Annotated in this window: 45 protein-coding genes and 2 pseudogenes (1 of these 47 running past the window's edge); 29 read left to right on the top strand and 18 right to left on the bottom strand. The window is 73.8% G+C overall.

All coding sequences use genetic code 11. The features are described 5' to 3' along the window. The 4 genes and pseudogenes from AC5WS8_RS04390 to AC5WS8_RS04375 form a co-directional block, all read left to right on the top strand. A partial coding sequence (locus AC5WS8_RS04390) for an SDR family NAD(P)-dependent oxidoreductase (RefSeq protein WP_496101901.1) occupies nucleotides 1-4,773 on the top strand: 4,773 nt, incomplete at its 5' end. 75 nt (nucleotides 4,774-4,848) lie between these two features. After that, nucleotides 4,849-21,522, top strand: a complete 16,674-nt coding sequence (locus AC5WS8_RS04385) for a type I polyketide synthase (protein WP_496101900.1) — start codon at nucleotides 4,849-4,851, stop codon at nucleotides 21,520-21,522. 83 nt (nucleotides 21,523-21,605) lie between these two features. Continuing rightward, nucleotides 21,606-32,234, top strand: a pseudogene (locus tag AC5WS8_RS04380) (SDR family NAD(P)-dependent oxidoreductase); the annotation flags it as partial. Nucleotides 32,235-32,304: 70 nt separating this feature from the next. Continuing rightward, nucleotides 32,305-33,363 carry a ketoacyl-ACP synthase III family protein gene (locus AC5WS8_RS04375; RefSeq protein ID WP_496101899.1) on the top strand — a complete coding sequence of 353 codons (1,059 nt, stop codon included), beginning with the start codon at nucleotides 32,305-32,307 and terminating at the stop codon, nucleotides 33,361-33,363. A 93-nt stretch (nucleotides 33,364-33,456) separates the two neighbouring features. On the opposite strand, the gene AC5WS8_RS04370 is transcribed toward AC5WS8_RS04375, so the two are convergent. The 7 genes from AC5WS8_RS04370 to AC5WS8_RS04340 form a co-directional block, all read right to left on the bottom strand. After that, complete coding sequence (locus AC5WS8_RS04370; RefSeq protein WP_496101898.1) at nucleotides 33,457-34,233, bottom strand: FkbM family methyltransferase; 777 nt, start codon at nucleotides 34,231-34,233, stop codon at nucleotides 33,457-33,459. A 99-nt stretch (nucleotides 34,234-34,332) separates the two neighbouring features. Then, nucleotides 34,333-35,100 carry an ABC transporter permease gene (locus AC5WS8_RS04365; RefSeq protein WP_496101897.1) on the bottom strand — a complete coding sequence of 256 codons (768 nt, stop codon included), beginning with the start codon at nucleotides 35,098-35,100 and terminating at the stop codon, nucleotides 34,333-34,335. A 3-nt stretch (nucleotides 35,101-35,103) separates the two neighbouring features. Next, nucleotides 35,104-36,072, bottom strand: coding sequence for an ABC transporter ATP-binding protein (locus AC5WS8_RS04360; RefSeq protein ID WP_496101896.1), 969 nt, complete (start codon nucleotides 36,070-36,072; stop codon nucleotides 35,104-35,106). Nucleotides 36,073-36,408: 336 nt separating this feature from the next. Beyond that, nucleotides 36,409-37,170: an NAD-dependent epimerase/dehydratase family protein gene (locus AC5WS8_RS04355; RefSeq protein WP_496101895.1), complete on the bottom strand. Its 762-nt coding sequence runs from the start codon at nucleotides 37,168-37,170 to the stop codon at nucleotides 36,409-36,411. Then, nucleotides 37,154-38,686, bottom strand: coding sequence for an NDP-hexose 2,3-dehydratase family protein (locus AC5WS8_RS04350; RefSeq protein WP_496101894.1), 1,533 nt, complete (start codon nucleotides 38,684-38,686; stop codon nucleotides 37,154-37,156). Before AC5WS8_RS04350 ends, AC5WS8_RS04355 begins: the two co-directional genes overlap by 17 nt. A gap of 61 nt (nucleotides 38,687-38,747) precedes the next feature. After that, nucleotides 38,748-39,761 carry a 4'-phosphopantetheinyl transferase family protein gene (locus AC5WS8_RS04345; protein WP_496101893.1) on the bottom strand — a complete coding sequence of 338 codons (1,014 nt, stop codon included), beginning with the start codon at nucleotides 39,759-39,761 and terminating at the stop codon, nucleotides 38,748-38,750. Then, nucleotides 39,758-40,609, bottom strand: a complete 852-nt coding sequence (locus AC5WS8_RS04340) for a metallophosphoesterase family protein (RefSeq protein WP_496101892.1) — start codon at nucleotides 40,607-40,609, stop codon at nucleotides 39,758-39,760. Before AC5WS8_RS04340 ends, AC5WS8_RS04345 begins: the two co-directional genes overlap by 4 nt. A gap of 292 nt (nucleotides 40,610-40,901) precedes the next feature. On the opposite strand from AC5WS8_RS04340, the gene AC5WS8_RS04335 reads away from it, so the two are divergent. Then, nucleotides 40,902-41,681 carry a thioesterase II family protein gene (locus tag AC5WS8_RS04335; protein WP_496101891.1) on the top strand — a complete coding sequence of 260 codons (780 nt, stop codon included), beginning with the start codon at nucleotides 40,902-40,904 and terminating at the stop codon, nucleotides 41,679-41,681. A 45-nt stretch (nucleotides 41,682-41,726) separates the two neighbouring features. Then, nucleotides 41,727-41,945, top strand: coding sequence for an acyl-CoA carboxylase epsilon subunit (locus AC5WS8_RS04330; protein WP_496101890.1), 219 nt, complete (start codon nucleotides 41,727-41,729; stop codon nucleotides 41,943-41,945). A 209-nt stretch (nucleotides 41,946-42,154) separates the two neighbouring features. Here AC5WS8_RS04330 and AC5WS8_RS04325 read toward each other — a convergent pair whose 3' ends face one another. After that, nucleotides 42,155-45,052, bottom strand: coding sequence for a helix-turn-helix transcriptional regulator (locus AC5WS8_RS04325; RefSeq protein ID WP_496101889.1), 2,898 nt, complete (start codon nucleotides 45,050-45,052; stop codon nucleotides 42,155-42,157). A 67-nt stretch (nucleotides 45,053-45,119) separates the two neighbouring features. Then, nucleotides 45,120-47,831, bottom strand: a complete 2,712-nt coding sequence (locus tag AC5WS8_RS04320) for an AAA family ATPase (protein ID WP_496101888.1) — start codon at nucleotides 47,829-47,831, stop codon at nucleotides 45,120-45,122. Nucleotides 47,832-48,059: 228 nt separating this feature from the next. Between AC5WS8_RS04320 and AC5WS8_RS04315 the strand changes: the two genes are divergently transcribed. Both AC5WS8_RS04315 and AC5WS8_RS04310 read left to right on the top strand, forming a co-directional pair. Beyond that, nucleotides 48,060-48,569 (top strand): helix-turn-helix domain-containing protein, encoded by a 510-nt coding sequence (locus AC5WS8_RS04315; RefSeq protein ID WP_496101887.1) that lies wholly within the window; start codon nucleotides 48,060-48,062, stop codon nucleotides 48,567-48,569. A gap of 1,210 nt (nucleotides 48,570-49,779) precedes the next feature. Then, a complete protein-coding gene (locus tag AC5WS8_RS04310; protein ID WP_496101886.1) occupies nucleotides 49,780-52,644 on the top strand; it encodes an ATP-binding protein in 2,865 nt (954 codons plus the stop codon). Nucleotides 52,645-52,768: 124 nt separating this feature from the next. On the opposite strand, the gene AC5WS8_RS04305 is transcribed toward AC5WS8_RS04310, so the two are convergent. Continuing rightward, nucleotides 52,769-53,407 (bottom strand): response regulator, encoded by a 639-nt coding sequence (locus tag AC5WS8_RS04305; protein WP_496101885.1) that lies wholly within the window; start codon nucleotides 53,405-53,407, stop codon nucleotides 52,769-52,771. Beyond that, nucleotides 53,404-54,624 (bottom strand): sensor histidine kinase, encoded by a 1,221-nt coding sequence (locus AC5WS8_RS04300; RefSeq protein WP_496101884.1) that lies wholly within the window; start codon nucleotides 54,622-54,624, stop codon nucleotides 53,404-53,406. Before AC5WS8_RS04300 ends, AC5WS8_RS04305 begins: the two co-directional genes overlap by 4 nt. 169 nt (nucleotides 54,625-54,793) lie before the next feature. On the opposite strand from AC5WS8_RS04300, the gene AC5WS8_RS04295 reads away from it, so the two are divergent. The 3 genes from AC5WS8_RS04295 to AC5WS8_RS04285 all read left to right on the top strand — a co-directional run bounded on the left by AC5WS8_RS04295 (nucleotide 54,794) and on the right by AC5WS8_RS04285 (nucleotide 57,627). After that, the gene (locus AC5WS8_RS04295) at nucleotides 54,794-55,882 is read left to right on the top strand and encodes an ABC transporter permease (RefSeq protein ID WP_496101883.1); all 1,089 of its coding nucleotides are present in this window, start codon (nucleotides 54,794-54,796) and stop codon (nucleotides 55,880-55,882) included. Further along, nucleotides 55,879-56,562, top strand: a complete 684-nt coding sequence (locus AC5WS8_RS04290; RefSeq protein WP_496101882.1) for an ABC transporter ATP-binding protein — start codon at nucleotides 55,879-55,881, stop codon at nucleotides 56,560-56,562. The genes AC5WS8_RS04295 and AC5WS8_RS04290 overlap by 4 nt, the downstream gene beginning before the upstream one ends. 321 nt (nucleotides 56,563-56,883) lie before the next feature. After that, nucleotides 56,884-57,627, top strand: coding sequence for a DUF4352 domain-containing protein (locus AC5WS8_RS04285; RefSeq protein WP_496101881.1), 744 nt, complete (start codon nucleotides 56,884-56,886; stop codon nucleotides 57,625-57,627). A gap of 49 nt (nucleotides 57,628-57,676) precedes the next feature. On the opposite strand, the pseudogene AC5WS8_RS04280 reads toward AC5WS8_RS04285, so the two are convergent. Both AC5WS8_RS04280 and AC5WS8_RS04275 read right to left on the bottom strand, forming a co-directional pair. Next, nucleotides 57,677-57,809: pseudogene (locus tag AC5WS8_RS04280) on the bottom strand (IS5/IS1182 family transposase); the annotation flags it as partial. Between the two features lie 18 nt (nucleotides 57,810-57,827). Then, nucleotides 57,828-58,082, bottom strand: coding sequence for a hypothetical protein (locus AC5WS8_RS04275; protein WP_496101880.1), 255 nt, complete (start codon nucleotides 58,080-58,082; stop codon nucleotides 57,828-57,830). Between the two features lie 109 nt (nucleotides 58,083-58,191). On the opposite strand from AC5WS8_RS04275, the gene AC5WS8_RS04270 reads away from it, so the two are divergent. Further along, nucleotides 58,192-58,644 carry an OsmC family protein gene (locus AC5WS8_RS04270; protein WP_496101879.1) on the top strand — a complete coding sequence of 151 codons (453 nt, stop codon included), beginning with the start codon at nucleotides 58,192-58,194 and terminating at the stop codon, nucleotides 58,642-58,644. A 118-nt stretch (nucleotides 58,645-58,762) separates the two neighbouring features. Here the strand turns inward: AC5WS8_RS04270 and AC5WS8_RS04265 are convergent, their stop codons facing one another. Beyond that, a complete protein-coding gene (locus AC5WS8_RS04265) occupies nucleotides 58,763-59,815 on the bottom strand; it encodes a hypothetical protein (protein WP_496101878.1) in 1,053 nt (350 codons plus the stop codon). 138 nt (nucleotides 59,816-59,953) lie between these two features. Here AC5WS8_RS04265 and AC5WS8_RS04260 point away from each other — a divergent pair, with 138 nt between their 5' ends. Both AC5WS8_RS04260 and AC5WS8_RS04255 read left to right on the top strand, forming a co-directional pair. Then, nucleotides 59,954-60,232 (top strand): hypothetical protein, encoded by a 279-nt coding sequence (locus AC5WS8_RS04260; RefSeq protein WP_496101953.1) that lies wholly within the window; start codon nucleotides 59,954-59,956, stop codon nucleotides 60,230-60,232. A 153-nt stretch (nucleotides 60,233-60,385) separates the two neighbouring features. Continuing rightward, a complete protein-coding gene (locus AC5WS8_RS04255; RefSeq protein WP_496101877.1) occupies nucleotides 60,386-61,279 on the top strand; it encodes a COG4705 family protein in 894 nt (297 codons plus the stop codon). 234 nt (nucleotides 61,280-61,513) lie between these two features. Here AC5WS8_RS04255 and AC5WS8_RS04250 read toward each other — a convergent pair whose 3' ends face one another. Together AC5WS8_RS04250 and AC5WS8_RS04245 are read right to left on the bottom strand one after the other, a co-directional pair. Next, nucleotides 61,514-61,720, bottom strand: coding sequence for a hypothetical protein (locus AC5WS8_RS04250; RefSeq protein ID WP_496101876.1), 207 nt, complete (start codon nucleotides 61,718-61,720; stop codon nucleotides 61,514-61,516). Nucleotides 61,721-62,139: 419 nt separating this feature from the next. Beyond that, on the bottom strand, nucleotides 62,140-62,658 hold the full coding sequence (locus AC5WS8_RS04245; RefSeq protein WP_496101875.1) for a PadR family transcriptional regulator: 519 nt from the start codon (nucleotides 62,656-62,658) through the stop codon (nucleotides 62,140-62,142). Between the two features lie 142 nt (nucleotides 62,659-62,800). Here AC5WS8_RS04245 and AC5WS8_RS04240 point away from each other — a divergent pair, with 142 nt between their 5' ends. The 11 genes from AC5WS8_RS04240 to AC5WS8_RS04190 all read left to right on the top strand — a co-directional run bounded on the left by AC5WS8_RS04240 (nucleotide 62,801) and on the right by AC5WS8_RS04190 (nucleotide 87,512). Further along, a complete protein-coding gene (locus tag AC5WS8_RS04240) occupies nucleotides 62,801-64,219 on the top strand; it encodes a carotenoid oxygenase family protein (protein WP_496101874.1) in 1,419 nt (472 codons plus the stop codon). 573 nt (nucleotides 64,220-64,792) lie between these two features. Next, a complete protein-coding gene (locus AC5WS8_RS04235; protein ID WP_496101873.1) occupies nucleotides 64,793-65,059 on the top strand; it encodes an acyl carrier protein in 267 nt (88 codons plus the stop codon). Continuing rightward, nucleotides 65,043-65,906 (top strand): thioesterase domain-containing protein, encoded by an 864-nt coding sequence (locus tag AC5WS8_RS04230; RefSeq protein WP_496101872.1) that lies wholly within the window; start codon nucleotides 65,043-65,045, stop codon nucleotides 65,904-65,906. Before AC5WS8_RS04235 ends, AC5WS8_RS04230 begins: the two co-directional genes overlap by 17 nt. A 126-nt stretch (nucleotides 65,907-66,032) precedes the next feature. After that, on the top strand, nucleotides 66,033-72,284 hold the full coding sequence (locus tag AC5WS8_RS04225) for an SDR family NAD(P)-dependent oxidoreductase (protein ID WP_496101871.1): 6,252 nt from the start codon (nucleotides 66,033-66,035) through the stop codon (nucleotides 72,282-72,284). A 105-nt stretch (nucleotides 72,285-72,389) separates the two neighbouring features. Next, a complete protein-coding gene (locus AC5WS8_RS04220; RefSeq protein ID WP_496101870.1) occupies nucleotides 72,390-79,922 on the top strand; it encodes a beta-ketoacyl synthase N-terminal-like domain-containing protein in 7,533 nt (2,510 codons plus the stop codon). Nucleotides 79,923-79,946: 24 nt separating this feature from the next. Then, the gene (locus tag AC5WS8_RS04215; RefSeq protein WP_496101869.1) at nucleotides 79,947-81,581 is read left to right on the top strand and encodes a PfaD family polyunsaturated fatty acid/polyketide biosynthesis protein; all 1,635 of its coding nucleotides are present in this window, start codon (nucleotides 79,947-79,949) and stop codon (nucleotides 81,579-81,581) included. Next, entirely contained in the window at nucleotides 81,578-83,302 is a 1,725-nt protein-coding gene (locus tag AC5WS8_RS04210) for an acyl-CoA dehydrogenase family protein (protein WP_496101868.1), read from the top strand. Before AC5WS8_RS04215 ends, AC5WS8_RS04210 begins: the two co-directional genes overlap by 4 nt. Continuing rightward, entirely contained in the window at nucleotides 83,289-83,537 is a 249-nt protein-coding gene (locus tag AC5WS8_RS04205) for a hypothetical protein (protein WP_496101867.1), read from the top strand. The genes AC5WS8_RS04210 and AC5WS8_RS04205 overlap by 14 nt, the downstream gene beginning before the upstream one ends. Next, the gene (locus AC5WS8_RS04200; RefSeq protein WP_496101866.1) at nucleotides 83,524-85,320 is read left to right on the top strand and encodes an acyl-CoA dehydrogenase family protein; all 1,797 of its coding nucleotides are present in this window, start codon (nucleotides 83,524-83,526) and stop codon (nucleotides 85,318-85,320) included. Before AC5WS8_RS04205 ends, AC5WS8_RS04200 begins: the two co-directional genes overlap by 14 nt. 124 nt (nucleotides 85,321-85,444) lie before the next feature. Beyond that, nucleotides 85,445-86,170 (top strand): 4'-phosphopantetheinyl transferase family protein, encoded by a 726-nt coding sequence (locus AC5WS8_RS04195; RefSeq protein WP_496101865.1) that lies wholly within the window; start codon nucleotides 85,445-85,447, stop codon nucleotides 86,168-86,170. A gap of 31 nt (nucleotides 86,171-86,201) precedes the next feature. Next, nucleotides 86,202-87,512, top strand: a complete 1,311-nt coding sequence (locus AC5WS8_RS04190) for an NAD(P)/FAD-dependent oxidoreductase (RefSeq protein ID WP_496101864.1) — start codon at nucleotides 86,202-86,204, stop codon at nucleotides 87,510-87,512. 2 nt (nucleotides 87,513-87,514) lie between these two features. On the opposite strand, the gene AC5WS8_RS04185 is transcribed toward AC5WS8_RS04190, so the two are convergent. Beyond that, nucleotides 87,515-88,132, bottom strand: a complete 618-nt coding sequence (locus tag AC5WS8_RS04185) for a MerR family transcriptional regulator (protein WP_496101863.1) — start codon at nucleotides 88,130-88,132, stop codon at nucleotides 87,515-87,517. Nucleotides 88,133-88,247: 115 nt separating this feature from the next. Between AC5WS8_RS04185 and AC5WS8_RS04180 the strand changes: the two genes are divergently transcribed. The 4 genes from AC5WS8_RS04180 (at nucleotide 88,248) to AC5WS8_RS04165 (ending at nucleotide 91,611) form a co-directional block, all read left to right on the top strand. Then, nucleotides 88,248-88,658, top strand: coding sequence for a DUF3291 domain-containing protein (locus AC5WS8_RS04180; RefSeq protein WP_496101862.1), 411 nt, complete (start codon nucleotides 88,248-88,250; stop codon nucleotides 88,656-88,658). Nucleotides 88,659-88,726: 68 nt separating this feature from the next. Beyond that, a complete protein-coding gene (locus AC5WS8_RS04175; RefSeq protein ID WP_496101861.1) occupies nucleotides 88,727-90,181 on the top strand; it encodes an MFS transporter in 1,455 nt (484 codons plus the stop codon). 87 nt (nucleotides 90,182-90,268) lie between these two features. After that, a complete protein-coding gene (locus AC5WS8_RS04170; RefSeq protein WP_496101860.1) occupies nucleotides 90,269-90,622 on the top strand; it encodes a cupin domain-containing protein in 354 nt (117 codons plus the stop codon). A gap of 143 nt (nucleotides 90,623-90,765) precedes the next feature. Further along, entirely contained in the window at nucleotides 90,766-91,611 is an 846-nt protein-coding gene (locus AC5WS8_RS04165) for an AfsR/SARP family transcriptional regulator (RefSeq protein ID WP_496101859.1), read from the top strand. A gap of 81 nt (nucleotides 91,612-91,692) precedes the next feature. Here AC5WS8_RS04165 and AC5WS8_RS04160 read toward each other — a convergent pair whose 3' ends face one another. After that, a protein-coding gene (locus AC5WS8_RS04160) for a M20/M25/M40 family metallo-hydrolase (RefSeq protein ID WP_496101858.1) crosses the window boundary here: on the bottom strand, nucleotides 91,693-92,386 show its 3' portion. 377 nt of this gene lie beyond the right edge of the window; 694 of the gene's 1,071 nt are visible here — the last part of the coding sequence; its start codon lies off the right edge, out of view; its stop codon occupies nucleotides 91,693-91,695.

The raw sequence follows: 92,386 nt of genomic DNA, 5'->3' as shown, positions 1-92,386 counted from the left end.
CTCAACGGCGCCGAGGCCACGGTCCTCGCCGGCACCGCCGAGGCCGTGGAGGAGATCGCCGCACACTTCCGCGCCCAGGACCGCAAGGCCACCGCGCTGCGCGTCGGCCACGCCTTCCACTCGCCGCTGATGGAGCCGATGCTCGCCGACTTCCGGGCCGTCGCCGAGACCCTCGCCTACGACCGGCCCCGGCTGACGATCGTCTCCGCACTCACCGGCGACCTCGCCGACGCGGACGACCTGATGTCGCCCGAGTACTGGGTGCGGCACGTCCGGCACGCCGTGCGCTTCGCCGACGGCGTCCGCCGGGTCACCGCCGAAGGCGCCGCCGTCTGGCTGGAGCTGGGCCCCGACGGTACGCTCACGGCGCTGGTGCGCGCCGAGGCGGGCGCCGACCCCGCCGCGCAGGCGCTGCACGTTCCCGCGCTGCGCAAGGACCGCGACGAGACCGGCGCCCTGCTCACGGCCGTCGCCGCCCTCCACACCCGCGGCACCGCGCTGCGCTGGCCCGCCGTGTTCGCCGGGACCGGCGCCCGCCCGACCCCGCTTCCCACCTATCCCTTCCAGCGGCAGCACTTCTGGCCCGCGAACCCCGCCGCCGTGCCCGGTGACGCGGCCGGACTGGGACTCACCGCGTCCGGGCACCCGCTGCTCGGCGCGGAGGTCACGCTCGCCGAGGGCACGGGCGCCCTGCTCACCGGCCGGCTGTCGCTCGCGGCTCAGCCGTGGCTGCGCGACCACGCCGTCGCGGGCTCGGTCCTCTTCCCCGGCACGGGCTTCCTCGAACTGGCCCTGCAGGCCGCCCGTCGTGTCGGCTGCGCACGCGTCGCCGACCTGACACTGGAGGCGCCGCTGGTCCTCCCGGAGAACGGCGGCGTCCGGGTCCAGGTCTCCGTCGGCGCAGCCGAGGAGTCGGGACGGCGGACCGTGTCGATCCACTCCCAGGCCGACACGCCGGACGCGGCCCCCGGCGGCTGGGTGCGACACGCCACCGGCCTCGTCGACGGCGGCACCGACGCCACGGACGACCCGCACGCGAAGGTCGCTTGGGCGGAGGGCCCCTCCGCCGACGGCGACCGCATCCCGCTGGACGGCTTCTACGAGCGTCTCGCGGACGACGGTTACACCTACGGCCCCGTCTTCCAGGGCCTGCGCGCCGTCTGGCGGGACGGCGACGACATCCACGCCGACGTCCGGCTGACCGCCGACCGGCAGGCCGAGGCCGCACGGCACGGCCTGCACCCCGCCCTGCTGGACGCCGCCCTGCACGCCTGGCTCGCCGCCGGACGGAGCGGTGCCGACGGCACCGGCGCGGTACGGCTGCCGTTCGCCTGGAGCGGGGTCACCCTGGCCGCGGTGGGCGCCGCCGCCGTACGGGTCCGGCTCACGCCCGTCGACGAGGACACGCTCGCGCTGACCCTCGTCGACACCGAGGGCCGGCTCGTCGCCCGCGTCGACGCGCTCACCCTGCGGGAGCTGAGCTCCGAGGCGCTGGTTCCGGTGCGGGCCACCCGCACCGGAGTCGAGGAGGCGCTGTTCCGCCTGGACTGGAGCGCGCTGCCCGTGCCGTCCGACGCCCCGGCGGACCGCGACGCCCGCTGGGCCGTCGTAGGCCCGCGCATCGACGGGCTCACGGACACCGCGGCCGGCCACTACCCCGACCTCGCGGCGCTCGCCGCGGCCGTGGACGCGGGCACCGCGCTGCCGGCGTCGGTGTTCGTCACGGTCGGGGGAGAGGACCGGCGCGCGGACACGTCGACGCTCGGCACCGACGGCACCCGCCTTCCGGCCCACAGCCCGGACGTCACCGCAGTCACCACCGTGGAGAGGACCCGCACCGCCCTGCACGACGCCCTGGCGCTGGTGCAGAACTGGCTGGCCGACGACCGCTTCGCCGCCGCCCGGCTCGTGCTCGTGACGCGCGGTGCCGTGCCCGCCGAGGGCGACCGCGTCCCCGTGGACCCGGTCGCCGCCTCGCTGTGGGGGCTCCTGCGTTCGGCCCAGTCGGAGCACCCCGGCCGCCTGACCCTGCTCGATCTGCCCCTGCCCGGTCCCGTCCCCGTCCCCGTCTCCGGCTCCGTCTCCGTCTCCGGCTCCGTCTCCGGCTCCGGCTCCGAGCGCTCAGGTTCCCCGGAAGCGGTCTCGCTCACCGCTGCCGGGGAACACGGAACGCCCGGCACGGCGACGGCCGACCCGGCCGGAATCGTCACCACCGCCCTCGCCACCGGCGAACCCCAACTCGCCGTCCGCGGTGCCACCGTGTACGCGCCCCGGCTGGCTCCGGCCGGTGCGGGAGGCAGCCTGCTGCCGCCGCCCGGCGAGCCCCTGTGGCGGCTGGACGTCACCACGCCCGGCACCTTCGACAGCCTGGCGCTCGTCGCCTGCCCCGAGGTGGCCGGACCGCTCGCTCCGGGCCAGGTGCGGGTGGCGATGCGCGCCACCGGTGTCAACTTCCGCGACGTCCTGGTCTGCCTGGGCATGCTCGACCGCGAGGTGCCCGGCCGTGAGGGCGCCGGCGTGGTCCTGGAGACCGGACCGGGCGTCACCGGGCTCGCCGCCGGCGACCGTGTGCTCGGACTGTTCTCCGGCGGGTACGGCCCCGTCGCCGTCACCGATCACCGGCTGCTGGCCCGCGTGCCCGACGACTGGTCCTTCACGGAGGCCGCGGCGGCGCCCATCGTCTTCCTCAGCGCCTACCACGGCCTGGTCGACCTCGCCGACCTGCGTGCCGGCGAGTCCGTGCTGATCCATGCCGGCACCGGCGGCGTCGGCATGGCCGCCGTGCAGCTCGCCCGGCACCTGGGCGCCGAGGTCTTCGCGACCGCCGCGCCCGCCAAGTGGCCGACGCTGCGCGCCATGGGGCTGGACGACGACCACATCGCCTCCTCGCGCGACACCGGGTTCGAGGAGAAGTTCCTCGCGGCGACCGGCGGCCGTGGCGTGGACGTCGTCCTCAACTCCCTCGCCCGGGAACTCGTCGACGCCTCCCTGCGGCTGCTGCCGCGCGGCGGACGGTTCGTCGAGATGGGCAAGACCGACCTGCGCGACCCCGGGGCGATCGCCGCGGACCACCCCGGTGTGGTGTACCAGGCGTTCGACCTGCGCGACGTCGACCCCGGACACACCGCGAGGATGCTCGCCGCCGTGCTCGACCTGTTCGAACAGCGGGCACTGCGTCCGCTCCCGGTGACCACCTGGGACGTGCGCCGGGCCCCGGCGGCGTTCCGGTACCTCGGCCAGGCCCGGCACACCGGCAAGATCGTGCTCACAGTGCCCGACGTACCGGTGGACCTCACCCGCCCGGCCCTCCCGGACGGCGTGCCCGTCACGCACGACGCGGAGCGCACCGGCGGCCAGGGCACCGTCCTGATCACCGGCGGCACCGGCACGCTCGGCGCACTCCTCGCCCGGCACCTGGTGACCGAACACGGGGTGCGGCACCTGCTGCTGTCCAGCCGCAGCGGCCCCGAAGCCCCCGGCGCCCGGGAACTCACCGACGAACTGGCCGACCTCGGCGCCGAGGTCACCGTCGCCGCCTGTGACATCGCCGACCGCGACGCCCTGTCCCGGCTGCTCGCCGCGATCCCCGAACGGCACCCGCTCACCGCGGTCGTCCACGCGGCCGGCGTCCTCGACGACGGCATCCTCGACGGGCTGACCCCCGAGCGGGTCGACCGGGTGCTGCGGCCCAAGGCGCAGGCCGCGTGGAACCTGCACGAACTCACCCGCCACAGCAGCCTGTCGGCGTTCGTCCTGTTCTCCTCCGTGGCCGCCACCTTCGGCAGCCAGGGCCAGGGGAACTACGCCGCCGCCAACGCCTTCCTCGACGGCCTCGCCCACCACCGCAGGGCGCAGGGCCTGCCCGCCCTGTCCCTCGCCTGGGGCCTGTGGGACACCGACGCCGGCATGGCCGGCACGCTCGGCGCGGCCGACGTCCGCCGCATCGGCCGTATGGGTCTGGCGCCGCTGCCCGCCGACGAGGGCCTGGCCCTGTTCGACGCGGCGCTCGCCGCAGACCAGGCGCTGCTGCTGCCCACCCGGCTCGACCCGGCGGCCCTCGCCCACCGCGGCACCGAACCGCCCGCCCTGCTGAGGGCCCTGGCCCGCACCCCCGTCCGGCGGGCCGCCGCGCCCGCCGCCACGGCGCCCGGCAGCCAGGACACCACCGACGGCGACGCGCCCACCGTGTCGTTCGCGGAACAGCTGCGGCAGCTGCCGGTGGAGGAACGCGAACGGGCCGCGCTGCACCTGGTGCGCACCCACACCGCTGCGGTCCTCGGCCACTCCGACCCCGACGCGGTCGACGCCGACCGGCCGTTCAAGTCGCTCGGCTTCGACTCGCTCACCGCGGTCGAGATGCGCAACCGGCTCGGCTCGGCCACCGGCCTCACCCTGCGGGCCACGCTGATCTTCAGCTACCCGACCCCTGCGGCGCTCGCCCGGTACTTGCTCGAGCAGTGCGCCCCGCGGGAGGAGCCCGCGCAGCGGCCCGCGGACCTCCTCCTCGCCGAACTCGACCGGCTGGAGTCCGTCATGGACGCCGTGGACGCCGCGGACGCCATGAGGGCCGCCGACGGCACACGTGACGGCACTCCCGACGGGACCCCGGCCGACGACGGACCGGACGACAAGGTGACCGCACGCCTCCGGGAGCTGCTGGCCCGGTGGACCGGCGGCACCGGCGGCACGACCCCCACGGCCGGCACCGGACTCGAGTCCGCGACGGACGACGAGATGTTCGACCTCATCAACAAAGAGCTGGGCATTTCCTGACCCCGACCGAGCCCGGACCGCTCAGGACCCGACGTCTGTGGACCCCTCGGGGCTCCTCCTAGGAAGTGGCAACGAATGGCGAGCAACGAAGAGAAGCTGCGGGACTACCTCAAGCTGGTCACGGCCGACCTTCGTCAGACACGCAAGCGTCTGCAGGACATCGAGGACCAGCGGCACGAGCCCGTGGCCATCGTGGCGATGGGCTGCCGCTTCCCCGACGGCGCCGACACCCCCGAGGCGATGTGGCGGCTCCTCGCGTCCGGCACCGACGCCGTCACCCCGTTCCCCACCGACCGCGGCTGGGATCTGGAGGGCCTGTACGACCCGGACCCCGACCGGCCCGGCACCTCCTACGTCCGCGAGGGCGGCTTCCTCCACGAAGCCCCCCTGTTCGACGCCGAGTTCTTCGAGATCTCCCCGCGCGAGGCCCAGGCCATGGACCCGCAGCAGCGGCTCCTCCTGGAGACCTCCTGGGAGACCGTCGAACGCGCCGGGATCGTCCCCGCCTCCCTGCGCGGCTCCCGCACCGGCGTCTTCGTCGGTGCCATCGCCCAGGACTACCTGCCACGCTCCCGCAGCGCCCAGGCCGAACTCGGCGGACACCTCCTCACCGGCAGCACCATCAGCGTCGCCTCCGGCCGCATCGCCTACTCCTTCGGCCTGGAGGGCCCCGCGGTCACCGTCGACACCGCCTGCTCCTCCTCCCTGGTCGCGCTCCACCTCGCCGTACGGTCCCTGCGCGCCGGCGAGTGCGACCTCGCCCTCGGCGGCGGCGTGACCGTCATGTCCGGCCCCGAGATGTTCATCGACTTCGGCCGGCAACGGGCCCTCGCCGCCGACGGCCGCTGCAAGGCCTTCTCCGCCGACGCGGGCGGCTTCGGTCCCGCCGAGGGCGTCGGCATGCTCCTGCTGGAACGTCTCTCCGACGCCCGCCGCCACGGCCACCCCGTCCTCGCCGTGATCCGCGGCAGCGCCGTCAACCAGGACGGCGCCTCCAACGGCCTGACCGCACCCAACGGCCCCGCCCAGGAACGCGTCATCCGCGCCGCCCTCGCCGACGCCGCACTCACCCCCGGCGACGTCGACGCCGTCGAGGCCCACGGCACCGGCACCCCGCTCGGCGACCCCATCGAGGCCGAGGCGCTGCTCGCCACCTACGGCCAGGACCGCGAACGCCCCCTGTGGCTCGGCTCGGTGAAGTCCAACATCGGCCACACCCAGGCCGCCGCCGGTGTCGCCGGCGTCATCAAGGCGGTCCTGGCCATGCGCCACGGCCTGCTGCCCCGCACCCTGCACGCCGACGAGCCGTCCCAGCACATCGACTGGACCGCCGGCGACCTGCGCCTTCTTACCACGGCCCAGCCCTGGCCCCGCCAGGACGACCGCCCCCGCCGCGCGGCCGTCTCCTCCTTCGGCATCAGCGGCACCAACGCCCATTTGATCGTGGAGGAGGCGCCCGCCCCCGCCCCGCGGCAGCAGGACGAGTCGACGGCGACCGGGGCCACGGCGACCGGGGGCACGGCCAACCGGTCCGCGGCGATCGACGGACCCGCCGCCGGTACGACGACCGGCCGCCCGCGTCACGCCTCCCCCGACGCGCCGCTCCCCTGGGTGATCTCCGCCCGCAGCCGCACCGCCCTCACGGCACAGGCCGCCCGACTGCTCGCCCACCTCGACGCCCACCCCGGCCAGGACCCGGCCCGCGTCGGCCACGCCCTCACCACCACCCGCAGCACCTTCGAACACCGCGCCGTCCTCACCGGCCGCACGCACGAAGACCTGCACGCCGCCCTCACCGCGCTCGCGACCGACACACCCCACCCGCACACCGTCACCGGCAACGTCCGCCCCGGGGGCCGCCTCGCGTTCCTCTTCGCCGGTCAGGGTTCGCAGCGCCTGGGCATGGGGCGGGAGTTGTACGAGACGTACCCGGTGTTCGCGGAGGCCTTCGACGCGGTCGACGCGGAACTGCCTTTCGATCTCAAGGCGATCGTGTTCGGTGGGGACGCGGACGTACTGAATCGCACCGAGTTCGCCCAGCCTGCCCTGTTCGCGCTCGAGGTGGCGTTGTTCCGGTTGTTGGAGTCGTGGGGTGTGCGGCCGGATGTGCTGGCGGGTCATTCGATCGGTGAGATCGCCGCGGCGCATGTGGCGGGTGTGTGGTCGTTGGCGGACGCGTGCCGTCTGGTGGTGGCGCGCGGTCGGCTGATGCAGCAGCTGCCCGCGGGCGGTGCGATGGTGGCGGTGCAGGCCTCGGAGGAGGAGGTCCTGCCGTTCCTCGACGAGGTGCGGGTGGGTCTGGCCGCGGTCAACGGCCCGCAGGCTGTCGTGGTTTCTGGTGAGGCCGATGCGGTGGAGGAGGTCGCGGCGCACTTCCGGGCGCAGGAGCGCAGGGTGACGGCGCTGCGGGTGAGCCACGCCTTCCACTCGCCGCTGATGGAACCGATGCTGGCCGACTTCCGGGCCGTGGCCGAGAGCCTCACCTACGCCAGGCCGCGCATCACCGTCGTCTCCGGCGTCACCGGCCGCCTCGCCGCCGCCGAGGAACTGACCGCCCCGGACTACTGGGTTCAGCACGTACGGCGCCCGGTCCGCTTCGCCGACGGCGTCGGCGCCCTGGCCGGGCACAAGGCCGGCCGGCTCCTCGAGCTGGGCCCCGCCGGACAGCTGACCGCCCTCGCCCAGGACTGCCTGGACGGCGGCACCGAGATCTTCGCGTCCGCCCTGCGCAAGGACCGCCCCGAGCCGGAGAGCCTGCTCACCGCCCTCGCCCAGCTCTTCGTCACGGGCCTTCCCGTGGCCTGGGACACGGCCTTCCCCCAGGACGGCAGCGACACGCCCGAGCAGGAGCCGCTGGACCTGCCGACGTACGCCTTCCAGCGCCGCCGCTTCTGGTCCCGGGACACCGGCTCCGCCCCGGGCGACCTCGGTGCCGTGGGTCTGGGGTCGGCGGAGCATCCGTTGCTGGGTGCGGCGGTGGAGTTGGCCGGGGGTGGGGGTGAGGTGCTGCTGACGGGTCGTCTGGCGCCGGGGGTTCAGGGGTGGCTGGGTGACCATGTGGTGGCCGGGTCGGTGGTGTTCCCGGGTACGGGGTTCCTGGAGCTGGCGTTGCGGGCCGGTGAGTCGGCGGGCTGTGACCGGGTGGAGGATCTGACGGTCGCGGTGCCGTTGGTGCTGCCCGAGCGCGGTGGTGTGCGGGTGCAGGTGCGGGTGGGTGCGGCGGACGAGTCCGGGCTGCGCCCGCTGGAGATCCACTCCTGTGCCGAGGATGTTCTCGACACCGGTTCCTGGACCCTGCATGCCACGGGCATGCTGGGCATCGCTCCGGGCCGGGGAGGTGAGACCGCTTTCGATTTCGCCGTGTGGCCGCCGCGCGGCGCGGTGGCCGAGCCGGTGGAGGATGTCTACGAGCGTTTCGCGGGCCTGGGGTTGTCGTACGGGGCGGTGTTCCGTGGGTTGCGGAGCGTCTGGCGGCGTGGTGAGGAGGTGTTCGCCGAGGTCGCTCTGCCTGTGGGGCAGGAGGCGGCTGCCGGGAGGTTCGGTCTGCATCCGGCGCTGTTGGATGCGGCGTTGCACGCGGTGTTGTTCTCGCCGGTGTTGGGTGACGGGCGGGCGCGGCTGCCGTTCTCGTGGGCCGGGGTGTCTCTGTGGGCGTCGGGGGCGCGGGAACTGCGGGTGCGGCTGGTGGCGGCGGGCGCCGACGTGGTCAGTGTCGAACTCGCCGACATGGCGGGTGAGTTGGTCGGTGAGGTCGAGTCGCTGACGCTGCGCGAGGCGTCCGGCGTGCTCACCGCGGCCGACGCAGGCCGACAGCGCAACCTCTTCCAGCTCGACTGGACCCGGGTGCCGGCGGCTGCCGGACCGGTTCCCGAGGTGAGCGCCGGGCTGCCCGCCCCGGGCGAGGTCGTCCCCGAGGACGTGCTCGTGCGCGTCGAGCGCCCGGTCGGCGACGACGTCGAGGCGGCACACGGTGTCGCCGTCCGGGTTCTGGGTCTGGTGCGTGGGTGGCTGGGGGAGGAGCGGTTTGAGGGGTCGCGGTTGGTGGTTGTGACCGAGGGTGCGGTTGCCCTCGATGGGGTGGGTGCCGATCCGGTTCTGGCTGCGGTGTGGGGTCTCGTGCGTGCGGCTCGGGCGGAGGCGCCGGAGCGGTTCGCTTTGCTGGACGTCGACGGCACGGAGGGGTCGTGGGCGGTTGTCGCGGGGGCGTTGGCTTCGGGTGAGCCGGAGTCGGCGGTGCGTGGTGGGGCGGTGTTCGTGCCGCGGCTGGGGCGTGTGTCGGGTGGTGGTGTGCTGACGGTGCCGGTCGGCGAGTCGTCGTGGCGGCTGGACATTGTCGAGAGGGGCACGCTGGAGGGGCTGGCGCTCACGCCCGTCGACTCGGAGTCGGAGTTGGGTGAGGGCCAGGTTCGGATCGCGGTGCGGGCGGCGGGCCTCAACTTCCGCGACGTCCTCAACGCGCTCGGCATGTATCCCGGTGATGCCCGGGACTTCGGTCTCGAAGGCGCCGGTGTGGTGACCGAGGTTGGCCCCGGTGTTGACGAACTGGCCGTCGGTGATCGCGTGATGGGCCTGTTCTCCGGCTCCTTCGGCCCGGTTGCCGTCGCGGACGCGCGCAGGGTCGCGCGGATTCCGCAGGGCTGGTCGTTCGCGCAGGCGGCTTCGGTGCCGGTGGTGTTCCTGACGGCGTATTACGCGCTGACGGATCTCGGGTCGCTGCGGGCCGGGGAGCGGGTCCTGGTGCACGCGGCGGCCGGTGGTGTCGGCATGGCCGCCACCCAGTTGGCCCGCCATTTGGGGGCGGAGGTGTTCGGTACGGCGAGTGCCGGTAAGTGGGGCACGCTGCGGGAGCTGGGTCTGGACGGGGAGCACATCGCGTCCTCGCGTGACACCGGGTTCGAGGCGGCGTTCTTGGCCGTGACCGGTGGTGCCGGTGTGGATGTGGTGCTGGACTCGCTGGCGGGTGAGTTCGTGGACGCCTCGTTGCGGTTGCTGCCGCGTGGTGGGCGGTTCCTGGAGATGGGCAAGACGGATGTGCGTGACGCCGAGGTGGTCGCGGAGGCGTATCCGGGGGTGAGGTATCGGGCGTTCGATCTGATGGATGTGGCGCCCGGGCGTATCGGGCGGATGTTGGCCGATCTGGTGGAGCTGTTCGAGGCCGGTGCGCTCAAGCCGTTGCCGGTCACGTGTTGGGACGTGCGGCGTGCGCCGGACGCCTTCCGCCATCTGTCGCAGGCCCGGCATGTCGGCAAGGTGGTCCTCACGGTCCCGGCGCCGCTGAACCCGGATGGCACGGTGCTGGTGACCGGTGGCACGGGCGGTCTGGGCGCGCTGGTGGCCCGGCATCTGGTCACCGAGCACGGTGTACGGCACCTGCTGCTGGCGAGTCGGCGTGGTATCGAGGCGCCCGGGGCTGCTGACCTTGTCTTGGAACTTGCTGAGTTGGGCGCCCGGGTGGAGGTGGCCGCGGTGGACGTGGCCGACCGGGATCAGCTCTCTACCGTGCTCGGTGCGGTTCCGGCCGAGCACCCCCTGACCGCGGTCGTCCACACCGCCGGTGTCCTGGACGACGGCGTGGTCTCCGCGCTCACCCCCGACCGGCTGGCCGGGGTACTGCGGCCGAAGGTCGACGCGGTGGCCCATCTGCACGAGCTGACCCGCGACGCGGACCTGGCGGCGTTCGTGATGTTCTCCTCCGTCGCCGGGACCTTCGGCAGCGCGGGCCAGGCCAACTACGCGGCGGCCAACGCCTTCCTCGACGCCTTCGCATCCGGCCGCCGCACTGCCGGACTGCCCGCGACCTCCCTGGCCTGGGGCCCCTGGGCGCCCGGCACCGGCATGACGGCAGAACTCTCCGAGGCCGACCTGCGCCGCATGGCCCGCGAAGGCATGCAGCCGCTCGAAACCGACGAAGCCCTCAGCCTGTTCGACACATCCTTGGAGTCCGGCGCCGCGCTCGAACGGGCCGCCGTTCTGCCGGTGAACCTCGACGTCGCCGCTCTGCGCGAGCGACGCCAGGACGTTCCCGCCCTGCTGTGCGGACTCGTTCGCACTCCCGCGCGCCGGGCCGTGGAGGCACAGGCCGCCGTCGGGGAGACCGCTGATCTGCGGCAGCGTGTCGCGGGGTTGCCGGTTGCGGAGCGCGAGAAGTTCCTGCGGGATCTCGTGTGCGGCCAGGTCGCCTCCGTCCTGGGCTACGCGTCCGCCGCCGAAGTGGACGCCGACCAGCCCTTCAAGGCCCTCGGGTTCGACTCGCTGACCTCCGTCGAACTGCGCAACCGCCTCAACGGCGCCACGGGTATGCGGCTGTCCGCCACCCTTGTCTTCGACCACCCGACCCCCGCCGTACTCGCCCGTCACCTCCTCTCGCAGCTCACCGACGGCCAGGACGACACGGTGTCCTCCGCCTCCGCGCTGTCCGCGCCGGTGGGCATCGATGACGACCCGGTGGTCATCGTCGGCATGGCGTGCCGGTTCCCGGGCGGGGTGCGCTCGCCGGAGGACCTGTGGCGGCTGGTGAGCGAGGGCGGCGACGCCATCGGCGCCTTCCCGGCCGACCGCGGCTGGGACCTGGACGCCCTCTACGACCCCGAGCCGGGGAAACGGGGCCGTACCTACGTCCGCGAGGGAGGATTCCTCTACGACGCCGCGGAGTTCGACGCCGCGTTGTTCGGGATCTCTCCGCGTGAGGCGCTGGCGATGGACCCGCAGCAGCGGCTGCTGCTGGAGACGTCGTGGGAGGTCTTCGAGCGGGCCGGTATCGACCCGGCCGGCCTGCGCGGCTCCCGCACCGGTGTCTTCGCCGGCGCGATCACACAGGACTACGGCTCGTTCATGCGTGCCGGTGAGCACGACTCGGACGGCTATCTCCTGACCGGCAGCACCGGCAGCGTGGCGTCGGGTCGGATCGCGTACACCTTCGGTTTGGAGGGTCCGGCGGTCACGGTGGACACGGCGTGTTCGTCGTCGCTGGTGGCCTTGCACCTGGCGGTGCAGGCGTTGCGGGCGGGTGAGTGTGATCTGGCGTTGGCCGGTGGTGTGACGGTGATGTCGGGTCCGGAGATCTTCGTGGAGTTCTCGCGGCAGCGGGGGTTGGCGTCGGACGGGCGGTGCAAGGCGTTCTCGGAGGGTGCGGACGGTACGGCCTGGTCGGAGGGTGTGGGTCTGCTGCTGGTGGAGCGGCTGTCGGATGCGCGGCGCAGGGGTCATCGTGTGCTGGGTGTGGTCGCCGGGTCTGCGGTGAATCAGGATGGTGCGTCGAATGGTCTGACGGCGCCGAACGGTCCTGCGCAGCAGCGGGTGATCCGGCAGGCGCTGGCCGGTGCGGGGTTGGCGGCGGCGGACGTCGATGCCGTCGAGGCGCACGGGACCGGTACTCCGCTCGGGGATCCGATCGAGGCGCAGGCGCTTTTGGCCACTTACGGTCAGGGCCGTGAACGGCCGCTGTGGCTTGGTTCGTTGAAGTCGAACATCGGTCATGCGCAGGCTGCTGCCGGTGTGGGTGGTGTGATCAAGATGGTGATGGCGATGCGGCATGGTGTGTTGCCGCGGACGCTGCACGTGGAGCAGCCGTCGTCCCACGTCGACTGGACGGCCGGGGAGGTCGCGCTGCTCACCGGGAACACCCGGTGGACCCGGTCGGAGGACCGTCCGCGTCGGGCGGGTGTGTCCTCGTTCGGCATCAGCGGCACCAACGCCCACATCATCCTCGAAGAAGCCCCCGACACACCGGCGGAGACCACCGAGCCCACGACCGCCGCCCCCGACGCCGCCCCCGCCCCCGACGCCGCCCCCGCTCTCGTCCCGGTGATCCTGTCGGGCGCCGGTGGCTCGGTCGTGCGCGCTCAGGCGGAGCGACTGCGGGGCTGGCTGGAGGGCTCTGCCGGGGACGACGTCCGCGTGGCCGACATCGGTCTGGCGTCCGTCACCACGCGCAGCACGCTCGACCACCGCGCCGTGGTCCTCGCCGCCGACCGGGACGAACTGCTCGCCGGGCTGAACGCCCTGGCCCACGGCACGGTGGCACCGGGCCTCGTCCGGGGCGCCGCCCCCCGTACCGGCAAGTCGGCCTTCCTCTTCGCCGGTCAGGGTTCGCAGCGCCTGGGCATGGGGCGGGAGTTGTACGAGACGTACCCGGTGTTCGCGGAGGCCTTCGACGCGGTCGACGCGGAACTGCCCTTCGATCTCAAGGCGATCGTGTTCGGTGAGGACGCGGACGTACTGAATCGCACCGAGTTCACGCAGCCTGCTCTGTTCGCGCTCGAGGTGGCGTTGTTCCGGTTGTTGGAGTCGTGGGGTGTGCGGCCGGATGTGCTGGCGGGTCATTCGGTCGGTGAGATCGCGGCGGCGCATGTGGCGGGTGTGTGGTCGTTGGCGGACGCGTGCCGTCTGGTGGTGGCGCGCGGTGGGCTGATGCAGCAGCTGCCCGCGGGTGGTGCGATGGTGGCGGTGCAGGCCTCGGAGGAGGAGGTCCTGCCGCTTCTGGACGAGGCCGTGGTGGGTCTGGCCGCGGTCAACGGCCCGCAGGCGGTGGTGGTCGCCGGTGGCGCGGAGGCCGTCGAGGAGGTGGCGGCGCACTTCCGGGCGCAGGACCGCAGGGTGACGGCGCTGCGGGTGAGCCACGCCTTCCACTCGCCGCTGATGGAGCCGATGCTGGCGGGTTTCCGCAAGGTCGCCGAGGGCCTGACGTACGAGTGGCCGGAGGTGCCCCTCGTCTCCACGGTGACCGGTGAGGCGGTGAGTGCTGAGGAGCTGATGTCCCCGGAGTACTGGGTCGGCCATGTCCGCCGGACCGTCCGCTACGCCGACGCCGTACGCGCCCTCGCCGGGCAGAACGTGACGCGCTACCTCGAACTGGGTCCCGACGGCACCCTCACCGCCCTCGCCCGGGCGACCCTGGACGAGACCGCGACCGCCGTGCTGGCCCCCGCGCTGCGCAAGGACCGGCCGGAGGCACCGGCGTTGCTGGCTGCCGTCGCCGCACTGTTCACGCACGGCGGTGACGTGAACTGGCGGACGCTGTTCGCCGGCACCGGGGCACGCCCGGTGGAGCTGCCGACGTACGCCTTCCAGCGGCGGCGGTTCTGGCCCTCGGCCGCGCAGGGCCCCGGCGACCTGGCCGCCGCCGGGCTCGGAGCGGCCGGGCACCCGCTGCTCGGCGCCGCCGTCGCCCTCGCGGGCGGCGGGACGGTCCTCACCGGGCGGCTCTCGCTGCGCTCCCACCCGTGGCTGCGCGACCACGTCGTCCTGGGCGAGGTGCTCTTCCCCGGCACCGGCTGGGCGGAACTGGCGCTGCGGGCCGGCGCCGAGGTCGGCTGCGACAGGATCGAGGACCTGACGATCGCCGTGCCGCTCGTGATACCGGAGCAGGACACCGTCCGCCTCCAGGTCACCGTCGGTGTCGCGGACGTGTCGGGCCGGCGCACCGTGGAGGTGCACTCCCGCCCGGACGACGTCCCCGACGACACGCCCTGGACCCTGCACGCCGACGGCGTCCTCGCCCCGGCACCGGTCCACGCCGAGCCGGGCTTCGACCTCACCCCGTGGCCTCCGGCGGGTGCCGAACCCCGGACGGTCGACGACGGGTACGAGCGCCTCGCGGCGGCCGGACTGACGTACGGCCCCCTCTTCCAGGGGCTGCGCGCGGTGTGGCGGCGCGGCGACGAGGTGTTCGCCGAGGTCGCCCTGCCCGAGGAGCACGAGACGCTCGCCGGCCGGTGCGCGGTCCACCCCGCCTTGCTGGACTCCGCCCTGCACGCGGTCCTGTTCGGTCCCCTCGGCGAGACGGGAGGCGCCGGACGGCTGCCGTTCGCCTGGAACGGGCTGTCGCTGTACGCCTCCGGTGCGCGCGCCCTGCGCGTACGGATCGCCCCGGCGGGCGCCGGCGCGGTCACCCTCCAGCTGGCCGACCCGGCAGGAGGCGCGGTCGCCGCCGTCGAATCCCTCGCCCTGCGGGAGGCCCCCTCCGACCTGACGGCCGCGCAGACCTCGACGATCGCTTCCGGCACGTACCGCATCGAGTGGACCCCGGTGCCGTCGGCGGCCCGGACGGCCGACGAGGACACAGCACCCACCGCGGGTGCCACGGTCGTCCTCACGGACCGCGCCGGCGAGGACGACGGGGGGACCGACACCCTGGCCGGCACGTTCGCGGCCCGCACCTGGTCCGAGCTGACGCGGGCCGTCCACGACGGCGACCCCGCGCCCCGCACGGTGCTGCTGCCCTGGGCGCGCCCCGCGACGACCGACCCGGGCGGGCCCGCCGCCGACGCCGCCCACGCCGTCACCTGCGACGCGCTCGCCTTCATACAGGAGTGGCTCTCGGCCGACGAGTTCACCGACACCCGGCTCGTCGTCGTCACCCGGGGCGCGGTGGCAGCCGACGTGCAGGAAGAACCTGACCCGGCGCTGGCCGCCCTGTGGGGACTGGTACGCGCGGCCCGGACCGAGAACCCCGGCCGCCTCGCCCTGGCCGACCTGGACGGCACACCCGAGTCACGTGACGCGCTCGTCGCGCTCCTCACCCGGCCCGGCACCGCGAGCGAGGAGACCGAACTCGCCCTGCGCGAGGGCGCGGCGCTCGCCCCCAGGCTCGCCGCGGAATCCCTGACCGCACTCGCCCCCACGGGCGCCGACGCGGACGCAGACCCGAGCGCCACCCCCGGCCCGGACTTCACCGGCCCAACAAACTCCACCGGCCCAACGGACGCCGTCTCCACGACGGACGCCGTCTCCACGACGGACGCGGCCCCCGCCCCCGTCCGCCTCGCCGACGGCACCGTCCTCGTCACCGGTGGCACCGGCGGCCTGGGCGCGCTCGTCGCCCGGCGCCTGGTCACCGGGCACGGTGTGCGCCACCTGCTCCTCGTCGGCCGACGCGGCCCCGACGCGCCCGGCGCCGCCGAACTCGCCGCGCTGCTGACCGGACTGGGCGCAGAGGTGACCGTCGCCGCCTGTGACGTGGCCGACCGCGCGGCACTGGAGGCGCTGCTCGCGACGATCCCCGAGGACCGGCCGCTGACCGGCGTCGTCCACACGGCGGGCGTCCTCGACGACGGCGTGCTGGCCTCCCTGACCGAAGAGCGGCTGCGGACGGTGCTGCGTCCCAAGGCGGACGCCGCCGACCACCTCGACACGCTCACCCGCGACCGGGACCTGGCCGCGTTCGTTCTGTTCTCGTCGGTCTCCGGCACGTTCGGCGCCGCCGGACAGGCCAACTACGCAGCCGCCAACGCCTACTTGGACGCCGTCGCCGTGCGCCGTCGGGCCCTCGGACTGCCCGCCGTGTCGCTCGCCTGGGGCCCGTGGGCGTCCGGCGCGGGCATGACCGGCGAGCTGAGCGAGGGCGATCTGCGCCGCATGGCACGCGGCGGGGTCCGGCCGCTCGCCGCCGACCACGGCCTCGCCGTCCTGGACGCCGTGCTGCGGCACACCCCGGGCGCACTGCTGCTGCCCGTCGACCTGGACTTCCGCACCCTGCGCGAACTGCCCGACGTGCCCGTGCTGCTGCGGGGCCTGGTGCGCGGCCCGGCCCGGCGTGCCGCGCACACCGGCGGGCACGGCGCAGGCGGCGGGCTGCGGGAACGGCTGGCGGCCCTGCCCGCCGCGGAGCGCGAGCCGTACCTGCTGGAGCTGGTCTGCGACCTGGTGGCGCAGGTGCTCGGCCACGCGTCGACCGTCGACGTGACGCCCGGCCAGGCGTTCAAGGCGCTCGGCTTCGACTCGCTGACCTCCGTCGAGCTGCGCAACCGCGTCAACGCGGCCACCGGGCTGCGGCTGCCCGCCACCCTCGTCTTCGACCACCCGTCGCCCGCCGCGCTCGCCCGGCACCTGCTGACCGCGCTCGCCGACGACGCGACCGGGCCGCGCGGCGAGGCCCTGCCCGCCCGGAGGGGCGGGCACGACGACCCGGTGGTCATCGTCGGCATGGCGTGCCGCTACCCCGGCGGAGTCGAGTCGCCCGAGGACCTGTGGCGGCTCGTCACCGAGGGGGGCGACGCCATCGGTGACTTCCCGACCGACCGCGGCTGGGACCTGGAGGCCCTCTACGACCCCGAGCCCGGCCGGCTCGGCAAGACCTACGTCCGCGAGGGCGGCTTCCTGTACGACGCCGCGTCCTTCGACGCCGGACTGTTCGGGATCTCCCCGCGCGAGGCGCTCGCGATGGACCCCCAGCAGCGGCTGCTGCTCGAGGTGTCCTGGGAGGTGTTCGAGCGGGCCGGGATCGACCCGACGGCGCTGCGCGGCAGCCGCACCGGTGTGTTCGCCGGCGTCATGGGCCAGGACTACCATTCCTGCCTGCGCGAGGGTGAGCACGACTCCGACGGCTACCTGCTGACCGGCAACACCAGCAGCGTCCACTCCGGCCGCATCGCCTACACCTTCGGCCTGGAGGGCCCGGCGATGACCGTCGACACCGCCTGCTCGTCCTCCCTGGTCACCCTGCACCTGGCCGCGCAGTCGCTGCGGGCCGGGGAGTGCGACCTCGCGCTCACCGGCGGTGTGATGGTGATGTCCACCCCGGACACATTCGTCGACTTCAGCCAGCAGCGGGGCCTCGCCTCCGACGGCCGCTGCAAGTCCTTCGGCGCCGGAGCCGACGGCACCGCCTGGTCCGAGGGCATCGGCATGCTGGTGCTGGAGCGGCTGTCCGACGCCCGCCGCAACGGGCACCGCGTCCTCGCCGTCGTCGCCGGCTCCGCCGTCAACCAGGACGGCGCGTCGAACGGCCTGACGGCGCCCAACGGCCCCTCGCAGGAGCGGGTCATCCGGCACGCGCTCGCCTCCGCCGGGCTCGAGCCCGCCGACGTGGACGCCGTCGAGGCACACGGCACCGGCACCCCGCTCGGCGACCCCATCGAGGCCCAGGCGCTCCTCGCCACCTACGGCCAGGACCGCGAACAACCACTCCGGCTCGGCTCGTTGAAGTCGAACATCGGTCACACCCAGGCCGCCGCCGGTGTCGGCGGTGTGATCAAGATGGTGATGGCGATGCGCCACGGCCTGCTGCCGCGCACCCTGCACGCCGACGAGCCGTCCCCCTTCATCGACTGGACCGCCGGCGACATCGCCCTGCTCACCGAGAACGTCGAGTGGCGGCGCCCCGAGAACCGTCCCCGGCGGGCCGGTGTGTCGTCCTTCGGCATCAGTGGCACCAACGCCCACGTCGTCATCGAGCAGGCCCCCGACGAGTCGGTCGGCGAACGGCCCGTGGACGCGGACCGGTTGCCCGTGACGCCCGTGCTGCTGTCCGCCGCCTCCGAGGAGGCGCTGCGCGGCCAGGCCGAACGGCTGTGGGCCCGCGTCGACGGCGACACCGGCCTGCGGCTCGGCGACCTGGGCCTGTCCGCCACGCGCCGCCCCTGGCTGGAGCACCGCGCGGCGGTCCTCGCCGCCGACCGCGACGAACTGCTGCACGGCCTGCGCGCCCTCGCGGCCGGCGAGCCCGACCCCGGCGTCCTCCCCGGCACCCCGGGCCGCTCCGGCCGCCGGGTCGCGTTCCTGTTCGCCGGCCAGGGCTCCCAGCGCCTCGGCATGGGCCGGGAACTGTACGAGCGGTTCCCGGTGTTCGCCGAGACCTTCGACGCGGTCGACGCCGAACTGCCCTTCGACCTCAAGGCGATCGTCTTCGGCGACGACGCGGACGTACTGAACCGCACCGAGTACGCCCAGCCCGCCCTGTTCGCCCTCGAAACGGCGCTGTTCCGGCTCGTGGAGTCCTGGGGTGTGCGCCCGGACGTGCTCGCCGGGCACTCCATCGGCGAGATCGCCGCCGCGCACGTGGCCGGGGTCTGGTCCCTCACCGACGCCTGCCGCCTCGTCGCGGCGCGCGGCAGGCTGATGCAGGCCCTCCCCGAGGGCGGCGCCATGGTCGCCGTCGAGGCGTCCGAGGACGAGGTGCTGCCGCTGCTCGGCGAGACCGTGGGCATCGCCGCGGTCAACGGCCCGCGGTCGGTGGTGGTGTCCGGCACGGCCGGGGCGGTCGAGGAGATCGCCGCCCATCTCCGCGCCCGGGAACGCCGCGTGACCGCCCTCCGCGTCAGCCACGCCTTCCACTCCCCGCTGATGGAACCCGTCCTCGACGAGTTCCGCGCCGTGGCCGAGAGCCTCACCTGCGCCGAGCCGGGCATCCCGATCGTGTCCACGCTGACCGGCGAGCCCGCGACCGCCGCGGAGCTGATGTCGGCCGAGCACTGGGTGGAGCACGTACGGCGCCCCGTCCGCTTCGCCGACGCCGTGCGCAGGCTGGACGAGCAGGGCACCGGCCGGTTCCTGGAACTGGGCCCCGACGGCACGCTCACCGCGCTCGCCCAGGGGTGCCTGGACGGCGACGGCCGCCTGCTGACGCCCCTGCTGCGCAAGGACCGCCCGGAACCGGCGAGCCTGCTCTCGGCCGTCAGCGAGCTGCGCCTGCACGGCGGCCAGGTGGACTGGAACGCCGTCTTCGCCCCCACCGGCGCGACCGTCGTCGACCTGCCCACCTACGCCTTCGCCCACGAGCGGTTCTGGCCCGGGAACACCCGGCTCGGCGGCCGGGCCGACACCGGATCCGACGACCGCGCCGACTCGGCGTTCTGGACCGCCGTGGAACGCGGCGACGCCCGTACGCTGGCCGGCTCCCTCGGGGTGGCCGAGGACGCGCTCGCCGGACTGCTGCCCGCCCTGAAGACCTGGTGGCACGGACAGCAGGAGCAGTCCCGCGTCGACGACTGGCTGTACGGCGCCGACTGGAAGCCCCTCGGCACGGTCTCGGGCAGCGCCCTGCCCGGCCGCTGGCCGGCGGTCCTGCCCGCCGGGGCGCACGACGACCCGTTCGTCCGCGCCGTCCTGGACGGCCTCGCCGCGAACGGCGCCGAGCCGGTCCCGGTCACCTGGGAACCCGGCACCGGACGGGCGGAGCTGAGCGCACGGCTGAGCCAGGCCGCCGGGGACGGACCGGTCGTCGGCGTCCTGTCCTTCCTCGCCCTCGCCGACCGGCACCCCGCCGACACCGGCGACGCTGCGAACACCACCGGCACGGACAGCGGGGCGACCGGCGGCACGGTCGCCGGCACCCGGGCCGGCGACCCCCTCCCCGCCGCCCCGGCCGCCACCGCCGTCCTGCTCCAGGCCTGGGGCGACACCGGCATCGCCGCCCCGGTGTGGGCGCTGACCACCGGCGCCGTCTCGGTCAACCGGTCCGACCGGGCACCCGACCCCGCGCAGGGCGCCGTCTGGGGACTCGGCCGGGTCGCGGCGCTGGAGCACCCGGACCGCTGGGGCGGCCTGGTCGACCTGCCCCCGGTGGTCGACCGGCGCGCCCTCGGCCGACTGGCCGGCGTGCTCGCGGGCCGCGCCGGGGAGGACCAGGTGGCGATCCGGGCGACCGGCGTGTTCGGACGCCGTATCACCCGTACGGCTCCCGGCAGCCTCGGTGCGGGCTGGCGCCCCTCGGGCACCGTCCTGATCACCGGCGGCACCGGTGCCCTCGGCGCCCGGGTCGCCCGCTGGGCCGCCGCCCGCGGCGCCGAGCACCTCGTCCTGATCAGCCGACGCGGACTCGACGCCCCCGGCGCGCCGGAACTGCGCGACGAACTGACCTCCCGCGGCACCCGCGTGACGGTCGCCGCCTGCGACGCCGCCGACCGCGACGCGCTCGCCGCGCTGCTCGACCGGCACCCCGTGGACGCGGTCGTGCACACCGCGGGCCTGCTCGACGACGGACTGCTCGAGACGCTCACCCCGGAGCGGTTCGCCGCGGTGCTGCGCGCCAAGGCGGTCGCCGCCCGTCACCTCGACGAGCTGACCCGCGACCGCGAGCTGTCGGCGTTCGTGCTGTTCTCGTCGTTCGCCGGCGCGATCGGCTCCCCGGGCCAGGGCAACTACGCCGCCGCCAACGCGTACCTGGACACCCTCGCCGAACGGCGCCGGGCGGCCGGACTGCCCGCCGCCTCCGTGGCCTGGGGCCCGTGGGCGGAGGACGGCATGGCCGTCGGCGACGGCCTCGAGGAGTACCTGCGCCGCCGCGGTCTCACCGGCCTCGACCCCGACCTGGCGCTGGTGGCGATGGAACGGCTCGCCGTCGGCGAGGCCCCGGCCGCGGTCGTGGCCCGCGTCGACTGGAACCGGTTCGCGCCCGCGTTCGCGGCGGGCCGGACCACCGCCCTGCTGGCCGGTGTGCCCGAGGCGGAGGCCGCCCTGCGGGACGCCGCGTCCGGCGCGGACGCCGACGAACTGCGCGGGCGGCTCGCCGGACTCGACGCCGCCGCACGCACCGCCGCGCTCGTCGAGCTGGTGCGGGAGCAGGCGGCCGTGGTCCTCGGCCACGCCCGCACCGATGCCGTCGACCCGGCCCGCGCCTTCCGCGAGGCGGGCTTCGACTCCCTGACCGCGGTGGAGCTGCGCAACCGGCTCGCCGCGGCGACCGGGCTGCCCCTGCCCGCCACCCTGGTGTTCGACCACCCGGCGCCGGTCGACGTCGCCCGGTACCTGGACGCCGAACTCACCGGACCCGGCGGTGCGGGCGTCGGCAGCGGGGTCGTCGCCGAACTGGACCGGCTGGCGCAGACCCTGGCCGCCGAGGCCGGCGCCGAGGGCCGGACCGGCGGTGAGGCCCACCAGGAGATCACCGCCAGGCTGCGGCACCTGCTGGCGGTGTGGACCGGCGCCGACCCTCTCACCGACGACGCGACGGACGACACGGACACCGGACTGGACACGGCGACGGACGACGAGATGTTCGACCTGATCGACAAGGAACTCGGGATCTCCTGACCCCGGCCCGGGCGACGGGACCGTTCACGGCTTTTGCGAGGAAGTGGAGCACGATGGCGAGCAATGAAGAGAAGCTGCGGGACTACCTGAAAAGGGTGACGGCGGACCTCCGCCAGACTCGCAAGCGCCTTCATGACGCCGAGGCCGGCCGTCACGAGCCCGTCGCGGTCGTCGGACTCGGCTGCCGCTTCCCCGGCGGCGCGGACACCCCCGAGGAGTTCTGGCGCCTGCTCGCCGAGGGACGCGACACCGTCGCCGACTTCCCCGCAGACCGCGGCTGGGACCTCGACGGCGTCCTCGACCCGGCGGGCGGCACCGGCACCACCTACGCCCGCCAGGGCGCGTTCCTCTACGACGCGCCGCTGTTCGACTCGACGTTCTTCGACATCTCCCCACGCGAGGCGATGACCATGGACCCCCAGCAGCGGCTGCTGCTGGAGACCTCCTGGGAGGCGCTGGAGCGCTCCGGGATCGAGCCGGGCACCCTGCGCGGCAGCCGCACCGGCGTCTTCATGGGCACCAACGGCCAGGACTACCTCGCCCTGATGCTGGGCCGGCCCGAGGAGTCCGACGGCCACCTGACCACCGGCATCACCGCCTCGGTGTTGTCGGGCCGGGTGTCGTATGTGTTGGGGCTCGAGGGTCCGGCGGTGACGGTGGACACGGCGTGTTCGTCGTCGTTGGTGGCGTTGCATCTTGCGGTGCAGGCGCTGCGCAACGGTGAGTGTGATCTGGCGTTGGCCGGTGGTGTGACGGTGATGTCGACGCCGGGTGCGTTCGTGGAGTTCTCGCGGCAGCGGGGGCTGGCGGTGGACGGGCGGTGCAAGGCGTTCGCGGAGGGTGCGGACGGGACCGGCTGGGGTGAGGGCGCCGGTGTGCTGGTGGTGGAGCGGCTGTCGGACGCGCGGCGCAACGGTCACCGGGTGCTGGCGGTCGTGCGGGGCAGCGCGGTCAACCAGGACGGTGCGTCGAACGGTCTTACGGCGCCGAACGGGCCGTCGCAGCAGCGCGTCATCCGGGCGGCCCTCGCGAGCGCCGGACTCAGGCCGGCGGATGTGGACGCGGTGGAGGCGCACGGCACCGGTACCTCGCTGGGCGACCCGATCGAGGCGCAGGCGCTCATCGCCACCTACGGCCAGGACCGCGAACGCCCCCTGTGGCTGGGCTCGGTGAAGTCCAACATCGGTCACACCCAGGCCGCCGCCGGTGTCGCAGGCGTCATCAAGATGGTGCTGGCGATGCGGCACGGGGTGCTGCCGCGCACCCTGCACGCCGACCAGCCCACGGCCCGCGTCGACTGGTCTGCCGGCACCGTACGGCTGCTGCACGAGCACACCGACTGGCCCGAGACCGGCGACCGGCCGCGCCGGGCCGGTGTCTCCGCGTTCGGCGTCTCCGGCACCAACGCCCACGTCGTCCTCGAACAGGCCCCCGCCGACCCCGACAACCCGGACCCGCAGCCGGCCGCGCTGCGCCTGCCGTCCGGGACCGTGCCCTGGCTGGTCACCGGCCGCACCCCCGCCGCACTGCGCGAACAGGCCCGCAGACTCGCCGAGTTCGTCCGCGCCCGGCCCGGCACCGATCCCGCCCGCACCGCCGCCGCACTCCTGACCACCCGGTCCGTGTTCGAGGAACGGGCCGTCGTCCTCGGCACCGGACCCGACGAACTCCTGCACGGCCTGGACGCCCTGGCCGCCGGCCACGCCCGGCCCGGCCTCGCCACCGGCTCCGCCGCCACCCCCGGACGCACCGCCTTCCTCTTCGCCGGCCAGGGCTCCCAGCGCCTCGGCATGGGCCGCGAGCTCCACAACACCTACGAGGTGTTCGCCGACGCCTTCGACGCGGTGTGCGCCGAGGCCGACGCCGGACTCGAACGCCCCCTGCAGGACGTCGTCTTCGGCACGGACCCGGACCTCCTCAACCGCACCGAGTACGCCCAGCCCGCCCTGTTCGCCCTCGAAGTCGCCCTGTACCGGCTCGCGGAGTCCTTCGGCGTACGCCCCGACGTCCTCCTCGGCCACTCCGTCGGCGAGGTCGCCGCCGCCCATGCGGCGGGCGTGTGGTCCCTGGCCGACGCCTGCCGCCTCGTCGTGGCCCGCGGCCGGCTGATGCAGGAGCTGCCCGACGGCGGCGCGATGGTCTCCCTCCAGCTGCCCGAGGCCGAAGTGCTGCCGCTGCTGGAGGGCCGCGCCGACCGCGTGGGCGTCGCCGCCGTCAACGGGCCGCGCGCCACCGTCGTCTCCGGCGCCGCCGCCGACGTCCAGGAGATCGCCGAACAGGTCAGGGCCCAGGGGCACCGCGCCACCGCCCTGCGCGTCAGCCACGCCTTCCACTCGCCGCTCATGGAGCCGATGCTGCGGGACTTCCGCCGCGTCGCCGCGTCGCTGGAGTTCCACCCGCCGCGACTCACCGTCGTGTCCGACCTCACCGGCCGCCCGGCCGACCCCGACGACCTCGCCGACCCCGAGTACTGGGTGCGGCACGTCCGGCACGCCGTCCGGTTCGCCGACGGCGTGCGCGCGCTGAGCGGACTCGGCGTCACCCGCTGCCTCGAACTGGGCCCCGACGGCACCCTGACCGCCCTCGCCGCCCAGAGCCTGCCCGCCGAGGACGACACCCTCGCCGTCCCCGCGCAGGACAAGGACCGGCCCGGACCGCTCGCCTTCGAGACGGCCCTCGCCGCCCTCTGCACGCGCGGCGCCGCCGTCGACTGGGGCGCCCGCGTCACCGGCCGCGGCGCCCCCGCCGAACCGCTGCCCACCTACGCCTTCCGGCGCCGCCGCGCCTGGCTGCCCGCCGGACCCTCCGGCGCCGCCGGGATCCGGGCGGCGGGACTCGGCGCCGCACGGCACCCGCTGCTCGGCGCCGCCGTCGAACTCGCCGACGCCGGCGGCGTCCTGCTCACGGGCCGCCTGTCCGCGCGGTCCCTGTCCTGGCTCGCCGACCGGGAGACGGCCGGCGCCGCGCTGCTGCCCGAGTCCGTCCTCGTGGAACTGGCCGTCCGGGCCGGTGACGAGGCCGGCTGCACCGCCCTGGAGAAGCTGACCCTGCGCGACCCGCTGCCGCTGCCCGAGCGGTGCGCCGTCCGCGTACAGGTCCTCGTGGGCGCGCCCGACGAGGCGGGCCGGAGCAGCGTGAGCGTCCACTCCCGGCCCGACGACGACACCACCGACCAGCCCTGGCGCTGCCACGCCGAGGGCACCCTCACCCGCGAGGTCCGGCCCGTGCCCGTCCAGGACCGCACCGGGGCGTGGCCGCCCGAGCGGGCCGAACCCCTCGACGTGGACGGCCTGTACGACGAGCTGGCCCGGCGGGGCCACTCCTACGGCCCGGCCTTCCGCGCCGTCCGCGCACTGTGGCGCAGCGACGGCGACCTGTATGCCGAGCTCGCCCTGCCCGACGGGCCGCCCGAGCAGGAGGCCGGCGCCTTCGCACTGCACCCGGTGCTGCTGGACGCCGCCGTCCAGGCCGCCGCGGGAATCGGGCCCGAGCCGGCCGAGGGCCACGTTCCGCTGCCCCTCGACTGGCAGGGCGTGACCCTGCACGTCACCGGGGCGGGCGCCGCCCGCCTGCGGATCTCCGGCGTGGGCACCGACCGGGTCTCGCTCGCCCTGACGGACGCCGAAGGACGGCCGCTCGCCACCGTCGACTCCGTCACCCTGACCGGCGTGCCCGCGACCGGCCTCACCACCAACGGCTCCCAGGTCGACGGCCTCCACACGCTCGACTGGCAGCCGGTCGCCGACCTCGCGGGCGCCCACCCGGACGCGGGGGAGTGGACGGTGCTCGGCCCGGACGGTGCGGGCCTCGCGGCCCACCTCACCGGCCAGGGCGTCCCCGCCCGCGCCCTTCCCGACCTCGACGCCCTGCGTGCCGCGCTCGACGAGGGGGCGCCGGCCCCGACGACGGCCGTCCTCACACTCGGGTCCGCCGACGGTGACGCCGGCGGGGTCACCCAAGGGACCGCGGGCGGGACCACGGGGCGGAACGCCTCACCGGCCTGCGAAGCCCCGGCCCAGGACGCCGCCGACAGCGACGCCCTCGCCGCCGCGGTCCAGGACGCCACCGCCGCCGTACTGACCACCCTCCAGCAGTGGCTGGCCGACGAACGCCTCGACGCCGCCCGGTTGGTGGTGCTCACCCGCAACGCCGTCGCGGCCGGCGACGACGACCCCGTGCCCGACCTGGTGCACGCCCCCGTCTGGGGCCTGGTGCGCACCGCGCAGTCCGAGCACCCGGGCCGCTTCCTCCTCGTCGACCACGACACCCCGGGCGCCCTGCCCCCCTCCGCGGTCCGTGACGACGAGCCCCAGCTCGCTGTGCGCGGCGGGACCCTGCTCGCCCCCCGCGTCGTCCGCGTGTCGCGGCCCGCCGAGGCGGCCGTGCCGTTCGGCCCCGACGGGACGGTCCTGATCACCGGCGGCACCGGCGCGCTGGGGGCCCTCGCCGCCCGCCACCTGGTCACCGAGCACGGCGTCCGGCGGCTGCTGCTGGCCAGCCGCTCCGGCCCCGCCGCAGCAGGCGCCACCGCCCTGCGCGACGAACTGACCGCCCTCGGCGCCGAGGTGCGCGTCGAGGCGTGCGACGTCGCCGACCGGGCGGAGCTGGCCGCGCTGCTCGCCTCCGTCCCGGACGGGCATCCCGTCACCGCGGTCGTGCACACCGCCGGTGTCCTCGACGACGGGCTGCTCGCCTCCCTCACCGCCGACCGCCTGGCCGGCGTGTTCCGCGCCAAGGTGACCGCCGCCGCCCACCTGCACGAACTGACCCGGCACCTGGACCTGTCCGCGTTCGTGGTGTTCTCCTCCGCCGCCGGTCTGCTCGGCAACCCGGGACAGGGCAACTACGCCGCCGCCAACACCTTCCTCGACGCCCTCGCCCAGCACCGCAGGACCGCGGGGCTGCCGATGACGTCGCTGGCGTGGGGGCCCTGGGAGCGGTTCGGCGGCATGACGGCCGGCCTCGACCCGGCGGTCACCGCCCGGACGTCCGCCCAGGGGGCCATCGCGCTCTCCGCCGAGCACGGCATGTCCCTCTTCGACGCTGGCACCGCCACCGACCGCGCGCTGCTGCTGGCGATGCGGCTCGACCCGGGCACGCTGCGGGCTCGCGCCGAGTCCGGTGAACTGCCGCCGCTGCTGCGCGGGCTGCTGCGGATCACCGTCCGCCGCGGAGCCGGCACCGCCGACGGGCCGGGCGGCGGCTTCGCCCGGCGCCTCACGTCCCTGCCGCGCACCCGGCGGCGCGGCGCGGTGGCCGACCTGGTCACCGGGCAGGTCGCCGCGCTCCTCGGCTACGACGGCACCGACGCGGTGAGCACCGGCAAGCCGTTCAAGGAGCTGGGCTTCGACTCGCTGGCCGCGGTCAACCTGCGCAACCGGCTCAACCACGAGACCGGGCTGCGCCTGCCCGCCACCCTCGTCTACGACCACCCGACCCCGGCCGCCCTGATCGCCCGCCTCGCGGCCGAGCTCGGCGTGGACGGCACCGCGGACACCGAAGGCGCCGACGACGTCGCCCACCCGTCCGGCGGCGCGGCCGACGGCGACCCGGTCGTGATCGTTGCCATGGGCTGCCGCTTCCCCGGTGGAGCGGACTCGCCCGAGGCGCTGTGGCGGCTGGTCTCCTCCGGCGCCGAGGGCCTCGGCCCCTTCCCCACCGACCGCGGCTGGGACCTCGACACCCTGTACGACCCGGACTCCGACCGCCCCGGCACCACCTACGTCCGCGAGGCCGGATTCCTCTACGACGCGGGCGAGTTCGACGCCGAACTGTTCGGCGTCTCGCCCCGCGAGGCCCTCGCCATGGACCCGCAGCAGCGGCTGCTGCTCCAGACGTCCTGGGAGGTGTTCGAGCGGGCCGGGATCCCGGTCGCCTCCCTCAAGGGCAGCCGCACCGGCGTGTTCGCGGGCGTGACCTACCACGACTACGCGTCGGGCATGCAGATGGGCACCGCGGGCAACGTGGCCGCGGGCCGGGTGTCGTACGCCTTCGGCCTGGAGGGCCCCTGCGTCGCGGTGGACACCGCCTGCTCCTCCTCGCTGGTCGCCCTGCACCTGGCGGCCCAGGCCCTGCGCTCCGGCGAGTGCGACCTGGCCCTGGCCGGCGGGGTCGCGGTCATGTCCCGGCCCGACCCGTACGTCGCCTTCAGCCGGGAGCGCACCCTTGCGGCCGACGGCCGCTGCAAGCCGTTCTCCGAGGACGCCGACGGCACCAACTGGGCCGAGGGCGTCGGCCTGTTGCTGCTGGAGCGGCTCTCCGACGCCCGTCGCCACGGCCACCCCGTCCTCGCCCGTGTCGTCGGCAGCGGCGTCAACCAGGACGGCGCCTCCAACGGCCTCACCGCGCCCAGCGGCCCGGCCCAGCGGCGGCTCATCCGCCAGGTCCTCGCCTCGGCCGGCCTCGAGCCCGCCGACGTGGACGCCGTCGAGGCGCACGGCACGGGTACCCCGCTCGGCGACCCCATCGAGGCGCAGGCCGTCGTCGCCACCTACGGGCAGGACCGCGAACGGCCCCTGTGGCTGGGCTCGATGAAGGGCAACGTCGGGCACACCCAGGCCGCGTCCGGAGCCGGCGGCGTGATCAAGATGATCTTGGCGATGCGCCACGGAGTGCTGCCGCGCACCCTCCACACCGACCGCCCCTCCTCCCACGTCGACTGGTCCGCCGGAGCGGTGGAGCTCCTGCGCGAGGACGTGCCCTGGCCCCGCGGCGAACGCCCGCGCCGGGCAGGCGTCTCGTCGTTCGGCATCAGCGGCACCAACGCCCACGTGATCATCGAAGAGCCGCCCCGGGACGGGGACAGCCCGCTCGACGGCACCGACGCCCCGGTCGATGCCCAGGCCGTCGACGGCACCCCGCCCGGGGCCGGGCCCGGTCGTCCCGCTCCCTCGCCCAGCCTTCGGCCGGGAGGTGCCTCCAGCCCCGCGACCGCGACGCCGTGCACGCTCTCCCACCGCCTCGAAGGCGAGGGCGGTTCGCCCTCTCGCCGCACCGGGCCCGGGGACATCCGGTACGAGGGCCGGAGCCCGGCACGCCGAGAGGACGCACCGGACGCCACGAGGGCCGCCCTCCGGGCGGACGGCGGGAGTTCGACGACAGGTCCTGGCCCGCTGCCCGGCGGGATCCCCCTGCCGCTGTCCGCCCGCACCCCGGAGGCGCTGCGCGGACAGGCGGGGCGGCTGCTCGCCCTCCTGGACGCAGCACCCACGCTCCGCCTGCCCGACCTGGCGCTGTCCCTGGCCACCACCCGGTCGGCGCTGGAGCACCGGGCGGTCCTCACGGTCACCGACCGCGAGGCGGCCCTGCGCACCCTGAAGGCCCTCGCGGACGGCACGGCTCTCGCCGAGGGGGACACACACAGCGCCCGCGGTACCGTGCCCGGCGCGTGCCCCACCCCCGCCGTCACCCTCGCGACCGGCACGGTCCCCACCGGCTCCGTCCCGCCCTCCGTCGCCCTGCACTTCCCGCCCGCCGCCCCCCGCTGGACCGCGGGCGCGGCGGCCCTCGCCGACTCCTGCCCGGTGTTCACCCAGACCCTCGGTGCGTGCGGGCGCGCCCTGGCCGCGCTGGTCGACTGGAACCCCGCCGACGTGCTGGCCGGGCGCACCGCCCCCGGCTGGCAGGAGCGGCCGGAGATCGCCGGTCCGCTCGGCTGGGCGGTGGCGGTCGCGCTCGCCGCGCAGCTGCGCGCCCACGGCGTCGAACCCGTCGCGGTCGGCGGGCAGTCGTACGGCGAGATCGCCGCCGCCTGCGCCGCCGGGCTGATCCCGCTGGAGACCGGCGCCCGCCTCGCCGTCCACCACAGCGGTACGACGCCCCCGGCGGCGCCCACCACCCCGGCGCCCGCGGTCCGCTTCGCCGCCGCCGAGCTGCCGTTCGCCTCCTCCGCCACCGGCACCCTGCTGAACCCGGAGCGGGAGACGGGCGCCGACACCTGGGCCACCGCCCTCGCCGAGCCGCCGGCCGACCCGGCGTCAGCGCTGCGCACCCTCGCCGGCGCGGGCCACCAAACCATCGTCGTCCTCGGCGAACCGGCCCCCGGCACCGAGGCGGACGCCGAGCTGCTGCCCCTCGGCGGCCCCGACGGCCCGCACCTCACGGCGCTCCTGGCCCGGCTCCATGTCCGGGGCGCGGACGTCGACTGGGCGGCGCTGCTGGCCCCCACCGGGGCGCGACGCGTGCCGCTGCCGACCTACGCGTTCGCCACCCGCCGCTACTGGATGACGCCCGAGCCCGTGGCCCCGGCCTCCGACGGGTCCGCACAGCGGCACCCCCTGCTGGACACGTGTGTCGAACTGCCCGACCCCGGCGGCCTGCTGCTCACCGGCACCCTCTCCCGGACGAACCTGCCCTGCGGTACCGGACCGGCGCAGACCCGACCGGTCGCCGTACCGGGGACGGTCCTGCTGGAACTCGCCGTGCGAGCGGGGGACCGGGCCGGCTGCGACCGCATCGCCGAACTCACCAGCCAGGCGCCCCTCGTGCTGCCCGAGGGCGACGAGGTACGGCTGCGGGTCACCGTCGGCGATCCCGGCCCGTCGGGGGAGCGGCCCCTGCGGATCCACTCCCGGCCCGCGGCCGCCCTGCCCGGCTCCGCGTGGACCCTCAACGCCCGCGCCGTCCTGTGCACCGGCGAGACCCGGGCCTCCTTCGACCTGGAGCTGTGGCCGCCCGCCGAGGCCGAACGCGTCGCCCTGGACGGGCCGACCGCCCCCGAGGGCCTGCGCGGCCTGTGGCGGCGCGGCGAGGACCTGTTCGCCGAGGTCGCGCTGACCGACCCCGGCGAGGGCGGGCAGCACGCGCTGCACCCGGCCCTGCTGGACACCGCGCTGCGCGCGCTGCCGCTCGCCGGGCAGGACGCGTTCGGCGCGACGCCGTCGCCCGACTCCTGGCACCAGGTCGCCCTGTACGCCGAGGGCGCCCCCGCGCTGCGGGTCCGGCTGACCCGCACCGGCACCGACACCGTCGCCGTCGAGGCGGCCGACGACCTCGGCCTGCCCGTCGCGTCGGCCGGCGCGGTCCGCCTCGTCCCCGGCGACCGTGCCGCGCCCACCGCCGCCCGCAGCGGCCCGCTGTTCCGCCTGGAGTGGCCGGAGACCGGCTGCGAGACCTCCCGCGCCAAGCCTCGCTGGGAGCTCGTCGGCCCCGACGTGCTGGGCGCCCGCGCGGCCCTGATGAAGGCCGGCGTCTACACCGAGGCCCACGACGGCCTCGCCGCCCTCGCCAAGGCCCTGGACTCCGGGGTCCCGGCTCCCGAGGCCGTACTGACCGGACTGCTGCCCGGACCCGAGGACGCCGCCCGGGCGGTGCGCGAGGCGGCCGAACTGGCCGCCGAGTGGCTGGCCGACGAGCGGTTCGCCGACATCCGGCTGGTGTTCCTGACCCGCGGCGCGCTGAGCGCCGCGGACGACCCCGGGGGACCGCAGGCCGCAGCGGCCGCCGTCTGGGGACTGATCCGCTCCCTCCAGCTGGTCGCCCCCGGCCGGCTGGTCCTCGCCGACCTCGACGGGGTACGCGCCTCCTGGCGCGCCCTGCCCGCCGCGCTGTCCCTGCCCGAGCCCCAGCTGGCCGTCGTACGCGGCGCGGTGCGCGTTCCCCGGCTGGCCGCCGTGCCGGCGCGCGCGGGGGAGACCGGGCTGCTCGCCGGGCCCGGCGACACCGTCCTGGTCACCGGAGCCGGCCGCGTCGCCGCGGCCGCCCTGGCCCGTCATCTCGCGGCCGAGCGAGGCGTCACCCGGCTGGTGCTCGCCGACGCGGCACCCTGCGACGATCTCGTCGCGCTCGCCGCCGAACTCACCGCCGCGGGCGCCGAGGTGACCGTGGCCGACTGCGACCTCACCGACCGCGACGCGGTGACCACGCTGCTGCGGCGCACGCCGGGCGGCCGGCTGCCGAGCGCCGTCGTGCACGCGCCCCGGCTTCCCGAGCCCCGCGACGGTGCCGACTCCGAACAGGAGCTGCTGGAACGGGAGATGCGCGCCGCCCGGTACCTCGCCGAGCAGACCGGACTTCAGGAACCCGGCACGGGCGTGCCGCTGCTGCTCCTGTCGTCCGCAGCCGGCACGCTGGGCGCCCCGGGCCGCAGCGGCGAGGCGGCGCTCGGCGCCTTCCTCGACGCGCTCGCCCTGCGCCGCCGCGCCCAGGGCCTGCCGGGCGCGTCGGTCGCGTGGGGCCGCTGGGACGCCGACGGCAGCACGGTGGGCGGCGCCCCCACCGGCGTCGCCCCGCTGCCCCGGTCGGCGGGCCTCGACCTGTTCGACGCCGCGTGCGGTCTCGACGCCGCGACCGCCGTCCTGCTGCGCCCCGACCCGGCCGCCCTCGCCGGCCGGCCCGACGGCGCGAGCCTGCCCGCACCCCTGCGCGCACTCGCCGGGCGGCCGCCCCGCCGCCGCGTGGGGCAGCGGGGCGGTGCGAGCGCCCTGAGCACGCTCCGGCGCCGCCTGGCCGGTCTGGCCGACGAGGAACGCGAGGCCGTCCTGATGGACCTGGTCCGCGCCGACGTCGCCGCCGTCCTCGACTACCCCTCGCCCGACGCCGTCGACACCACCCGCGCCTTCAGGGACATCGGCCTGAACTCCCTGACCGCCTTCGCGCTGCGCAACCGGCTGCGCGAGACCACGGGACTGCGCCTGCCCGCGGCCCTGCTGTTCGAGGCCGACACCCCGGGGCGGCTCGCCGCCCACCTCAAGGAAGAACTCCAGCGCCTGTGACGCGCGCCCCGCGTCCCGGCCCGGGCACCCTCCGGGGCAGACCCACGACACACAAGGAGAACCATCACTCATGAAGACGGACGGCGTCTATGTCGACACGGTCGGGGCGTACATACCGGACCGGTGGGTGAGCGTCGAGCAGGCGGTCGAGGAGGGGCTCTACGACGAGTACTCCGTCCAGTACGGCACCGGGCTCACCGCCGCCTACATCGCGGGCGACCTGCCCGCGCTCGACATGGCGGTCCTCGCCGCCCGGCAGGCGTTCGGCCGGTCCTCGTACGACATCGAGGACCTCGACTTCCACGTCCACTGCACCGCGGTGCAGCACGGCCCCGAGGGCTTCTACCCGCCCGGCTACGTCCTGCGCGAGCTCGGCGCGAGCGGCGTCGCCGGCACCGACGTGCGCCAGCACTCCAACGGCCTGCTGGCCGGTATCGAGGTCGCCGTCGGCCGGCTGACGGGCGCCGCCGGCGCGGAGACGGCGCTGGTCACCGCGGCGGAGAACTTCACCAGCCCGCTGATCGACCGCTGGACCGGCTTCGGCACCGGCTTCACCGCCAGCGACGGCGGCGCCGCCGTCCTGCTCAGCGGCGACAGCGGCTTCGCGGCGCTGCGCGCGGTGAACTCCGGGACCCTGGCCGAGCTGGAGCAGTGGCACCGCGGCGAGGAGTCGCTGCTGCCGTTCCGCGGCGAGGAACGCAAGGCGTCCGGCACGATGGACCTGCTCTCCTACTTCAACCAGCACGTCATGCCGCTCGACAAGTGCATGGAGATGATCCGGGACTTCGAGCTGGACCTCGTGCACCGCTCGCTGGTGGACGCCGGGCTGAACGCCTCCGACCTGCGCTGGGTGGTGGCCGCCAACAGCGACTCGCGGATGATCGACCAGATGAAGATGCAGCCGCTGGGCCTGCCGATGTCCCGCTCCACCTGGGACTTCGGCAAGGAGTACGGCCACATGGGCGCCTGCGACATGGCGGTCTCCCTCAACCACCTGCTCCTCAACGGGATGCTGTCGCCCGGCGACCACATCCTGATGACCACCTCGGCGTCCGGCTGGGTCTCCACCTCCGCCGTCCTGACCGTCCTGGAGCTGCCCGACTGGGCGGAGGAGAACACGCCGTCCTGAGCGCTCTGCCGGGCCGAGCCCGGCGACACGGCGACCCGGCACCGAGGAGGTGCCGGGTCGCTGCGCTTACCGGCGCGGTGGCCGCCGTCGCGGTCAGTCCCCGCGGCGGGCGTACACCATCGAGTAGCGGAAGACCTCCGGCAGGTTCGCCGCGCTCTCGACGGTCACACCGAAGCCCTGGGCGTCGAGGATGCCCCGCACCGCGTCCAGCCGGCCGTCGAGGTCCTGGACCTCGATGACGGTCTGCCGCACGCGCTGCCAGTCGGCCGCGTCGAGGCCCTCCATGACCTCCAGCTCCGCGCCCTCGACGTCGATCTTCAGCAGGTCGATCGGGCCCTCGGGCGCCCAGTCGCGCAGCACGTCGGAGAGCCGGCGCACCTCCGCCTCGACCTCGATGCCGGCCATGATGCTGTCCACGGCCTCCTGACCGATCTGCGACACGGTCAGTTCCTGGCCGACCTTCTTCTGCTCCGGGTACCGGGTGGAGTTGCCGGGGATGGCCGGGTAGAAGGTGAACCGGACCCGTTCCTCTGCCTGACGGCCCAGCGCCGCGCGCACCACCTCCACGTCCTTCGCGCCGTGGGCGTCCAGGTTCTCCACCAGCGCCCGGTGGATCGTGGGGATCGGCTCGAAGGCGAGGATCTTCGCGCCCGGGAACTCCTGCTTGACGAAGAGGGAGAACAGCCCCACGTTCGCTCCGGCGTCCACGACCCGTGACGAGTCGGAGAGTCGGATGCCGTGCCTGAGATAGGCGCGTTCGACGAATATCTCGTTGTGGATGAAGTCGACCTCGGAGAACAGCGCGCCCTCCGTCTGCGGCACGACGACGGAGAACCCGTCCGCCACCTGAACTGACCTGATCTCGGTCATGACATGCTCCCTGAGCCGTGGAATTGCTGCTCAGTGTGCCGTGTGGAACACCGGCAATCTCCTAGACTTCCGTCCGCGGGCGACGAGTTCGCGACGCGGTCAGGCGTCCCGGCCGCGCAGCACCAGATACCCGCCCAGCACCGCGACGGTCACCCACACCAGCATGATGACCAGGCCGCCGCCCGGTCCGTAGGGCACGTCGGGGTTGCGCACCACCCGGGCCATCGCCTCACCGGCCTGGTCCGGCAGATAGTGAGCGACCTTCTTGGCGCCGGGCACCGAGGCGAGGATCTGCGTCACGAGGAAAAAGAACGGCATGAGAATTCCCATGGACAGCATGGAACTGCGCAACATCGTCGCCACGCCCATCGAGAACACGGCCATCAGCGTCATGTAGAGACCGGCGCCCAGTGTCGCCCGCAGCACGTTGTGGGCGCCGATGGTGGTGCTGTGCGAACCGAGCGCCGCCTGCCCGGCGAAGAAGGTGACGAAGCTGGTCACCATGCCGACGACGAGGGCCGCGCCGGTCGCCACCGCGAGTTTGCTGAAGTAGAACACGCCGCGGCGCGGCACCGCCGCCAGCGAGCTGCGGATCATCCCGGTGCTGTACTCGCCGCCGATCACCATGACCCCGAACGCGATCATCGCGAGCTGGCCGAGGACGCCGCCGGTGAAGCTGGTGCCGGCCGGGTCGAAGGTGAGCTTGTCCTGCCGGGACAGGTCGTCGTACCGGGCGTTGGACAGGGCGCTGACGAGCGTGCCGAAGGCCACGGTGACGGCGAAGGCCGCGATCAGCGTCCACGCCGTGGAGCGGACCGTGGTGAGCTTGGCCCATTCCGAGCGGAGGGCCGCGACGGGTGCGGACATGGTTCAGGACTCCGTTCGCGTGGTCTCGGGCACCACCGGGCCGCCGGGCAGGACGGTCCCCGTGGCGAGCGGTCCGGTGCGGTATTCGGTGGTCTCACCGGTCAGGGCGATGAAGGCCTCCTCCAGGGAGGCGCTGTGGGGGCTCAGCTCGTGCAGCAGGATCCGGTGCTCCAGCGCCAGCTCGCCCAGCCGTTCCGACGGTACGTCCCTCACCTCGAACGTGCCGGTGCCGCTCTCGGCGGCGGCGATTCCCGCGGCGGCCAGCGCGTCGCGCAGCTTCTCCGGTTCGGGGGTGCGGATGCGCACCGAGGAGCGCGAGTTGCGGTCGATGAACTCCTGCATACCGGTGTCGGCGAGCAGCCGGCCCCGGCCGATGACGACGAGATGGTCGGCGGTCAGCGCCATCTCGCTCATCAGGTGGCTGGAGACGAACACCGTACGGCCCTGGGAGGCCAGCCGTTTCATCAGTGTGCGGATCCAGTGGATACCCTCGGGATCCAGGCCGTTGACGGGCTCGTCCAGCATCACGATCTGCGGGTCGCCGAGCAGCGCCGCCGCGATGCCGAGCCGCTGCCCCATGCCGAGGGAGAAACCCTTGGGCCGCTTCTTGGCGACCGACGTCAGGCCGACCTCCTCCAGGACCTCGTCGACCCGGGAGAGCGCGATGCCGTTGCTGAGGGCCAGGCATCTGAGGTTCTGGTACGCGCTGCGCCCGCCGTGCATGGCCTTGGCGTCCAGCAGGGCACCCACGTGCCGCAGCGGCTCCTTCAGCCGCGCGTACGGCTGTCCGTCGATGAGGACCCGGCCGGACGTGGTGTGGTCCAGGCCGAGCATCATCCGCATCGTGGTGGACTTGCCCGCGCCGTTGGGCCCGAGGAAGCCGGTCACACAGCCGGCCCGGACCGTGAAGGTGAGGTCGTCGACCACCACCTTGCGGCCGTACCGCTTGGTCACTCCCGCAAGCTCGATCATGCGGCCACGCTAGGCGGAACAGGTGACTCCAGTCCGGGGGCGGGGCAAATGTCTAGGGGTTCTCGCAGTGCGGGGAACGCCCGGAAGCGGCTGCCCCGGTGCCGGCGGCGGCGCGCCCTGTCATCCCCGGCAGCGCGCCGAGCAGCCGCGCCCGCGGTGTGGCTCCGGCCCGGGTCCGCGGTGGGTGAGTGGGGCCCGGGGTCTGCGGGGGTGCGGCCGGGTGTCGGTGGTGGTGCCTCCGGCCCGGGTCCGCGGTGGGTGAGTGGGGCCCGGGGTCTGCGGGGGTGCGGCCGGGTGTCGGTGGTGGTGCGTCCGGCTCGGGCCTGCGGTGGTGCGTCAGGCCCCGGAGAGCGCCGTGTAGTACGGCAGATAGGCGTCCAGCAGGGCGTCCAGATACTTCTCGTCCGGCGTGGCCCGGAAGTCCGGCACGAACCGGCGCAGCCGCCTCAGCGACACCCGGGTCACCGCGGGGGAGCCGGGCCGCTCCACCCGGCGTGCCGTGACGCCCAGCCGCCCCTCGATCGCCGTCACGATGGACTCCACCGGCTGCGGGACTCCCGAGGCCACGTTCAGCACCTCGCCGCTCACCCCGTCCCCCAGGAGCCGCCCGACCGCGTGCAGCAGGTCCCGCACGTCCAGCAGGTCGCGGTGGGCTCCCTGATGCACGGTCACCTCGCCGACGCCGATCAGCCGGACGAGCGTGGGCAGCAGCTGGTGAGGGCGCTGATGGCCGCCCACCGCGTGACTCAGGCGCAGCACCAGGTGCTCGACACCCGAGGAGCGCACCACGCTCTCCAGTGCCAGCTTGTGCCGCCCGTACGTGTTCGGCGGGCGCACCGGGTCGCTCTCCGCCGCCTCTCCGTCGTCCGTGAAGCCGTACATCGAGAAGGACGCCGTGGAAAAGAACAGCAGCTGCCGGCCCTGCCGGGCGCAGGCGTCGAGCGCGTCGTAGAGAACCCGCGCCTCGCGGTCGTACTCGGCGGGCGCCGCGGTGGACGTGCTGGACACGCCGCAGGCCAGCGCCGTCACGCCGGGGAAGCGGTCGCCGAACTCCTCGGCGAGATTGCGGGCGAGGAAGCCGTCACCGATGATCCGCATGCCCCGCCCGTTCGTCGATGGTGCCGGCCATGGCGCCGGTCGTGGCGACCACCGTCGCCGCCGACGCCGCCGCGGGCACCGTGAGTGCCTCTCGGGCGCCCGGCAGGTGCGCGGTGATGCCCGGCACCGACCGCAGGGCGACGACCAGGGTCCGCGCCTGCACGTTCACGTAGTGGCTGTACTTCAGCAGTTCCCCGAGCTGACGGAGGGTCACCCACCGGTAGTCGTCCGGGATGTCGTCCGGCCCGTCGCCGTCCGCCTCCACGATCAGGTAGCGGCTCTGCGCGTCGAGGAACCGGCCGCCCTCCTCCGACAGTACGGTGTCGAACAGGATCTGCTCCGGCCGTGCCTGCTCCACCAGGCCCAGGAAGCGGGGGCGGGCGGAGGCCGGCAGGTGGGCGTAGTTCTCCGGGGTGTACTGGACGGTGGGGCCCAGTTCGATGACGTCCAGATAGCCGGGCTCGACGCGGGCGCGCACCAGGCAGTGCGGCACGCCGTCGATCCGGCGCACCAGCATCGCCACCACGCCCGTGCCGTGCGGCTCCAGCAGCGGCTGCGACCAGGACGCCACCTCGCGCCGGTCGGAGGAGACGTCCACGGGCACGATGCTGAAGTACAGGCCCCGCTCGTGTGCGATGCGGTCCTCGTCGACGTGCCAGCCCTCGCTCTCGATCTCCCGCAGCGGCACCAGCTCCGCGCAGACCTCGCGCTCGCTCTGCTGGGCGGTGATCCAGTTGCGGATCGCCACGTCGGAGTGGAGCGCGGGGGAGGGGCCGGGGCCGTGCTGCCAGTCGGGCAGACAGGACAGCACCGTACGGGCGTCCATGTTGACCAGGTTCTCGTACCGCAGCAGCGCGTGGACCTGACGCAACGTCAGCCAGCAGAAGTCCTCGCCGGCCTCCACCTCGGGGCCCACCTCGACGACCATGTTGCGGTTGCGCTTGCAGAAGAACCACGAACCCTGCTCCGACTGCAGCACGTCCGCCAGCACCCGGTGTCCGCGCTCCCACGGCTCCCGGAAGCACTCCACGTACGGCACGGCCGAACCCCCGTGCACCCGCGTGTAGTTGCTCTTCGTGGCCTGCACCGTCGGCGACAGCTGCACGCCGTTGACGTTGCCGGGCTCGGCCTTCGCCTGCATCAGGCAGTGCAGCACTCCGTTGATCTCGCGCACCGCGAGACCGAGGATGCCGATCTCCGGCTGCCGGATGATCGGCTGGCTCCACTCGGGGACCGGACCGAAGTCGGTGCGTACATGCAGGCCGCGCACCGAGAAGAAGCGCCCGCTGCGGTGCTCGAGATCACCGGTCTCCGGGGCGAAGTGCCAGCCGGACAGCTCGGCGAAGGTGGTGCGGCTCACCTCCTGGCGGTGCCGGGGCCGTCGTGCGTCCATCCACTCGAAGAACTCGACGTCGGACATGGCCTCGCCGCCCGTCGCCGTCGCGGACAGAGCGAGCCGCGCGGCGACGACCGCCTCGCTGGGGGAGCCGGGACCGGTCGCGTTGAGCTGGGGCATCGCTGTCTCTCCACTCGGATCGATGTCGGCCCGCGGCACCCCGCCGCGGACGCGGGGGGAACTACGCGGGCGCGGGCGGGCGGGAAGGACCAGCGGTCGGCGGGGGCGACCTGTCGGCCCCCTTCGGGCGGGAGTGGCCGGCCGGCGGAGACGGGCAGCTGCCGGCCGCGGACACCCGGAAGGCGTCCGCCGGAGGCCGGTGCGCGTCCGCCGCGGGCGGGCGGGTCGTACCGGCGACGCGGCCGGCCGAGGCGCCGGCCGGGAGCGGTCCGGGAGGGGTGACCGCGGACCGGTGGGAGGTGCCGGGCCCGGCCGGGTGGGAGGTGCCGGGCCCGGTCCGGTCCGCGGACGTCTCGTCGCCGGGGCCGGTGGTCGTACGGCGTACGGGCGGCGCGATCGCGGTCAGCACCAGCCCCTCGTCGACCAGCCACCACCCGTCCAGGACGGGCCCGCCGATCGCATCGGCGAACGCGGGCGGCAGCGGGTTCAGCAGCCGCGCCGAGAACGTGCCCCGCACCCCGCTCCTCCCGGAGTCCGGCACGACGGCGAAGCTCAGTCGGGCCGTGTCGAAGCCGAGCATCGTGCCGGCCAGCGGGAACCACGTCTTGTAGACCGACTCCTTCGCGCTGAACAGCAGCCGGTCCCACGGCACGTGCGGCTCCGAGGCCCGCAGCCGGGCCAGTTCGGCGCGCTCCACGGGCAGCGACACGGCCTCCAGCACGCCGTCGGGCAGCGGGGCGGCCGTCTCCGCGTCGATGCCCAGCGCCGCCAGGTCCGTGGCGCGGGCCACGGCCGCCACCCGGTAGCCGGCGCAGTGCGAGAGCGCGCCGACCACTCCCTCCGGCCACAGCGGCTCCCCGCGCTGCCCGGACAGCAGCGGCTGCGCCGGCAGGCCCAGCGCGGCCAGCGACAGCCGCGCGCAGCGCCGGCCGGTGGCGAACTCCCGTCGGCGCTCGCCCACCGACCGCGCGACCACCGCCTCCTCCTCCGGGAACAGCGGCGGTGCCGACAACTCGCCGCGCACCTCGGTCACTTCCGCCACGTCCGGCAGCAGCCGGCGCATCAGCGGCGTCATCGGGCACCTCGCCGGGGCAGGATCTCGCGCAACAGGGGATCGGGCATGGCGCGGGCCTGCCACTCGCGGGGGTAGCCCAGCGACACCTCGCGGTGCGGCACGCCATCGTGCCAGGTGGTCCGCGGAATGTGCAGATGGCCGTAGACGACGGTCGCCGCCCGGTAGCGGCGGTGCCAGTCGTGGGTGGCGGTGGTCCCGCACCACAGGGCGAACTCGGGGTAGCGCAGGATCCGGGTGGGCTCGCGCACCAGTGGGAAGTGGTTCACCAGCACGGTCGGCAGGTCCGGGGGACAGGCGTCCAGCCGCTCCCGGGTGTACGCGAGGCGCGCCCGGCACCAGGCCGCCCGGTCGGGGTAGGGGTCGCTGTGCAGCAGGAACTCGTCGGTCGCGACCACGCCCGCCTTCTCCGCGCGGGCCAGCGCGTCGGCGCCGCCCGTCGCACCCGGCGGCAGGAACGAGTAGTCGTACAGCAGGAACAGCGGCGCGATCACCACCGGCCCGTCGGGGCCCTGCCACGTGACGTACGGGTCCTCGGGCGTCAACACGCCGAGGGAGCGGCACAGTTCGACCAGGCGCCGGTAGCGGGCATCGCCGCGCAGGGGTACCGGGTCGTCCGGATGCGTCCACAACTCGTGGTTGCCCGGTACCCACACCACCTTCGCGAACCGGTCGGCGAGCAGCCGCAGCACCCACTCCACGTCCGCCGTCAGCTCGCCGATGTCACCGGCGACGATCAACCAGTCGGACGGGTCGGGCGGCCGCAACTCCCGTACGACGGCGCGGTTCTGCTCGTAGGCGACGTGCAGGTCGCTGACGGCGAAGAGCCTGCCGCCCGCATCACGGCTCACTGCGGGGCCGCCGTACCGGTCGCGGGCCGGGGATCCGGGATGGTGGGCATGGGAACTCCTCGTCGTACGTCCGGCGCGTCGATCCGCGGCCGGCGGTCAGCTTTATGCCACCGGCCCGCGCGCCCGCACAACGCGCAACGGGCCCCCGCGGCCAAGGACAGGGGAAACGCCCAGACTTCCCCCGCCGGGGCCGTCCGGGCCGCCGACGTGCCCGATAGTGGCGGCAGATCCCCGCCAGCCAACGGGCCCGCGCAGCGTACGGTGGCCCGCGAACAGAGGACGGACGAGCAGCGTGAGCGCTTCCCCCGCCGACGACGGCCTGTGGTGCCGACGCTTCCACCCGGCTCCCGAGGCCGCCCACCGTCTGGTCTGCTTCCCCCACGCGGGCGGCTCGGCCAGCTACTACCTTCCGGTCGCCACGGCCCTCAGCCCGCGCGTCGACGTCGTCGCCGTGCAGTACCCCGGCCGACAGGACCGGCGCAACGAGCCGCTGATCGACGACATCGGCGCGCTCGCGGACCAGGTGTACGGGGCCCTGCGCGGCTGGGACGACCGCCCGCTGACCTTCTTCGGGCACAGCATGGGCGCGCTCGTCGCCTTCGAGGTGGCCCGGCGGTTCGAGCGGGACGGCGGCGGCCCGGTGCGGCTCTTCGCGTCCGGCCGGCGCGCGCCCTCCCGGTACCGCGACGAGAACGTGCACCAGCGCGGCGACGACGGCATCATCGCCGAGGTCAGGGCGATGAGCGGCACCGACGACCGGCTGCTGGGCGACGACGAGCTGATCCGGATGATCCTGCCCGCGCTGCGCGGCGACTACAAGGCGGTGGAGACCTACCGGTGCGAGCCGGGTGCCACCGTGGCCTGCCCGGTGACCGCGCTGGTCGGCGAAAGCGACCCCAAGACGTCCGTCGACGAGGCCGAGGACTGGCAGAAGCACACCACCGCCGGCTTCGGCCTGCACGTCCTGCCCGGCGGCCACTTCTACCTCAACAGCCGCGCCGCGGACGTGCTGAAGATCCTCGACGAACACTTCACCGCACAGGCCGCCCGGGCCGCCGCGCAGGCCCGCTGACGCGGGCCGGGCGGTCCCCGACGGCCCGGACGAGAGAAGGGACACGTGAACAGACCCCACGACACCGCTCTGGTACGGATCGAGCGGGGCGTGGCCGGCCAGGAGGAACTCGCGGCACTGACCGCGCTCCTGCTGGCCCGCGCCGCCACGGCCCGTGACCACACCCGTGACACCGACCGGCGCCCCCGCACCGCCGCCCGCTGGAACCGCCTGGAACGACGCCGGTTCTACCAGTCACCGCTCAGCTGGCAGGCCCCGGCCTGACCCCGCGGGCGCGTCGCGGACGAAGCCCGGGACGGAGGGCATGCCGGGCACCTCGCGTGCGGCGCGCTCCCTCGTAGGGGACCGCCACCTCGATGTCAGGCTGCGCCCGGGGCCGGGAGGCACATCGGGTCGCCCTCGCGTTCGGGCGCTTCCCCCGTCGGGGAACCCTCCTCGTCGGGGACCGCCCTCGCGAAGGCCGCCCCTCCGCGTCACGCCGCCCCCTGGGGCCGCACGGCCTCGGCCAGGTCACCAGGGGCGTCGGTGCTGTCGAGGAGACCTGCCTCAGCCAGGGCGGTGGCCAGGCCCGACCGGCCGGAGGTGGACATCTTGCGGTAGCAGTTCGTCAGGTGTTTCTCCACGGCCCGGCGGGAGACGCCGAGGGAGTCGGCGATCGCCTGGTTGGTCAGACCCTGAACGGCCATCCGCGCCACCAGCCGTTCCGCGGACGTCAGCGGGGTGCGGGCGGTGACGCCGGCCGCCGCCGGTCCCAGCATCTCCTGCGCCCGGCAGGCGATCCGCTCCGCGCCGCAGTCCCTGGCCAGCTCAAGGGAGCGGCGCAGCGCGGCCTCCGCCTCGGCGGCGTCACGGGGCGCCACCGTCTCCGCGAGCCGCAGCAGCACCGCGGCCCGGCTGCGCAGGTCGGCCGAGTCCTCCAGCACCCCGGCGGCCTCGCGCAGCAGCCTGGGCGCGGCGGCCTCGTCGCCCACCTCGGCCCTGAGCGCCAGCGCACGGCCCAGCGCCGACGGGGCGCCCCATCGGCGCGCCTGCTCGAGGTAATGCTCGGACAGTTGCTCGGCCCGGTCGGTCTCGCCGGTACGGTGCAGGGTGCGGGCCGCCCAGTAGGCCGCGGGCACCACCAGCGGGTTGCGCCAGCCCGCCCGGTCCAGGGCGTACCCGGCGTCGAGGTAGTGCTCCACGGCCGCCGCCGGTTCGTCGCGGGCCTCGGCCTCCATGCCGCGGACCAGGGTGAGCAGCGCGGCGAGTTCGCAGTTCTCGTGCAGTCCGCGGAAGCGTTCCGGCACCGCGGCGACCAGCTCTGGCTCCCGCGACCGCAGCGCCACCGTGACCAGGGCCAGCGCGGACAGCGTCGTGGCCTCCTCGGGGGCGACGGTGGCGCCGGCCCGCACCGCCCGTTCCCGCGCGGCCGCCAGCCGGCCCTGGGCGAGCAGCACCAGCGCCTGCTCGGCCAGCACCACCGACTCCTCCAGCCGTCCGCCCCGGCGTACGGCGTCCACCAGCGCCTTGTCCAGCCAGGGCAGCAGCCCGGCCACCGAGTCCGCGGCGACCGATATCGGCACCAGCAGCGGCAGCATCGTGTGGACGTGCGCGGCGGAGGCCGGCTCGTGGTCCAGCACCCGGTGGCCGAGCGCCCCGGCGCGCGCGGCCGACAGCCCCGCCGAGACGGTCGCCGCGTGCAGCAGGGCGACCAGCAGCTCCCGCTGCTCGCCGGTCGCCGTCTCGGGCCGCACCTCCAGCCGGGACAGCCGGTCCGCGGCCGTCGCCAGCACGTCCGGGTCGTTCTCGCACAGGTAGTACATCCGGGCCTGCAGGCGCTGCTGCAACGAGCGGTGGACGGCCGTCGATTCCCCGGTGCCCGCGAGTTCGTCCACCGCGCCGAGTTCGTCCGCCGTGCGCCGCAGCAGATCGGTGAGCGACATCAGCGTGGCCGCCGGCGCGACGGGCGTCAGCGCCGCGAGCGCTTGTGCGCGGGCCAGCGGGCCGGGCAGCAGCGGGAAGGCCTGCGCCACGTGCCGCACGGCCACCGACGGGGCGAAGCTGCGCTCCACATGGGCCAGTTCCACCAGCAGCCCGGCCCGGGCCTCGCTGTGCGGCGGGATGTCGCGCAGGGCCCGGCGCAGATGGCGGGCGGCGGTCTCGGGCGCCCCGCGCCGTACCGCGGTGTCGGCGGCGCGCCGCAGCACGGCCACCGCATCGTCGTCCAACTGCGCCGTCGCGGCCAGGAGATGACCGGCGACCCGCTCGGGCGCGCTGCCCCGGTAGCGCAGCAGGGCGGCGGCCTGCAGATGCAGACGGTTGCGCTCGTCCGGGGAGGTGCCCTCGTCGATGACCTCGTGCACCGCCCGGTGGGCCAGCCGCAGGGTGTCCTGCCGGGTCACCAGCGCCAGCCGGCGCAGCCGCCACAGGCTCTCGTCCAGGTCCACCGGGTCCAGCCCGGCCAGTTCGCCCACCACCTGCCGGTCGGCGTCGTCCCCGAGGACCATCAGCGCCCGGGCCGCGGCGAGCACGAACGGCGGCTGCTCCCGCAGACACAGCAGGAGTCTGCGGCGCAGTGCCGGCGGCACCATCGCCGCCACCGCGGACGCCTCGGCGGCCACCGGCGCCACGCCGCGGGTCTGGCACTCCTGCAGCAGTGACACCAGGTGCAGCGGGTTCCCCCGGGTGGCCTCGTGGCACGCCGCCGTGAACTCCGGGTCGGCCGGCACACCCAGCCGCTCCAGCAGCAGCCCGTCGACGGAGGCCGCACCGAGCGGGGCCGGCAGCAGCGTGTGCTCGGCGGCGGCGAGCCGCCGGACCCCCTGGTGCTCCGCCGCGGGCTCTCCCTCGCAGAGGGTGACCGCCACCAGGATCCGCCGGTGCGTCACCTGCCTGACCAACTCGTCCAGCCACTCCAGCGACTCCTCGTCGGCCCAGTGCACGTCGTCGACGAGGAGCACCGGCACCCGGTCGAGAGTCATGTTCTCCACCATCGACAGCAGCGCCCGCACGACCGTCCCCGTGGATTGCCGGAGCGACTCCGGGTCGCCCTGGAGGAAGGCGAGGGCGGGCCGCGCCGGCCCGGAACACCACCGGGCCACGAACGAGCCTGACGTCAGCACCGGCTCCAGCAGCTGCCGGGTCACACCGAGGGGGAAGCCGCGCTCGGCCGGGGCGGCGTACGCCCGCATCACCAGGGCGCGGGGCGGACCCGCCGCGCCGGGCGACGGCCCGGCGGTGAGCCGTGCGGCCAGTTCTCCGATCTCCGCCAGCAGCGCGGACTTGCCGATGCCGGGCGGGCCGCTGATCACGATGAGCGACCCGCTGCCGTGCCGGGCGAGCCGCAGGGCCTCGGCCGCCACCTTCAGTTCGTTCTGCCGCTCAAGCAGCATGCCAGCGGCCTCCTTGCGCGGTGTGGTTGAGCGTGGGGGATGGGGAGGAGCGACGAGCCGGGGAACGTCAGGTCGCACGTGTGTGGTCGCTCAGCCGCCGGGCCCCGGACGCGGGGACGTCCGCCCGGGCCGACGGGCGCAGCCCGGCGGTCTCCCGGGCGACGAGGGTCTGCGCGAACCGGCGGGCCTCAGGGGTACGGCCGAGCCGGCGCAGCGCGCGTTCGGTGAGCCGGGTCGCCTGCGGGGCGGGGGCGGCGAGGCCGCGACGCAGCTCGGTCCAGGCGAGCGCGGAGTCGGTGCCCCAGCGCTCGGCCAGCCGCAGCTCCTCCGCGAACAGCTCGGCCGCCCGGTCCTCGTCGCCGCAGCCGAGATGGGCCAGCGCCGCGAGTGAACGCCACGCCAGCAGCGCCGGGTTGTGCCAGCCGCGCGCCGACAGCCGCCGGCCGCACTCCTCCGCCTCGGCCAGCGCCTGCCGGGGCCGCCCCCGGCACAGCATGAGCTGTGCGCGGCTGTACAGCAGCCCGGTCCAGTCGCTGCTCTCCTCGGCGCCCGGCGGCAGCTCCTCGGCGGCCAGCCGGTCGGCCTCGGAGAACCGCTCCCGGGCGATCAGCACCCGGATCTGCGCCGCCCGCAGCGCGGGCAGCCGGGTGGGATGCCACACGTGCGGCGGCGCCAGGGAACGGCAGGCGGCCAGGTCGCGCGCGGCCGTGTCCGGGTCGCACGCCCGCAGGTTCAACCGCGCCCGCAGCAGCAGGCCCGTCGCGACGACCGTCGGGCTGGCCCGCTTGCCCGCCTCGGCGAGCGTGACGTCCAGCGCGTCACGCGCCGCGGAGTGCGCGTCCGCGAGCGACAGCACGAAGGCCGCGGCGAACCGGGGGAACAGTGGCCCGTCGAGCGGCGCCCGCAGCACCTCCAGGCCCATCTCCCGTACGGCGGTGGCGTCGTGGCCCCGCATCGCCTGCCGCCAGGCGTCGGCCGCCCACGCCGCCGGATCGAAACCGGGGTCCGCCGTGCCGGGGTGCGCGTGCGCGGTGTCGTATGCCGGGGCGGCCCTGCCGTGCGCCGGGCCCACGGCGGCGAGTCCCCCGCCGGGGCGGGCGTGGCGTGCACGACCCGGCCGGACCGGGATGCCGTGCCGCGGGGAACCCTCGCTGGCCCGGCGCCCGCCACCGGCCGGGCGGTCCGTCTGTGCGACGTCGTCGTCCCAGGAGGCGCCCTTCGCCCACCGCAGCAGGTCCGCCGTCCGGTCGCCGCCGTCGGCACACGAGGGGAGCGCAGGCCGTGCGCCGTCGTCGTACGACGGGACCGGCCCCACCGGTATGCCCACCGGTTCGCCGCGGGCGAGGACGAGGTCGGTGGCGGCGGCGCGCAGCCCTGGGCGGGGCGGTGCGCCGGACAGCAGCTTGCCGATCCGCACCTGTGCCGCCTCCGGCGCGGTCACCGCGTACGCCTCGGCGGCCTCCAGCAGCGCCTCGGCGCGCTCCGCCCCGGTGAGCGGCTCGCGCAGCGCACGTTCCAGCAGTTCGGCCGCCTCCGCGTGCCGGCCCCGCGCGAGACGAAGCCGGGCGACGCGCCGCAGCACCGACGGCACCCAGGGGTCGCCCAGCGGACCGGTGCTCAGCAGCAGCGTGGCCACGTCCTCCTCGGCGGCGTCGCACCGGTGGGCCCAGCGGGCCGCGTCCGCACGCAGCCGTGCGCGGGCCTCGGCGGGTACCCCGGCCAGCACGGAGGCGGTGCGCTCCGTGAGCGCGGGCCGCGGCGGGTCACCGCCGTCGACCAGCCCGTGCGCCCGTAATGCCCGCAGTGCGCCGGGCACTTCCGACGCGTCGAGGCCGACGAGCGCGGCCACCCGGTCCACGGGCACCAACCCCCCGCACACCGTCAGGCCGCGCAGCAGCGTCAGCGGCGCCTGCGCCAGCCGCGCGACCGTCTGCCTCGCCAGTTCCGAACGAGCCGTCTCGATCCCTTCGGCGAACGCCGCCCTGAGCTGGGCGGCGGTCATCTCGTGCGGCTCGCGGCGCAGTTCGTCCAGTACCGGCCGCAGAAGCCAGGGACTGCCCCGGCTGATCCGGGCGGCCTGCTCCCACCACGCATCGTGCGGCCCGGCCGGCTGGGGCAGTTGCGTCGCGGTGAACAGCGAGCGGACCTCCGGTGCACCGAGCGGCCCCAGTTCCAGCAACAGGCCCCCGCCGTCCTGGCAGAAGGCCGCCTGGTCGACCAGCGCGGCGCAGTGGTCGGGGAACTCGCCGCGGGTGCCGGTGACGGTCATCAGCACACCGAGCGGCGCCGAGGCGAGCCGCCGCAGCAGTCCCCCGATGACTTCCACGGATTCGGGGTCCGCCCACTGCACGTCGTCCAGGGCGAGGAGCGTCGGCCGATGGGCGGCGGCCAGCAGATCGCGGCACCGACCCGCCACGGACTTCTCCTCGTACGGTGTCGCCGCCCGGGCCGCGCCGGACGTGGAGGCCCTGGGCTGCAGCTGCGCCACGAAGGCGTACGGGGTGTGGGCCGACGACGCCGAGCCCAGTGCGGTGAGCACCTGGACCCCGGCCGCGCGCGCGAAGGCGATGCCGCGCCGCAGGAGCCTGCTGCGTCCGCTGCCCGGGACTCCGTGGAGGACGGCCACCCCCGCGTGGCCGGCGGCGAGCCGGGTCAGCAGGTGTACCAGCGCCGCCTGTTCGGCGTCCCGCCCGTGCAGCGGCGCGAGACCGTCCTGGGTGGCCCGCTCGCGCAGCAGCCGTCCGGCGGGCGCGGACGGCAGATGGCCCGTTGCGCTCATCGGGGCTCACCCCCGGCGGTGTGCGAGCGCTTGCGCCTCGGCCGGGTCGGGCCGGTGGCGGACCGGACGGACGTCGCGGCCCTGCCGGGAAGGGGGAGCGGGTCCGGTAAACGCGGGTCGGGTCCTGGGCAGCCGCGGTTCAGGGGACGAGTGGCCGACGGGGCCGGAAGGAGATTCACGGTGCCACCGGATGTTCTGTGTGGGGGGCGGTCACGGGGGGTCGACGACGTGCGGGAACTGCCCGACGAGAGCGGGCTGTCGATCGTCGACGGCATCTGCGCCACCCTCCTCGCGCTCGGCTGCCCACCCGGCGTGTACGAACTCGACGACGTCCTGGTCGAGTACGGCGCCGCGGCCAACCCCGCCGTCTCCGAACGCCTCGTCCGCATGGTCGAGCCGCTGCACGAGCACCCCGTGCTCTGGGACACCCTCGCCGCCCTCATCGCCGCCGACGGAGTGCGCCACCGGGCCTGTCTGCGCCTGGGCATCCACCGCAACACCCTCGACCGCCGGCTCCAGCGGATCGCCCTGCTGACCGGTCAGCGCCCGGAGGGACTGCGCGGCCTCGCCACCCTGCGCGCGGCCCTCGCCGTCGTCGCCGTGACCCGCCTCCAGCACAGCGCCCGCCTCGCCGGACACGACGCGGCCGACGTCCGCACCCACCAGCCGCTCCCCGCACTCTTGCCGCCCCCGGCCGCGTTCCACCCGCCCCGACGCGTCGCCGCGGCGGCCTTCTGACGCCGTCCTCGTGGGTCTCGCGCCCGGACCACCCCGGACCGCAGACCCCGCCCCGACGCACCCCCGGACCCGGAGACCTCACCCCGACGCGTCGCCCGGAAACCCCGGAGACCCGGCGAGGACGCCGGCCGCAGCCCCACCCCCTCCGCTGCCGGCCCGAAGCGACCACCCTCGTCCCCTCGAACGCGTCGACCCGCGCGCCCGACCCCCGCCGCGCGCCAACCTCGGCCTCCCGGCCCACGGGCCCAATCCCGGTCCACGGGCCCAATCCCGGTCCACGGGCCCAATCCCGGTCCACGGGCCCAATCCCGGTCCACGGGCCCAACCCCGGTCCACGGGCCCAACCCCGGCCCACGGGCCCAACCCCGGCCCACGGGCCCAACCCCGGCCCACGGGCCCAACCCCGGCCCACGGGCCCAACCCCGGCCCACGTGCCTCATGTTGGCCCGCGCGCCAACCCCCGCCGCGCGCCAACCTTGGCCCACGGGCCCAACCCCGGCCCGCGCGCCCAACCCCGGCCCAGGGACCCGATCCCGGTCCACGGGCCCGATCCCGGCCCGCGCGCCCAAGGCTGGTCCAGGGGCTCAACCTTGGCCCACGGCCCACCCCCGGCCCAGGGGCCCAACCCCGGCCCACGCTCGAGACGAGCAGCGCGCACGTGCCCGAATGCTTCTCTGCCCGTGCCCGCATCGGCGCACCCGCCCACCGCCCCGGACGCCCGCCCCACTCCTCGCGGCCCGACCGGCCGAATGCGAGGAAGACTCCGGTCAACACCCTTGACCCCGCGGCTCCCACCGCCGACCCGACCGGTCGGCGTGAGGGACGCACCGCCCGACACCCGTATCTCCATGCCCGAACGACCGGTATCCGTGCCCGAACAGGCCAGCAGCCGTATCGCAGCCGTCGCCGACCGCGCAGCGGAGCCGGCAGCGGTCCGCACCACCCCTGATACGGTGATCGCGCGACCCCGACGACCAGCGGGACAACGCGGTTTCGACCCGACCGCGTCCCTCCCCGCGCGCCCCCGCACACCTCGGTCCTCCGTCCACCGACGCGATGTCCGGGGCGGAGCCGGCTCGCCGGGGACGCGAGGAACCGACCGCACCACGAGGCGGGTCCCGTGACCGCCTCCCGGAACAACCCCCCATCGATGAAGCCCACGAACGGACCGGCACCGCCGTGTCCGCCGGGCGGTGTGTTAGGAGTCGCGGTGGCCCTGCTCAGCGCCGGAAACAGAGAGACCGCGGACGCCGAGGACCCGCCGCGGCTCGTCGGCCGGGACGCGGAACTGTCCCTCATCCGCGAGCAGGTCAAGGGCGCCGGCCGGGCGGTGCTGCTGCGCGGCCCCGCGGGCGTCGGCAAGACCCGGCTGATGACTGCCGCGATCGACGCCGTGACCGAGCAACTGGCCGCCGCCGACGTCTGCGTGCTCACCGCCAAGTGCCCGGAGAACGGCAGCGGCGCCTACGAGGCCGTCCGGGAGCTGTTCGCACCGCTGCACCTGACCGAGGGCAACACCGCGAGCCACCCGCTGCTGCGCGGCAGCGCCCGCCTGGCCCTGCCCGCCCTGACCCCGGGCCGCACCGCGGACGCCGTCCCCGCCGACCTCTACGCCGTGATGCAGGGCCTGTACTGGCTCACCGCGGGACTCGCCGCCGAGCGCCCGGTCGTCCTCGCCGTCGACGAGCTCCAGTGGTGCGACGAGGCGTCGTTGCGCTGGCTCGGCTTCCTGCTGCGACGCGCCGAGGACCTGCCGGTCGTACTGCTCCTCACCCTGCGCACCGAGGCCGAGGAGGCGGTGCCCGCCGCACTGGAGGAGATGGCCGACGTCCCCTCCTGCCGCACCCTCGACGTGCACCCGCTCGGCGAGGAAGCGGTGGGAGAGCTCCTCGCCCATGTCCTCGGCGGCCGGCCCGACGCCGCACTCGTCGACACCTGCATGCGGATCACCGGCGGCATCCCCCTCCTCGTGCACCTGCTGGCCCACCGGTGGAAGGAACGCGACTCGCTCACCGGGCCCGGTGACGCGGTCGACGAGGGAGCCGACCTCGGACTGGTGGCCCGCCTCCAGATCGATCGACTCTCGGCCGAACGGCTCGCCGTGGCACGGGCCGTCGCCGTCCTGGAGGAGGAGACCGTCGAAACGGTCGCCGCCCTCGCCGGCACCCAGCCCGAGCCCGCCCAGCGCGTCGTCGAGGACCTGCGTGCGGCCGGCCTGCTGCGGCCCGACGCCCTCGCCTACCGGCACGACGTCATCCGGCAGGCCGTCCTGCAGACCCTGCGGCCCGCCGAGCGCGCCGCGCTGCACGAGCGTGCCGCCCGGCTCCTCGACGAGGCCGGACGCCCCGTCGAGGAGGTCGCCGTCCAGCTCATGCTGCTCCCGGCCAGCCCCGAGCCCTGGATGATCACCGCTCTGCGCTCCGCCGCCCTCGGCGCCGAACTGCGGGGCGCGCCCGCCACGGCCGGTCAGTACCTGACCCGCGCCCTGCGCCACGCCCCCGACGACCTGGACCTGCTGTCCCACTCGGCCAGAGTCTTCGCGCACCTCGCGCCCAGCACCGCCCTGCGCCACCTCGAACACGCGCTGTCCCGGCCGACCGACCCCCGCACCCGCTGCCGGCTGGTCCTGCAGTACGGCGTCACCTCGCTCGGCGCCCACAACTCACTGCGCGCCTTGGACCTCGTCGACGAGACCCTCGACGTGACCGTCGGGGAACTCGGCGCGTCCCCCGCCGACCAGGCCCTGCGCGCCCGCGTGGAGGCCATGGTGCTGATCTCCGGCCTTGACGAGACGTCGACCGTCGGCCGGATCAGCCGCCGCTTCCGCGACTACACGCCCCCGCCCGGCGAGACACCGGACGAACGCCTGCTGCTGGGCATGCTGTGCGCGCTGCGTACCCTGGAGGGCCGGCCCGCCGTCGAGCTGGTACCCGCCGCCGAGCGGGTCCTGCGCCTCGGCGACGGCCCCCGGGGTGGCTGGGGAGCGCTCGGCGCCTCCCTCACCCTGTATCTGGCGGACGAGATCGAACCCGTCCAGGCCGCGCTGAGCACGCTCCTCGCCCAGGCCCGGGCCCGCGGCGAGGCCTGGCAGTGTGCCCTCGTCTCCACGACCCGCGCCCAGCTGCACCTGTGGGCCGGGAACGTCACCCAGGCCCTGTCCGACGCGCAGTTCTCCCACGACCTCTTCGCCCGGGAGCTGCAGGTGCGGACCTCGGTCTCCCCGCAGTGCGCCCTCGCCGCCGTCCATGTGCGGCGCGGCGAACCGCAGAAGGCACAGCAGCTCCTCGACGAGATCCAGCGGCCCCGGCTGGAGCAGTTCACCCTCGAGTACCACACTTACCTGATGACCCGCGCCCGCACCCGGGAAGTCCTGGGCGACCTCGAAGGCGCGGTGGACGACCTGCTGCGCTGCGGCGACAGCCTCGCCGCGGCCGGTATCGGCAACCCCGTACTGGCGCCCTGGTGGTTCGACGCCGCCCAGCTGCTGGCCCGGCTCGGACGCGAGCACGAGGGGCACGCCGTCGTCGAGCGCGTCGCGGCGCCGGTCGAGGAGTGGGGGACCGTCCGGGCGCGCGGCATGCTGGCCCTGGCACGCGGTGTCCTCACCCCGGGCGACACCGGCCTCGACCACCTGACCGAGGCCTCCGACCTGCTCGGCAGGAGCCCCGGCCGACTGGAGCACGCCCGCGCCGAACACCTCCTCGGACGGCGCTTGCTCGACCGCGGCGACGCCCAGGGCGCCCGAACCCGGCTGCACCGTTCCATCGACGTGGCGGTCCTGTGCGGGGACAAACTGCTGCTCGACGAGGTGCGGCCGGTCCTGGCCGCCGCGGGCGGCCGGCTGCGGCGCGGCACCACCTCGCCCGCCGAGTCCCTCAGCGGCGGCGAGCGCCAGGTTGCCGAGCGCGCCGCCGCGGGCGCCACCAACCGGGAGATAGCGGAAGCCCTGTTCCTCACCCAGCGCACCGTCGAGTTCCACCTGACCAGCGTCTACCGCAAACTCGGCATCCGGGGCCGCCATCAGATCGCGGCAGCCCTCACCGACACCGGGACCGACACCCGTACCGACGGCTGAACGACCACCGGCAGACGGGCGGACGGGCAGCGGTCCCGAATCTCCGGCAACCGGTCATGCAAGAGAATCAACTGTCCGCAACGGCTGCCAGGCTCAGTGCTGATCTCGCCCGCACGCCCTCGGGTCAGCGGCGGATGAAGCCGAGATCGGTGGCGGTAGCCACGGCGGCGGTGCGCGAGTCGACGCCGAGCTTGACGTAGATGCGGGCCAGATGGGACTTGACGGTTCCTTCGGTCAGGTGGAGGCGACCGCCGACGGCCTGGTTGGACAGGCCGTCGGCGACCAGGGCGAGGACTTCGGTCTCGCGCCGGGTCAGGGCGGTGCCCGGCGTGCGCAGCCGGTTCATCAGCCGGTCGGCGACCGTGGGCGCCAGTGTGGTGCGTCCGGCGGCTGCGGTGCGGACGGCGGCGGCCAGATCCTCGGGCTCGGCGTCCTTGAGGAGGTAGCCGGTGGCGCCGGCCTCGATGGCGGGCAGGGTGTCGGCGTCGGAGTCGTAGGTGGTGACGATCAGCACGCGGGGGGCGCCCGGGCGGGCGGTGATCCGGGCGGTGGCCTCTGCGCCGCCCATGCCCTTGCCGAACTGCAGATCCATCAGCACGACGTCGACATCGCCTTCCGCGGCGCGTGTGACGGCGTCCTCGGCGGTGGCGGCTTCGGCCACGACGACGAGGCCGGGTTCGGTCTCCAACACGGCGCGCAGCCCGGCTCGTACGACGGGGTGGTCGTCGGCCAGGAGGAGGCGGATGGGGGCGTCGTCGGTCACGGGCGAACCTCGGGCTCGGTCTTGGTGGGCGGGGTGAGAGGGAGCCGGGCGGCCAGGGAGGTGCCGTGACCGGGAGCTGATGCGATGGTCAGGGTGCCGCCGAGGGCGTGCATGCGGGCGCGCATGGCCGCCAGGCCGAAGCCTCCGCCTTCGGGGTCGGGCGCGGGCAGCTGCCCGGGGTCGAAGCCGTGCCCGTTGTCGACCACGTCGAGGGCGATGTGGTCCCCCAGGTGGCTGAGGGCGACGTCGACGGTGGTGGCCTCGGCGTGGCGGACGGTGTTGGCGAGGGCGGACTGGGCGATGCGCAGGAGAGCGACCTCGTGCGCGGTCGGCAGCGATACGGGGTCACCGGTGAGAAGGAAGCGCGCGGTGAGACGGTGGCGGGCGGACGTGGTGGTGCACAGACGTTCCAGGGCGCCGGCCAGGGTGGTGCCTTCCAGAGTGGGCGGGGTGAGGGCGGCGACGAAGCGGCGGGCCTCGGCGAGGTTGTCCACGGCTGCCTGGCGTGCCGCGTCGACGTGGCGGGCAGCGGCGTCGGGCCGGTCGGGCAGCGCACGTTCGGCGGCGCGCAACAGCAGTTGGATGCTGGAGAGCCCCTGGGCGAGGGTGTCGTGGATCTCGCGGGCCAAACGTTCGCGTTCGGCGAGCACACCTGCGGTGTGCTGGGCCCGGGCGAGGTCCGCGCGGGTGTCGGTGAGCTCCTCGATCAGTTGCCTGCGTCGTTCGCTCTCGTGGTACAGGGCCCGGTAGCCCCACACCACGGCGACGGCGACGGCGGCGCCGAGCGCGGGACCGATCGCCATGGCCGGACTGAAGGTGCCGGTGTGGGCGGCGAAGGCGGTGATGGCCGCCATGGTGGTGGCGATCACCGCAGCCAGTCCGGCGCGGCGTGGCAGCAGGTGGAGCTGGAGGAAGTACAGCGGGAAGGCCACCCACACGGCGTCGGATGTGAGGGACAGGAGCACCAGCCACACCGCGCCCACGGCGGCCAGCCACCAGGCTGCGGCGGGACGGGAGCGGCGGATGCGGGGCAGGAGCGGTCCGACGACGTACACCGCAGCGCACGCCGCCGCTGCGGCACCGATCGGTCCCGCGTGGGGGAGGCCGTCGGTCGCGGCACGGACCGCGGCCAGGGCGAGCAGGCCGATGATCAGCAGGTGCAGGCACCAAGCCAGGGCGCGGGTGGTCGGGGTCGGGGCGGGAGCAGCGGTGTTCACAGTGCTCCCAGGCTACGGAGGCGGGTGCCCGAGGTGCCTCCATCGAAAGTTGGAACCCGCGTGCCGTCTTCCGGCCCGCGAAGTGCCCTCCTGGGCCAGACGCGCACACGGGAGGCCGGCGGCGACGGTGAAGGCCCGCTTCCACCGTCGGAAAGGACAGGCCGAGGCCGTGTTTGTCGCCTGGAGAGATCTGAAGTTCGCCAAGGGGCGCTTCGCCCTGATGGGGACCGTCATCGTACTGATCACCCTGCTGGTCGGGCTGCTGTCCGGACTGACGGCCGGACTGGGCCGACAGAACATCTCCGCGATCACGGAACTGCCCGCCGACAAGATCGCCTTCCAGGCTCCCGGCGGCGGGCAGGACCTGTCGTACTCCAACTCCACCGTCACCGAAGCGCAGTGGCAGCAGTGGTCCAGGGCGCCCGGCGTCGAAAGCGCCGAACCGCTGGGGATCACCACGACCAAGGCCACAGCCGGGAACAGGAGCGTCGGAGTCTCCGCCTTCGGCGTCCGGTCAGGGTCTCGCCTCGCCCCGGAGAGCGACAAGATCGGTGACAGCGCGGTGGTGCTGTCTGCCGCAGCCGCCGACGACCTGGGCGTGAGGGCCGGCGACTCCCTCACCCTGGCAGGTCAGCAGCTGACGGTGGCCGCCGTGCGGGGCGATGCCTACTTCAGCCACGCCCCGGTCCTGTGGACCAGCCTCGACGTGTGGCAGAAGACCGCGCCGCCCACCGGCAGCGGTGAGGGCCCGGCCGCCACCGTCATCGCCCTGAACACCACCTCCGGGGCCGATGTGGCGGCCACCGACCAGCAGACCGGCACCAGGACGGTCTCCACCGAGGACTCGTTGTCCGCCATCGGCTCCTACACCTCCGAGAACGGCTCGCTGGAACTGATGCGCGGCTTCCTGTTCGCCATCTCCGCCCTCGTCGTCGGGTCCTTCTTCACCGTGTGGACCATCCAGCGCAGCGGCGACGTCGCCGTTCTCAAAGCGCTCGGAGCCTCCACCGCGGGCCTGCTGAAGGACGCGCTCGGCCAGGCCGTCGTCCTGCTTACCGGCGGCACCCTGCTCGGCACCGGCATCGCCGCCGCCCTGGGAGCCGTCGTGGCCGGCTCGGCCGTGCCGTTCCTCCTCACACCCGCCACGGTTCTGCTTCCCGCCGCCGTGATGATCGCGCTCGGCGCGCTCGGGGCCGCCCTGTCCATCCGCCGTATCACCTCCGTCGACCCGCTGACCGCCCTGGGGAGCGCCCGATGAGCCTGACCCTGACCGACATCACCCTCACCTACCCCGACGGCGACTCCCGGCTGACCGCCCTCGACCAGGTAGGCCTGGAGGTCCCCAAGGGCAGCCTGACCGCCGTCGTCGGGCCCTCCGGCTCCGGCAAGTCCAGCCTGCTGGCCGTCGCCGCCACCCTGATCACCCCCGACTCCGGCACCGTCACCATCGACGGCACCTCCACCGCCGGTATGACCCGCGGCGAACTCACCGAACTGCGCCGCCACAAGATCGGCATCGTCTTCCAGCAGCCCAACCTGCTGCCCTCCCTCACCGCGGCCGAACAACTCCAGGCCATGGCACAGATCGACGGCCGCAAGCCCCGTACCGCCCGGGGCCGCGCGATGGAACTCCTCGACGCGGTCGGCCTGGCCGCCCAAGCCGGCCGACGGCCCCACCAGCTCTCAGGCGGTCAGCGTCAGCGCGTCAACATCGCCCGCGCCCTGATGAACGACCCCACCGTCCTCCTGGTCGACGAACCCACCAGCGCCCTCGACCACGAACGCGGCGCCGCCGTCATCGACCTGATCACCCGCCTCACCCACCAGCGGGCCACCGCCACCGTCCTGGTCACCCACGACCGCACCCACCTCACCGCCGTCGACCAGACCGCCGAAGTCCACGACGGCCGCCTCCACCTGCCCGCAGCAGCCCGCTGACCCCCCGACGCCCACAGGCCCGGGAGCGGGTCGCAGCACACAGGGCCCGCCCCCGCTGCCCTTCGCAGCGGGGGCGGCTGCGCGCGGGAGGTTGTTGTTCGGAGGCGCGGCTTCGTGACGCGGCTCTTCCACCGGCGCAACTGGCGGTCGTGCTCGCCGGGCGACACAGGACAGGGTGCGGGAGCGGGCGTACTGCGTGAGGGCGGATGCAAGTTGGGCACCACAGGTTGCCTTCACCCCTCCACTTTTTTGCGTGAATCGTGCAACCATACCGGTCCTTCACGTGTCCATCACACGTACAACACGAACCATGGGGGGACCATGAGCCAACAGCAGTACCCGCAGCAGCAGCCCGGCTGGAACGGACCGGAGCAGCCCGGCTGGGGTGGCCCGCAGCACCCTGGCTACGGCACGCCGCCGCCGTTTCAGCCGCAGCCGCCGAAGAAGTCCAACGCAGGCAAGGTGATCGGCTTCGGCTGTCTCGGCTTCGTGGCCGTAGCCGTCGTCATCGGCATCATCGCTGCGGTGGCCGGCAGCGGCGGCGGCAGCACCGTCACGGACAAGCCGCAGGCGAAGACCTCTGCCACCGCAGGTACGGGCGGCGGTCGGCAGAAGGCCACGGAGAAGCCGGCCGCGAAGAAGCCCGACGTGGCGAAGGTCGGCGACACCATCACGGTGACGGGCACGCAGGACGGCAGCCGGCTCGACGTGACCGTCGTCAAGATGGTCGACCCTGCCAAGTCCAGCGACGACTTCATGACCCCCGATGCCGGGAAGCGGTACGTCGGCGTGCAGTTCCGGCTCGTCAACACCGGCACTGCCGTCTACAGCGACAGCCCGTCCAACGGCGCCCAGGTTGCCGACAGGCAGGGGCAGCAGTTCGAGCCGACGTTCGCCGACATCACCGCCGGGCCGTCCATGTCCGCCGATGTGAGGCTCAAGCCGGGCGCGAAGGCGCTGGGTTGGATCGTGTTCGAGGTCCCCAAGGGCTCGAAGGCGGCGACGGTCCAGTTCACGATGGACTCGGGATTCGCGAATCAGACCGGGGAATGGAAGTTGTCCTGACCCGGCGCTGAATCCGGCCCGGTCGTTCCCGCGAGCGCCCGGGCCTTCGTCGCAGCGTCCTGCGGTCGTCGGTCCTTGCCTCCTGGATGCCGGAACCGTCGTTCATGCCTCGGCAGCAGCGGCACGATCACCGCCCACGGCTCGTCGCTGATCTCCCACGGCTTCCCCGTGCCACGGGTCACCGCCCCCCGAAGAGGGGATCACCTCCGCCTCCATCTGTGGCACGACCCGGCGGGATAGCTCGTCATCGTGTGCGAGGAGGGCACCGAGCGGATTCTCGAGCAGAGCGCCCCGGTGCGTGCGCGTACTGCACTGACGGCAGCCTGGCGGCCCAGGGCCTTGTGAACGGTGTCGGTGTCGGTGTCGGCGGAGCCCTTGTCCAGCAGCACGATGCCCGGGGCGTTGTCGTGCACGGACGCGGCGAGCACCACCGTCGCGATCACCAGGTCCGACACGGGGGCCGAACGGCCCCCGCAGTACCCCGTTGGCCCATCGGTCCAGCGAGCCGTCCACGGTCCACTGGAAACCGGCACCACACGTCCACAGGCAAGAAGGGGTCCGGCCATGACCGGCACTGCTCCGCACCTCAGCAGCACAACCCGGCCGCGGGGCGCCGACGTGCACCGACTTGAGGTCACCCACGTCGGCGACGACGCCTACAGCGTCGACATCCGCGGGCACCACGTCCAGGTCGACCAGCCCACCGAGGCGGGTGGCACTGACACCGCTCCGACGCCCACCGAGCTGTTCGCCGCTTCCCTGGCCTCCTGTGTCGCCTTCTACGCGGGCCGCTACCTGCAACGCCACGGCCTGCCCCGCGCCGAACTGCGGGTCCGTGCCGAGTTCGTCATGGCCACCGACCGTCCGGCCCGCGTCGCCTCCATCCGCGTCGTGGTCGTCACGCCCCCCGAGCTCCCCGAACAGCGCCGCGCCGCCCTGCTGGCCGTCGCCTCGCACTGCACCGTCCACAACACACTCGACCAGCCACCGGAGATCGGCATCGAACTGGAGCAATGAGCCCGCTCTCCCGGGGCCGGGGTCACCGAAGACGGTCCGCCGCTCGGTCCGGTCGGGTGGCGGGATGGGACACGGCGTCGGCGGCCGGCCGGGGGCCCGGCCGCCGACGCCCCGCGTGTCAGGCGCCGGAGCCGGCCAGCGGGACCCGGGTCCAGCTCAGGACCTGGGCACTGTGCGGCTGGACGGTCACCTTCAGGTAGTCCTTGGCGTTGCTGGAACCGTCGACCGTGATGCGGTGCAGGTTCGGCACGGCGGTGGTCAGGTGGTAGAACGACAGCCACGAGGAGCCGGCGGCCAGCGGCTGGTCGCTGTTGTAGAGGTGGCTGTCGCCGTTGAAGAGGTAGACCGGGCCGTCGAAGGCGGCCGACTCGCGGGCGATCGCGGCGACGATCGGCTGGAAGGCGTAGTAGTCGGCGTAGGAGGGATCGCTGACGGTGGGGTCGAACATGTCGGCCTGCATCATCAGGGTGACGGCCCGGTCGTGGTGGCGCCGGGCCGAGGCGAAGGTGTCGCGGATGGACTCGATCACCGACGCCGTGCGGGCCAGTACCTCCGCGGCCTGTTCGGGGGTGGGCCGGGTGTTGCCGGTCCACGGCGCCATGCTGTTGTTGCTGCCGACCACGTCGACCGCGGCGAACGCTACGCCGGCGCGGGTGTAGCGGACGTCCTCCGGTACGCCCTCGTCGGCCTGCGAGGTCACCGCCACGCTGTTCTGGCCGAGGGTCCGGCCGGGGCGGGAGAAGAACACCTGGCGGATCTTGGCGAGGCGTTCCAGCGGGTTGTAGGAGCCGTTGTTCGGCCGGTGGCAGTCGGTCCACTCGTTGTCGCCCACCGTGTAGACCAGCGGGTCCTTGAACTGGTCGAAGTCCGACTTGATCATCTGGAAGTACGCGTCGCTGCACACCGTCGAGCCGTTCTTGATGTCCCCGAGGTGAGTGACGAAACGGATGTCGGGGTCGGCGTTGATCTGGCTGATGACGTGCGGGAAGTCGGCGATCTCGGCGTCGCCGTAGGGCATGTCGCCGAACACCGCGAAGGTGAAAGGAGTGTCGCCGGAGGCGGTGTCGGCTTCGGCGGTGCGGGGGCCGGCCGAGGCACTCCCCGTGGACACGGCGAGCGTGACCAGGCTCAGGGCGGCGGTGGCGGACAGGGCGTGGCGCCAGGATCTCATCGGATTCTCCCTCACGGGTCGAGTGGCCCGGGCGGGCCGGGACACGGCTGTCGGCGGTCGGTGGGGGGAGCGGCTGCGGCTCACGGCGGGCGTGGGCGGCAGTCGGTGATCGGCTCGGCCGGAGTCTGGCGGCCCCGGTTGGCCCAAGGGCCGGCCGATGAGCGGACAGCCGGTGAACTCCTGCTGACGCTCCGGTGGCTGATCTGCGGTCCGGGCGAGGAGCAGTCCCGCGATGACGGCGTCGGCGCGTCGAGGGGCGACTACCTCTCCCAGCCGAACGGAGACGGCGGCCTGAGCCCGGGCACGGTGGTGACCAGTGGGCTGTTCCTCGCCGTCATCCCGGGCCTGGTCGTGTACCTGGGTGTACCGCGCAAGGACGTCGCCGAGCCGGAGGGAGCGGCGCGACACGCGGCCTGACCTGCTGAACGGTCCGCGTTCAGGATGTGCTCACCCCCTCTGTGTCACGGTCGGAGTTCTCGGCCGCCGTCGGCGGCCGGCTCGTCCACGAGGGCGCTCGTCCCGGTTTTGGGGACGGGCGCCCTGTCGTTCGACCGGACAGGAGAAGGTGACTTGGACGAACCGGAGGTCCACATCGACCCCGATGTGGCGGGCACGTCGAGTGCGACCGGGTCGGTGATGAAGAAGCTGCCCGAGGTCACGCTGGCCTTCTGGATCATGAAGATCGCCGCGACGACCCTGGGCGAGACGGCGGGTGACCTCTTTTCGCAGACGCTCAAGCTGGGCTACTTCCTCACCACGATCGCGCTGTTCCTGATCTTCGTGGTGACGCTGGTGGTCCAGCTGCGATCCAGCCGCTACAACCCGTTCTTCTACTGGACCGTGATCCTGTCGACCAGCATGGCCGGCACCACGATGTCCGACTTCATGAACCGGGACGCCAGCGCCAAGTACCTATCGAACGGCGCGACCAGGCTGGGGTGGGGACCGCAGGGCCTGGGCCTGGGCTACCCGGCCGGAGCGGCGATCCTCGTCTCGATCCTTCTGGTGATCTTCCTCGTTTGGAAGCTGAGCGGGATGACGTTCAAGATCCGCGACATCGTCACCTTCAAGGGCGAGGCCCTGTTCTGGTCGGCGATCCTCGTGTCGAACACCCTCGGCACCTCGATGGGCGACTTCCTGTCCGACAGCTCCGGCCTCGGCTACGCCGGCGGCGCGCTGCTCGTGACCGGAGCGCTCGCCGTGCTCGCGGCGCTGATGAAGGTCCCCGAGGTGCCCAACGTGCTGCTGTTCTGGATCGCGTTCGTCCTCACCCGTCCGCTGGGCGCCACGGCCGGCGACTTCCTCACCAAGCCGGCCGCCAGGGGCGGTCTGGATCTCGGCACCGCCGGCTCGTCCGCCGTCCTCCTCGCCGTCCTGTTCGCACTCATGGCCTACTCCCAGGTGCAGGAGCGCCGGACCGCTGCCCGGCTGGCAAGGCACTCGGTCACCCAGCAGGCGGACTGACCGTGAAGCGGGTACCGGGCGTGTGCCCGGAACCGTAGGACACCTGACCGCCGACGACGGGCCGGGCGTCGTGCGAGCGGTGGCTCCGGGCCCGCTCCGGCGTGCCCGTCGCCCGCTCCGTCGTGCCCGTCGCCCGGGTCGGGGGTGGCCGGCAGAGTGTCGGCGAGGAACTCCCGGATCGGCTCCATGATCTGCTCGATCAGACAGTGGCAGGAGCGGACAGCGACCCCGTGTTCACCTGCGTGACGGGGACACCCCCTCGTGCACGGTCCACGGCTCCGGGTCCACGCCCCATCCGCTCGTCGCGGCCCCCGCGGCGAGCCCCACGAGCCCCGCGAGCACGCCCAGGAGCAGGCCTGCCCAGGAGGGGACGACACCCGCCGGACAAGGGACGGCGAGGAGGGCGCCGACCGCCGCGAAGGCGAGGCGGGAGGCGTGCACCGTCGGGATGTAACGGGACGGCCGGGGAAGCGGCTTCACGGCGAGTGCGGGGTCGGTCTCGCACAACGGTGCGGCCCCGACGCGCAGATACTTCCGTGGTCCCTGTCCGGTGTCACGCCCCGGACGACATGACCGGAGCCGGAGACGAAGGCGGCCGCGACCCGGCGCTGCTTGTCCGTGCCCGCGCTGTCCCGCCACCGGCTGGGCCGGCACAGCCAACCGCTGTGGCCCACCGGCCGGGCGGCGGCTCGTGAAGATCTTGTGCCTGGCGAGGAGATCACGTCTGCTGATCAGCTCCCGGAAGCCGTGAGAGAACACCACGGCGCCACGGCGACCCCGGCCAGGGCCTCCTGCTCGACCGCGGCCCGCTCCAGGTGAGCGGTCCGGGCCGGCCGGGGCGTGCACGCCGGCGAGGACGGCTAGTCGGGTGGGCCGAGGATGGCGGGAAGGTCGTCCATCCAGGCGAGGACCGCTTCTTCGTAGCGGATCCCGAAGGTGAGGGTGGCGCGCTGGTAGGCGTCGATCCCCGCGGTTTCCAGGCGTGCCTGGTACGTCTTGAGGCGTTGCGCGTGGACGGTCCGGTGGTGGTCGACGTGGCACAGCAGTCGGTCGCGGTCGAGATGACCGCCGAAGGCGATCGTCAGCAGCAGGGGATAGCGGATCTGTTCCGTGCCCGGGGGCGTGATGATCCACTGTGCGAACGCCTCGCGCCCGGCCTCGGTGAGGCGGTAAGGGACGCGGGCGCGCGGTCCGGTGTCCCCCGCCGTGACCAGCCCGCGCTCGGCGAGGGCGGCGAGTTCGCGGTAGACCTGGCTACGGGTGACGGTCCAGAAGTCGCCGACGAGCTCCTCGGCGATGGCCACGAGTTCGTAACCGCTTGCTTCCCCGGCGTGGAGAAACCCGAGGAGTGTGGCGGCTGTGGCGTTGAGGCTGTCCATGAAGGGCCCTCCCTTGACACTCCACAGTGGACGGTACATGATGCTGGCCGTCGATAGTCCACTGTGGTCGGTCCAATGTGTCATGTTCCATGTGCCACCCAGAGCGGACCCCCGTGGGAGCGGCGCAACGGGGAGGGGTGTGATGGCGCGGTTCGGCCCGGGCTTCCAGAGCCTGGATGACGAGACCCATGCAGTGGAACTCCCGGTCAGCGGGCGCCTGCCCGAGTGGTTGAGTGGCGTGCTGCTGCGGAACGGACCCGCCAGGTTCGAGGCCGGCGATACGGGGTTCCGCCACTGGTTCGACGGTCAGGCCATGGTTCACCGGTTCGCCGTCGACGGCGGCCGGGTGGAGTACGCCAACCGTTACCTCGACACACCGAGCAGCCGGGCCGTTCTCCGGGAGGGGCGGATCCGTTACCAGGAGTTCGCCACCGACCCGTGCCGAAGTGTCTTCGCCCGTTTCTTCACGCCTTTCCAGCGCCCACGGCCCGTCAACCCGAACGTGAACATCGCCAGGTTCGGGGACCAGGTCGTCGCGCTCACCGAAACCCCGCTGCCGGTCGAGTTCGCGCCGGGAACTCTCGCCACCGTCGGAGTGGTGGATTACGAGGACCGGTTGGGCGGGCAGTTCACGACGGCCCATCCCCACCAGGACCCGGTCACCGGTGACCTGGTCAATTACGTGACGCACTTCTCGCGGCGCAGCGAATATCGTGTGTATCACCAGAGACCTGAAGGCGCACCGCGCCGCGAACTGCTCGGGCGTTACCGGGTCGACGAGCCCGCCTATATGCACAGTTTCGCAATCACTCCCCGGCATGTGGTGCTGGTTGAGTTTCCCCTGGTGGTGAACCCTTTCAGACTCCTGCTGAGCGGTCGGCCCTTCATCGAGAACTACCGCTGGAAGCCGGAGCGTGGAACCCGGTTCGTCGTTATGGACCGAGAGAGCGGATCGGTGCGCGCGGTGCTGCGCGGACCGGCGTGTTTCGCCTTCCACCACATCAACTCCTGGGAAGAGGACGGCCGGCTCTTCGTCGACCTGTGCGCCTACCGGGACGCCTCGATCATCGAAGCCCTGTACCTCGAGGCCCTCCGTGGCGGGGGTGCCCTCCCGCAGGCCACACCCACGCGGTTCTCCGTGGATCTCGAGGCCGGAACGGTCGTGGCGGAGGAGCTGTCGGGGGAATCCCTGGAGCTGCCGCGCATCGCCTACGGGCAGCGCAACGGCCGGGCCTACCGCTACGCGTACGGTGTCGGTTCGCGCGATCGCCGGACCGATGACTTCCTCAACCAGCTGGTGAAGCTCGACGTCGGCGACGGCAGCACGCTTCTGTGGCAGGAGGAGGGCTGCTACCCGGGCGAGCCCGTCTTCGTCGCGGCGCCCCCCGGTCACGGCCGGGACGGAGCGGAGGACGACGGGATCGTGCTCGCGGTCGTCCTGCGGTCGGCGACCGCGTCGTCGTATCTCCTGGCGCTCGATGCGCGGACCTTCCAGGAACTGGCTCGGGCCGAGGTTCCGCATGCCGTCCCGTTCGGGTTCCACGGCACCTTCGTGCGGTAGCACCGCAGGGGCGGATTCGGGTTCCGGAAGTGAAGAAATACTGAGGCCGCCGAAGGCCGTCCATGATTCCGGAATTTGCTGCAAAATTGTCATGGTCATGGCCTGGTCGGACGTGCTCGAAAGTGGCGATTCTCGTTGACCGCGTTCACTGAATAAAGAATTCCATTTCCTTCCGGTCGACTGGTCGGTAATAATCGTGACTCCGTTCATTTTCCGGAAAACAATGGATACCCACTGTTAACGAGCAGTCTCTTGAGGGTCCATAACTGCGGCCCTAGGCTTCAATCACTGGCTGGAAAGAGTCGGTCGCGGAAGTGTCCCGTCGCCGCCGGCGAGTGAACCTGGATCCAGGCTTACTGGCGGTAAGGAGGGCTTTGGGTCTGTCGTTCCGGCGACTTCTCATGTGGATACGGGTTGCTGTCTCCGGTGAAGTCGGCCGGATTCATCCGCTGTTTTCGTCATTTCGATTCGCGGCTGTCTCTGGAATTCCTGGCTTTTGTAGAACTGTTCACGCGAGCCCTGCCGCGTTCTGTCCCGCTCGGGTCCGTCCCGTTTCCCCGGAAAGGAATCATCATGCCCGCAGTGAGCGCGCTCGAGGCGCAGGAGTGGTTGATCGAGAAGGTCGCGCACCGCCTCGGTGCGGAGCAGACCGAGGTCTCGCCGGAGATGTACTTCGACGAGATGGACCTCGACTCGACGGAAGCCCTGATCCTCGCCGGCGAGATCGAGAACTGGCTGGGGTTCGAGCTCAGCACGACGACGCTGTGGTACCACCCCACCATCAAGGAGCTGGCCGCTCACATAGCGGAGGAGAGCGACCGACGTGCAGCCTCCGCGTAGCGCCGAACGGCCCGTCATCCACCGCTACCGCGTAGCGGCGAGGGGCAGGCACACCGTCTACCTGGTCCATCCCGGCGCGCTCGACGTGTCCGTCCACAGCGGCCTGGCGGAGGCTCTCCCCACGGGCGTGGGGCTGGCCGTGCTCGACCTGGGAGGTCTGCCGGAGTACTGGCAGGCCGCGCTCACCGGCGGCCGTGCCGCCACCACGGTCGACGCCCTGGCCTCCCGGTTGCTGACGGCTCTCCGGATTGCTCACATGGAGGGTGACCATGTGCTGGCAGGCTGGTCCTTCGGCGGCGTGGTGGCGCACGCCATGGTCGGTCTGTCCGCGCCGCACCGCCGTCCCGGACGGCTGATGCTGCTGGACAGCATCGCGCCCGTGGAGGCCTACAAGCAGGACGACGACGCCCTCGAACCGTCCCTGCTGCTCGGCTGGTTCACCATGTACCTCGGCGCCAAACGGGACCGCCCGCTGCCGCTCGACGCGGAGCGGCTGGCCGGCCTCGGAGTCGACGACGGACTGAAGCTGGTGCTGGAGGCCGCCATCGCCGCAGAGGTGCTGCTGCCCTCCACTCCGCTCCCAGGACTCCGCAAGCTCTATGACACCTACGTCGACGGTCTGCTGCGCAACAACCGTCTGACGAACCCGCACCACCCGGTGCCGGCGCCGGTTCCCGTGGTGCTGGTCAGGGCCGAGCGCAGCCTCATCCCCGGGGACCGCACGCTGGGCTGGGAGCCCCTGGCCCCCTACGGCCTCGACGTGCACTCCTGCCCGGGCGACCACTACACCATGCTCACCCGCCCCGACGCCGCGGCCGCCGTCGCGTCGTTGCTCGATGCCGCCTGACCACCGATACCGGGAACCTCAGGTGCCCCGGCATCCAGAACCAGCAGAACTTCGCCGGTTAGGCCCACCCTCCTCCAACGAGGCCGGGCCGTACTGCCCTGCCCCGACACTCGAGAGAGCCTCGCTGTGAACGTTTCGCAGGATTCCGACCTCGACCGCCGCCTCGCCCGCGACCCGATCGCCATCGTCGGTCTGTCCGCCCTCTATCCCAAATCCCCCGACCTGAGGGAGTTCTGGGCCAACGTCGCGGCGGCGGCCGACTGCATCGAGGACGTGCCCGCCACCCACTGGGACGTCGACGAGTTCTACGACCCCGACCCGGCGGTGCCGGACAAGACCTACGCCAAGCGCGGCGGTTTCATCCCGGACACGCCCTTCAACCCGCTCGAGTTCGGACTGCCGCCGAACACCCTGGAGGTCACCGACGTCCTCCAGCTGCTCAGCCTGGTGGTCGCCCGCGACCTGCTCAAGGACGCCGGGGCCGACCAGTCCTGGTACGACGCCTCGCGCACCGGCGTCGTGCTGGGCATCACCGGCGCCAACCAGCTCACCCAGCCTCTCACCGCCCGCCTGCAAACCCCCGTCCTGAAGGAGGTCGTCCGCAGCTGCGGCCTCTCCGACCGGGACGCCGACGAGATCGCAGCGAAGTTCCGCCTCGCCTACGCCCCCTGGGAGGAGAACTCCTTCCCCGGCATGCTCGGCAATGTGGTCGCCGGACGGATCGCCAACCGGCTGGACCTCGGCGGAATCAACATGACCGTCGACGCCGCGTGCGCCAGCTCGCTGGGAGCCGTCAAGGCGGCCGTGAGCGAGCTGCTCGAACGACGTGCGGACACCATGCTGGTGGGCGGCTGCGATGCCGAGAACACCATCTTCATGTACCTCTGCTTCAGCAAGACCCCGGCGCTCTCCAAGTCCGGCCGCATCCGGCCCTTCGACCAGGACGCCGACGGCACGTTGATCGGCGAGGGCATCGGCATGCTGGCGCTGCGCCGGCTCAGCGACGCCGAGCGGGACGGCAACCGCGTCTACGCCGTGCTGCGCGGCATCGGCGCCGCCAGCGACGGCCGCTTCAAGTCCATCTACGCCCCGCGCAAGGAGGGCCAGGTCCTCGCCCTGGAGCGGGCCTACCACGACGCGGACTGCTCCCCGGCCGACGTCGAGCTCTTCGAGGCGCACGGCACCGGCACCGCCGTCGGCGACGCCACTGAGCTCAGCTCGCTCGCCGCCGTCATCACCGCGGCCACCGAGGAGCGGCAGTACGCGGCCGTGGGCAGCGTCAAGTCGCAGATCGGGCACACCAAGGCGGCGGCCGGCGCGGCCGGCCTGATCAAGCTGGCGCTGGCCCTGCACCACAAGGTGCTGCCGCCCACCATCAACGTCGACCGGCCCCATCCGGCCGTCGACTTCACAGGCGGCCCCTTCTACGTCAACACGCAGCTGCGGCCCTGGATCCGCGACCCGCGCCGTCCGCAGCGCCGGGCCGCCGTCTCGTCCTTCGGCTTCGGCGGGACCAACTTCCACGTGGTGCTGGAGGAACACGGCGACGGCGAGGACCTCCGGGTGATGTCCCCGGTCGCCGAGGTGCACCTGTGGCACGCCCCCGACACGGCGGCGCTCACCGCCGCACTCGCCGAGGGCGCGCCCCCGCAGGGCGGCCCCGTCCCCGAGGACCACGCCCGCGTCGCCTTCGCCGCCCGCGGCGCCGAGGACGCCACGGCACTGCAGGAGCTCGCGCTGCGCGAACTGCGGGCACGTCCGGAGGCCGACTCCTGGTCGCACCCGAAGGGCGTCTTCTTCCGCCGCCACGCCGCCGCGACCGGGGAGCGCGGCAGGATCGGAGCGCTCTTCGCCGGGCAGGGCAGCCAGTACGTCAACCCGGGCATGACCGCCGTGCTGGCGCTGCCACCGCTGCGCGCCGCCTTCGACCGCGCCAACCGGCACTTCCAGGGCGCCGAGCCGCTGTCCCGGATCGCCTTCCCGCCGCCCGTCTTCGACGAGGCCGCGCGCACGGCCCAGGAGACCGCACTGCGCGCCACCGAGTACGCGCAGCCCGCCATCGGCGCCCTCGCCGCCGGCCAGTTCCGTTACCTCAGCGAGCTGGGCTTCGCACCGGAGGGCTACCTCGGGCACAGCTTCGGCGAGCTGACCGCGCTGTGGGCGTCCGGGGCGCTGGACGACGACACGTACTTCGCCCTCGCCCGGGCCCGGGGCGCCGCGATGGCGCCGCCCGCCGGGCCCGGCTTCGACGCCGGGGCGATGGCCGCCGTCGGCGCCCCGGAGGAACGGGTGGCGGAGCTGCTGGCCGCCATCCCGGGGCTGCACGTGTGCAACCGCAACGCGCCGGACCAGATCGTGGTCGGGGGCGCCACCGAGGCCGTGCAGCGGCTGGTGGCCGCCGCGGGCGAGGCCGGGATCAAGGCGTCCCGGCTGCCGGTGTCCGCGGCCTTCCACACCCCCTACGTCGGACACGCTGTGGAGGCGTTCCGCGCCCACGTCGAGGCCGCGGCGGTGGCCGAGCCGCACGGCGCCGTCTACGCCAACACCCGCGGCGCCGTCTACGGCGCGGACCTCGCGGCCAACCGCCGGATCCTCGCCGAGCAGCTCATCCACCCGGTGGACTTCGCCGCCCGGGTCGAGGAGATGTACGCGGCCGGGTTCCGCACCTTCGTCGAGTTCGGGCCGAAGAGCGTGCTCACCCAGCTGGTACGGCGCGTTCTCGGCGAGCGCCCGCACACCGCGCTGGCTGCGGACGCCGGTCCGGGCCGCGACGCGGACCTCGCGCTGAAGCAGACGGTGGCCCAACTCGCCGTTCTGGGGCTGCCGCTGAGCACCGCGGACCGGTACGCCGCCCCGCCGGCGGAGCGGGGGGCGGTCAAGGGCATGGCGATCACGCTCAATGGCATCAACTACGTCTCGCCGGAGCGGAGGGCCGCGTACCGGGAGGCGATCGAGAACGGCTACCGGATAGCCGCACCGACCGCGCTCTCCGCACCGACCGCGTCGAACGCCTCGTCCGGCCCCGTGCCCGAGCCGGCGGCGCCGCTGCCGGCCGCCTCCCCGCCCGGCGCGTTCGCCGGCGCCCTCCAGCCGACAGCCGACACCGAACGGGGCACCGTCGCGGCCGTCGCCACGCTGCCGGTGGCCCCTGCGCCGTCCCCCGCCCCTGCCCCCGCACCCGTCCCCACCGCTCAGGAGACCGCATCCGTGGACAACGACCGTCTGGCCAACGTGATCGCCGACCACCTGGCGCTCCACGACGATTACCTCAACGGGCAGTTGAACAGCGCGCAGCGCCTCGCGGGTCTGCTGGAGCGTGCCTACGACAAGGGGCAGCTGGACCAGGTGCTCTCCGGCGTCACCGCCGTCAAGGATCACAGCCTGGCCATCGGCCGCACCCACCTGCGTGCCAACGAGATCCTGTGCGAGCTGGCCGGACTGGAACTCGGCGCGGCTCCGGCGACCCAGACTGCCCCGGCTGCCGTGACTGCCCCCGCGTCCACACCGGAGGCGTACGCCTCGCCCGCCCCGGCCGCCGTCCGCGCCCCGGTGCCGCAGCCGGTGGCCGTCCCCGCCGCACCCGCGGTCGCGGCGCTCCCGGCCCCGGCCCCGGAACCCGCGCCGGTCGCCCCCACGCCGGTTGCGGCTGCTGTTGTGGGGTCTGATGGGGCGACGGTGGCTTCGGTGCTGCTGGAGGTGGTGGCGCAGAAGACGGGGTATCCGGCGGAGATGCTGGAGCTGGGGATGGATGTCGAGGCGGATTTGGGCATCGATTCCATCAAGCGGGTGGAGATCATGGGTGTGCTGCACGAGCGGTTCGCCTCGGGTGTGGCTGCGAGTCCGGAGCAGTTGGCGGAGTTGCGGACGCTGCAGGACATCGTGGGCTTCATATCCGGCCAGGATGCGCCCGCCCCGCAGACCGGCCCGTCCGCCGACTCCGCCCCGGCCCCGGCGTCCGAGCCGGAAGCCGCCCCGGAGCGCGGGCGGATCGGCCGGGCGCAGGCCGCCCTGGCCGAGCTGCCCGTCCCCGACCAGCTGGTGAACGCCTACCCCGAGTCCTCCGGCGCGCTGTTGGTGGACGACGGCGGTGAGCTGGCTCCCGAGATCGCCGCGAAGCTCCAGACCCAGGGCTGGAAGGTGCACGTGCTGCGGCTGCCCGGCGTGCCGCAGCGGGTGGACGGTGCGGTGGACCACGCGCTGACCGGCTGGGGCGTCACCGAACTCGCCGCGCGGGTCGAGGAGGCGCTGGGCGAGCGGATCAGCCTGGTGCTCGACCTGTGCACGGTGCCCCCGGCGGACTGGGCGGAGGGTGTGCGCCGCCTGGCGCACACCCTGCTGGTGGCCAAGCACCTGGTGGAGCCGCTGAGCACCGCCGCCACCTTCGGCCGCACCGCCTACACCACGGTCACCCGGCTGGACGGCTCCTTCGGCCTCGGGGGCGTCGACGAGCAACTGGCGCCGATCGGCGGCGTCGCCGGGCTGGTCAAGACCCTGGCCGTGGAGGCTCCGGAGGTCTTCTGCCGGGCCATCGATCTGGCTCCCGGCCTGGCGCCCGGCGCCGCCGCCGCGCTGGTGCTCGGGGAGGTGCACGACGCGGCCACCGAGCCCGTCCAGGTCGGCCACGACGGTAGCCGCCGCGTCACTCTCACCCTCGCAGAGCAGCCGCTGCACCCGACGGGCGCACAGCCGCAGCCGCTGAGCTCCGAGGACCTGCTGGTCGTCACCGGAGGCGGGCGCGGCATCACCGCGGCCTGCGTGGTGGAGCTGGCACGGCGTCACCGGCCGGGCCTGCTGCTGCTCGGCCGTACCCCGCTGGAGGAGGACCCGGAGTGGGCGCGCGGGGTGCAGGACGACGCGGCGCTCAAGGCCGCCGCCGTCGCCGACCTGAAGGCCGCGGGCGAGAAGCCCACCCCGAAGCGGGTCGAGCAGGCCTACCGGGCCGTAGTCGGCGGGCGCGAGGTGCGCGCGACCCTGGACGCGCTGCGCGCGGCGGGCAGTCACGCCGAGTACCTGGCGGTGGACATCACCGACCCGCAGGCCGCGGCGGCCGCCCTCGCGCCCTACCGGGACCGGGTCACCGGCCTGGTGCACGGCGCCGGGGTGCTCGCCGACCAGCTGATCGCGCAGAAGAAGGCCTCCGAGATCGAGCGGGTCTTCGCGCCCAAGCTGGCGGGGCTGCGGGCCGTGACGGCCGCGCTGGACGCGGACGCGCTGCGGCACGTGGTGCTCTTCTCCTCGGTCGCCGGCTTCTTCGGCAACCGCGGCCAGTCCGACTACGCGATGGCCAACGAGGCGCTCAACACCTGGGCGGCCTCCTGGAAGCAGCGCCACCCCGCCGCCCGGATCACCTCGCTCAACTGGGGCGCCTGGGACAGCGGCATGGTCTCCCCTGAGATCAAGGCCGTCTTCCGGGAGCGCGGGATCACCCTCATCCCGCAGGAGACCGGCGTCGCGATGTTCGCCGACCAGTTCGCCGACGGGCGCGCGGACGACGTGGTGACCGTGCTGGGGCCGACCACCCCGCTCTCCGAGCGCGTTCCGGCCGCTCCCGTCGCCTCCCGCACCGTCGAGCGGCGGATCGCCGAGCTGGCCCGGGAACCGATCGTGGCCGACCATGTGATCGGTGAGGCACCGGTGCTCCCGGCGGCCGTGGCCCTCGGCTGGGCGATCGGCGCGGTGGAGCGCGCCACCGGCGGCGAGGTCCGCCAGGTGCGGGAATTCTCGGTGCAGAAGGGCATCGTCTTCGACGGCACCCAGCCGGAGGACTGCCGCCTGGTCATCAGCCCGCTGCCGGAAAGCCCCGGCGCCGTGCAGGCGGCGATCCGCTCGGTGAGCCGGGACGGCGCGGTGCGGCCGCACTACGCCGCAGTCCTGGACAGCGCGCCGGCCACGCCGCAGGCGCCCGTCGCCGGGCTGCCCCCGCTGGGCGGCGGCCGGGCCGCCGACGGCCTCTACGCCGACGGCACCCTCTTCCACGGACCGTCGCTGCGCGGCATCCGGCGCGTGCTCGCCGAGGAGGAGTCCCGGCTCGTTCTGGAGTGCGCGCTCGCCGAGCACCGCACCGCGGGCGGCGCCTTCGCCGGTGCCCGCTACGCCCCCGGCACCGCCGACCTGCTGCTGCAGGCCACGCTGGTGTGGGTGCGGCTCTTCCGAGGCAGCGCCGGGCTCCCGCTCGGCGTCGGCCGCGCCGAACTGCACCACCCGCTGCCCGACGGCGGGCCCTTCCTCGTCCTGGTGCAGCCCGACTCCACGGGCTCGGGCGCCGAGGCCCGACTCACCGTCACCGCCTGCGCCCCCGACGGGCGGGTGCTGACGCGCCTGAACGAGGTCTCCGTGATCTCGGCGCCGCAGCTCACGGCCAAGTTCGTCGTCGGCTGACCGGCCCGTCCGCATCCGACTGACGACCTGACCCGGTCGGCCCGGCCGGCGCGCCCGTACGCGCCTGCCGGCCGGGCCGACCGACTACGGAGGGACCTCGCTCTGATGAGCAAGTACGCCATCGTCGGCCTGTCCTGTCTCTTCCCGGACGCCCGCACCCCCGCCGAGTTCTGGCGGAACCTGCGCAGTGGGGCGGACGCCCGCCGGGAGGGCGGTGACGAGATCTTCGGCGCAACGCCCGAGGACGCCGACCTCGACCCGCGGCACCGCATCTACTGTCGCCGCGGGGGCTTCATCACCGACTTCGCATTCGACCCCACCGGCTACCGCCTCGACCCCGGGCAACTCGCCGGCCTCGACCGGATCTTCCACTGGTCGCTCCACACGGCCCGCGAGGCTCTGCGGGACAGCGGCTACGACGCCCGGCCGGAGACCCTCGCCCGCACCGCGATCGTCCTCGGCAACTACTCCTTCCCCACCCCCACCTCGGCCCGGATCAGCATCCCGTTGGCCCAGGAGGCGGTGCTGGAGGGCCTGCGCCAGGCCGGGCTGCCCGCACCGGCCGGGCTCCCGGCGGGCGTTCCGCTGGTCGACGCCGACCTGCTGCGCAGCGAGAACCTGCGGGTCAGCGGTTCCCCGGCGGCCGTCACCGCCGCCGCGCTCGGCCTCGGCGGCCCGCGCTACGCGCTGGACGCCGCCTGCTCCTCCGCGCTCTACGCGCTCAAACTGGCCTGCGCACACCTCGCCGCCGGGCAGGCCGACCTGGTGCTGGCCGGCGGCGTCTGCGCCCCGGATCCCACCCTCATCCACCTCTCCTTCAGCGACCTGCACGCCTACCCGGAGAGCGGCTTCAGCCAGCCCTTCGACCACCGCTCCGAGGGCATCCTCACCGGCCAGGGCGCCGGGGTGGTCGCCGTGAAGCGGCTCGTCGACGCGCTCCGCGACGGCGACCGCATCCACGCCGTCATCGACGGCATCGGCCTGAGCAACGACGGCAGCGGACGCCACCTCCTCGTCCCGCAGGCCGGCGGCCAGCTCGCCTCCTACGAACTCGCCTACGCCGAGGCCGGCGTGGACCCTTCCGCCATCGACTACCTGGAGTGCCACGCCACCGGAACCCCGCTGGGCGACGCCACCGAGGCCGAGTCCGTCGCCGCCTTCTTCGGCCGCCACGGCAAGGTACCGCTGATCGGCTCGGTGAAGGGGAACATCGGGCACCTGCTCACCGTCGCCGGGCTCAGCAGCTTGCTCAAGGTCATCCTGGCCATGGACGAGGGCCACATCCCGCCCACCATCGGCGTCGAACAGCCGGTGCGCTCCAGTGACGGCCAGGTGGGGGAGGGAGTGCTGGTCCGCGAGGGCCGGCCGTGGCCCGAAGGGGTGGGACCGCTGCGCGCGGCCGTCTCCGCGTTCGGCTTCGGCGGCACCAACGCGCACGTCGTGCTCTCCGCGCCGGAGGCCGCGGAGACCTGGGAGCCCGTCGAGGAGCCTCCGGCAAAGCTGCCCGCGCTGGACATCGTCGGTCTGGGCGCGCACTTCGGCCCGCTGGACTGCGTGGACGCCCTCGAACGAGCCGTTTACGCGGGCGCGGACGCGTTCGGCCCACTGCCCGAGCGGCGCTGGCGCGGTCTGGAGCAGACCCACGGCGGAACGCTCGAACAGGCCGGGCTGGCGGGAGAGTCCGTGCCGCGCGGCGCCTACGTGGACGGGGTGGACATCGACCCCGTCGACCACAAGATCCCACCCGCCGACCTGCGCACCTACAACCTCCAGCACGCGCTGGCCACCCAGGTCGCCGACGAGGCGCTGCGCGACGCCGGGTACAGCCGGACCGTCCCGCCGGGAGCGAACGCGCCCGAGCCGCGGCGGATCGCGGTGGTGGTGGCGATGGAACTGGAGCCGTACACCCACGCCCGGCTCACCCGGTACACGCTGGCCGGCTTCCTCCGGGAGCAGTTCGAGGCCGCCGGAGTGGAGCTGACGGAGGAGCAGCTCGCGGCGGTCGCGGCGGTGGGCCGGGACGCGGTGGTGCCGCCGATCGTGGCCAACGAGGTGCTCAGCTACATCGGCAACGTGATGGCCGGCCGGATCTCCTCGCTGTGGAACCTGACCGGCCCGTCCTTCACCGTCTCGGCGGAGGGCTCGGGGACCGCGGAAGCCCTGGAGGCCGCCCGGCTGCTGCTGCTCGATCCGGGCATCGAGGCGGTGCTGGTCGGCGCGGTCGACCTCACCGGTTCCGCGGAGCACCTGCTGCTGCACCCCGACGTGGTCTCCGAGGCGGGCCTGACCTTTGCCCAGGGCGCACGCGGCCTGCGGATCGGCGAGGGCGCCGGCGCGGTCGTCGTCACCCGTAGCGGTGAGTCCGAAGGCCGCCGCGTCCACGCCCGCCTGGACGCCCTCGCCCTGCGCACCGCCCAGGCCCGCGACGGCGCGGCACCGCAGGCGGACGCCGACACGCTGGCCGCCACCGCGGAGGCGGCCCTGGCCGCAGCCGGGATCTCCGCCGCGGAGGTCGGCTACGTCGAGGCTCACGCGGCGGGTACCGACCCCGAGGACGACGCCGAACTCACCGCACTGGCACGGGTGTACCGCCCTGCCGGGCACCCCGGGCCGGGCACGGTGGAACGGGCCGGGGCCGAGGACGGCCCGACGGCCGGTGCCGGGGACGCCACGGCAGCCTCGCGCCAGGACCTCGCCGAAGGAGCGGCCGCCCCGCGCGGCGCCCAGGCGCCGGAGCGCGGCGAAGGTCCCGCGCGCGCGTCCGGCGACACCCCGGACCCGCTCGGCGATGCCCCGGCCCTGAACGACCCCGCCGACCCGACGCGCACCGTCGCGCTGGGGAGCGTCAAGGCTCAGCTGGGGAACGCGGGGTGCGCCTCCGGGATGGCGGGGCTGATCCGGACCGTGCTCTGCCTGCATCACGGCCATCTGCCCGGCACCGCCGGGTGGCAGCGACCGGCCGTGGAGTTCGCGGAGGGCTTCGCCAGTTCCGCGCTCTACGTGCCCGAGCGGTCGCGGCCCTGGCTGCGTTCCTCACGGTGGGCGCGGCGGTATGCCGCCGTCAGCATGCTGGGGGCCCGCGGCGTCTGCGCCCACCTGGTGCTCTCCGCGGACGGGACCCGCGGGCGCACGGTGGACGCCGACTGGCAGCGGGCCGAGGGCCCGGTTCTGCTGGCGCTCTCCGCCGGGAGCCTCGATGGCCTGCTGGCCTCCGTCGAGCGGCACCGCGGACTGCTGGACGGCGGCGCAGACCCGCTGCCGCTGGCCCGCGCGGCCGCCCGCGAGCTCCCCGGCGCGCCGCTGCGCGCGGTGCTCGTCGGCCGGAACGCGGCCGACCTTCGCCTGCAACTGGAACTCGCCGCCCGGGACATCCCCGGCGCGCACGCCGCCGGCGGTGAGTGGGCCACCCCGGCCGGCTCCTACTTCACCGCCCGCCCGATCGGCCCGGAGGGCAGGGTCGCGCTGGTCTACCCCGGCGCGTTCAACTCCTACCCGGGCCTCGGCCAGGACCTCTTCCGCGCTTTCCCCGGCTTGCTGGAGCACTTCGAGGCGCAGGCCGAGGAGCCCTCCCGCCAGCTGCGCTCCGCCCTGCTCCACCCGCGCACCGTGGTGACGCCGGGACGGCGGGAGCTGATGGAGCTGGAGTCCGCGCTGGGCGAGGACGTGCCGTTCATGCTGGCCACCGGCACCAGCTTCGCCGTCCTCTACACCCACCTGGTGCGGGAGATCCTGGGCGTCACCGCGCACGGCGGCTTCGGCTACAGCCTGGGCGAGTCCAGCATGCTCTTCGCCACCGGCGGCTGGCTCGCCGAGGGCCGCCGCGACGATCTGATCAGCACCACGCCGATCTTCCGGGACCGCCTGGTCGGCCCCCGCCGTACCGTGCGCGAGCTGTGGCAGGACATACCGGCCGGGACCCCGGACAAGGACCTGTGGGCATCGCACGTCCTGCTCACCGACCGGCGGACCGCCGAGGCCGCGCTGGCCGGATACGACCGGGTCTTCCTCACCCACATCAACACCCCCGGCGAGCTGGTGATCGCGGGTGACCCCGCGCAGTGCCGCGCGCTGATCGAGGAGTTGGGCTGCCCGGCGGCACGCTCGCCGGTCAGCGTGGTGATGCACTGCCCGGTGGTGGACGCCGAACTCGACGGCCTGGCCGGGCTGAACGACTACCCGACCGGCTCCATCGAGGGCCTGGAGCTGTTCTCCGCGTACGACTACCAGGAGCTGCCCGGTCTGGAACGGGAGCGCATCGCCCGGCGCATCGCGCACACTCTGCGCTCCACCATCGACTTCCCGCGCCTCATCCGCACCGCCTACGACCGCGGCCACCGCTACTTCATCGAGGTCGGCCCCGGCGCCACCTGCTCCCGCTGGGTGCGCGACACCCTCGGCGAGCAGCCGCACGTTGCGGTCTGCGTGGACCGGCGCGGCGTGCCGGCCACCAAGTCGATCGCCCAGCTGGTCGCCCGGCTCGTCGGGCACGGCCTGCCGGTGGACCTCACGGCTCTGCTCGGCGCGGAGGCCGACGCCGAAGCGCCCGCCCCGGCCCGGCGCACGGCCCGGTTCCGGGTGGGCGGCGGCGACCCGGTGCCGGAGCGGGTAGCCCGCGGGGTGCGTGCCATCGCCCCGGCCGCCGACCTGCTGACGGACCGTCAGTCGGCTGCTCGGCCGGTCGCTCAACCGATCGCCACGCCGGTGGCCGTGCCCGTCGCCGCCGCCTCCGGACCCGTTCTTTCCGGACCCGCCTCGGCCCCCGTCCCGTCCACCGCACCGGAGGAACCCGATCCCATGCCCGCCGACCCGACCGTCGTGGACCCCGAGGCCATCGCCTTCGACGGCGACCCGATCGCCTTCCTGCCGTGGGCACCGGCGAGCCCTGAGCAGCCCGCCACCGCAGCCCGCGACCTTCGCGACCTCCCCGTCGCACCGACCGCCCCGGACTCGCCCGCCGACCCGGACAGCACCGGCGCGCCCACCGCGGACCTGGTGCGGGAGCTGCGCCGTCAGATGATCGCCACCCACTCGGTGGTCATGGAGACCCAGCGCGTCCTCCAGGACGCCACCCTCAGCCGTGCCGAGGCCCTGCTCGCCGGGGAGCCGATCCCCTCACACGCCCCGCCGGCCCCGGACGTCCCCCTGCGGAGTGCGCCCGCACCGCTGCCCCCGACGGCGCCCGCGCCCGGAACCGCCCCGGCCGCCCCGGCCGCAACCGCCGCGCCCGAAGGCGGCCCGCTGGAAGGGGTGATCTGGGACGAGACCGCACTGCTGGAGTTCGCCACCGGGTCGGTGGCCGAGGTGTTCGGACCGGAGTTCGCGCCGATCGACTCCTACGCCAAGCGCGTCCGTCTGCCCGCACCGCCGTACCACTTCGTCACCCGGGTGACCGAGCTGGACGCGCGGACCGGCACGTTCGGCCCCGCCACCATCACCACCGAGTACGACATCCCCGAGGACGCCTGGTACCTGGTGGACGAGGGCGCACCGCCGGCCGTCACCGTCGAGGCCGGCCAGTGCGACCTGCTGCTGGTCAGCTACCTGGGCATCGACTTCCGCAACAAGGGAGAGCGGGTCTACCGCCTGCTGGACAGCTCGCTGATCTTCCGCGGCGGGCTGCCCCGGGCCGGGCAGACACTGCGCTACGACATCTCCATCGACCGCTTCGTGCACAACGGCGACACCACGCTGTTCTTCTTCAGCTACGACTGCTACGCCGACGACGAGCTGATCCTCGAACTCCGCGACGCCTGCGCCGGGTTCTTCAGCAAGCAGGAGCTGGACTCCTCGCTCGGCGTCGTCATCACCGACCGCGAGCGCGCCGAGCGCGCCGCCCTGACCAAGGGGTACTTCAAGCCCCTCGCCCACACCGGCAGGACCCTGCTCACCGCTGCCGACCTGGAGCTGCTCGCGCAGGGCCGGCACGGTGAGGTCTTCGGACCCGAGCACGCCCAGGACGAGGGCCTCAATCCGGCACTGCGGCTGCCGGACGCGATGCTGCGGATGGTGGACGAGGTGACGGTGGATCGTCTCGGCGGCCCGCGTGGTCTCGGCAAGCTCACCGCCGTCAAGCGCCTGGCTCCGGACGCCTGGTACTTCACCTGCCACTTCCCCGACGACCCGGTGCTGGCCGGCTCGCTGGTGGCCGAGGGCGCGGTGCAGCTGCTCCAGATCTACCTGCTCTACCTGGGCATGCACCTCACCCTGCCGGACGCCCGCTTCCAGACCGTCCCCGACCAGCGGATCGACGTCCAGGTGCGCGGCCAGGTCACCCCGGAGCACCGGGAGATCCGCTACGAGGTCGAGATCATGGAGATCACGCTGCTGCCGCGGCCGACCGTGATGGCGGACATCCTGGTCCACCTGGGCGACAAGCCGGTCATCAAGATGCGGAACCTCGGCCTTCAGGTGCGGGAGAAGGACGGCACCCCGTACCGCCCGGAGAGCGGGGGAGTGCCCGCCTTCCTCGGTCGCCGCAACCGCAGCGGCGAACCCGCGATGATCAACGAACTGCACCTGGCGCACGCCGCCAAGGGCCTGCTGGACATGGCGATGGGCCCGGAGTTCGAGATCTACCGCAGCAGCCGCGCGCCCTACATCCCCAACGGCGACTTCCAGTTCGTGGACCGGGTGATGTCGCTCGAGGGCACCCGTGGCGACCTGGGCCCCGGTTCCGAGATGGTCACCGAGTACGACTCGCCCGCGGACGCCTGGTACTACCGGCAGAACTCCTACCCGCACATGCCCAACTGCGTGTACATGGAGACCTCGCTGCAGGCGGCCATCTTCCTCGGCTACTACCTCGGCGCGACTCTCAAGGACCCCGGGCAGCAGTACTCCATCCGCAACCTGGACGGCCGGGCCACCCTGGTGAAGGACGTGGACCTGCGCGGCAAGACCATCCGCCACCGCTCCAAGCTGCTGATGACCAGCGCCGTCTCGGGAGCCGTGCTGCAGAACTTCTCCTACGAGCTCTCCGCGGACGGCGAGGTCTTCTACACGGGCGAATCCCTCTTCGGATACTTCAGCGAGGCCGCGCTCGCCAACCAGGTCGGCCTGGACAACGGCAGCTACGTCGCACCCTGGATCGAGCAGGAGCAGCCCGCCGCCGAGCGGGTGCGCCGCATCGAACTGCCCGCGGAGGCTCCCGCGTTCACCGACCCCGCCGCCGGGCACCTGCACCTGCCCGGCGAGAACTTCCACCTGGTGGACCGCGTGGACCTGGTCGCCGACGGCGGCCGGCACGGCGCCGGCTACCTGCACGGCCACCGCCAGGTGCGGCCCGACGAGTGGTACTTCGACTGCCACTTCCACCGCGACCCGGTGATGCCCGGCTCGCTCGGGGTGGAAGCCGTGCTGCAGGCCATGCGGCTGTTCGTGCTGGAACAAGGACTGGCCGAGGGCATCGAGAACCCGCGCTTCGCGATGGCCACCGGTGTGGAGATGAGCTGGAAGTACCGCGGCCAGATCCTCCGCAACGACGGCGAACTCCGCTTCGACGTGCACATCAAGGAGGTGCGGCGGGAGGCCGACCGGCTGCTGCTGATCGCCGACGCGGACCTGTGGAAGCCGGGCCTGCGCATCTACGAACTCACCGACGCGGCCATCGAGGTTCGCTCCGCCCCCGACCACGCCTGAACCAGCCTAGGAGCTGCGTTTCCCATGCCCACCAAGCACCCCCAGACCCCGCTGCGCTGGTACGGCGACGGCTCGCCCAGCACGGACCCGGCCGGCGTCTACCAGGTCCTCGCCGACCTGGAGAACCCCTGCTTCATCGTCGGTACCCCGCGGGGCCCCGGTGCCGTCTCCGGCGGCACCGCGGCCCCCACCGGCCAGGGGCCCCACCTCCTGGCCGCTGCCGCCCCGCTGCCCCCGCACCGGCTCGGCTCCTCCGCCTTCACCGCCGCCCACGGCGTGGGCCGGCCCTACATGGCCGGGGCCATGGCAGGCGGCATCGCCTCGGCCGACATGGTGATCGCGCTGGCCCGGGAGGGCTTCCTGGCCTCCTTCGGCGCGGCCGGGCTGCTGCCCGAGGTGATCGAGAAGGCGCTGCTGCGGTTCGCCTCCGAGATCCCCGGGCTGCCGTACGCCGTCAACCTGATCCACAGCCCCAGCGAGGACCGGCTGGAGCGCGAGGCCGTGGAGCTGTTCCTGCGTCACGGTGTGCGCTGCGTCGAGGCGTCCGCCTACATGGACCTCACGCCACACGTGGTGCGCTACCGGCTGGCCGGGCTGCGGCGGGACGAGGCCGGGCGGATCGTGGCGGACAACCGGCTGATCGCCAAGATCTCCCGCCCGGAGACCGCCGAGCGCTTCATGCGCCCTGCTCCCGCCGCCACCGTCAGCGCCCTGCAGGAGCAGGGACTGATCACCGCTGAGCAGGCCGCGCTCGCCCACCACCTACCGCTGGCCGACGACATCACCGTGGAGGCCGACTCCGGCGGCCACACCGACCGCCGCCCGCTTCCCGCGCTGCTTCCGGCCATCCTGCGGTTGCGCGACCACGTGCAGCGCGAGCACCGCTACCCGGTGCCGATCCGGGTCGGCGCGGCAGGCGGCCTCGGCACCCCGGTCGCGGTCGCGGCGGCCTTCACCATGGGCGCGGCCTATGTCGTCACCGGCTCGGTCAACCAGTCCTGTCTGGAGTCCGGGGCCTCCCCGGCCGCCAAGGCGATGCTCGCCGAGGCCGGCATCGCGGACTGCGAGATGGCCCCGGCCGCCGACATGTTCGAGATGGGCGTCGACCTCCAGGTGCTCAAGAAGGGCACGCTCTTCCCGATGCGCGCCCGCCGCCTCCACCAGCTCTACCAGGCGTACGACGGCTGGGAGGCGCTGCCCCCCGCGGAGCGCGCCCGGCTGGAGCAGCAGATCTTCCGCCGTCCGCTGGAGGACGTCTGGCAGGACTGCGTCGCCTACTTCGAGCGCCGCGACCCGGACCAGCTCACCCGCGCCGCGGGCAGCCCCAAGCGCCGGATGGCCCTGGTCTTCCGCTGGTACCTGGGCATGGCATCGCGGTGGGCGGTGACGGGGGAGCAGGGCCGGGCGCAGGACTACCAGATCTGGTGCGGACCGGCCATGGGCTCCTTCAACGACTGGGTCACCGGGAGCTACCTGAAGAACCCCAGCAACCGCCGGGTCGCCGATGTCGCCCACCACCTGATGCGCGGCGCCGCCTTCCACACCCGCCTCGCCCAGCTGCGCCTGGCGGGCGTGCACATCCCGGCCGGCGCCTCCGACTACCGCCCCATCCCGCTGGAGACCCCCGCCGGCATCGCACCCACGGCAGGCGCCAGGTGAGTGCCGCCCTGACCCCTCAGGCGCTGGAGCAACTGCTCGGCGACCCGGGCGACCCCGCCAACCCGTACGGCTACGCCGCCGCCGTCGCCCGCGACGAAGCGGACGCCTTCCCCGAGCAGCTGTGCGAGACACTGCGCCACACGGGCTTCCACCTCACCTACCTGCCGAAGCGGTGGGGTGGCGCCTTCGAGTCCTTCGACCGCAGCCTGACGCTGGTCCGCGCGGCGGCGCGCCGAGACGTCACGATCATGCCCGGCACCATGTTCAGCATCATCGCCGCCACCTGCCTGCAACTGCACGGCACCGAGGAGCAGCAGGAGCGGGTGGCGCGCATCCTGCGGGACGGCGGCGCCGTCGCCTTCGCGCTCACCGAAGCAGACCACGGCAGCGACCTGCTTGCCGGGGAGGTTCGGCTCGACGCGGACGGGCTGCTGCACGGCGAGAAGTGGCTGGTCGGCAACGGGCTGCGGTGCGAGGCGATCTACGTCGTGGTCCGCACCGGCGAACGCGGGCCAGGCGCCTTCACCTCCTTCCTGCTCGATCTGACCGACGAAACCGTCGACCCCGACGACCTGACCCGGCTGCCGGCGCCGCGGACCGGCGGCATGCGCGGCATCGACCTCGCCACGCTGCGCTTCGACGGCCTCCCGGTGCCGTGGGGCGCCCAGGTCGGCAAGGAGGGCGAGGGCCTGGAGGTCGCCATCCGGGCGCAGCAGGCGGTGCGGCTGATGAGCACGGCGGGATCGCTCGGTATCGCGGACACCGCCCTCCGCCTCACACTCGAGTTCGCCGACGAGCGCCGCTTCGGCCGTGCGGTGCTGTCCGCGACGCCGTACGCGGCACGGGAGTTGTCGATCGCGTCGGCCGCGCTGCTGGCGGCGGACGCGGTGGCGCTCTGCGCCGCCCGCGGTGTGCACGTGGTGCCGGAAGCGTTCAGCGTCTGGGGCCTGGCCGCGAAGCACCTGGTCGCCGAGGCAGCCGAGGACCTGTTGCGCCGCTGCGGCACCGTGCTGGCGACCCGCTCGGTGCTGCGCGAGCAGACCCCCGGGGACGGGGTGTTCCAGAAGCTGCAGCGCGACTCGGCCGTCGTCCGCGTCATCGACGCCAGCCCGTACGCCAACCTGCGCGCCTACTGCGGCCAGCTGCCCACCCTGCTCGCCACCACCGAGTCGCCTGCGCAGGAGACCCTGCGCCGCATCTTCACCCTGGACACCGAGCTGCCGCCCTACGAGCCCGCCCGCCTCGACCTGATCGCGCGGGGTGTGGACCCGGTGCTGGGCGGGCTGCCGACCGTGGCCGCGTCCGTCCGCGTGGCGCTGGACCACGACACGTCGGACCTCGTCGCCCGACTGTCCGTGGCCGCCGCCGGCCTCGCCGCGGAGGCGGAGGCCGCGCGCCGGCCCGGCGTCGACCCCAACGCCCTCGCCGACCTCGCCGAGCGCTATGCCTGGCTGCACGGGGCCGCCTGTTGCGTCCACCTGTGGTGGGCCAACCGCGAACGCCCGCTCTACGGCGCCGAGCCCGGCGCCACCGGCTGGCTGCGCGCCGCTCTCGCCTACCTGCTGGCCCGAGCCGAGGGCACCGATCCCCGGTGGTGCGGTCCGCACCTGCTGCCCGCTCTCGGCGCCCTCGGCGCGCTGCGCGAGCAGGGTCTGCTCTTCACCGCCACCCCCGTCCGCCTCGCCGCGAAGCCCCAGGAGGCCGCTGATGCCCAAGGCTGATCTGACCGCACTGGCCGCCCGGTTGGAGGAGTTCCTCGGCTGCCCGCACGATCCTGCCGGCCGGACGCCGTACGCCCGGGTCATGGAACTGGACGAGCGGGGAGCGCACTCCTGCGAGCTTCTCCAGTTGCTGCGCGGCTGGGCTGTACCGGAGTCCGTCCTCGTCGGCGAGCTGTCAGCCTCCTCCGTCCGCCTCGCCGCGAAGCCCCAGGAGGCCGCTGATGCCGAAGGCTGATCTGACCGCACTGGCCGCCCGGTTGGAGGAGTTCCTCGGCTGCCCGCACGATCCTGCCGGCCGGATGCCGTACCCCCGGGTCATGGAACTGGACGAGCGGGAATCCTATCCGTACGAGTTCGTCCAGATGCTGCGCGGCTGGGGAGTGCCGGAGTACGCGCTGCCCAGTGAGCAGGGCGGCCGCGCGGGCGACGTGGAGGCCGAGTTCAACCTGGTCCGGCTGGTCGCCCGGCGCGACCCGGCCACCGCCACCGCGCTGATCATCACCAACCTGGCCTTCATGCCGGTGTGGATCGCCGGCACCGACGAGCAGAAGCGCCGGATCGTCGAGGCGGTCAAGCACGGCCACCGGCTCTCCTGGGGCCTGTCCGAACGCGCCTACGGCAGCGACCTGCTGGCCAACGCCATGACCGCGACCCGGGTGGACGGCGGCTACCTGCTCACCGGCGAGAAGTGGCTGATCGGCAACGCCACCTGGTCGGACGGCATGGTGGTCTTCGCCCGCACCGGCGAGCGCGGCGGCACGGGCGGCTTCTCCGTCTTCGTGCTGGACAAGCGCACCGCCCCGGTCGGCAGCGTCCAGGAACTCCCCGGCGAGCGGCTGCACGGCCTGCGCGCCATGGACATCAGCGGCCTGCGGGTGGAGGGCGTCTTCGTGCCGGAGGAGGCCCGGCTCGGCGCCGAGGGCCAGGGCCTGGAGACCGCCCTCAAGGCCACCCAGACCGCTCGCGCCCAGATCAGCGGCATCGCGCTCTCCGCGGTGGACACCGGCCTGCGGCTCACCCTGGACTTCACCGAGGGCCGGATCATCCTGGGCCAGGCCGTCAGCGACATCCCGTACAGCCGCCGCCAGCTCACCGAGGTCTTCGCCGACCTGCTGGTGGCCGACGCGGTCAGCCTCGGAGCGGTGCGCGGGCTGCAGGTGACGCCGCAACAGGTCAGCGTCTCCTCCTCGGTGGTGAAGTACTTCGTGCCGACCCTGCTGGAACGCACCATGTCCCAGCTCGCCGTCGTGCTCGGCGCCCGCTTCTTCCTGCGCGGTCACCCGCACTACGGCGTCTTCCAGAAGATGCTCCGTGACCTGCTGGTGGCCAACTTCGCCGACGGCAACACCGTGGTCAATCTGCGCAACCTCGGCCACCAGCTGCAGCCCCTCCTGACCACCGCCGTCAGCGGGGACGAGCGGCTGCGCGCCGAGGCGGTGCGCAACGCCGCCGTGCTGTACGGCATCGATCAGTCCATGCCGCCCTACCGACCCTGGCTGCAGGAGCTGTTCAGCCGCGGCCGGGACGACACGGTGCTCGCCGCGCCGGACGGCCTGGCCCGGCTGCGCGCCCTGGCCGAGGAGGCCAAGGACGACGACCAGCGCGCCTGGCTGCTCCGCGCCGTCGACACCGCCGAGGAACTGCTCGGCCACACCGCCTCGCTGGCGGAGCGCTGTGAGCGGCTGCGCGCCGAACTGGGCCGTGCCCATGGCCAGTCCGCCGAACTCTTCGACCTGGCCAAGGAGTACTGCCTGGTGCACGCCGCCGCCGCATGCGTGCTCACCTTCGTCCACTCGCACGGGGCCCTGGAGGAGCCGCTGCCCAACGGCGCCGTGCTGCTGCTCCAGCTGGAACGGCTGCGTCGGCACCTGCGGCCGCACGAGGGCGTCACCGACCAGGCCGTGGTGGACGAGGTGATGGGGGTGCTGCGGCACTTCCACCGTGAAGACCGGCTCTTCTCGCACTGGCAGTTCCCGCTCGCCACGCGCGCCGTCGACCAGGACGCCGTCCGCCATTGACCCCCGAGGAGGGCCCCGGCGTGAGCCCCGCCCCGCAGACGCCGCCCGTCTCACCCCGGGACCCGTCACCTGGGAAGGCCGCCGCCTTCCTGGACACCGCTCCGGAGACAGGAGGACGCCCGCGATGAGCGTTGACCCGGCCGTGCTCTGGCTGTTGCCCGAGCGGGCGGTGGAGGGCTTCGCCACCGCGCTCGGTGGTCGGCGGCTGCTCACCGAGGAGGAGCGGGCCCGCCTGGAGCGCCTGCGCGGCGAGGGCGCGCGCCGCCGCTTCCTGGGGGCCCGGCTGCTGGCCCGCTACGCGCTCAGCGCGCGCAGCGGACGTCCGCCGCACGCCTGGCGCTTCCGGCCCGGCCCCTGGGGCCGGCCCGAGCCCGAACCGCCCCACGAGGGGCTGCGGTTCAATCTCTCGCACACCGAGGGCCTGATCGCCTGCGTGACCACTCAGGGCCGCGACTGCGGGGTGGACGTCGAGTGCGCCCCCGCCTCACCGGACGCGGTCACCCACCTCATCCCGCACCTGGCCGACGCGGAGCGCGCAGAACTGGCCGCCCTGCCACCGGCCGCCCGCGCCGACCGGCTCAGCGAGCTGTGGGTGCTCAAGGAGGCGTACCTCAAGGCCCTCGGCACCGGGATCACCCGGGACCTGGCCGGTTTCGCCTTCTCCACCCCGCCCGACGGGCCGATCACCGTGCACGACCCCCACCGGCCGCCCGCGGCGGGCGACGCCTGGTGGTTCGAGCTGCTGCGCCCCGCCCCCGGGCATGTGCTTGCCGTCGCCGCCGGGCACGGCCGCCCGGGTGATCTGCGCCGCATCGACCTCGCCGACCCCGGCGGGCCGCCCGCCGCCTGACCGCCCGTTCACTTCCCCGTGGAGGACCACCATGGCACCCGACCGCACCCCCCGCGTCGCCGTCATCGGCGCCGGCGTTTCCGGCATCTCCGCCGCATACCATCTGCGTGACCGCGCCCGGATCACCCTCTTCGAACGGGAGGACCGGCTCGGCGGGCACGCCAACACGGTCGAGATCGAGGAGGCCGGCCGCGTCCTCGGCATCGACACCGCCTTCGTCGTCTTCAACCGTCCCGCCTACCCCGACCTCTACGGATTCTTCGACGAGTTGGGCGTGGAGGCGGTGGAGCACCTCGGCGGCTTCAACTTCTTCGACCTGGACACCGGGCTGGAGTACGGCACGGATGAACTCGACCTCACGGAAGAGGAGGTGACGGCCCGCTACGCCGGCTCGCCGGAGTTCCTCACCATCTGGCGGGAGGCACGCCGCTTCCACACCGAGGGCCGCCGCGACTTCCTGCGCCGCCGCACCGACATCCCGCTCGGCGAGTACCTGGACCGCGGCGGCTACAGCCAGGAGTTCCGGCACTCCTACGTCATCCTGCTCTGCTCGGCCGTCTGGTCGGTGCCCGCCGAGCTGATCTGGGAGATCCCCGCCTCCACCGTCATCGCCTTCTACATGGGCCACGACGAAGGGGGGCTGGGCGGGCGCCGCGTGGACTGGCGCACGGTGGGCGGCGGCTCCATCTCCTATGTGCGCAAGGCCATCGCCGCCATCGGCCCCGAGGTGCGCGCCGGCGAGCCGGTCACCGGTGTCCGCCAGGAACCGGACGGCGTCACGGTGACCACGGCCGGCGGCAGCGAGCGCTTCGACTACGCCGTCATCGGCGCGCACGCGGACGAGGCACTGGCCATGCTGGAGAACCCCACCGAGCGGCAGCGGAACGTCCTGGGCACTGTGCGCTACAACTCCTCCGACGTGGTGCTGCACACCGACGACTCGGTGATGCCCGCCGACCGCGAGCGCTGGGAGGCGTGGAACTACGGCAAGGTCTCCACGGACGGCCAGGCCCACACCTACGTCGCGTACTACATGAACAAGCTGCACGGCTTCACCGCCGAGCACGACTACTTCGTCACCCTCGACTATCCGCGCGAGGTGCGCCCCGAGACGGTGATCGCCCGCTTCCCCTACACCCACCCGATCATCGACAACCCGGTGCGCGCACTGCAGAAGGACATCCACGACGTCAACGAGGGCACCCGGGTCAGGCTCTGCGGCTCCTACTTCCACTCCCGCCGGCTCGGCTGGGACCAGATCGGTTCGCACGAGGCAGGCTTCTCCTCCGGCGCCGAGGCGGCCCGCCGCCTGCTGGAGGAACTCGACGGCCCGGGCGCCTGACCTCACTCCTTGTGGCGCTGCGCGGACTCGTGTTCCTGGGCGAGCCTGCGCAGCGCCATCAGGGCGGGCTCCAGCAGGGTGGTGAGGACGACGGCGCGCTCGGCCAGTTCCAAGGGGTCGGTCACCCCGTCCAGTTGGTCGAGGTCCAGGCGGGCGGTCTCCTCGGCCAGCCGGGCGTAGGGAAGCAGGGCGTGCCAGTCGAGAGCCATCCCGAACTGCTGCAGGCTGGCCAGGGTCCCGGCCAGCACGCTGCGGGCGGGGGCGTCCTTGTGCACCTGCCAGCCCAGCTCATGGGTCAGGGCCTCCACCGCGGCCAGTTGCTCGGACTCCTGGGTGGGCTCCTCCGAGAGCCGGATCGCGCCGAGGGCCAGACCGAGCACCAGGTGCGGGGAGGACTGCTCCTCGGACAGGGCTCCCAGCACCTGCCGGGTGGCCTCCACGGAGAGCCCGCGCATCCCGATCAGCGCCCGGATCAGACGCAGCCGGCGCAGATGCTGCTCGTCGTACTCGGCCTGGGTGGCCGAGGTGAGGCGGCCGGCGGGCAGCAGCTCCTCGCGGATGTAGAACTTGATCGTGGGCACGGAGACCCCACTCTTCCGGCTGAGTTCCGAGATTCGCATCGGGTTCGCTTCCTTCTGGCCATTCGATAGCTCTACTGTCTATCATCGATAGTGTCACTGTCCAATGTGGCTGCCGGCGGCGTCCGCAGAAGGCCACTCCCAGGAAGACACAGTCATGCCCACACTTCCCTGGACCACCCCGAACGCGCCGCGGCCCGGCCTCTCCACCGCGCTGGTGATGGCCTCCCGCCTGGAGGTGCGTTCGATGAAAGACGTGCCGCGGTTCTTCCTCCGCTCCCTCGTGGCCTGGAAGCAGGTCCGCGGCGCCCAGGGGGCCCTCGGCGCCTCGCTCATCGCCGATCCGCTGCGCCGTACCTTCTGGACCCTCTCCGCCTGGGAGAGCCGCGAGCAGCTCTACGCCTACGCCAAGACCGAACCGCACAACTCGATCATGAAGGGGCTGCGGCCCACCATGCGCCACTCGGTCTTCACGTTCTGGGAGGTCCCGGTCGGCGAGCTGCCGATCGCCTGGAGCGACGCCAAGCGCCGCCTTGCCGAGCAGCAGGCCGCCGAATCCCGTACATGAACAGCCGTCAGCACAGACCGTCCGTCCCGTTCGCCTCCCCTGGCGAACCCGCCGAGGAGAGACCCTCCATGACCAAGCCCGATACCCGGTCGGTGCCGCTGTGGCTGTCGATCGTGGCCTCCAGCGTCCCGATGTTCATGGTCGCGCTGGACAACCTGGTCGTCTCGACCGCGCTGCACACGCTGGCCGTGAAGCTCAACGCCTCCACCCAGGACCTGCAGTGGTTCGTCAACGCCTACGTGCTCAGCTTCGCCTGCCTGCTGCTCACCGCGGCCGCGCTCGGTGACCGCTTCGGCCGCCGCCGGGTCTTCATGCTCGGCATCACCCTCTTCACCCTCGCCTCCATCGCCTGCGGCCTCGCGACCACCAGCGGCGAGCTGATCGCCGCCCGCGCCGTGCAGGGCATCGGGGCCTCCGCCGTCATGCCGCTCTCGCTCACCCTGCTCTCCCAGGCGGTCCCGGCCCGCAAGCGGGGCCTGGCACTGGGCCTGTGGTCCGGAATCAGCGGCCTGGCCGTGGCCATGGGCCCGGTGGTCGGCGGCGCGGTGGTGGACGGCCTGGACTGGCAGTGGATCTTCTGGGTCAACGTGCCGGTGGGCCTCGTGGCCGTGCCGCTGATCCGCTTCGTGCTGCAGGAGAGCCGGCTGGAGGGCGCGGGCCTGGATCTGCTGGGCATGCTCCTGGCCGCCGCCGCGCTGTTCGCCGTGGTCTGGGGTATCGTGCACGGCTCCACCGACGGCTGGACCTCCGGCACCGTGCTCGGCGCGTTCGCCGCCGGATGCGTGCTGCTCGTCCTCTTCCTGCTCTGGGAGCGCCGTACCGCGCAGCCGATGCTGCCTCTCTCCTTCTACCGGGTGCGCGCCTTCACTCTCTCCAACGTCGTCTCCGCCGCCATGTACTTCGGTGTCTTCGGCTCGCTCTTCCTGCTCGCCCAGTACCTGCAGATCGCTCCGTCGCGAACCCCGCTGGAGGCCGGTGTCCGGACCCTGGCCTGGACCCTGATGCCGATGTTCGTCGCCCCGGTCGCCGGTATGCTGACCAACAAGGTCGGTGGCGGGCGGCTGATGGCCCTCGGCCTCTTCCTGCAGGGCGCCGGCCTGGCCTGGATCAACCTGATGGTCGGCACCGACACCCCCTACGCCACCCTGGTCGCGCCGATGGTGGTCTCCGGCATCGGCATGGGCTTCGTCTTCGCACCCACCGCCGCCGTGGTGCTGGGCTCGGTCGGCCCGGAGCACGCGGGCAAGGCCTCTGGAGCCAACACCACCGTCCGCGAGGTGGGCGGCGCGCTCGGCATCGCCGTGCTGAGCACCGTTTTCGACAGCCAGGGGAACACCGCATCTCCCACCTCCTTCGTCCACGGCCTGCACCCGGCCGTGTGGGTGGGCGTCGGTGTGGTGCTCGCCGGCGCGCTGTGCGCCCTGGGCATTCCTCGCCAGACGCAGCCCGTCGAGGCCCCGGCAGCCGAGTCCGAGGCAGCAGCCGCCGCCGACGCCGACCGCACCGCGGCGGCCACCGCCTGACCGAACCGTCACCCGACCGTCCATCCCCGATCGGCGCGGGTGCCCGACCCCCGCGGGCACCCGCGCCCCACCGCGCCAGGAGGAGCCATGGAACCCTCGCTCGAAGGCTGGGACATCACCCGCATCGACGGCAACGACGACCTCCCGTGGATCCCCTGGGGCGCCGAGGGCAAGGCACGGGCCAGGATCGCCGCCCGCGCGGACGGCTACCACGTGGCGATCGTCGAGGCCCAGCCCGGCTACCGGACGGACCCGCACGTCCACCGGCACGCCGAGTTCCTCTACGTCATCGACGGCACGCTCAGCAACCAGGGCCGCATCATGACGACCGGCGACGTCTTCGCCGCGGCCGCGGGCTCCGCGCACACCCACTTCACCGCCGAAACACCCGTCAGGTACGTCTCGATCTTCAAGACCGAGAGCGACGAAGTGGAGGGCTGACGCCCTGCCTTCGACGTCATCGGCGCCCCGCCGCGGGCTGCTGCACGGCCGGTCCCGAATGGCAGATGTCGTCGGCGGCCGATCCGCCGTGATGTGCGTCTCGAGTCGGGGGCCGCGTCACCATCACAGAACCAAGGACTCCCATGCATGTCGAATCGTCATCCGACAGCGTTCGCAAGGTTTTCTTCCGCGTCCTGGGTCCGTTGCGGGTCTGCTTCGAGGAAGGGGAGGTTCCGCTCTCCGAAAGCCGGCAACTCACCGTGCTGGCAATGCTTCTGACCGAGGTGAACAAAGCCGTGCCACTCGGCAGGCTCGTCGACGCGGTGTGGGGCGACTCGCCACCGGTCACCGCGGACAAGCAGATACAGACCTGTGTGTGGCGGCTGCGCAAGGCATTGGTCGGCGGGGGGACCCGCGCCGATCTCATCGAGACCGTCCGTGGCGGCTACCTGCTGCGTCTGACTGACGGCTCGTTGGACACCCATCTCTTCGAGGAGTTCAGAGAGCGCGGCCGGGCCCGGGCTGAGGCCGGTGATCCGAAGGGCGCCGTCGACGACTACCGCGCCGCTCTGGCACTGTTCCGGGGAGAGCCGTTGGCCGGGCTGCCGAGCCGGGTGCTCGAGCCGGTCGCGGCGTACTGGGCGGAGCGTCGGCTCAGTTTGCTGGAGGAGTGCATCGACGTGGAGCTCGCCCTCGGCCGCCACCGCGAACTGGTGGGTGAGCTGAGCCTGCTGGTCGACGAGCACCCGCTGCGCGAACAGCTCCGCGGGCGCCTGATGACGGCGCTGTACCTGTCCGACCGCCGGGCCGATGCCCTCGCGGTCTACCAGGCGGGCCGGGCCGCGCTGGTCAGCCATGTCGGCCTCGACCCATGCGCCCGCCTCCAGGAGCTGCACCAGCGGATCATCGCAGGCCACCCGGTCCTCCCGACCTACACCTTCCCGCACCCGGGGCCCGCCCTGCGGTGGCGATCCCGAGCGGCAGGCTGACCGCACTCACGGGAGAGCGGGAGTCGAGGACGGAGGCATGCGCTCGGCACCCTGACAGCTGCCGAGCGCATGCGACGTGCATCACCGGGGACCGGCCGCTGCCGCCTTCCCGGCCTGTACGAGCTCGTCGGCGAGCTGCTCCAGCGCATGCCGGAGCACATCGATGGCGATCACGTAGTCGACGAGGTCGATGTGCTCCAGGTCGGTATGGTCGAGGCTGGAGTCGCCCGGGCCGTAGACGGCCATCGGCACCTTCCAACGCGGCTCCAAGATGTTGAGGTCGGCCGTGCCCGTCTTGAGCTTCAGCGTGGGACGCGCGCCCTGAGCGCGTATCCCGGAGCAGAGGGCACGCACCGCGGCGCCACCGGTGTCGACGCGCACGGGCGGGGTCCGGTCGTCGGTCGTCAGCACACCGTCTCCGGCGGCATCGGCCAGGAACCGCTCGAACTCCTCCAGGTCGAATCCCGGGGGAGTGCGGCAGGCGACGGTCATCCGGGCCTGTTCGGTCGTGCCGCCCATGTCCACCAGCGTCGGGACGGGACGGTCGAAGGCGCGGCTTCCCGCCGCGTGGGCGTCGCAGTAGCCGACCACCTTGTTCCAGAAGGCGATGGCCGCCTCGGTGGCCTTCTCTTCGGGGCGGGCCGTGTGCACGGCGGGACGGCACACGTCGTAACGCACCACGATCCGCCCCTTGTAGCCGATGCCGACGCCGGACCACCCGTTGGGTTCCCCGACGAAGGCGGCGTCGGGCCGGTGCCCCTCGAGGAGATGCGCC

This window comes from Streptomyces sp. PTL18 (genome assembly GCF_059510295.1).
This window is presented reverse-complemented; position numbering and strand designations above follow the sequence as displayed.

Bases quoted from the DNA above. Each gene is read 5' to 3' on its own strand.
- AC5WS8_RS04385 (WP_496101900.1), top strand. From the start codon at position 4,849: ATGGCGAGCAACGAAGAGAAGCTGCGGGACTACCTCAAGCTGGTCACG.
- AC5WS8_RS04375 (WP_496101899.1), top strand. From the start codon at position 32,305: ATGAAGACGGACGGCGTCTATGTCGACACGGTCGGGGCGTACATACCG.
- AC5WS8_RS04370 (WP_496101898.1), bottom strand. From the start codon at position 34,233: ATGACCGAGATCAGGTCAGTTCAGGTGGCGGACGGGTTCTCCGTCGTC.
- AC5WS8_RS04365 (WP_496101897.1), bottom strand. From the start codon at position 35,100: ATGTCCGCACCCGTCGCGGCCCTCCGCTCGGAATGGGCCAAGCTCACC.
- AC5WS8_RS04360 (WP_496101896.1), bottom strand. From the start codon at position 36,072: ATGATCGAGCTTGCGGGAGTGACCAAGCGGTACGGCCGCAAGGTGGTG.
- AC5WS8_RS04355 (WP_496101895.1), bottom strand. From the start codon at position 37,170: ATGCGGATCATCGGTGACGGCTTCCTCGCCCGCAATCTCGCCGAGGAG.
- AC5WS8_RS04350 (WP_496101894.1), bottom strand. From the start codon at position 38,686: ATGCCCCAGCTCAACGCGACCGGTCCCGGCTCCCCCAGCGAGGCGGTC.
- AC5WS8_RS04345 (WP_496101893.1), bottom strand. From the start codon at position 39,761: ATGACGCCGCTGATGCGCCGGCTGCTGCCGGACGTGGCGGAAGTGACC.
- AC5WS8_RS04325 (WP_496101889.1), bottom strand. From the start codon at position 45,052: ATGCTGCTTGAGCGGCAGAACGAACTGAAGGTGGCGGCCGAGGCCCTG.
- AC5WS8_RS04320 (WP_496101888.1), bottom strand. From the start codon at position 47,831: ATGAGCGCAACGGGCCATCTGCCGTCCGCGCCCGCCGGACGGCTGCTG.
- AC5WS8_RS04290 (WP_496101882.1), top strand. From the start codon at position 55,879: ATGAGCCTGACCCTGACCGACATCACCCTCACCTACCCCGACGGCGAC.
- AC5WS8_RS04285 (WP_496101881.1), top strand. From the start codon at position 56,884: ATGAGCCAACAGCAGTACCCGCAGCAGCAGCCCGGCTGGAACGGACCG.
- AC5WS8_RS04270 (WP_496101879.1), top strand. From the start codon at position 58,192: ATGACCGGCACTGCTCCGCACCTCAGCAGCACAACCCGGCCGCGGGGC.
- AC5WS8_RS04265 (WP_496101878.1), bottom strand. From the start codon at position 59,815: ATGAGATCCTGGCGCCACGCCCTGTCCGCCACCGCCGCCCTGAGCCTG.
- AC5WS8_RS04245 (WP_496101875.1), bottom strand. From the start codon at position 62,658: ATGGACAGCCTCAACGCCACAGCCGCCACACTCCTCGGGTTTCTCCAC.
- AC5WS8_RS04240 (WP_496101874.1), top strand. From the start codon at position 62,801: ATGGCGCGGTTCGGCCCGGGCTTCCAGAGCCTGGATGACGAGACCCAT.
- AC5WS8_RS04235 (WP_496101873.1), top strand. From the start codon at position 64,793: ATGCCCGCAGTGAGCGCGCTCGAGGCGCAGGAGTGGTTGATCGAGAAG.
- AC5WS8_RS04220 (WP_496101870.1), top strand. From the start codon at position 72,390: ATGAGCAAGTACGCCATCGTCGGCCTGTCCTGTCTCTTCCCGGACGCC.
- AC5WS8_RS04215 (WP_496101869.1), top strand. From the start codon at position 79,947: ATGCCCACCAAGCACCCCCAGACCCCGCTGCGCTGGTACGGCGACGGC.
- AC5WS8_RS04205 (WP_496101867.1), top strand. From the start codon at position 83,289: ATGCCCAAGGCTGATCTGACCGCACTGGCCGCCCGGTTGGAGGAGTTC.
- AC5WS8_RS04200 (WP_496101866.1), top strand. From the start codon at position 83,524: ATGCCGAAGGCTGATCTGACCGCACTGGCCGCCCGGTTGGAGGAGTTC.
- AC5WS8_RS04195 (WP_496101865.1), top strand. From the start codon at position 85,445: ATGAGCGTTGACCCGGCCGTGCTCTGGCTGTTGCCCGAGCGGGCGGTG.
- AC5WS8_RS04190 (WP_496101864.1), top strand. From the start codon at position 86,202: ATGGCACCCGACCGCACCCCCCGCGTCGCCGTCATCGGCGCCGGCGTT.
- AC5WS8_RS04185 (WP_496101863.1), bottom strand. From the start codon at position 88,132: ATGCGAATCTCGGAACTCAGCCGGAAGAGTGGGGTCTCCGTGCCCACG.
- AC5WS8_RS04180 (WP_496101862.1), top strand. From the start codon at position 88,248: ATGCCCACACTTCCCTGGACCACCCCGAACGCGCCGCGGCCCGGCCTC.
- AC5WS8_RS04175 (WP_496101861.1), top strand. From the start codon at position 88,727: ATGACCAAGCCCGATACCCGGTCGGTGCCGCTGTGGCTGTCGATCGTG.
- AC5WS8_RS04170 (WP_496101860.1), top strand. From the start codon at position 90,269: ATGGAACCCTCGCTCGAAGGCTGGGACATCACCCGCATCGACGGCAAC.
- AC5WS8_RS04165 (WP_496101859.1), top strand. From the start codon at position 90,766: ATGCATGTCGAATCGTCATCCGACAGCGTTCGCAAGGTTTTCTTCCGC.